Origin of the sequence: Mesorhizobium sp. M0244, from assembly GCF_040321795.1 — a bacterium.
GTDB lineage: Bacteria > Pseudomonadota > Alphaproteobacteria > Rhizobiales > Rhizobiaceae > Mesorhizobium.
This window is the reverse complement of sequence record NZ_JAMYSE010000002.1, coordinates 165,142-258,656: the sequence shown is the minus strand read 5'-3', so window position 1 is coordinate 258,656 and position 93,515 is coordinate 165,142. Positions and strand designations below refer to the sequence as shown.

General features: G+C 59.6%; 80 protein-coding genes, 1 tRNA gene and 6 pseudogenes. 41 read left to right on the top strand and 46 right to left on the bottom strand.

Features of this window, described 5'->3' with window-relative positions; genetic code table 11:
• Window positions 1-1,080, bottom strand: a 1,080-nt coding sequence (locus tag NKJ08_RS03565) for a D-alanyl-D-alanine carboxypeptidase family protein (RefSeq protein ID WP_352781313.1), incomplete at its 3' end; no start/stop codon positions are given.
• 270 nt (window positions 1,081-1,350) lie between these two features.
• Here NKJ08_RS03565 and NKJ08_RS03560 point away from each other — a divergent pair.
• The gene (locus NKJ08_RS03560) at window positions 1,351-2,514 is read left to right on the top strand and encodes a M20 aminoacylase family protein (protein WP_352529079.1); all 1,164 of its coding nucleotides are present in this window, start codon (window positions 1,351-1,353) and stop codon (window positions 2,512-2,514) included.
• 72 nt (window positions 2,515-2,586) lie between these two features.
• Here the strand turns inward: NKJ08_RS03560 and NKJ08_RS03555 are convergent, their stop codons facing one another.
• From NKJ08_RS03555 to NKJ08_RS03540, 4 genes are all read right to left on the bottom strand, one after another.
• Window positions 2,587-2,733, bottom strand: coding sequence for a glycine zipper domain-containing protein (locus tag NKJ08_RS03555; RefSeq protein WP_352529081.1), 147 nt, complete (start codon window positions 2,731-2,733; stop codon window positions 2,587-2,589).
• A 38-nt stretch (window positions 2,734-2,771) separates the two neighbouring features.
• Window positions 2,772-3,071 (bottom strand): hypothetical protein, encoded by a 300-nt coding sequence (locus tag NKJ08_RS03550; RefSeq protein WP_352529083.1) that lies wholly within the window; start codon window positions 3,069-3,071, stop codon window positions 2,772-2,774.
• A gap of 170 nt (window positions 3,072-3,241) precedes the next feature.
• Complete coding sequence (locus NKJ08_RS03545; protein ID WP_352529085.1) at window positions 3,242-3,772, bottom strand: hypothetical protein; 531 nt, start codon at window positions 3,770-3,772, stop codon at window positions 3,242-3,244.
• A 121-nt stretch (window positions 3,773-3,893) separates the two neighbouring features.
• The gene (locus NKJ08_RS03540) at window positions 3,894-4,220 is read right to left on the bottom strand and encodes a DUF1330 domain-containing protein (protein ID WP_352529087.1); all 327 of its coding nucleotides are present in this window, start codon (window positions 4,218-4,220) and stop codon (window positions 3,894-3,896) included.
• Between the two features lie 338 nt (window positions 4,221-4,558).
• Here NKJ08_RS03540 and NKJ08_RS03535 point away from each other — a divergent pair, with 338 nt between their 5' ends.
• Both NKJ08_RS03535 and NKJ08_RS03530 read left to right on the top strand, forming a co-directional pair.
• Complete coding sequence (locus tag NKJ08_RS03535) at window positions 4,559-5,251, top strand: winged helix-turn-helix transcriptional regulator (RefSeq protein ID WP_254816613.1); 693 nt, start codon at window positions 4,559-4,561, stop codon at window positions 5,249-5,251.
• Window positions 5,252-5,298: 47 nt separating this feature from the next.
• A tRNA-Arg gene (locus NKJ08_RS03530) sits at window positions 5,299-5,375 on the top strand.
• A 240-nt stretch (window positions 5,376-5,615) separates the two neighbouring features.
• Here NKJ08_RS03530 and NKJ08_RS03525 read toward each other — a convergent pair.
• The 5 genes and pseudogenes from NKJ08_RS03525 to NKJ08_RS03505 all read right to left on the bottom strand — a co-directional run bounded on the left by NKJ08_RS03525 (window position 5,616) and on the right by NKJ08_RS03505 (window position 10,713).
• Window positions 5,616-6,212, bottom strand: a complete 597-nt coding sequence (locus NKJ08_RS03525; RefSeq protein WP_352781303.1) for a mobile mystery protein B — start codon at window positions 6,210-6,212, stop codon at window positions 5,616-5,618.
• Window positions 6,209-6,670, bottom strand: a complete 462-nt coding sequence (locus tag NKJ08_RS03520) for a mobile mystery protein A (RefSeq protein ID WP_352781302.1) — start codon at window positions 6,668-6,670, stop codon at window positions 6,209-6,211. The genes NKJ08_RS03525 and NKJ08_RS03520 overlap by 4 nt, the downstream gene beginning before the upstream one ends.
• A gap of 1,020 nt (window positions 6,671-7,690) precedes the next feature.
• A complete protein-coding gene (locus tag NKJ08_RS03515; protein ID WP_352781311.1) occupies window positions 7,691-8,020 on the bottom strand; it encodes a VOC family protein in 330 nt (109 codons plus the stop codon).
• A 546-nt stretch (window positions 8,021-8,566) separates the two neighbouring features.
• Window positions 8,567-9,846, bottom strand: a pseudogene (locus NKJ08_RS03510) (NRAMP family divalent metal transporter).
• Window positions 9,847-9,921: 75 nt separating this feature from the next.
• Window positions 9,922-10,713, bottom strand: a complete 792-nt coding sequence (locus NKJ08_RS03505) for a transposase (RefSeq protein WP_502906300.1) — start codon at window positions 10,711-10,713, stop codon at window positions 9,922-9,924.
• Window positions 10,714-11,427: 714 nt separating this feature from the next.
• Between NKJ08_RS03505 and NKJ08_RS03500 the strand changes: the two genes are divergently transcribed.
• On the top strand, window positions 11,428-11,727 hold the full coding sequence (locus NKJ08_RS03500; protein ID WP_352781299.1) for a DUF1236 domain-containing protein: 300 nt from the start codon (window positions 11,428-11,430) through the stop codon (window positions 11,725-11,727).
• A gap of 153 nt (window positions 11,728-11,880) precedes the next feature.
• Here NKJ08_RS03500 and NKJ08_RS03495 read toward each other — a convergent pair whose 3' ends face one another.
• Window positions 11,881-12,189: a hypothetical protein gene (locus NKJ08_RS03495; protein WP_352781298.1), complete on the bottom strand. Its 309-nt coding sequence runs from the start codon at window positions 12,187-12,189 to the stop codon at window positions 11,881-11,883.
• 50 nt (window positions 12,190-12,239) lie between these two features.
• Window positions 12,240-12,923, bottom strand: coding sequence for a hypothetical protein (locus NKJ08_RS03490; RefSeq protein ID WP_352781296.1), 684 nt, complete (start codon window positions 12,921-12,923; stop codon window positions 12,240-12,242).
• Window positions 12,924-13,128: 205 nt separating this feature from the next.
• On the opposite strand from NKJ08_RS03490, the gene NKJ08_RS03485 reads away from it, so the two are divergent.
• On the top strand, window positions 13,129-13,413 hold the full coding sequence (locus NKJ08_RS03485) for a helix-turn-helix transcriptional regulator (RefSeq protein ID WP_352781294.1): 285 nt from the start codon (window positions 13,129-13,131) through the stop codon (window positions 13,411-13,413).
• A gap of 104 nt (window positions 13,414-13,517) precedes the next feature.
• On the opposite strand, the gene NKJ08_RS03480 is transcribed toward NKJ08_RS03485, so the two are convergent.
• The 10 genes from NKJ08_RS03480 to NKJ08_RS03435 form a co-directional block, all read right to left on the bottom strand.
• A complete protein-coding gene (locus tag NKJ08_RS03480; RefSeq protein ID WP_352781292.1) occupies window positions 13,518-15,635 on the bottom strand; it encodes a DUF3363 domain-containing protein in 2,118 nt (705 codons plus the stop codon).
• Between the two features lie 363 nt (window positions 15,636-15,998).
• Window positions 15,999-17,084 (bottom strand): lytic transglycosylase domain-containing protein, encoded by a 1,086-nt coding sequence (locus NKJ08_RS03475; protein WP_502906299.1) that lies wholly within the window; start codon window positions 17,082-17,084, stop codon window positions 15,999-16,001.
• A 4-nt stretch (window positions 17,085-17,088) separates the two neighbouring features.
• Window positions 17,089-17,415: a DUF736 domain-containing protein gene (locus NKJ08_RS03470; protein ID WP_352781288.1), complete on the bottom strand. Its 327-nt coding sequence runs from the start codon at window positions 17,413-17,415 to the stop codon at window positions 17,089-17,091.
• Window positions 17,416-17,460: 45 nt separating this feature from the next.
• Window positions 17,461-18,018 carry a S26 family signal peptidase gene (locus NKJ08_RS03465; RefSeq protein ID WP_352781286.1) on the bottom strand — a complete coding sequence of 186 codons (558 nt, stop codon included), beginning with the start codon at window positions 18,016-18,018 and terminating at the stop codon, window positions 17,461-17,463.
• Window positions 18,015-18,479 (bottom strand): DUF2840 domain-containing protein, encoded by a 465-nt coding sequence (locus NKJ08_RS03460; protein ID WP_352781284.1) that lies wholly within the window; start codon window positions 18,477-18,479, stop codon window positions 18,015-18,017. Before NKJ08_RS03460 ends, NKJ08_RS03465 begins: the two co-directional genes overlap by 4 nt.
• Window positions 18,480-18,801: 322 nt before the next feature.
• The gene (locus tag NKJ08_RS03455; RefSeq protein WP_352781282.1) at window positions 18,802-19,686 is read right to left on the bottom strand and encodes a replication initiator protein A; all 885 of its coding nucleotides are present in this window, start codon (window positions 19,684-19,686) and stop codon (window positions 18,802-18,804) included.
• Window positions 19,687-19,704: 18 nt separating this feature from the next.
• On the bottom strand, window positions 19,705-19,995 hold the full coding sequence (locus NKJ08_RS03450) for a helix-turn-helix transcriptional regulator (RefSeq protein ID WP_064994699.1): 291 nt from the start codon (window positions 19,993-19,995) through the stop codon (window positions 19,705-19,707).
• 134 nt (window positions 19,996-20,129) lie between these two features.
• A complete protein-coding gene (locus NKJ08_RS03445) occupies window positions 20,130-20,663 on the bottom strand; it encodes a DUF2285 domain-containing protein (RefSeq protein ID WP_352781280.1) in 534 nt (177 codons plus the stop codon).
• Between the two features lie 52 nt (window positions 20,664-20,715).
• The gene (locus NKJ08_RS03440) at window positions 20,716-20,922 is read right to left on the bottom strand and encodes a transcriptional regulator domain-containing protein (RefSeq protein WP_352781278.1); all 207 of its coding nucleotides are present in this window, start codon (window positions 20,920-20,922) and stop codon (window positions 20,716-20,718) included.
• Window positions 20,923-21,062: 140 nt separating this feature from the next.
• Window positions 21,063-21,341 carry a DNA -binding domain-containing protein gene (locus NKJ08_RS03435; RefSeq protein WP_352781277.1) on the bottom strand — a complete coding sequence of 93 codons (279 nt, stop codon included), beginning with the start codon at window positions 21,339-21,341 and terminating at the stop codon, window positions 21,063-21,065.
• A gap of 115 nt (window positions 21,342-21,456) precedes the next feature.
• On the opposite strand from NKJ08_RS03435, the gene NKJ08_RS03430 reads away from it, so the two are divergent.
• The gene (locus tag NKJ08_RS03430; RefSeq protein ID WP_352781275.1) at window positions 21,457-21,717 is read left to right on the top strand and encodes a helix-turn-helix domain-containing protein; all 261 of its coding nucleotides are present in this window, start codon (window positions 21,457-21,459) and stop codon (window positions 21,715-21,717) included.
• Between the two features lie 253 nt (window positions 21,718-21,970).
• Here NKJ08_RS03430 and NKJ08_RS03425 read toward each other — a convergent pair whose 3' ends face one another.
• Window positions 21,971-23,182, bottom strand: a complete 1,212-nt coding sequence (locus NKJ08_RS03425) for a DUF932 domain-containing protein (protein WP_502906298.1) — start codon at window positions 23,180-23,182, stop codon at window positions 21,971-21,973.
• A gap of 409 nt (window positions 23,183-23,591) precedes the next feature.
• On the opposite strand from NKJ08_RS03425, the gene NKJ08_RS03420 reads away from it, so the two are divergent.
• Window positions 23,592-24,125 (top strand): Ros/MucR family transcriptional regulator, encoded by a 534-nt coding sequence (locus NKJ08_RS03420; protein ID WP_352781273.1) that lies wholly within the window; start codon window positions 23,592-23,594, stop codon window positions 24,123-24,125.
• 88 nt (window positions 24,126-24,213) lie between these two features.
• Here the strand turns inward: NKJ08_RS03420 and NKJ08_RS03415 are convergent.
• The 3 genes and pseudogenes from NKJ08_RS03415 to NKJ08_RS03405 form a co-directional block, all read right to left on the bottom strand.
• A pseudogene (locus NKJ08_RS03415) lies at window positions 24,214-24,378 on the bottom strand (DUF736 domain-containing protein); the annotation flags it as partial.
• Window positions 24,379-24,636: 258 nt separating this feature from the next.
• Entirely contained in the window at window positions 24,637-27,075 is a 2,439-nt protein-coding gene (locus tag NKJ08_RS03410; RefSeq protein ID WP_352781271.1) for a TOTE conflict system archaeo-eukaryotic primase domain-containing protein, read from the bottom strand.
• Window positions 27,076-27,260: 185 nt separating this feature from the next.
• A pseudogene (locus NKJ08_RS03405) lies at window positions 27,261-27,416 on the bottom strand (DUF736 family protein); the annotation flags it as partial.
• A gap of 849 nt (window positions 27,417-28,265) precedes the next feature.
• Here NKJ08_RS03405 and NKJ08_RS03400 point away from each other — a divergent pair.
• Entirely contained in the window at window positions 28,266-28,547 is a 282-nt protein-coding gene (locus NKJ08_RS03400; protein WP_352781270.1) for an HU family DNA-binding protein, read from the top strand.
• A 192-nt stretch (window positions 28,548-28,739) separates the two neighbouring features.
• Here NKJ08_RS03400 and NKJ08_RS03395 read toward each other — a convergent pair.
• A pseudogene (locus tag NKJ08_RS03395) lies at window positions 28,740-30,865 on the bottom strand (ParB/RepB/Spo0J family partition protein).
• 1,158 nt (window positions 30,866-32,023) lie between these two features.
• Here NKJ08_RS03395 and NKJ08_RS03390 point away from each other — a divergent pair.
• From NKJ08_RS03390 to NKJ08_RS03355, 8 genes are all read left to right on the top strand, one after another.
• The gene (locus NKJ08_RS03390) at window positions 32,024-32,512 is read left to right on the top strand and encodes a hypothetical protein (protein WP_352781268.1); all 489 of its coding nucleotides are present in this window, start codon (window positions 32,024-32,026) and stop codon (window positions 32,510-32,512) included.
• A 26-nt stretch (window positions 32,513-32,538) separates the two neighbouring features.
• Entirely contained in the window at window positions 32,539-33,648 is a 1,110-nt protein-coding gene (gene dbpB, locus NKJ08_RS03385; RefSeq protein ID WP_352781267.1) for a DGQHR domain-containing protein DpdB, read from the top strand.
• Complete coding sequence (gene dpdA, locus NKJ08_RS03380; protein ID WP_352781265.1) at window positions 33,645-34,937, top strand: tRNA-guanine transglycosylase DpdA; 1,293 nt, start codon at window positions 33,645-33,647, stop codon at window positions 34,935-34,937. The genes dbpB (NKJ08_RS03385) and dpdA overlap by 4 nt, the downstream gene beginning before the upstream one ends.
• Window positions 34,934-36,022, top strand: coding sequence for a DGQHR domain-containing protein DpdB (gene dbpB / locus NKJ08_RS03375; RefSeq protein WP_352781263.1), 1,089 nt, complete (start codon window positions 34,934-34,936; stop codon window positions 36,020-36,022). The genes dpdA and dbpB (NKJ08_RS03375) overlap by 4 nt, the downstream gene beginning before the upstream one ends.
• A 5-nt stretch (window positions 36,023-36,027) precedes the next feature.
• A complete protein-coding gene (queE, locus tag NKJ08_RS03370; protein WP_352781261.1) occupies window positions 36,028-36,660 on the top strand; it encodes a 7-carboxy-7-deazaguanine synthase in 633 nt (210 codons plus the stop codon).
• Window positions 36,660-37,031, top strand: coding sequence for a 6-pyruvoyl trahydropterin synthase family protein (locus NKJ08_RS03365; protein ID WP_352781260.1), 372 nt, complete (start codon window positions 36,660-36,662; stop codon window positions 37,029-37,031). Before queE ends, NKJ08_RS03365 begins: the two co-directional genes overlap by 1 nt.
• Window positions 37,031-37,768 (top strand): 7-cyano-7-deazaguanine synthase QueC, encoded by a 738-nt coding sequence (gene queC, locus NKJ08_RS03360; RefSeq protein WP_352781258.1) that lies wholly within the window; start codon window positions 37,031-37,033, stop codon window positions 37,766-37,768. Before NKJ08_RS03365 ends, queC begins: the two co-directional genes overlap by 1 nt.
• Window positions 37,769-37,951: 183 nt before the next feature.
• A complete protein-coding gene (locus NKJ08_RS03355; protein WP_352781309.1) occupies window positions 37,952-38,326 on the top strand; it encodes a VUT family protein in 375 nt (124 codons plus the stop codon).
• A gap of 203 nt (window positions 38,327-38,529) precedes the next feature.
• Here the strand turns inward: NKJ08_RS03355 and NKJ08_RS03350 are convergent, their stop codons facing one another.
• Entirely contained in the window at window positions 38,530-39,324 is a 795-nt protein-coding gene (locus NKJ08_RS03350; RefSeq protein ID WP_352781257.1) for an HAD family hydrolase, read from the bottom strand.
• A 3-nt stretch (window positions 39,325-39,327) separates the two neighbouring features.
• Complete coding sequence (locus NKJ08_RS03345) at window positions 39,328-40,320, bottom strand: Pycsar system effector family protein (RefSeq protein WP_352781255.1); 993 nt, start codon at window positions 40,318-40,320, stop codon at window positions 39,328-39,330.
• Between the two features lie 551 nt (window positions 40,321-40,871).
• Here NKJ08_RS03345 and NKJ08_RS03340 point away from each other — a divergent pair.
• The 8 genes from NKJ08_RS03340 to NKJ08_RS03305 all read left to right on the top strand — a co-directional run bounded on the left by NKJ08_RS03340 (window position 40,872) and on the right by NKJ08_RS03305 (window position 58,413).
• Window positions 40,872-44,096: an SNF2-related protein gene (locus tag NKJ08_RS03340; protein ID WP_352781254.1), complete on the top strand. Its 3,225-nt coding sequence runs from the start codon at window positions 40,872-40,874 to the stop codon at window positions 44,094-44,096.
• A gap of 85 nt (window positions 44,097-44,181) precedes the next feature.
• The gene (locus NKJ08_RS03335; protein ID WP_352781252.1) at window positions 44,182-46,545 is read left to right on the top strand and encodes a DEAD/DEAH box helicase; all 2,364 of its coding nucleotides are present in this window, start codon (window positions 44,182-44,184) and stop codon (window positions 46,543-46,545) included.
• Window positions 46,545-47,426: a hypothetical protein gene (locus NKJ08_RS03330; RefSeq protein ID WP_352781251.1), complete on the top strand. Its 882-nt coding sequence runs from the start codon at window positions 46,545-46,547 to the stop codon at window positions 47,424-47,426. Before NKJ08_RS03335 ends, NKJ08_RS03330 begins: the two co-directional genes overlap by 1 nt.
• Entirely contained in the window at window positions 47,419-50,538 is a 3,120-nt protein-coding gene (locus NKJ08_RS03325) for a hypothetical protein (RefSeq protein ID WP_352781250.1), read from the top strand. The genes NKJ08_RS03330 and NKJ08_RS03325 overlap by 8 nt, the downstream gene beginning before the upstream one ends.
• A complete protein-coding gene (locus tag NKJ08_RS03320; RefSeq protein WP_352781249.1) occupies window positions 50,535-51,218 on the top strand; it encodes a hypothetical protein in 684 nt (227 codons plus the stop codon). The genes NKJ08_RS03325 and NKJ08_RS03320 overlap by 4 nt, the downstream gene beginning before the upstream one ends.
• On the top strand, window positions 51,219-55,787 hold the full coding sequence (dpdJ, locus tag NKJ08_RS03315) for a protein DpdJ (protein WP_352781247.1): 4,569 nt from the start codon (window positions 51,219-51,221) through the stop codon (window positions 55,785-55,787).
• Window positions 55,787-56,332 carry a hypothetical protein gene (locus NKJ08_RS03310; protein WP_352781246.1) on the top strand — a complete coding sequence of 182 codons (546 nt, stop codon included), beginning with the start codon at window positions 55,787-55,789 and terminating at the stop codon, window positions 56,330-56,332. Before dpdJ ends, NKJ08_RS03310 begins: the two co-directional genes overlap by 1 nt.
• Window positions 56,329-58,413, top strand: coding sequence for a hypothetical protein (locus NKJ08_RS03305; RefSeq protein WP_352781244.1), 2,085 nt, complete (start codon window positions 56,329-56,331; stop codon window positions 58,411-58,413). Before NKJ08_RS03310 ends, NKJ08_RS03305 begins: the two co-directional genes overlap by 4 nt.
• A 90-nt stretch (window positions 58,414-58,503) precedes the next feature.
• Here the strand turns inward: NKJ08_RS03305 and NKJ08_RS03300 are convergent.
• A pseudogene (locus NKJ08_RS03300) lies at window positions 58,504-58,584 on the bottom strand (DUF3768 domain-containing protein); the annotation flags it as partial.
• A gap of 224 nt (window positions 58,585-58,808) precedes the next feature.
• Window positions 58,809-59,126 (bottom strand): hypothetical protein, encoded by a 318-nt coding sequence (locus tag NKJ08_RS03295; RefSeq protein ID WP_352781243.1) that lies wholly within the window; start codon window positions 59,124-59,126, stop codon window positions 58,809-58,811.
• A gap of 488 nt (window positions 59,127-59,614) precedes the next feature.
• Here NKJ08_RS03295 and NKJ08_RS03290 point away from each other — a divergent pair, with 488 nt between their 5' ends.
• Window positions 59,615-60,292 carry an aldehyde dehydrogenase family protein gene (locus tag NKJ08_RS03290; protein ID WP_352781242.1) on the top strand — a complete coding sequence of 226 codons (678 nt, stop codon included), beginning with the start codon at window positions 59,615-59,617 and terminating at the stop codon, window positions 60,290-60,292.
• Window positions 60,293-60,697: 405 nt separating this feature from the next.
• Here NKJ08_RS03290 and NKJ08_RS03285 read toward each other — a convergent pair whose 3' ends face one another.
• Window positions 60,698-61,159, bottom strand: coding sequence for a hypothetical protein (locus NKJ08_RS03285; protein ID WP_352781241.1), 462 nt, complete (start codon window positions 61,157-61,159; stop codon window positions 60,698-60,700).
• 157 nt (window positions 61,160-61,316) lie between these two features.
• On the opposite strand from NKJ08_RS03285, the gene NKJ08_RS03280 reads away from it, so the two are divergent.
• On the top strand, window positions 61,317-61,523 hold the full coding sequence (locus NKJ08_RS03280) for a hypothetical protein (protein ID WP_352781239.1): 207 nt from the start codon (window positions 61,317-61,319) through the stop codon (window positions 61,521-61,523).
• 92 nt (window positions 61,524-61,615) lie between these two features.
• On the opposite strand, the gene NKJ08_RS03275 is transcribed toward NKJ08_RS03280, so the two are convergent.
• The 3 genes from NKJ08_RS03275 to NKJ08_RS03265 form a co-directional block, all read right to left on the bottom strand.
• Window positions 61,616-62,149, bottom strand: a complete 534-nt coding sequence (locus tag NKJ08_RS03275; protein WP_352781238.1) for a hypothetical protein — start codon at window positions 62,147-62,149, stop codon at window positions 61,616-61,618.
• Window positions 62,150-62,461: 312 nt separating this feature from the next.
• On the bottom strand, window positions 62,462-62,716 hold the full coding sequence (locus NKJ08_RS03270; protein ID WP_352781237.1) for a hypothetical protein: 255 nt from the start codon (window positions 62,714-62,716) through the stop codon (window positions 62,462-62,464).
• A 21-nt stretch (window positions 62,717-62,737) separates the two neighbouring features.
• Window positions 62,738-65,698 (bottom strand): TM0106 family RecB-like putative nuclease, encoded by a 2,961-nt coding sequence (locus tag NKJ08_RS03265; RefSeq protein ID WP_352781236.1) that lies wholly within the window; start codon window positions 65,696-65,698, stop codon window positions 62,738-62,740.
• A gap of 242 nt (window positions 65,699-65,940) precedes the next feature.
• On the opposite strand from NKJ08_RS03265, the gene NKJ08_RS03260 reads away from it, so the two are divergent.
• Window positions 65,941-66,108, top strand: a complete 168-nt coding sequence (locus tag NKJ08_RS03260; RefSeq protein ID WP_352781234.1) for a hypothetical protein — start codon at window positions 65,941-65,943, stop codon at window positions 66,106-66,108.
• 96 nt (window positions 66,109-66,204) lie between these two features.
• Here the strand turns inward: NKJ08_RS03260 and NKJ08_RS03255 are convergent, their stop codons facing one another.
• A complete protein-coding gene (locus tag NKJ08_RS03255; protein WP_502906302.1) occupies window positions 66,205-66,453 on the bottom strand; it encodes a hypothetical protein in 249 nt (82 codons plus the stop codon).
• A 118-nt stretch (window positions 66,454-66,571) separates the two neighbouring features.
• Here NKJ08_RS03255 and NKJ08_RS03250 point away from each other — a divergent pair, with 118 nt between their 5' ends.
• Together NKJ08_RS03250 and NKJ08_RS03245 are read left to right on the top strand one after the other, a co-directional pair.
• Window positions 66,572-66,781, top strand: coding sequence for a hypothetical protein (locus tag NKJ08_RS03250; RefSeq protein WP_352781233.1), 210 nt, complete (start codon window positions 66,572-66,574; stop codon window positions 66,779-66,781).
• A 59-nt stretch (window positions 66,782-66,840) separates the two neighbouring features.
• Window positions 66,841-67,827 (top strand): hypothetical protein, encoded by a 987-nt coding sequence (locus NKJ08_RS03245; protein ID WP_352781231.1) that lies wholly within the window; start codon window positions 66,841-66,843, stop codon window positions 67,825-67,827.
• Window positions 67,828-67,945: 118 nt separating this feature from the next.
• On the opposite strand, the gene NKJ08_RS03240 is transcribed toward NKJ08_RS03245, so the two are convergent.
• Complete coding sequence (locus NKJ08_RS03240) at window positions 67,946-69,787, bottom strand: B12-binding domain-containing radical SAM protein (RefSeq protein ID WP_352781229.1); 1,842 nt, start codon at window positions 69,785-69,787, stop codon at window positions 67,946-67,948.
• 873 nt (window positions 69,788-70,660) lie between these two features.
• Here NKJ08_RS03240 and NKJ08_RS03235 point away from each other — a divergent pair.
• The 4 genes from NKJ08_RS03235 (at window position 70,661) to tmk (ending at window position 73,757) form a co-directional block, all read left to right on the top strand.
• On the top strand, window positions 70,661-71,350 hold the full coding sequence (locus NKJ08_RS03235) for an SDR family NAD(P)-dependent oxidoreductase (protein WP_352781228.1): 690 nt from the start codon (window positions 70,661-70,663) through the stop codon (window positions 71,348-71,350).
• A complete protein-coding gene (locus tag NKJ08_RS03230) occupies window positions 71,347-71,934 on the top strand; it encodes a GTP cyclohydrolase II (RefSeq protein WP_352781226.1) in 588 nt (195 codons plus the stop codon). Before NKJ08_RS03235 ends, NKJ08_RS03230 begins: the two co-directional genes overlap by 4 nt.
• 267 nt (window positions 71,935-72,201) lie before the next feature.
• Complete coding sequence (gene pyrF, locus NKJ08_RS03225) at window positions 72,202-73,062, top strand: orotidine-5'-phosphate decarboxylase (RefSeq protein WP_352781307.1); 861 nt, start codon at window positions 72,202-72,204, stop codon at window positions 73,060-73,062.
• Window positions 73,059-73,757, top strand: coding sequence for a dTMP kinase (gene tmk, locus NKJ08_RS03220; RefSeq protein ID WP_352781224.1), 699 nt, complete (start codon window positions 73,059-73,061; stop codon window positions 73,755-73,757). Before pyrF ends, tmk begins: the two co-directional genes overlap by 4 nt.
• A 343-nt stretch (window positions 73,758-74,100) precedes the next feature.
• Here tmk and NKJ08_RS03215 read toward each other — a convergent pair whose 3' ends face one another.
• On the bottom strand, window positions 74,101-75,192 hold the full coding sequence (locus NKJ08_RS03215) for a S1/P1 nuclease (RefSeq protein ID WP_352781222.1): 1,092 nt from the start codon (window positions 75,190-75,192) through the stop codon (window positions 74,101-74,103).
• 165 nt (window positions 75,193-75,357) lie between these two features.
• On the opposite strand from NKJ08_RS03215, the gene NKJ08_RS03210 reads away from it, so the two are divergent.
• The 4 genes from NKJ08_RS03210 (at window position 75,358) to NKJ08_RS03195 (ending at window position 79,681) form a co-directional block, all read left to right on the top strand.
• Complete coding sequence (locus tag NKJ08_RS03210; RefSeq protein ID WP_502906295.1) at window positions 75,358-76,464, top strand: S1/P1 nuclease; 1,107 nt, start codon at window positions 75,358-75,360, stop codon at window positions 76,462-76,464.
• A gap of 114 nt (window positions 76,465-76,578) precedes the next feature.
• Window positions 76,579-77,052, top strand: a complete 474-nt coding sequence (locus tag NKJ08_RS03205; protein WP_352781219.1) for a hypothetical protein — start codon at window positions 76,579-76,581, stop codon at window positions 77,050-77,052.
• The gene (locus NKJ08_RS03200; RefSeq protein WP_352781217.1) at window positions 77,049-78,644 is read left to right on the top strand and encodes a GMC oxidoreductase; all 1,596 of its coding nucleotides are present in this window, start codon (window positions 77,049-77,051) and stop codon (window positions 78,642-78,644) included. Before NKJ08_RS03205 ends, NKJ08_RS03200 begins: the two co-directional genes overlap by 4 nt.
• Entirely contained in the window at window positions 78,644-79,681 is a 1,038-nt protein-coding gene (locus NKJ08_RS03195) for a ferritin-like domain-containing protein (RefSeq protein ID WP_352781215.1), read from the top strand. Before NKJ08_RS03200 ends, NKJ08_RS03195 begins: the two co-directional genes overlap by 1 nt.
• Window positions 79,682-79,936: 255 nt before the next feature.
• Here NKJ08_RS03195 and NKJ08_RS03190 read toward each other — a convergent pair whose 3' ends face one another.
• Together NKJ08_RS03190 and NKJ08_RS03185 are read right to left on the bottom strand one after the other, a co-directional pair.
• Window positions 79,937-81,496: an amidohydrolase family protein gene (locus NKJ08_RS03190; protein ID WP_352781214.1), complete on the bottom strand. Its 1,560-nt coding sequence runs from the start codon at window positions 81,494-81,496 to the stop codon at window positions 79,937-79,939.
• A gap of 334 nt (window positions 81,497-81,830) precedes the next feature.
• Window positions 81,831-83,252, bottom strand: a complete 1,422-nt coding sequence (locus NKJ08_RS03185) for a L,D-transpeptidase (protein ID WP_352781213.1) — start codon at window positions 83,250-83,252, stop codon at window positions 81,831-81,833.
• 212 nt (window positions 83,253-83,464) lie between these two features.
• On the opposite strand from NKJ08_RS03185, the gene NKJ08_RS03180 reads away from it, so the two are divergent.
• On the top strand, window positions 83,465-84,472 hold the full coding sequence (locus NKJ08_RS03180; RefSeq protein ID WP_352781211.1) for a hypothetical protein: 1,008 nt from the start codon (window positions 83,465-83,467) through the stop codon (window positions 84,470-84,472).
• Window positions 84,473-84,750: 278 nt separating this feature from the next.
• Here the strand turns inward: NKJ08_RS03180 and NKJ08_RS03175 are convergent, their stop codons facing one another.
• Window positions 84,751-86,070 (bottom strand): hypothetical protein, encoded by a 1,320-nt coding sequence (locus NKJ08_RS03175; RefSeq protein WP_352781210.1) that lies wholly within the window; start codon window positions 86,068-86,070, stop codon window positions 84,751-84,753.
• Window positions 86,071-86,238: 168 nt separating this feature from the next.
• Here NKJ08_RS03175 and NKJ08_RS03170 point away from each other — a divergent pair, with 168 nt between their 5' ends.
• The gene (locus tag NKJ08_RS03170) at window positions 86,239-86,412 is read left to right on the top strand and encodes a hypothetical protein (RefSeq protein WP_352781209.1); all 174 of its coding nucleotides are present in this window, start codon (window positions 86,239-86,241) and stop codon (window positions 86,410-86,412) included.
• Here the strand turns inward: NKJ08_RS03170 and NKJ08_RS03165 are convergent.
• From NKJ08_RS03165 to NKJ08_RS03150, 4 genes and pseudogenes are all read right to left on the bottom strand, one after another.
• A pseudogene (locus tag NKJ08_RS03165) lies at window positions 86,398-86,568 on the bottom strand (AMP-binding protein); the annotation flags it as partial. The gene NKJ08_RS03170 and the pseudogene NKJ08_RS03165 overlap by 15 nt on opposite strands.
• 55 nt (window positions 86,569-86,623) lie before the next feature.
• Window positions 86,624-87,169, bottom strand: coding sequence for a hypothetical protein (locus NKJ08_RS03160; protein ID WP_352781207.1), 546 nt, complete (start codon window positions 87,167-87,169; stop codon window positions 86,624-86,626).
• 303 nt (window positions 87,170-87,472) lie between these two features.
• The gene (locus NKJ08_RS03155) at window positions 87,473-88,789 is read right to left on the bottom strand and encodes a tyrosine-type recombinase/integrase (protein WP_352781205.1); all 1,317 of its coding nucleotides are present in this window, start codon (window positions 88,787-88,789) and stop codon (window positions 87,473-87,475) included.
• A 524-nt stretch (window positions 88,790-89,313) separates the two neighbouring features.
• Complete coding sequence (locus NKJ08_RS03150; protein WP_352529089.1) at window positions 89,314-90,273, bottom strand: PfkB family carbohydrate kinase; 960 nt, start codon at window positions 90,271-90,273, stop codon at window positions 89,314-89,316.
• Window positions 90,274-90,522: 249 nt separating this feature from the next.
• Here NKJ08_RS03150 and NKJ08_RS03145 point away from each other — a divergent pair, with 249 nt between their 5' ends.
• Together NKJ08_RS03145 and NKJ08_RS03140 are read left to right on the top strand one after the other, a co-directional pair.
• Window positions 90,523-91,512: a hypothetical protein gene (locus NKJ08_RS03145; protein ID WP_352529091.1), complete on the top strand. Its 990-nt coding sequence runs from the start codon at window positions 90,523-90,525 to the stop codon at window positions 91,510-91,512.
• A 1-nt stretch (window position 91,513) separates the two neighbouring features.
• A complete protein-coding gene (locus NKJ08_RS03140; RefSeq protein ID WP_352529093.1) occupies window positions 91,514-92,989 on the top strand; it encodes an FAD-dependent oxidoreductase in 1,476 nt (491 codons plus the stop codon).
• A gap of 39 nt (window positions 92,990-93,028) precedes the next feature.
• Here the strand turns inward: NKJ08_RS03140 and NKJ08_RS03135 are convergent, their stop codons facing one another.
• Window positions 93,029-93,499: a YbhB/YbcL family Raf kinase inhibitor-like protein gene (locus NKJ08_RS03135; RefSeq protein WP_352529095.1), complete on the bottom strand. Its 471-nt coding sequence runs from the start codon at window positions 93,497-93,499 to the stop codon at window positions 93,029-93,031.
• Window positions 93,500-93,515 lie beyond the last annotated feature (16 nt).

Here is a 93,515-nt window from a genome sequence, read left to right as displayed (position 1 = left end):
TGTCGGCAGCGGCACGTCGGCATATTCGTGCCCGGAGGCATCGAGCATCGCCTTCGGCCACGGCCCCGTGGCGCCGCCGAGGCCGACGGCGATCAGCGTCGGTACATGGTCGAGCTTTTCCTGATACGGCGATTTCGGCACGTCCTTGCCCTTGTCACCGACCGCGGGTGCGGCTTCCGACTGCTCTTCGACCGGCTTCTTCTTGCAAATCTCGTCATGCATGTCGTTGGCCGACATGGTGTCGCCGTAGGCCGGCAGGGCCGCGACCGTCAGCCAGCTCGGCGCCGGTGTTGCAAAGCCCTGGTCGAGCAGCTTTGCCGCCGCTTCGGCGCGGGTGACGGCCGATTGCTCGCCAAGGACCACGGCGACAAGGGTGCGGCCGTTGCGGGTCGCCGAGCCGACCATGTTGAAGCCGGACGAGCAGACGAAGCCCGTTTTCATGCCGTCGGCACCCGGATAGCGGCCGATCAGGAGGTTGTAGTTGGAGATCTCCTTGTTGCCGACGGCGAGCCCTTCGATCGAGAACCACGGGGCATATTGCGGGAATTCCTTGCGGATCGCCATGACCAGCAGAGCGAGATCGCGCGCTGTCGTATACTGGTCCGGCGAATAGAGCCCGTTCGGATTGACGAAATGAGACCCGCTCATGCCGAGCCGGAGCGCCTCGGCGTTCATGCGCTCGGCGAAAGCCGCTTGCGAACCGCCGATATTCTCGCCGACCGCCATGGCGATGTCGTTGGCCGATTTGACAAGCATCATCTTCAGCGCATTGTCGAGCCGCATCACCGAGCCCGGCTTGAAGCCCATCTTGCTCGGCGGCTCGCCGGCCGAATGTTTCGTCATCTTGATCGGCGAATCGAGCTGGACCTCGCCCGCGGCAATCGCACGAAACGCCACATAGGCGGTCATCAGCTTGGTCAGCGATGCCGGATACCAGCGCCTGAACGCCTCCTGATGCTGCAGGATCTTGCCGCTGTTCAGGTCGAACAGGATGGTCGGATTGGGCAAGGCAGGCCCGGCCAGCGCCGGAAGCACAGCTGCGCCCGCCACCAACAGTTTGAGGAAATGCCTGTAGCGCATCATGGAACCCGAAATAGCCTCTTGCCGCAGTCGCCCCTGGCTCCGTAAGATTTCGTTACACGATCGCCAGGATAATAGTCCGGCTCTCTGTTCCCGGACCACAGTCGCGGTGCTATTTACTCTATGTGACGTCAACATGGCAAAGTGCTGCCGATCACAATGTGGAAGCAGCAGCACAATGCAAAGCAGCGTGCATGGTTGCAAGGCAGCAGGCACAATTGCAAAGCAGCAGGTCAAGACCGCCTGCTCCAACCGCGAGATGGAACCATCATGCCGATCCTGAACCGAGCCGCCGAAATGCAGGACGAGGTGGCCGGCTGGCGCCGCCATTTGCACCAGACGCCGGAGCTGAATTTCGACGTCTTCAAGACCGCCGCCTTCGTCACCGAGAAGCTGAAGGCGTTCGGCTGCGACGACATCGTGACGGGTTTGGGCAAGACCGGCGTCGTCGGCATCATCCGCGGCCGCCAGGGCGAAGGCTCGACCATCGGCCTGCGCGCCGACATGGACGCCCTGCCGCTCAATGAGATCACCGGCAAATCCTATGCCTCGACCGTCCCGGGCAAGATGCACGCCTGCGGCCATGACGGCCACACCGCGATGCTTTTGGGTGCCGCCAAATACCTCGCCGAAACACGCAATTTCGCTGGTTCCGTCGCGGTGATCTTCCAGCCGGCCGAAGAGGGCGGCGGCGGCGGCAACGAAATGGTCAAGGACGGCATGATGGAGCGCTTCGGCATCTCCAAGGTGTTCGGCATGCACAATATGCCGGGCCTGCCGGTCGGCCAGTTCGCCATCAGGCCGGGCGCGATCATGGCGGCGACCGCCGAATTCACCATCACCGTCAAGGGCCGGGGCGGCCACGCGGCGATGCCGCACGGCACCATCGACCCGATCGTCATCACCAGCCAGCTTGTCGGCGCGTTGCAGACGATCGCCTCGCGCAGCACCGATCCTGTCGAGGCGGTGGTCGTCTCGGTGACGAAATTCCACGCCGGCGACGCCTATAACATCATTCCCGAGGTCGCCGAGATCGCCGGCACCGTGCGCACGCTGAAGAAGGAGGTCGCCAAGAAGGCCGAAGAGCGCATCCGCGCGCTTTGCGAAGGCCTGGGCGCTGCCTTCGGCGCGACAATCGAGGTCGATTACAATGCCAACTACCCCGTCACCTTCAACCATCCGGAAGAGACGGTCTTTGCCAGCGACATCGCGGCCAACGTCGCCGGCGACAGCCACGTGCACCGCGCCATCCAGCCGGTGATGGGCGGCGAGGATTTCTCCTACATGCTGGAAGCGCGGCCGGGCGCCTTCATCTTCATCGGCAATGGCGATACCGCCGGCCTGCACAACCCGGCCTACGACTTCAACGACGAGGTCATTCCGCACGGCATGAGCTATTGGGTGAAGCTTGCGGAGACGGCACTGGCGGCGTAGCCGTTCGGCATCGGCGGGCGGCAGCCGCCGCACCTCTGGGCGGCAAAATCGGGCAGGACAATGCTCTGATAGTCAATTTCGGCCGGATGACTTCCGGGCAAGGCCGAAGGCAATGCCCAGAGCAATGCCGATTCCAATACCCGCAACAATGTTGTCCAACACGACGCCGATGGCCACGCCGATCACGACGCCGAGTGTGATGTGTTTGGCATCTATCATGCCCGGTCATGTAGCGTCGAAGGGGAGAGCCGCAACCGCTACGGCCCACTCTTCGGATCCTCGACTTCCAGCGCCTCCATGACCGGCGCCAGGTCGCTCTCTTCAGCAGGGGCGGCAGTTTGTGGCTGTTCGCCTGTCCTCGCCTTTTTCAGGGCTGCCTCGATAGCTTCCTGGATATTGCCGAGCTCGTCTTCGCGAACCTCGTGACCATAGCCGGCAGCGTCGGCATCCTGCTCGAATTGCTGAGCCAGGACGGCGACGCTCACTTCGCTCTCGGCCGGCAAATTGCCGACATTCTCCTGCAGCCAGGTTTCAAAGAACTCTTTCGTGGCGCTCATGCGGGTCTCTCCTTCGGGACACTAAAGCGCGACGGCATCCCGAAAGTTCCGCTATCTCGATCCCATCTTTGCGTCCCTTGCTGGCAACGGTGGGATGACCGAAAGCATCTGAGCCCTGCTCCCGCAATTCCGCGAGGCCAGGCGGCATTGGCGCCGCCTGGCTCGGTTGCCTACTGGCTAGCGGCAGTCGTCGGTTCGCATGAGACGTCCGGGTTCATGTCGGCGAAGGCGCCGGTGGGGTTGCCTTTCCAGGCCCAGACATGCAGCTCGTAGAACGGGCCGAGGCCATAGCGATTGGGCGCGCTGTTGAAGTTGAACAGATGCCCATCGAGCGATGCCGGGCCTTTCGAGGTGATGTATTCGACCGCGATCAGCTTCAGCGTCCCGTCGGCCATCGGCTCGTACATGACGGCTTCGGGTTTGGTGACGTCGACCGCGTCATCCTTGAGGTAGCCGGGATTGACGTAGTGGATGCCCATGGCGCCGCCGGTGATGCCGCTGGCGCAGGGGATTGGCGCATAGCCCTCGGCGGTCGCCGCCGCCACGTTCTCGAAGCGGCTGTTGACGGCCCGCACCTTGTCGGCCAGCGGATTGGTGCCCGGAGCAGCCGCCGTCTGATGGGCCTGCGCCAACGCCGTGCATGCCGACAGCAGCGCAGCAGCAGCGACAAATCTATTGCGAAAGTTGATTGTCATATTCATTCCATTCTTCTTGAAGAGCCCAACCTGGCCGGCCGCCGGAAATAGGGAGGTCCGGCAGGTGGGCGCTGTGGCTGTTGTTGCTCGGAGATCCCTGTCCCGATGCGACGAACGCCGAGGAGGATCATCCCTTCGGCAGATAGGGGATGGTTCCGGCCAGATCGGAATTGTCGATCAGCTGAAAACGGCTGTCGCTGCCGCCCTGACGGGCCGAAACGAAGGGCGCGTAAGCAGGATCGTCGGTGAAGGCGCGGGCCGCTGCCTCGGTCGGGAACGCCATCAGGGCAATCAGCGTCGTGTCGAGCGGCTTGCCTTCGAGCGTCTTCACATTGCCGCTGCGCGACAGATATCTGCCGCCGTGCTTGTGAACGAGGTCGTGGACCGACGCGGCATAGGCCGGCATCCACTGCGGGTCCCTCACCTTGATGTCTGCGATAACGTAAGCGGTCATGGGTTATGTCTCCTGGTCGTGCACAGGGGTATCCCGTGCAGCGGCCAAGGGGTCGCATGGCAAGGGTCGCGCCAGCCAGTCCGCGATCTGTACTGGTGTGGCGAATCCGAAATTCGCCTTCACTTTGGAGCGGCGCAGCGAGCGAATTTCGGATTCAAAAGCCACACCAGCAAGTGCTTGGATTCCAGTGTGGTTTTGGATTTGAAGTTCCTGAACGCTGATGCCACCCAGAAAGCAGGAACGTCAAATCCACCACACTGGCCGGTACAGTTTCTGTACTCGCCGTGCCGCGGGGAAAGCGTTATGATCCGGGCTAAGTTTGAGGGGAAGACAACATCATGACCCAGTCCGGATACAAGCAGTTCTGCCCGTTATCGATGGCCGCCGAGGTGCTGTGCACCCGCTGGACCATGGTTCTGCTTCGCGAGCTGGTGGCGGGCTCGACCCGTTTCAACGATCTGCGCCGCGGCGTCCCCAAAATGTCGCCGACCCTTCTGTCGCAACGCCTCAAGGAGCTCGAGCTGGCGGGGATCGTCGAGCGCAAGGAGGTGCGCGGCGAGAAAGGCATCTTCGAATATCGGATGACCGAGGCAGGCAGGGATCTGCGTTCCGTCGTCGAGGCGATGGGTTTTTGGGGGCAGAAATGGGTCGAGTCCCGGCTGTCCCTGAAGAACCTCGATCCGTCGCTGCTGATGTGGGACATGCGGCGCAACCTGAACGCGTCACCGCTGCCCGACGGCCGCACGGTGATACAATTTCTGTACCAGGAGCTCCCCGCCTCCAAACGGTCGTGGTGGCTGATCGTCGAAAAGCACGGCGAGGTCGATCTCTGCTGGTATGACCCGGGCTTCGATGTCGATCTCTACGTCTCGACCGACCTGCACACCATGACCGAAATCTGGATGGGACTCATTACGGTCGAGAAGGCCGGAGCGAAAGTCGTTCTGACGGGAGACCAGGACATCGCCCGCAAAATGCAGACCTGGCTGGGCCTGAGCCCGTTTGCGGTCGAACCCAAGCGAGCGGCCTAGCTGCCTCTTGGCGAAACGTCCCGAAGCGGTTATGTGTCGGGCGTGATGGTCCCGTAGCTCAGTAGGATAGAGCGGCAGATTCCTAATCTGTAGGTCACAGGTTCGATTCCTGTCGGGATCACCATAGTTTTCAGAGACTTACCGGGTGGCCGCCGTACTTTTCTCCAAATTAGTACGGCAATTAGTACGGCGAATTTTTGCGTGAGTATTGGTGTTCGGTAGAGGGACGCGCCGGAGCGGCGCGGTCTGCGAACTTACGCGCAACAGCAGAAGCGGCCGAACGGCGGCTCCGGGAGCGCCGGGAGCGCCGGGAGCAGTGCCCCATCCGACGCTGTTGCACGTGCCCTAAAATGAAAGTCCAAAACTACGACCGCGCGAAAGCCATAAGAGGCCCGATATCGTGATTGTCGGCCGCCTGCAGGGCCGCAACATATGCGGCGCGCAGCTCGCCGACGTCGGCGAGACTACCGCCGCCCCAGCTGAACGGCTCGCCGCCGAGCCGCTCGATCAGAAGATCCGCGATCAACCGCGCATGACGCCCGTTGCCGTTCGGAAAGGGATGGATGGCGACGAGCCGGTGGTGCATCCGGATAGCGATTTCGTCTGGTGGATAGGTGTCGTGTTCCACCCAGTAGCGTACGTCATCGAACAAGGCAGCCGTTTCCGTCGGAATGCGGTAGGTGTCGATGCCGATATTGCGCGCTGTCTGTCGGTACTGTCCTGCCCAACCCCACACATCGCCGAACATGCGCTCGTGCAGCGTCCGGGCGAAGTCCACGCTCAGGAGGTCGGCAGGTCTGCGCCCGCGTCGAGCGCGCGCCCAGGCTGCGCCGTCAAGGATGTTCTCCTGCTCTGCCTCGTTGAGGTCGCTTCGATGCGTGATCCAGCTTTGCAACAGACCTTCGCGCTCCTCCGGTGTGATCGGCGTTGCGTCCTCCGGTTCCTGGAAAAGATCCGTCACGGCTCGTTCCAGAGGTCTCTTTCCTTGATCGCATCGCGGATGTAGGCCTCGATGCGCGCCTCCTTCCCGGCATCGCCGGTCCCCTGCGCTTCGAGCTTCATCGTGTGGGCGACGCGCTGAAGATCGCGGATGGCGATTTTTCGGGCGCGCTGCTTGACGGCGTCCTCCAGCGAGGCATTCGGCACGAGCGCATAGACGAGCGTGCAGTCCATCGCCTCGGCGGCGCGCCGTAGCGTGCTGAGTTGGATGGAGCCGCTGGCTTCCGACTTCTCGATGGCCTCGACCGTCTGCGGGCGGATGCCGAGCCGGGTTGCGAGCTGAACACCCGTCATGCCGAGCGCGTCCCGGATCGCCCGTATCCAGCCTTTGGGGGGTGGGCGGAACCGGTCTTCTGGCTTGAGGCCTGAAAGCCGTTCATCTAGCCGCCGCCTGGCGCGTTGACGTGCGTCGCTTTTCATACTGCAGCCTGATTCTATTTCCGATAGTTTCAGTCTGTAGCATGATAATGTCGCCAATAAAATCAGGTCACAAACAGATTTTGTCCCCAATCAATCAGCTTATAGGCTGCAGCCATCGGCCAAGCGGACGTTCTGCCGGCTCGCGGGCAGCAGATACGCCGGTCTCTCCGTTGGGCTGGCGAAACACCGAAAAACGAAAGTTACACCGATCAACTCGCCGCCGCGTTCGTTTATCGCCTCATGGACCGACAGCCGCAGTGGAGGAAGGTTTCCGAGAGCGGATCGAGCATTGGGCTAGGAACCGGCGCCGGAGCCTCAGATCGTCTGGATCACTTTGGCGCGGTCACAAGTGGACCCAGGCCCCTTGTGCTGGTAGCGTGCATTCACTCTGAGCAAGCAAAGTTGGTTGCACGGACATGCAACCAACGATGCCGACATTCATTGGCGGCAGCGATTTGAGAACGCCGCGTCGCATCACTCAGACAAACGCGATGGGCCCGGAGGGACGTCGTCTCTTCAACAAAACAGTTAGCGGGTGGTTCGCCCAGCCATATCCTTCGTATGTTCTCTCGTATTCGTGCCGAACCTCATGAGAGCTCCGAATGAGCAAGCGAAGCCTAACAATGCCGAGTAGCGCTCGCGTGCAATGGCCCCCCGCCTCCTGGTTCTCCTTCCAAGGCACCTTGCTCTGCTTGCAAAGGGCCCGAAAGTGTAACCCATCTAGTCGTTCGCATGCGAGGTTGTCGTCCCCGCCACGCCATCGGCACATAGGCCTTCCGGCGACGTTTGGATCGGCGGTTCCGATCAGCGTAATCCAACTGTCATTGGTCAGCCGATCGCCTTTGATGCCGGAATCGATGCCTCTGCAATGACGGATTTCGCGCTCCCGCTCTAGATTCCGCACCAAGATCGATCAAGGTACAAGGCACTAGACCGAGGATCGCATCCAGTTACTGATCCGGATTAACCCGAAGGTCTAAGCGGCGGTGCGAGAGTCGGTTGTCACTTGCAGTGGGCGTTTCATCGCCCTCCTTCGCCACCGTGCGCAGATCGTCTTCGGCGGAATAGTAGTGAAAGTCGATGCCACCGAAGATAAGTCCGGTCTGGATACGCCTCGTAACCGCCGTCCTCGAATTGCCGGATTCGCTCTTCATATTCGATGCCATTGCAGTTGAAGGCGAGGTGCTGGATTCCGTCGCCCTGACGCTCGAGGAAGTCGGCGTAGATCGATTGCCCTCTGACCGGCTCAATGACCTCCCAATTCATGTTCGGGCTGTTGGCCAGACAGAGCTTGATCGCGAAATCGGCGAGGCGGCCCCGATAGGTTCCCTCCAAGTTGGAGCCGTCCACCGTCCAGGCACGACCTACGGCTGGGAAGCGATCAAGGGAGTGCAAATGTTTTTCCGATAGGGAAGCGAAATTCCAGAGTTCACTTGCGAGCCAACAGGAATATGTTCCCCTGCACCCGTTGGCGGCGATCCCCTCAAAAACGGAGAGCCAACATGGCCGGCAGACGCAAGAGGCCTGGGAAATCACCCATACGTCCGCATTCCTTGAGGATATGGAGCAGATTCACCGGCTCATTTTGGAGCATAAGAACGGCCTTCGGGGTGGGTCAGCCTCATTACAACGCGCTAACGCAGATGCATGAGGATCTTGTCCTCGTAATCGAAGTGGTGACAGGCGAAGGGCTGCCGTGGGCTAGATGGGGGACCACCGGCCCGTCAATCTTCCACCCCGGTTTGATTTGCTCTTCCATTAGCTTGGGCGCATATTTAGTCAGCCGGTTCTCCGCCAGAGGCCGGTTAGGCCCGGCGGGCAGATGGTCACCCCCAAAAGCAGCCGGGCCGCCCATTCTGCATTTTACGAAGCTTCGCCTGCGTGCCGCCTATCCAATCAATTGGAAATCATCATGGCCGCCGCTGCCGCCATGATGGCGGTCGTAAGCCAGCCAATTACTAGCATCGCACGCGGCACCGTAGATGTGCCCATGACATCCTTACGCGCCGTCATCAACATCATCAGTGCCATGACCGGCACGGCAACCAGACCGTTGACCACTGCGCTCCAGTACAGGGCCCTAATTGGATTGATAGGCGTGAAATTCAGGCACGCGCCAGTCAGGGTGGCCATAGCAATTGTGGCGTAGAACGCCTTGGCCGCAAACGGCTTTCGATCCAGCCCGACAGGCCACTTGCGCGCTTCGCCGAGCGCATAGGCGGCCGAACCGGCCAAGACCGGGATAGCGAGCAATCCCGTGCCGATCACCCCGAGCGCAAAGATCGTGAACGCGAAGGAGCCGGCCACCGGCCGAAGGGCTTCCGCCGCCTGGCTGGTCGATTGGATGTCAGTGAGCCCCTTGGCATGTAAAGTAGCGCCGGCCGTAATCATAATTGCCAAGGCGACTATGTTGGAAAACGCCATGCCCCCATAGGTGTCGAGCCGGATCCGCTCGATAGCATTTTCGGCCTGTTCGGGAGCCTGTTTCCGGGGTTTGCGCCGAATCCTGGCCTTCTCATCCTCGACCTCTTGCGACGCCTGCCAAAGAACAAGTAAGGGCTGATGGTGGTGCCGAAAATCGCGACTACGGCAGTCCAAAACCGCGCATCGGCGGAGAATTTCGGAATGACGAGCCCTCGGGCCACATCGCCCCAGGGCACTTCGACGACAAGCACGGTGCCGAAGTACGCGAATAACGAGAGCGTCATCCACTTCAGGACTGACACGTATCGGCTGTACGCCATAAATATCTGGACTACGACGGAGACCGCGCCAAACAGCACGACGTAGAGCAGTAAGGGGCCGCCCACCATAAGTCGCAGGGCATCGGACATGGCGCCGAGGTCAGCGCCGACGTTGATCGTGTTGGCGATGAATAGCAGGAAGACAACCGCTTGCAGCAGCCAATTCGGATAATAAACCCGCATGTTGCCGGCGATGCCGCGCCCGGTGGTGCGGCCGATGCGGGCACTGATTTCCTGGACTACCGACATCAATGGATAGCTGAACAGCATCGTCCAGGTGAGCCCGAACCCAAACTGTGCACCTGCCTGTGAATACGTGGCGATGCCACTCGGATCGTCATCGGACGCTCCGGTAATCAACCCCGGGCCAAGCACGCGGAGCAGTCTTGGCTTCGATGGACCGACAACCGGCTTCGCTGTCTTTTCGTTCAAGGGAACACCACCCGCCAGCCCAAAACGTCCCAAACCTCAGACCTTCAACTCGCAAATGAGGGAAAAGCTCCACCGCTACATCCGACCATAATACCACTTGCAGAAAACCGGACCCGAGCCGGCGCATAAGCAGAGCTTCGCCGGCTGCCCGTCGCCCTTCTTGTAGAGCCGCGCCTGCGGGTCGCTCGTGCTCTGGTGTGTGTCGTTGGAGCGCTTCTCCTTATGAAAGCCGCGCTCGGCGTTGCGACCCGCTCCATCCGGGTCGTTGTCGTCCCCGTCCTTGCGGCGGAAGCTCTTGATCGAAGCCCAGGCTTCGAGCAGCGTCCCGTCCACCGAGAAGTGATCCGATGACAAAAGCCGCTTCAGCCTTGGCTGCGCCAGCACCGCGAAGAAACTTTGCCGCGATCTCACCTTCCAACAGCCGATCCCGGTTCTTGGTGAAGCTCGAATGATCCCAGGCCGGCTCGTCAACGCCAAGCCCACGAACCAGCGGAACAGGAGATCGAACTCCATTCGTTCCATCAATTGACGTTCCGAGCGAATGCCGTGAAAGGCCTGCAACAGCATCGCACGCAGCAACCGTTCCGGCACGATCGACGGGCGGCCGAGCCCGGGCGGATAAAGCACCGCAAAACCGCCGTCCATTTCCACAAGAGCCGCGTTCACGATCTCCCGTATCGCCCGCAGCGGATGGTCCCTTAGCCCCTCGATCTGACAATTTCGAGTAGGCGAGCCTCGTTGGCTGCAACCTTTTGAAAGACGGCCAACACGCGAAACGCGAGATGCTCGGCATCCGAGGATGAGGGGTCGACATGTTGATCGCTGCAGACCTGATCGAATACACGTTGGCAAACAGCCAGATCGCACGGGTATAAAGCGGGTTTGAAGCGGTGCGTCATTCCAACTCCTTCAGAAGGCCTCTTTGGACTGGTCTTTGACCAACATCGTTCACGCCTCAATTAACTGCGAAAATCTTGCCCCGGCGGTTGGGTAGACGCAACCCGGTCGGACGGCTACTAATTTGTCGATCTGCGCGCACCGGGCATACCCCAGGCGCCCAGCTTGGTGCGACGCTTGATCGCCCGCCATCGCCCGCCGCGCCGCGCGCTAAGCGGTTTTCATTTTCGCTCGCGTAGCGCTTTGGCAGCCCCAAGGGTTCGCCCGCCACACACAAGAGGGCGTGGCGGGCGAACCCAATCCAGCGCAGGAAGGGACTTAGCTGCGCAGATGGCGGGTGAAACTGTAGGGGTTATCCTCAACATCCAATTCGAATGTCAGCTCACGTTCATTCCGATTGCCAGGACCGTGATGGATCCTGCGAAAACCGGTGCAAGTAGCCAGCGGGCTTGGTGAACACTCTTTTCCATGTGCTTCTCCCGTAACCTTGCAGCGGGCAACGGGTACGGCCAGTCGCGGTTCCTGGCGACGCCATGTCCCGGCCCATTGCGCACACCAATCAGACTTAGGCCCCTGCCAAGCGGGGACCAAAGCCCCAGCAAGGAACGTTTGTGGCAATCTCTGGTTTGGGTGTGGTTGGCGCGGGCTGATGCTGTCCGGCGCACAGATACGACGGAGATAGCTATGGGAATGCATCTTTGCTCTGCAGCCGCAGGATTTCTGCTGCTGGCAGGTGTCGGCGCCGCTGCAGCGCAAGACGTGGTCATCGAACCGCAACAGGAGACGGTCATCCGGGGGTATGTGAAAAAGCAGCCGCTCGCATCGGTGAAAGTCCTTGGGGTGGAGCTCAATATCGGCTCAACCCTGCCCGACACGGTCGAGCTGCACGAAGTCCCCAATGTCAAATACCGCTACGTCGTCATCGACAACCGGACCGTTCTTGTTGACCCAGGCACTCGCAAGATCGTCAAAGTCATCGAATGACGTGAAGCGAGGGAGGGAAGCCCCGCACCTTGAACGAGCAGCGGGGCTTCGCAGAGCATCCTTCATAGTGGCTGGTTAGTGCTGGTGGGAATCTGTTGGTTGAGTAAGATGGCCAGCGCTGTGATGACCGAGCCATCACGAACGGCTTTGCAATCAAAAATGCTGCCTGGCACCGCCTCGGCATGCCAGTCCAGAGCGCCATCCCCGCTCAGGTAGATAATCGGCGTTGTCGGAACGGCCCTCCTGATGTGACGCGCGATCTCCCACCCGTTGGTACCCGTGCCAAGTCTGATGTCTGTCACGAGGGCATTGATCCGCGACGGGATCAGGGTCGAATTCAGTCAGCGCCTTGGTTGCATCGGTAACGGCGACGACGTCAAAGCCGGCTTCAACAAGCGCGCCCTTTACGTCCAAGAGGATCATCGCCTCGTCCTCGACGAGCAATACAACACTGGTTGCCACGAACGCTATCCTCCAACACCCAAACCCTCCTATACGTGCGACGGGCCATGTTAGTTCCGAGCCATGCGCTCGCCGTCAAAGAACTGTTCCGGCATCATTTGCTGGGCGATGCGCACCAGGTCACTGAGCGCCGAGCGGATTTGCGGCCAGGGGAATTCGGAGCATTCCTCCCAGGCTTCGCCCTCGCGCAAAACGGCATCGAGCTTGCCCGCCACACCGGCGAGCGTCGTGGCGGGGGTGGTTGAGAACGCTTCCAGCAGATGCTCCGCTCGGTCGCCTGCCTCGCGCTCGGCCCTGAGTGCTGCGGTGTAGCCGGTCTCCCCTGCAGCCGAGTCCCAGTGCGCCTGGTGCGCCGCTAGATCAGCCTCGGCCTTCTCGCGGAGAGCCGCCATATCCGGCCCGTTGCCGAGCACCTCATTGAGCGCCTCGATCGAGTGGACCGTCACGTCCTCGCCTGCAGACAGGCGGACGGTCGCACAAGGAAAGCCGACGCTCTCAACCAGCCTCGTCTCCAGGCGCTGCTGCCTGCGGCAAAGCCGCTCGGTCTGTTTGTGGGCTCTCTCCCATTCGCGCCAGAGCACCAGCGCTGGGTCGGGAGACGTATTCGTTGCGCCTGCGTTGCCGGCAAGTGCTCGGTCCTCAATCCCCAAAGCGGTGAACGTGATCATACCTCCGGCAAGCACTTGCCTGCGGGTGACGGAAGGCAGAGTCGTGGTATTGTCGGAATCACCCATGATCCGAGCTCCTCAGAAGCTTGGGTTGTGGTCGGTTGGGTGGGGATGTGCGGACATCCTGTCCAGCCACTCGTCATGCGCCAAAGCAGCGTTGGGAACTAAGAGCACCAATGCCTGCTGCGGCCAATTCCGTCCCGCGGCGCTGGCTGATACCCGCGCTGCGAGATGAGGAATTGATAGGAAAAATATCAATTAGGCACACCGGATGTCAATAGAAAAACTATCAAAACTTCGGCAAACGGTTAGTACGCGCCAAATCAAAGCGGCACGCGCGTTGCTCGGGTGGTCGCAGGCGGACCTGGCACGCTACTCTTCAGTGTCTGAGCCAACCATAGCTCGTCTGGAGGCCGAAGACGGTCCGCTCCGGGGGCGCCCTGGAACCGCGGCGAAAATTCTCAAGGCGTTGACCGATGCGGGAACAGAATTCATGCTCGAGAACGGTAGCGGACCTGGAGTGAGACTTGTCAGAGGTCGCCAAAGGCCTGAGTGACCCGCGTTCGCACCTATCGATCCACATGCGGTCAGACACAGTTCATCGCGCGAGGCCTGAACTAGTGCCCTCATCTCATTTTGCATCGTTGTCTCGACCGACCTTCACATCCCAACCCCCAGTCCGCGTTTTCTGCCGAAGCTCCACTCGATGCCGCCGCTACTTTGCACGACGCCGGTGATGTGCTGGCCGATGCGCTTCTTGAGCATGGGCTGCCAGGGCACGAGCCGGAAACCGATGCCATCGTCCAGCATGGCGAAGCGCCCGCTGGCAAGACTGACCGGGCCGAGGAGCGTGCCGCTGACATGGTTGCCGGGCTGTACGGGCGCGAAGGTGAGGCCGCGCGCAGCGGCCATTTCTTTGCCGACGCTCGCGACCTCCTGGCGCTCCAGCGTGGCAACAAGGTCGCGCGAGAAGGTGATGGTCCGGCTCGTCGGGTCGCGTTCGGCATGACCCATCCTGACCAGTTGGGCAGCGCGTTTGTCGAGAGCGTTGTCGACGTCGACGCCGAAGCCTGACCGGAACAGCGGCGCCGGGATTTTGGCCGTAAGCTCCCGGTCGAGCCAGGTGGCACCGTCGCTGCCGATCTGCGCGTCGAGATCGAGCGTCGAAAGCACGCGGATGGAGAAGTCCTTGCCGGGGTTGCGCGCATCGTAGGCGATGCCGCGCTCGGGCAAGTTTTCCGGAATGCGCCAGTGGTCTTCGTCGATGCGTTCGACGTGGCCGGCCCGTCGCAGCGCTTCGAGGCGGCGAACATGGAAACGGACGAAGGCGTCCGGGTCCTTGCCCTGCTTCAAAAATGTCTCACGGATCGCCTCCAGGTGTTTGCTCGGGCGATAGATGCCATCCTCGCCCGCCACGACACTGATGTTGCGGTCGGCCGCACTTGGCTGCTGCTTCGGCAGGATCGGATCGAGCGCCACGATATGGCCGCGCTGAACGTCGTCGAGCTTTGCCGCATCCGCGGTCTCGACATAGTGGGTGCGCCCGTCCACGCCATCGATGACGAGCGACAGCTTGTCGCTCATCTCATCACCCGCAAGACCCTTGGCGAGCACACGGCCGACGACCGGTTCGGTGATGGTCCGCCGGTGCATGACATATTGCGACGCGCCTCGCTCCTGGGCGAGACCGTGCTCCTCCAGCGCCCGGTGCATGGTCTTGATGATGTCGTTGCGCTCGCCGAGCGCCCGCAGCGTGCTTTCGGCTCTCTCGGAGACGATCCATCGGCCGGGTTCGATCTCGCTCGTCAGGCCGAAGTGTTCCAGTCTCTTCGCGCGATCGATCAGCAGATAGCGGTTGCTGGCAATGGTGTAGCTGTCGCTGGCATTGGGACGGAGGTCGACGAGATCGTGCTCATGCTGTTCGTCAATCAGCATGCGGTCGAGCCTGGTCAGCCGTTCGGAGTCCACCTCGTTGGCCAGCTTGCGGGCGACCTCGATCTCGCTTTGCAGCCCGAGTTCCCGTTCGACCAGCTCGGTTGCCCGATGGCGGATGCCATGGGCGATATAGTCGCCGGCGATGTTCAGGATCTTGCCGTCATCGGTGATGCCGCGCACCAGGATGTGGGTGTGCGGATGGCCGGTGTTGTGGTGGTCGACGGCGATCCAGTCGAGGCGCGTGTTAAGGTCGGTTTCCATCTGCCGCATGAGATCGCGCGTGAATGAGCGCAGGTCTTCCATCCCGGCGGCATCCTCCGGCGCGACGATGAAGCGGAACTGATGCCGGTCGCCGCGCCCGCGCTCGACGAAGGCCTTGCCGTCGGCCTCGTCGTCGAAGGCCGAGTACACCTTGCCCTTCTCGCCGTCCCTGGTCACACCGTCGCGCTGGAGATAGCGCAGATGCGCATCGACCGCCTTGCTCGTTGTAACGAACTTTTGGCCGCGCCCGCTCGCCTTCCCTCGTCCCGGCAGCTTGACGACGCGCGCCTTCACTACGACGCGGCGCGAGCGGAAGCGGACGCCGTTGCCGTCCTGCCGCCACCCGCCGCCGTCCTTTGGCAACCCTGCAGCGACCTTGCCGCCGCGGCCGCGGGCATTGAAGCGGCCACTCCCCTTCCCGGCGCTGCTGCTTGTCCCGATGCGATTGGGGTTGCCGCCTTGCCTGCGGATGGCAATCTCGACCTGGCGCACGAAGGGCAGCGTGCGCGAATTGAGCGGCACACTGCTGCGTCGCGTCCGGCCGGTGCGAACCTGGAATCTGTCGCTGTCACCATCTGCCATGACGACAGCATCGGGAGTCGGATTTCCCGCTTCAAGATAGTCGGAGCGCTGAGCGTGCTATGGAGCGCAAAGACTTGCTGCGGCGTAAAACGGCGGATCGCACATCGCAACGGCACCGCATCTTTGCTTTTCAGATCAACAGGATGGCAGACCAACCGGCACTCTTCGCACCTCGCGTGGTGCCGCCTGGCATTCGCATGCGTCCGAAAAAACAATGTGCAGACAAACACTTACGAGCAAAGCGAGTGCGAGCGCCAGCTCGCTTTATCTTGCCATCCCTCTTCGTCCTCGCTCACGGCCAACCCACCGCCGCAATATCAGCGACGGAGCAGGTCGGAATGCGATTGACCAGGAATGCTGAGATCATTGTGGAGTCGTGGCGGAGGTCTGCACAAACGGACCACGCATAGCGGGGTTCGGAACTGATGCGCCTTCACTGTGCGAGCCGTCCGGTTGCGGTACGAGCGCCGTAAGATCGGTGACCACTTTGTCCACCGGTGCTCGCACGCTGGGTGAACGGATCGACGTGAAGACGGTATCTACGGGAACATTAGTCTCGCGCTCACCCTGCGGAGCCGAGCTATTCCGTGTGTTCACGACCTGCGCGAAAATCGCCGCTTCGAGTGCGCTCGCCCCGCCCGCTCCTTGACGTGCGCGCATCGGAATGGGAACCGAACCGTTGATCAGCGGCACCAGTTTCCTTACGTAGTCGATCGTCTCGCGCGGCAGCGGTCGGCCGGTAGCAAGATGCTCTTCGTATCGCCCAGGACCGGCATTGTAAGCAGCGAGGAAGCCGTTGCGGCCGAAGCGGTCGAGCATCTCGCGCAGATACGCTGCACCTGCAAAAATGTTGTCTCGCGGCTGATAAGGATCGTCACCGAGGCGGTACCTGGTGCGCAGTTCTTCCCATGTCGCCGGCATGATCTGCATCAAGCCCATTGCGCCTTTGTTCGACACCGCATGAACATCACCAACGCTCTCGACATGCATCACAGCGCGCAGTAGCCGCTCGGAAATGGTAAAGCGTTTAGCAGCCTCCCGGATATACGCCGACCAGGGATCAGAGGACGAAATGATGCTGCCGGAATGCGCCGGCCGCTCACCATGCGCGGAAGACTCTGCACAGACAGACGCTGGGAGGGCGAGCATGACGCTTGCAGTCAGTGCTGCAATGCCTCGGCAGATAAAAGCACAAGCACCACGATCCCGACGCGCCTGCAGCCTGCCACCGTGCTCGCTCCCGTCAAGGGCAAGGCTTCGCCGGCCGAACACGCTTGCCACAAACTCCGGCGTGGTGAACGTCCTGAGCGATTGGCAAGCGTCCAGCCGCCCTTGACCTTCGCTGCGCGCGGCGGCCGCCTGACGGGCGATCGGGTCGAAGGGTTTGACCGGCGCCCAATCGATCAAAGGGTTTGACTCAGAAAGTTCGCTGAGGCGCAATCGGAGCATCCGATCAGCCCCGTTCGTCGCGCTTCGACTGCCGGCTCCAGTGCATTGCCCAGATACTTTTCTCGGCATCAGACTGGAACAGATTGGCGCGGATCGCCCGAGTGAAGGACGGATCATCGATGGAGACCGAGAGATAGTTGCCAGCCTTCTCGCCGGTGCGATCCCATGCCGCGCCGATCTCCATGCCTTCGCAGAAGACGCGATGGTCTGGCGCGTTTTCGGCGTCCGATTTCTCGGAAGGCAGGATGGCAAGCTTCGCGTCGAGCGTCAGCGTCGAGATGTTGCCGAAGAAGCCGTCATCGTTGCGGGTGAAGGTGCCGATCTGGGCCATTGTGTTGCTCCTTTCATGAGCGTTCGTGAGAGTTGGTGGGAGGTGTCACCGCTCGCCAGGGACCGGTTTGTCGGCATCCGGCGCCGAAGAAGTGCGGTCGTTGGTCCAGATCGGGACTGCGCGGCCGATGATCGACCTGAGCGGAAGTGGCCCGAAATACCTGCCGTCGAAACTGTCAGCCGCGTCCCAGTTCATGAGGAAAACTTCGTCATCAGCAATGATGCGGCAGCCCTGCCAGCCGGGCAGCGGCCGGCCACGACTGTCACGATCGAGCGCACGTCCAAAGGCCACGCCATAGACGATGATGGAGCCGCCTCGCCGGCACACCATCGTGCCTCCGAGTGCCAATACATGCTTCAGCAGCGGCACGCCGTTCGGCAGGTATTCGCGTTGAGCAAGCAAATCCGCCAGCGGTTTGGGCGTCACGACGACGGCGATGTCAGCAACGCCGATCCGGTCGACCGGCTCGACGCGGTAGAGCCCGAGCGGGACGCTCGCTGACGCGTTCCAGATCAACTTCGGTCGATGGTCGATCCATGCCGGCGCGGCGACGAGGACCGCGCCGCCGAACATCGCGACGATGATCGTTGCGCGCGTGCTCATGACTCAACTCGGCGGCGGAGAAGCCATGCCTCATGGCGCTGGCGGGTGTAGGGCCTGGGCGTCTCGCGCGCGGCGAGCCGGCTGTGGGCATGCCGCCAGTAATCCGGCGACACATCAATGGGATCGATGCCGATCGTTTCGATAGCGTCGATGATCTTCAGCACCTTCTCGACGTTCGGCCATCCGATAGCTGCAAGCAGGATGTCGGCGCCAGGCCGCACATAGGCGACAGTCGAGAAGCGCTTGTCGGTGGCAACAGCGCGTAGGATATCGATGCGGGAAGCGACAGTGCCGAAGTCGTTCGCGGTCCAGCGAACGAAGGCGAAGATGCTGCCGGGTGTGAAGGAGACGACACGACGACTGCGGTCGATAGTCCTGTTCGAAGCAACCTTACCGAACCGAATATAGTTCTCGATCCGCTTCTTCAGCCACACCAGTTCGACATAGGTAAGATTGCTCATACTGGCCCCGAGGACCGGAGGTCAGCAGTCAGCATGGCGACACGAGGATCAAAGAAGACAGCTGTGCTTCGGGAAGAAAAACGGGCGTCGATCGTTCTCGGTTTGGCCGAAAGATCATGGCTCCGCTGTCGTCCACATTCTCCTCGCGGATGAGCGCTTTCCGTTAGAAAGAATCCGAAGGATTCACAGTTAGAAACGTTAGAGGAGCGGGTTCGGCAATCGCTGCAATGACTTAAGCCCGATTCCGGTTCCTGATAGCACGGGAATCCGGTTCCCGATGGCACGGGAGTTGCGGTTCCTGATAGCACGGGCCTGTCCACAGTCATTTCACAGCCCTGGTGGTGCGGCCACGTGGCGCGCACGGCGTTGCGCTGGCGCTCGCGAATGGATCGACCGGGTTGGTTTGGAAGTTCAGGCGTGACCGACCGTCGGAATCGACGGAGAGTGCCAGCCGGTAGCCCGGCAGTGGCTGGCGACGGACGATCTCGCGCAGGTCGAAGGTAAAGCGCTTGAAGGGCGACAGGCTGCCGGACTTCACGTGGAGATGGCGGAGGTCAAAGCTCCAACCATAGGTCTGGCGGCCACCGTGCTTGCGAACGAGACGGTAAAGCCAGCGCTCCAGGCCGCCCGTTAGCCCGAAATATTGGCGGTCGATGGTGAGAATAAGTGCATCGTCGATGACGCCGGCATAGAACCAGTCCGGCAGGATGAGCTCGATGCCGAGTGGGCGCCCGCTGCCGTCCATCCGCTCTTTCCATTCGTTGATCCAGGAGAAGCGATGCCGCCGCCGTTCCGAAGACTGGCGGATGGATGTGGCGACGGTCGTCGATTGCAGGCGGTCGAGCGCGGCTTTCAGCCTGTCGTAGGAGTGAGCGGAGTCGCCACGCTCGATGAACGCAAGGATCTCATACGGCGTGGCCGCCATCAGACGCGACGTGCGAAGGCCTTTGTCACGTGCATCGACAATCTGACTGGCTGCCCAGATCAGGATGTCGGCGTCCCAGATCGTCGCCATGCCATGTTCGATCGTCGCCTCGACGCGGATCGAAACCTCGCCCATGCGAAAGTCGATCGGTGTCACGCGGCGGGATTTGGCCAGCGAGAAGAACGGCCATGACATGAGATCCTGCGCGTCGCGTGGCGTGATGACACTGGCGCGCGCGTGAAACAGATCAAGCTGCCCCTGATTGGTCGAGCGAAGCTGCATCTTCCTTGCCCTGCAGAATCAGGAGACGCGATCGCGCCGGCCGGCATAGGCCGGCGCGCGGGCGGCATGCGGCTTGGCAGGCGGAACAAAGGTCGCGTTGGCATCGCTGGTGGAGGTGCGTGCGCCAAGCTCAATCCAGGCGTGCAGATCGTCGATGTCATAGAGGACGCGACCACCGACCTTGCGGTATTTTGGTCCGGTGCCGTACGTCCGGTGCTTTTCCAGCGTGCGAGCGCAAAGGCCGACGATTGGTGCCGCCTCCTTGGTTCGCAGGTATTTTTGGGGCGCGTCCGCGGGACCCTTCGACATTGCTCGATCTCCGTTCGGTTTTGCTGTCGTCCTGGCCTGCCGGGACGCGCGAAACGGACGATGGTCGAATTGAGGAAAAGCGAGGGAGGGCAAACATCGGGGGATGTGTTTTCGCTACCCCAGCGAAGAAGGCGTCAGCCATCGGATCTTCGGCCGCGGCTGTGTGGATAGAAGAGAAGGTCGCGGTAGCAGCCGGCTACAAGACGATCCGCCCTTCGCAGGATCGCCCGAACCTTGTGCCGGAGATGATGATCGCGCCAGTCTCGAGCTGCGATCGACTCTCGTGACAAAAGCACCTCCGCAATCTCGCGGTAGGTGGCCCCTGCGCGACGGGCGTCATGAGCCCGCAGGTTGAGAGTGTGCCTCGTCTTCGCTTGCTTCGGCAGCGCACCGTAGGCCGAGCCTGATGGTCGGCCGTTCAGCGCCCGCCAGAACCGGCGCGCTGCGTCGAGCCGTGTCTCGAATGCCGCATCGAGTGGCAGGACGATGGCGTTAAATTCGGTCGCGCCGCTGCGGATGTCAGTGACGAGACTATTTGTTCCGGTCGATGCCGACCAAAGAATATGAAGCTCGTCTGCTTTCCAAACGGCGGCGCTGCTGACTCTGGAAAGTTGGACAGTCTGATGCGAAGGGCTGACTGACGATCGGATTTGTGTGGCTCGCAGCACGCGCGGCGAGGCCTGTTCCGTCCAGACGATGTTCTCAGCTAACGGAAGCCCGTCACCGGTGACTGCGAAATCGCGCGCCCCAACGAGTGATGAAGTCGGGCGGACCAATAGGTTCTACGGAACCTGGGAGATGTGACGAAAGCTGACCGCACTCGGCGACGAAGTCGTCGTTCCTTACCAAATACTCGGCAGCGAATTCTGCAGGCATATAGCCTTGCATGTGCGCGTAGGCTGCCGGATCGGTCCAATCACCTCGCAATGCGCCAAGTCCTCTCCCGATGCCCGCACCAGGCCGTAGCCGGTGCAGTCAGCATCCAGGGCGATGCGAACGTTGGGTAGTTGGAGAGTCGGCAAACCGCTGTGCTGATTCAGCAAAGCGTGGTGAATGACAGGCTGCGGTCAGTGGGGCGCACCGCCTGCTAGGAGATATCGATAGCCGTTCGTCGTCATCCAGCGGGCCCGGGCAAGATGGGTCTCCCACGACCTAAACGCCCGCCCTGGCTCCTTCTCGGGATCGATGTGTAGGACGATCTTGGCGACCTCACGCCAATCCGCATCTTCGGCCGCGGCGTCGAGCAGGCGGATATAGGTGAGCAGCCGCTCCTCATCATAGCCGGTCAGGATCGGGGGATCCGGCGCAACGTCGGCGACATCGGGATCGAGGAGTGGTTTAAGCACGGCACACCAAAAGTCGTGGAAGCACAAGTGGCTGCATTCACCAGATAACCGGATTTTCTGGTTATCTGGATTTCCATTTAATTGATCTGTCGGTTTCGTCAAGGACCGGCAGCGAATGCAAAAGACACTTCGGTCGCCAAGACATTTGCGACTCATCCAATTGATCGTGGACAAGCGCAAAGCTTCAGGCTTGAGCCAAGCCGACCTGGCAAAAGCAATCGATCGATACCAATCAGTAGTCGCAGCCATAGAGTCGGGAGGACGGCGCTTGGACGTGATCGAGTTCCTCGATCTCGCTGAAACGATAGGATTCGATCCCCATGACATTCTCGATGAGGTGACAACAGTTCCGAGTATGCCCGCCAGAAAGCGTTAGCAGTCGATCTGCTCAAGGGCGAAATCAGACCTCTGCAATCCAAAACGACTCTCTTGTTGCCGTGCTCAATCGGCAGCAGTCGCATCGCGAGCCGGGCAGAGCCCGGCGAGCGGCCGCCGTGTTCAAAAACGGCAGCACGCGCCGAGCCCCGCTGATCTGGTCGCTAGATATTCTTATGCTATGACGGTCTCGTTGATACGGCGGACCTGATAGGCCGCGCGGCGAGACGTTCGCTGCGCGGCCTATCGTATGCTCATGCCGCCCGTTCCAATAAGGCCTTCGCCCTGCTTTCTAGCTCCAGTCGGCTATCCTGATGCGCCTTGGTGCGGGCATGCGCGGTCATGCCCTGTACGAAATCGAAGATGCTCTCGGGAGGGCGGACTTCCTCCTGCAAAACCGCCTCGATGATCCTGCCTGTTTCGCCCTTGGAGAAACCGCGCTTGCGCAGGAAGTTTTCGCGGTCTTCGTCGCTACGGGCGACGATCCTCTCACGCGCGGCCTTGATCCCGGCGATAAACGGTGCCGGCGAGGAATTGGCGAAACTCATAAGGGCGGGCGATGCCTCGTGAGAAAAACGCTGTGCGGCAAACTTCGAATGCCGGATGCTGATTTCCTCGAAGCCTTCCACCCCCCACAGATTGCGGTTCATGCAGACGGCGCGGAGATAGAAACTCGCAATGCCCAGAGTCTTCGAACCGACTTCCGAATTCCAGCAGTAGAAGCCACGGAAATACAAATCCGGTTCGCCATTCGGAAGGCGTCCGGCTTCGATCGGGTGTGTGTCATCCACCAGAAACAGGAAGACGTCGCGGTCGCTGGCGTAAAGTGTGGTTGTGTCCTTGGTGATGTTCACAAATGGATTGTGCGTCATCGTCGCCCAATCGAGAACACCCGGCACCTTCCACATAGTGTCACCAGTGCCGTTGCCCGCGATCTTCATGACCGCAGCGACAAGTTCGTGATCCCAGATGCGGCCATAGTCCGGGCCAGTCACCGCGCGAAGTTCAACGCGCCCCTCTTCCGTCTCAAGGGTTTTCATCAACTCCGCCAGATGGCTGAAAAGGCCATGCTGCAAATTGATGCCTGCCAGAGGCGCAGGAAGCTGGCGCATATAGGTTGCCGGTGCGCTGACAAGGCTGCAAAGCTGACCGAAGCTCCAATGCGTGGGCGCAATCGGCTGCTCCTGTCCCGGGACGATAAGTGAAAGCCGCTCTGCATTGTCGCGGGTGGCTTCCACGCGTACGGCGCGGCTCTCGACGGTGCGGGCAGTTGCTCGGTCCGCTCTCTGTTTCACGGCATCATATAGCTCGGTAAGGCTCAGATAGCGCTCGTCATCGGGACGTGAAAACCATTCCGAAGAAACTCGTCCGATCCGCTCGCCGCGCGAGATATCCACGCGAAAGTCGCTGGAAATCGCCTGCTGCTGGGTGTTGCTCTCGCTGTTCATGATGGGGGTCAAGTTCATTGTGCTCACTCCTTTTTCCGTTGATGCCGAAGGCATGTCTCCCGGCATGCCTTCCGGGGGCGCGTGAGCGCGCGGGAGTGATGGGGGCCAATGCCGGCGCGCGGAGCCGGGTTGCACGGTCGAGCGGAGCGGATGGAAATTGATCGCGACAATTACTGCAGTTGGCCGCTTTGCGAGCCCGCGGCCCTGCTCTGCACAGGCGGCATTGGCGGGGAAGCGAGGGGAAAGTCTCCTCGCTTCCCAACGGATCGACAAGACTATTCGCAATCGATCAGAACGATGAAAGCGAAGCTTACTCTTATAATGTTGGAACGAGATGTGGATTTTACACAGAAAATCACTATTTGTCGTCGACGGCATGGGGAATCAAACTCGTTAGTTCCGTCCGATACAATAAGAGGAAAACTGTATGACCGCTGCTCCCGAACAACTCAGCCAGTCGGATACCGTGTCGATAGCCGCCGACATTGTCGCCGCCTATGTGTCGAACAATCCACTGCCGGTCGGCGAATTGCCGAAACTGATCGGCGATATCCATGCCGCTCTGCAAGGGCTCGGCACGTCTGTGACGGAACCTGTGGCTAAGCAGGAACCGGCAGTATCGGTGAGGAAGTCGGTGACGCCAGACTTCATCATCTGCCTGGAGGACGGGAAGAAGTTCAAATCGCTAAAGCGCCATATCGGAGTTCATTACAATCTGAGCCCCGACGATTATCGCCAGAAATGGAACCTGCCATCCGACTATCCGATGGTGGCGCCGAACTACGCGGCCACCCGCTCGGCCCTGGCGAAATCAATAGGGCTCGGGCGCAAGCCGGCTGCGCCCACTCCTGCCGCAGCGGAAAAACCAAAACGGGCTGCTCGTGCGGCAGCAGCGACGACGACTGCGGCAGCCATCAAGTCGCCGTTGAAGAAGACGCGCAAGGCACCGGCCAAGGGCTAGCGCGCTGCACCTGGCGGACGTGCCAAGCTGTGTAGGACCTGAAAATGGTAAAGCCCCGCCTTGCGGCGGGGCTTCGTGTTAAGTCGGATCACTCTGCGGAGCGGCGGGACCAGATGAGCGAGAAGTCGCCCTCGGTGTCGGTCTCGACCAGGCTCGCATAGATCGGAGCGGGGAAGCTGGGATCGTCGAGCTTGACGGAGTGGTAGTCACGGCCCTCGCGCGAGGTCTTCTTCCATGCCGCCCCGAACTCGACCTTATGCGGAGCACCGCATAACACCGATTATGCTGAGCGTGGGATTATGTGGAGCATTGGCCTGTGAGGCTTGGTTTTCCGCCTGTTCTGGCGGTTTCCGCTCCGCATAATGCCGAGGGTGGAAGCCGGGCGCCCCGCTGTGGAGCGGAGCGCCCTTGGCCGGTCTACGCCTCCCTCGTCCAGGGCGACAAGGGCGAGCACAAGCTCATCTGGTCGCGATGACCGGCCAAGGGCGTCCCGCTCCACAGCGGGGCGCCACTATTCGATCATATAGCCCAGCGCGCGATAACCCGCGCGACGCTTCGCAGCCATCCTGGCCAGAACGGGGACAGTGTTATCGACATAGTCGACGACCAAGACATCTCTTTTGCCATCATGCTGACGATGCAGACGGCCGACATACTGCGCCAACGTACCCTTCCAGGCGATCGGCATCGTCAGGAACAGCGTGTCGAGCCGGGCGTCATCGAAGCCTTCGCCGATATAGCGGCCTGTCGCCAGTATCAGGCGCTCCTGATCATCGGATACGCGCAATGCCGCGTTGGCCGTCTTTCGATCGCCCGCAGACATGCCGCCGCGCAGCACCACGAGATTTTTCACGAATGGCGAGAACCGCTGCTGAAGATAGTCGAGATGGTCTTTCCGCTCGGTCAGCACCACTGGTGAACGCTTCGCCTCAAGCGATTTCAGCACATCATCGAAGATCAGATCATTCCGACCACTGTCTTGCGCAAGGGCCGCGTAAATTGCGGGCATCGATGGACGTTCGGCCGACGCCAAACATGGCGGCAATTCAAATTTCGTCGAACGATCGCGCACACGGTGGCGGATGCCACGTTCGGCGGCTTGAACTCTTGCGTCGACCGGATGGCGAACAGGGCCGCATTGCATGAAGATGATGGGATGATGCCCGTCCTTTCGGGCAACGGTCGCGGACAGACCCACGACATACCGCGCTTTCGACCGTCGAGCGACGAGCTCGAAGCTTGCCGCGGATAGGTGATGGCATTCATCGACAATCAGGTGACCGTAATCGGCAACGATATCTGCGACTTCCCCATGGCGTACCAGGCTCTGGATGAGCGCCACATCGATGACACCAGTCGGCTTTCTTTTCCCGCCTCCGATAGTTCCGATCTGTTTCGGGTCTATGTTCAAAAAGGAACTCAGGCGCTCCACCCATTGAGTGAGCAGTTCCCGACGATGAACGAGAACCAGGGTGTTCCGGCCACGATGCGCAATCAGGGCTGCGGCGACAACCGTCTTGCCGAAAGCCGTTGTGGCGGCAAGCACACCGTTGTCGTGGGCGACAAGGGCATCGAAAGCCTTCGATTGCGGTCGCCGCAGTTCGCCTTGGAAGCAAAGGTCCGCAGGCAACGCCATGCCGATTTCGCGATGATCGTCCAAATTGGCAACGGCGCCGTGGCTTTTGACGAGATCGATCGCCTCGTCGAGGCAGCCTCGGGGCAAAGCGACATGCTGCGCATAAAGCTCGGCACATGACACGACCCGAGGCTTGCCAAAAGTCGGCAAGCGCATCGCCTGCGCGCGATAAAATTCCGGGTTCTGGAAAGCCGCCAGACGAATGAACTGCGTGGTCAAGGCCGGCGGAAGCTCCGCTCTGTCAATGTAAACCTGGTCGGCGACAACGATGCTGATGCTTTGCGGGATCGCAGCGTCTATGCGTCGTGGTTCGCTACGACGTGACGGTGACATCTTCCACGGCTCGTCGGCATGTTCGTCATCAACCGGCATGCGAACGCCCAAGACCCTACCTGACAGTTCAGCCTCGTCGGCAATCCTGAAGACCGCGTCAGCCGATAATCTCGGCAGAGACGACAGGTATGCCCATTGGTCATCGTAGGGCTGCAAGTCTTTGTCTAGAAAAACGCTGTTGCCGATCTCACGGGCTTTCCTTTGCAGGGGAAGCGCGATCAGATTGCCAAAGCCGCCGAGCGGCATCGTATCCTGATTGGGAAAGAAGCGATCATAGGATGCAAAGCCGATCTCGGGGCGTTTCTCCATTGTCTCCGTGATCAGGGCAGCCCCTAACTGCCGAGCGATCTTGGCCGGAACGGGCTCAGCGAAGAATACCCAAACATGCCCGCCATTCCCCGATCGCGATCGCTCCAAGGCGGCGCCAATTCCTTTTGCATGACAGATGTCCAGCAATGCCCTCGTGTCATCGGCCCAGCTTTCCTTGTCGAAGTCGGCCGCGAGGAACCAGCATGTCTCATCTTGCAGCAACGGATATACCCCGGCGACAAAGTCCCCCGAACGGGCGTCGCCGCCGCGCAAATGTTTCTCGATGATATCCTCGGAAGGCGAGATGAAAGCCTGATGCGGGCATTCTGCGCATTTCACCTTCGGCTTGCCGCAGATCCCCTTCGCCCACTCATTGGAACATGCAGGAGAATATCCAGAGCGGCCTGCTTTCCTGTTTTCCCATCGAACGGGAAAAACATCGGGACGCCCGGCGAACAGACGGCGGAACAACTCGATTTTCTCGATCGACGGCGAGTTGTTAGTAACAGGGGCATCGGCAAAAGTGGGGCGTTCGACGGCAAGCCGAGCGGATATCAGCTTTTGCTCAAGCGTTTCCAATTCGCGCTTAAGCGCAATGCGCTCTGCATCCAGATCAGCTAACCGCAGCTGAATGCGCGCGATTTCCTCCGAAGCATCATCCTTGTCCGCCAAAGTCGTATCCTACGCCCCAACGCTCATGTCACGGGCCAACATAGATCAAAGACGGCTTCGGCTTAAGACGCGCAATGCGCGACCTGCAGCGGGTTTGTAAGTGGGATTTTGCGGAGCAGATTCCGCCGCGACTATAGGGAAACCGGCGTTCAACGACCGACACTTCGCATAATCCCGCTCTACGCATAATCGGTGGCGCCGGCGAAGATGCGGAAGTCGGGACCCTTTTCATTTTCGCCATCGGCCGGAGAGAACGTTACCGTCTTGACGTTGAGGTTGAGGGTCTTGACCGAGCCGGAGAAGCCGTTCGCAGTGCGGGAGAAAGTGCCGATCGTAGCCATTGTGGTGGTTCCTTCTGTCTTTCGGGCCGCGCCCATCGCGGCCTCGATGGTGGTCGTGAGATCGGAGACGATCGGTCCGCACCCCGGAGGGCTGCAACGAAGTGGAAGGCGGCGACGCGAGGCTTTCTTGGATCGCGAGGAATGGACGCGCAGCGGCCAGGGGAAGAAAACGCAGCGACGTCGTTGCGGGAAGACGGTCGAGACTGAGTGAAGCGAAGGCGGTCTTCGGTCAGACCCAATCCATTCGAGGACGCCGTGGGCATGGCTTAGAACGAACCACGAGAGGGAACGCCACGGTGGCTAAGATCAGTCACGGCCGTTGTCGCTTGCGCCGCTGCGCCTCTCTATTTCGGTCAAAGACGCTTCCTCGCGCGCCATGGCGCTGTTGGTCCTACTCCACCGGTGACGAAGAGACGTCCGATTTCCCTAAGCTTTGGGCTGAATCGTCATCGCGTTCGGGGCGGGTACGAAGGCGACCAATTGCTTGCTGAGGGCAGCGGCTTCCAAGCCGCCGCCAAATGCCGTGATGATTTCCTGTCTCACGTCGATTCGATGCAAGTCTCGTTCGAGATCGAAGGCGAGGATAGCCGCGTCACACCTGATCCTCCACCGCATGGCAGAATGATCCCCGCTGCGTCACGCCCCCGCAAGGTGAGGCATTGCTGGGAAAGGGTCGCCTCCACGCCGGGCGTCTGATGGCGAGGTGATGCGCAGCGTGACTTTCGCCATAAGAGTGGAAATTCCCGGTCGGAGTGTTGGTTTGCGCCAGAGTTCCTTGACGCGATGACACTGTGGAATTGCCTGTGCCATAAGGCCAATCGTTGAACTAACTCAGAAGGGATGGAAACGATGGCTGTAAACACGATCGATATTGCCGAACGCCTTGCAGACGCGCACGGCCTGTCGAAAACCCAAGCGAAATCCGTGGTCGAGGATGTGTTGAAGGGCATTGCGGAAGCCGCCGCCAAGGGCGAGGAAATCAGCTTCAATGGCTTCGGCAAGTTCAAGGTACAGAACAAACCAGCACGAGATGGCCGCAATCCGTCGACTGGCGCCACGATCAAGATCGCCGCATCTAAGAAGATCGTCTTCCAGCCGGCAAAGGCTCTCAAGGACTCGGTGAACGGCTGATCATTTAATGACGATACATCTCGTCTGATGGTAACGCGCTGTCCATTTGGGCGATGGTGTCTCATGCAAAGATCATCAGCTTCTCATTGCTGCCGTTCTTAGGTCGAGATCCCTGGCCGCACCAATGGCGCGGCCGGAAAATTCTCCAACAGAAAGCTGGCCGGAGCCGCGCGGCGGCTCCGGCCGTCGCGCTTATTCGGCGGCGATGTTGAAGGGTTTGCCCCCCTCGGCCAGGGCGTTACTGTCGGCGAGCGCAGCGTTCGTCGTGTCCGGCTCGGGGGCTTCCGGCTCCGGTTCAGCAACGTCCGCCGATCTGGCATCCGCACCTTCCTCGTCTTGCCGCTCAGCGAACACCGCAGGTTCTGGGGTCCGCAAGACTGCAGGCAGCCATCCAGTTCCGGCGAGCAACTGCTCGGCGGCTTCCGCCATTGGCTGCTTTTTCAGGTCCGACAGCCTCTCTGCCGCCTCTTCGCTGGCAGCTTCGCGCACGGCGCCGAGGATATGAGCCTTGGTGATGCGCCCGAGATACGTCCGAACGGTCGGCGTCCAATGTGCCGTCATGTCGAGGTTAATCGCTGTCGCCAACCTGTCCGCATTCTCGTGGGCGCGAGGCTTGCGCTCCCAAGGCTGCTTCACCGCATTGACGGTGAGCGAGGCGCAATGGGCGAACAACGCCATGACGCTGGCATGATCGAGCGAGGCGATGAAGTCCCACAGGTCAGCCACATCGTGAGGCATGTCCGCAGCCCATCCGGCATGTCGATCCGCCAGTGCCTTGCCTGCCGCCGTATCCTCGATGCCGTCCGCGTGACCGGCGAGATAGACGCTGGTTGGCCGGATTTCGAGGCAGTGGGCTTCGACACCCTGATAGAAGGTCTGCGCGGCAAGCGTATGGGTCACCGCGACAAGGGCGATGTCCGGCTGATCGCCAAGTGTAAGCCGAAGCCCAAGCGTCCGATGAGCGGTCAAGTCCCGAATGAGAAGATCAGACAATGGCTTGCCGTCGTCCTCCGCTTCTTCATTGTTATCACCATCGGGCTCCGAACTGATGCCGACTTCAATGATTTCGCCATCGTCGTTGACGGTGTATTCCTCGCCGTCTTGCAGTGTTGCCGCTTCCTGTTCCGGCAACTCATCCTCGGCGCGGATGAAGCCACGTTCGATGCGCGCCGTTCCGTCATGGGAAAGCACGACGAACACGCCGCCACGCGAAACGACATCAGGATCGTAGGCGTGGCGCAGAGCGTCGATGCGCTCGATCTCGGCTTCAAGCTTGCCGAAACGCTGATCGACATCGTTCGGCAGTTCCTCCGCGCTATTCCATTCCTCCGTAAGCCGGTTGAACTCGTCGGATGCCGTTGTGTAGGCAGCTTTGTCTTCCTCCGACAAATCCACCGGTTGCGGGTAAGTGCGGCGCAAGCCGCTTGCGTGGGGGAAGTCGATATGGACATCCGCCCATTTCCAGCCCTCGGCCTGCCTGACGGTTTCGGCGATGCTTTGCAGCTTCTCGATGACCAGCCGGTCGAGCAGAGCGGCATCCTCGTAGAAGCCGCCGCGATCCTCGGTGAACAGGTCGCGCAGGATGGCGCCACCGGCTTCCATGTAGGCCTCGGCGCCGATGAAGGCGGCGCGGCGGTCCGTCGCCACGACATGCGTCCGCGTCAACTCGCGGCGGATGATGTAGGGCTCGCGATTGTAGGTGAGATTGTCGAAGACCTGCTCCTGCCGGGCGTGATCGTCGGTGATGGCAAAGTCAAATGATCGAGGGTCAGTTCGCCGTCGCGGTAGACCTGCATCAGCCTGGGGCTGACCGCGCCAAGTCGCAGGCGCTGCCGCACGACATGCGCGGTGATGCCGAAACGGGCTGCGATTTCCTCCGCACCCCATCCGCGTTCCTCGTGAAGCTCACGAAAGGCCTCGAACTGATCTGCGGGGTGCATATCCTCGCGGGTGATGTTCTCGTCGAGGCTGATCTCATGAGCGTCGTTCACGGTGTCGACGACGCAGCGGACCGGTTCGGTCTTCTTGATCTGCTTGCGCTTTACGCGAAGCAATTGCGCTAGCCTGCGGCCTTCGCCGATGCTGACAAAATAGAAGCCGGTTTCCGCGCCCTCCCCGTCAAGCTCCGGCTCCACCACTAGGTTTTGCAGGATGCCCTTGGTGGCGATGCTGGCCGCATAGGCTTCGATGATCGCCTCGCTGTGCGGGGTCTTGCGCGCATTGCGGGGCGACTTTTTCAGCTTGTTCAATGGAATGAAAACCTCCGTGCCACTCTCGCTGGCAGCTGCGGTCTTCGCACTCGCTTCAATGGTCGTCATAGTTCTGGTCCTTTCCCGTTACATGCCGAAGGCATGCCCCTCGGCATGCCTTCCGGGGGCGCGTGAGCGCGCGGCAGAGAGGGGGGCGCATGCCGGCGAGCGGAGCCGGGCTGCGCGCCGAGCGAGGCGGATGGGATGACGTCAGCCGATGAGGATCATTCTCCGCCTTGCGAGCGGGCTGCCCCGCTCTGCGCAGGTGGCATTCGCGGGGGAGAGATGGCTAAGACCATCTCTCCTTTGGTTAGACCTGAAAATTCCGCATCGGGCCGATCGACGCCTAGCCGATGTCGTTTGATGTGTGCGTGCTGGTTGAAAAGGCTGGGCACAACACGGTCTGCTCCGCGCTGAGCCACGGCCTTCTTGACCAATAGGCTCGGCAACTGCCGGCTAAGGGAGCCGAGTCGACCTGTCGAGCGCGAGAAGACGTTCTCGACGTAAACCGATGCCTTCGCCGAATAGGACACGCACGACAGGTGCAATAACTGCAGTGATCCACACCAAAGATTCATTAGGGCTGCATTTATTGGGCCTCCCGATTGCAAATGACGTCAGTTTGCCGTAGCTATTGAACTGACACCGGGCCGGAGACTGTAGCTTGTGGGAACAGGTGACGGAACCACAAGATGCAGTTTCGACAAAGGCTAAAAATGCGTAGGCGGGCTTTTTGAGGCGCAGTTATCGATGACTCCGGCAGCAGTTGCGCGAACCCTACAACACTCGATCCCGAAGCCGGTTGCAGCTGTTTTCACTATTTGCACGCACCGAAAGAAGGCGCGCCCCCCTTTCGCGGCAACACCAGTTTCGTTGCCAATTGGACCGCAACACGCCATCCAAGCTGCTTGGATAGAGAAGCTACGGGCCTTACGACTCGATCGTCCCGCAGGCGGACTCTATTCTGGTCGAGGGTTTGGTCTCGCGACCCAGGCAGCAGAGATCTCCGGGGCGAGACTTTACATCCTTTCTGCCGGCTTGGGGCTTGTGGCCGCTGACCGGCCAGTCCCCCTCTATGGGCTCACCGTCTCTAGCGGACATACGGAGTCCGTCGTTGCCAGGGTCTCAGGTGAGTTCGACGTCGGCGCTTGGTTTTCAAGCCTGATGTCGGGTCCGCATTCGGATGGATGGATCGATGCGTTCGGTCAAGGTTCAGGGCGGGTCCTGATGGCGCTGACCCGTCCCTATGCCGAGATGGTAGGCAAAAGCCTCAGTGAATTGGAGCCTCAAGCTTTGGCGCGATTGAGAATTTTCGGTGCGTCTCTTGCCCCAGCCTTGCCTGCTGCACTCCGCCCATCGCTTACCCCCTACGATGATCGCCTGGACGCGATACTGCCAGGTACCCGCGCCGACTTTTCTCAACGAGCCTTGCTCCACTTTGTTCAGATGGCGGCGATCAACCGCGGTTCATATGACCGGGATGCCGACTACGCAGCCATTGAGGCGGCCATGGGCGCGGTTACGCCCCCCGAACGCCCGCGCCGGCCTCGCCGCAATGACGCGGAGATCCTCCAGCTAATTTTGTCACGGCTGCATACGCAATCGGGTATTGCACGGATTCTCCGCGCGCTTCGGGATGAAGAAGGGGTCGCGTGCGAGCAATCGCGGTTCAGTCGGCTATACCGGACGGCGATGGCGCATAGGGAAACAGCGTGACCCGGCCGCGAAGGATCAAGGAAGCAATGCTGGCTGTTCGTGCAGTCCGTACCGAACAGGCCGACAAGGCCGTTTACGCATTCTTTGTCGCCGGCGCCGATCTTCTCAAGTTTGCCGACATCAGCCGTGTTCACCGCGACAGCGACGGCTTGCTGCAGGGATTTCAGCGCAAAGGCATCAAGAGCCACGTTCAGGCGATCACGGAGTTTCTTGATCAGGGCCCTGTTTTATTCCCGAACGCTATCATTCTTGCGCTTTCGCCCCGTGCGCATTTCACCCAGACGCGGGGCGAAAAGCCCGGCGGGGACGTTAGGTCATGCGAGGCTGGAACATTGCGAATCCCGCTTCCAAACGACGGCCCAAAGGCAGCTTGGATTGTCGATGGCCAACAGCGTTCGATTGCACTGTCGCAAGCTCAGAACAAGAGCTTTCCGGTTCCCGTCGTCGCCTTTGTGTCGGAGGAACTGTCCGTTCATCGCGAACAGTTCATCTTGGTCAACAAGGCCAAACCGCTCGATCCTCGGCTTATCAACGAATTGCTCCCAGAGGTGGACACAGCCTTTCCGCGTGATTTGTCGTCTCGGAAAATCCCGAGCGAACTCGTCAATCTCCTCCAAACCTCTCCTGATTCTCCCTTCCAGGGCCTGATCAAAAGGCTCTCTGAAGATTCCGGAACCGCGGTAATCACGGACTCAGCATTGATCAAGGCGATTCGTAACAGCATCAACAGTGCTCTTGGCGCTCTGGCTCCTTACAAGGGGACTCCTCAATATCCCGCCGATGTTGATGCGATGTACCGCACACTTGTCGCCTACTGGACTGCTGTGCGCTGCGTCTTTCCTGAGGCATGGGGTCGTCCACCAACTGAAAGCCGGCTTATGCATTCAGCCGGTATCGAGGCGATGAGCCTTTTGATGGACCGCATGATGTCTCGCGCAGCACCCGGTACGGACCTGCTGCTCCACGCTACCGAGTCGCTGACGCGCGTCGCTCCATACTGTCGGTGGACCAGCGGTAGATGGACGGAGTTGCAACGCGACTGGAATGAGATTCAGAACGTCGGACGCGACATCAAACTCTTGTCGAGCCATTTAGCACGCCTTGATCACATGCACGCCTTTGCAAAGGTGGCATGATGCAATTTGTTTTCGCTGACAGCGTCGATACGATCGATCCTGAATACGACTTTGTTGCAGATCGCAACGGCGCGGGTCGATCGGTACACCGCGATGACCAGTACCCTCACGAATTCCTAGAACAGGCACCTTATGACGGAATCCTCGTTTCCCGCGGCATCGTGGGCGACGCGCGTCAACCAGGCAAATATTCGGAAGCGCAGTTGATGCGCTTTCGTCGCGAGGGCGCGCGACGTTTTCTGCGCTATCCGCTCGATCGATTTCCGGGAAGCCTGATGATGGGCGACTGCGGGGCCTTCACTTATCGGAATCTACCGGAGCCGCCGTATAGCGCCGACGACACGGCGGAATTCTATGCCGATGGCGGCTTCACGCACGGCTGTTCGCCCGATCACCTTATCTTTGACTTTGACGATCTGGGTTTGAAGCGGACCTTGGAGGATGTGCCTGAGGATGTGCGTCGCCGCTTCGAAATTACTCTCCAGAATGCAACCGAGTTTTACAAATCGGCCGCAAGCCTAGGCCCAGGCTTCACGCCAATGGGCGTAATACAGGGATGGTCGGCTGAGAGTATGGCGCAGGCCGCAGGCCGCCTGGCCAGCATGGGATACGACTACTTGGCCATCGGCGGCACTGTGCCGTTGAGGATCGACCAGATTCGCCGGGTCCTACAAGCGCTGCGTGAGACTCTCCCCGATCGAGTTCGGCTGCATCTTCTCGGATTCGGGAAAATCGAGGAACTGGCTGTACTGGAACAGTATCGCGTAACCAGTTTCGACACGACGTCACCACTCTTGCGCGCCTTCAAGGATGCCCGGAAGAATTACTGGGTGCGGACGCCTGACGGCGACCTCTCGTACTACACCGCAATTCGTATTCCGCAGGCGACTCAGAACAACAAACTCAAGCATAAGGCGCTTGAAGGCAGCCTCAACCAGGAGGATGCGAGGCGTCTTGAAGACGCCGCGCTTCGCGGCGTGCGCACTTACGCCGACGGAGGTGCGACCCTGGACCAAAGCCTTGATGCCGTGATGGAGTATTGGGCCGCCCTGAACTGGCATGATGAGGCGTCACCAAGCCGTCGTGCCGACGCCGCAACGCGACAGCGCAAGGTCTACGCCCACACACTTGGCGATCGTCCCTGGGAGCGATGCAACTGCCGAGTTTGTCGGGAGAGCGGTGTGGAGGCTGTGATCTTCCGTACCTCAAATCGCAACAAGCGACGCGGCATCCATAACCTCCACGTCTTTCACACCCACCTAAGCGAATTCCGGCAGGAGAGCCTATGAGCAACAACCATTTTCTTCGGTTTGACGCGCTCGCACCGGTTCAGAGCCAAAAGCTGACGGTTTTTACGTTTATTGCAAATGCCACCGAAGTGGCACGCATCGCTCGAATCGAGCGGGCGGGGCGCGATGACGGCGGTGCGCTCCAAGGCTTCCAGAGGCCACAGATCGCAGGCCATATTCGCGAAATCCGAGATTATCTCGAAAAGCCGAACTCGATTTTACCAAACGCCATCGTGGTGGCGTTTATGGGTCACGCTCGGCTGGAGCCAGCAGCAAACCCGGAAAGTCGACTCTGCCAACTGGTGATCGATACGTCCAACGGCCCGCCGGGTTGGATCGTCGATGGGCAACAGCGCTTTACGGCGCTTTCGGAACTGCGAAGCCGTGATTTTGAAGTGCTCGTGTCGGGCTTTCTCTGCGAGACCGAGGAGGAACTGCAGAAACAGTTCATCCTCGTAAATAACACTCGCCCGCTACCAAAGGCCCTGGTCTACGAACTGCTCCCCAAGGTAGGGGATCTGCCACACCGTATGTCGAGCCGGTCGCAAGCGGCACTTGCCACCGAGGCTCTTAACTATCGCAAGGGCTCATCGCTGAGGGGGCTAATCAAGCAGCAAACCAATCCAAAAGGGGTCATCCGGGACACAGTGCTGCAGCGCGTTATTATGAACTCGTTGAGTGACGGAGCGCTGCGGCTTTACGCCGGCGAAGACACGCTCCTGCTTGATCATGGCGTCGCGATGATGAGCGAGTTCTATCATGCAGTTCAACACGTTTTCGCAGAAGACTGGGCTGGCAAGACACCCAAAACCTCCCGATTGATTCATGGCACAGGCATTGTCGCTCTCGGATATGTCATGGACTTTCTCAATAGCGTTACAGGTGCCGCTACACGTGACGAATTCGCCAGTGGCTTGCGGCTGCTGAAGGGAAAGACCGCTTGGAGCGAGGGCGAATGGGAGTTCGGCGCAGAGCGCCGACGTTGGAACGGGCTCCAGAACGTTCCATCCGATGTTCGCCAACTATCGTTTCACCTAGTCCAGGTCATCAAGCGGCGCCTGGCCGAATCCGCAAGGGCAGCCTGAAAGCCATGAGTTACGCCGTAAAAGAAATGTTCTATTCGCTCCAGGGCGAAGGTCGTCACACTGGGCGGCCGGCCGTTTTCTGCCGGTTTGCGGGTTGTAACCTATGGAGTGGCCGGGAGCGCGACCGAGCGAAAGCCGCCTGCAATTTTTGTGACACCGATTTTGTCGGCGTCAACGGCATTGGTGGTGGCCGTTTCCATGATGCATCTTCTTTGGCAATCGGGATTGAGAATATGTGGGGCGGCGGAATGTCCAAACGATTCGTTGTTCTCACAGGTGGTGAACCACTCCTGCAAGTGGGGGATGAGCTTGTGTCGGCACTCCATGACCGCGGGTTCGAAATTGCCTTAGAGACCAATGGAACGCTCGCGGCTCCCAATAAGATTGATTGGATAACCGTTAGCCCCAAGGGTGCGACAGCCTTGGCGCAAACAACGGGAAATGAACTGAAACTGGTGTTTCCGCAAGTCGGCCTGGATCCTGCGATCTTCGAGAATCTCGCATTTGACCATTTTCTTCTGCAGCCTCTCGACGGTCCTATGGTCGAAACAAATACAGCGGCGGCGATAGCCTATTGCCTGCGGAATCCGCACTGGCGTCTATCTCTCCAAACTCACAAATTCATGGGGATCCGATAATGTACGAACTGAGCAAGGAGTTTCGCTTCGACGCAGCGCACACGCTCCAACGTCAGGTTGATGTCGAGCCTAGCCGCAGGATTCATGGCCATTCCTACCGCGCAGAAGTAGTCGTTCGCGGCCGTCCTGATCCGGAGAGTGGCATGGTCATCGATCTAGGGCTGCTCGATCAGGCCCTCGAAGAGGCTCGCGATGGTCTCGACCACCGCTTTCTGGACGAGATTAATGACCTTGGACCCGCGACAATGGAAAACCTTTCGTCGTGGATCTGGCGGAAAGTCGCGCCCATCTGTCCGAACTTATGGCGAGTGACCGTAAGACGCGATAGCGACACGGGAGCCTGTAGTTTCTACGGTACGGACTCTCAATAATGTCCAATTCAAGCGCGCTCGTACTTTTTTCCGGCGGTCAAGATTCCGCTACATGTTTGGCTTGGGCTCTCAATCGGTTCGAGCACGTGGAGACGATTGGGTTCGACTATCGGCAGCGGCATCGAGCCGAACTCGACGCTAGAGGTGAATTCCGGGCGGGCTTGGAAAGTCATTTTCCGAAATGGGCTGCCAAACTCGGTGAGGATCGGGTGCTCGATCTATCTGTGCTTGGCGAGATAAGTGAGACTGCGTTGACACGCGACGTTGAGATCGTGGCGACACAATCGGGATTGCCGAACACTTTCGTGCCAGGGCGGAACATCATCTTCCTCACATTTGCCGCTGCTGTCGCGTATCGTCGAGGTCTCAAGCACGTAGTGACTGGCGTTTGCGAAACAGACTTTTCCGGATATCCGGACTGCCGTGACGATACGGTGAAAGCGCTTCAAGTCGCCCTCAACCTAGGTATGGAGAGTCGTTTCGTGCTCGAAACTCCGCTTATGTGGATAGACAAGGCACAGACGTGGGCCCTTGCCGAAGAACTCGGTGGGCGCGCCTTGGTGAACCTAATCCGCACTAGCACTCTGACATGCTACCATGGGGACGTGGGGAACGTTCATGAGTGGGGCCGAGGCTGCGGCGTGTGCCCGGCATGCGAGTTGCGCGCGAAAGGATACCGGCAGTTCGCCACGCGATCAGCAACGCTACCGCTGACGCAGGAACTAGCCCATGGCTAAGATCGATCGCCTCATAAGACGGAAGGAATTGCGTTCGCTTTGTGCTTTGCTGGATGTATCCCGCTAGCGAACTGGTTAGTCGGAAATGTCGGGACAAGCTGCGTACCGAACGGTCCATGCCTGATTCCTGTGGCGCCCGGACTTGAAGCCCCTAGCGGGGTGTTGGCGGTCGGCCTCGCCTTGGTGCTGCGCGACCTTGTGCAACGGCGACTTGGAATAATCTGGGCGGTTGCCGCAATTGCGATCGGCGCCTTGTTGTCCGCGAGTTTTGCGCCGCCTGCACTGGTCGTCGCTTCCACTGTCGCTTTTCTGTTGTCGGAAATTGCTGACTTAGCGGTCTACACTCCGCTGCAGCGCCGCGGATTCATCCGCGCCGCCGTCGCAAGTAGCATTGTGGGGCTTGTTATCGACAGCATCGTGTTTCTCGGCCTCGCTTTCGGCTCAGTTGAATTTTTGGCGGGACAGGTAGTCGGTAAGGCTTGGATGGTGTTGGTCACCCTTCCGTTCTTGGCATTGCTGCGGGCACGAGATCGTCGGCTTGGGCTTATGCCGGCTTGAAATCTGGAAGTCTGCGGTTGTTGGCTGCCCAAAGCCGCTGCGTGAAGTGGACGCAAACCAAGATCGCCAAGATTGGGGAAGCCTTCACCCCTGAAGAGCCGTTTGGAACACATCTTGATGGCGCCGGCCGCCCCTGTCACCTTGTTATCGCTTCGCGAACGTGAGATTTGCGCGTTAAACCATGTAGCCGAGTTGCACCGGCTCTAGATATGTCGGACTTGCGCTCCGGCCGTACCGGCTACTGCGTCAAAGACGATCCCAGGCACTTGGTCAAAGCTGGAAATTAGATGATCTGGCCGAACAGAGGCCTCATCAGGTGCCCAGCGCGGCCGAAATCCTCCTGGGAAATAGATAGTTTCAAGCCCAACTGCCTTCGCCGGCGCGATATCCCGGTCGAGTTGGTCGCCAATCATGAAGGCCCGCGCAGGCGCACCGGTCAAGGAAAGCATCCGCCGATAGAGGTCCGGTGTCTTCCGGCCTTCTATGATCCGATCAAAAAATCTGGTTAGTTCAAGAACGTCGGCATTCCGCTCAACCTTAGCCTTCGCCCCTTCTGTCACTATCAGAAGCAGACAGCCCGAATCTTTAAGCTGACTGAGTCCCTCCGTGACGCCCTGGCGAATTCGTGGCGGCTTTGCCAGATCGCCAAAAAAACGTTCCTCGATCGCGGCGAGATCGCCGTCCGACAAGAGATAGTCCTTGCCGCCATTCCATACCGCCCGGGCAGCGTCGTTGGCCTGCACACCCCTGAGCGCCAGTTCGGTGGCACGAACAAGCAACCTAGGCGGATAGCGCAAACCGGCGTGATGACGCTCTGCGAGCGCCTGATCGATCGCACGCACGAACAGAAGGCGGTCTGCTTGCGGCGTTAAAATGCCAACCCTTGATTCGACAGCTCGAAGGAGAGCGCGCTGCGCGCCGGCGAACACTGCGTCGGTGTCCCACAACGTGTTATCGGCATCGATGAATACCGCCACCAGTTCAGAATCGCGAGCCATAGGTCACTGTCCGCTACACGGCTTTAATGCTGCAGTCCCCGATACGGAATTATGGACCACAGGTTCCCGTGACAGGGTCAGTTCGATTCCGCAAGAGCCTGGCGTCGGCTTCGTCGGATTGATAGCGGTTTTGGCAATCATTAGGAGAACAATAAATACGAGAAGAAAGCGAAGTGCACAAGCAAGCAAAATTTGAGCTGGCTGGAGGTATCGTAGCTTATCTGCGGTCTTTGTAGCGATCAAATATGCCTCACTAGCGTAATTCTCTAGATATTTAACCTTAAGATCTGGCCTAAGTACAGCCACTTTTTTCCCATCTTTTTCTTGGATAGTGACAAAGGAATCAACCCAGCCCGTCGGCGATACACCAATCATTTCCCGGAAGAAGAGGTAGGAACGAGTCGGTCCGGCTTGCCCATCCACTGTCGCTTCGGCCGGATACTTGAACGTGGTTCGCGTACCGTGGAAGGTGACTAGGGCGCCAGTCAACGCTGACAACACGAAGAGAAAGAAGGTCAAATACGTGGCTGCAAGAAGTACTTTACACCAGGATGGGACGGCACTGATTGTCTGCAGAGGGTAGTCGCTGCTAAAAGCCGCAAAGAACGCTCCAGCCAAGGCAGTTAGAAATGTTGTAACAGTAAGCAAACGAGTTGCCTTCTGGTCCTGATATTCGGTCTGTTGTTTTGCCTCGTTTAATGACGCGCGTGCCAGCTCGATCGCTTTGTCCAGTTGCAGATCGCTAGGATCCATTTCTTTCCAATGCTTTGTCGCCTCGACCATCTCTTTGATGATCACAGCCGACGATACGCTCTCGATCTTTTGCGCTCCCAAGCGAGGATAGAAGTCGATACTGCGGTCAAAAAAAGAGCGAACGATGGCTCTAAACCACCCTAGGTCAGCATCAGTGCCGATCTTCTCAGCGCGCGGCTCGCTTTCTCCATTTTGATTCTCGCTCACGATTCTCCCCTCAGCAGTTTCGCCCGCATCTAGCATGGCTTAATTCTCCGGTCTGCCGTCTTACTGATGACGGAAGAGCCTCCGGGAATTTCTGGTACTGCGTGATTCGCCAAAAGTGACTTTCGAGAATCCGGAGCCAGCGCACAAACACTCGTCGGCCGGTGCTCTTCATGCATCAATGGTCGCAGTTCCGCGTTGCCCCAACCCATTTCTTTATTTTGCCAACCCAAGCTGGCGGTGCCTTCCCGAAGTCCAAACGGCCAGCAGATCCCTTTTCGCAATAAATTGCTTCATGAGTGTTGCATGACCTTGTAAAGGATGCCTATGCGGCGCAGAGCAGGGGTTGAAGTATTCCTTAGTGTTTAAGCCCCCCTTCGGCCAATCCGCAATTGCGTATGGCAAATCAATTCTGCATGATGCCCCGGGGGGCGGATAGATGCGAACGACAAGTGATTTCAGATCGACTTTTTTGTCGGGTTTAAGGGGCCGAGCGTTCCATCGTGTGCCGGGACAAATGTGGCACCCGCATCGTTACGGGGCCTGATTGCTCTATGGCAACACGTTCAGCGGCAATTTTGACAGCTGCGATGATAGGCTACCTCTTTCAGCATCGGCTCTTCGGCTGCTGCAAGATCATCGGGATTGATGGACGCACGATCGACGTCAAGCTATGCGATGTCGGCTGCCGGCGCCTCTTCTCGCGTAGTGCGCTGGAAGGCGGCGACTTTAAGCGTGTTGTACTCCATGCCGGGGCACTGGCGATCGGCCCGCAAGGGCAATGCGTTATCAATGCCCTTGTCGATGGCGACGAAGTGGGACCGCGTCGCTACCGAGTCATCTATGAGGATGGTCTAAGCGCGGCGGTCAGTGAGATCGAACTTCTGCCGCTGCCAGCGAGCCTCACTGATAGTCTTCCTGCGCGCCTTCTCCAGGGACGAACTGATCCTTATGCGCTGTTTTCTGCCCGGCACCGGTTGCTTGTGGCGCTCACGCGCTTCAACCGGCAAGTGGGCGGCCTGCGAGCCTTGCTGGCCAGCCGGATCGACCTTCACCCTCATCAGGCGTTCGTCGCAGGAACGGTCATCCTCGACCCCGTGCGGCGCTACATCCTTGCTGACGAAGTGGGCCTCGGCAAAACGATTGAAGCCGGGATCATTTTGCATGATCTTCTGTCGCGGCGCCCCGACGCCCGCATTCTCGTGCTCACGCCCGGCCCGCTGACCCGCCAATGGCTGTGCGAAATGCACAGCAGTTTTGGTGGGCAGGCGTTCAAGCTTGCCGATCTTCATCCAATCGAGTCTGTCGACTTACGTCGCTGGTCCAAGGTCATCTGCTCGACCAATTTTGCGCTCGACGGTCTCGACGGAGATCTGCTGGCAGTTCCCTGGGATCTGGTGGTGGTCGACGAGGTCCATCATCTACTCAATGCGCCGCACCTCTACGACATGGTGGAGCAACTTTCGCGCAGCGCGCGTGACCTTTTGCTGCTTAGCGCTATTCCAGTTCGGCGGCGAGAGTCCGAACTCTATCGCCTTCTCGCGCTGCTCGACCCGCGGACCTATGCCAAGAACGGTACCGGCGAAGAAGCATTCCTCGCCATCTACGAAGCACAGGAACCGCTCGGGCGCCGGCTCAACCTGCTGTCGCACGATATCGCAGACCTAGTGAGCGGCGAGGCCACCAATAAAGATGTAATCGCGCGCCTTGATCGGCTGGTGTCGCTACCGATCCTTCGAGAAGACGAGCAACTTCACGCGTTGCTTGCCGCCGCCGAAGCCGAGCCAGAGCGCGCTGCGTCCCTTGCGCGAGAGGTTCATCTAACAGTATCGGAGCGATATCGCGTCAATCGTCGTATCCTTCGCAATCGTCGAGAACGCCTAATCAGCCAGGATCGTCTGGCGGCGATTACCCGCATATCGACGCCGCTTCGCTACGAGCCCGATCAGATCGAAGGCGAGGCAGTCACTGCAGCCGAGGCAATGCTTGCGGCGCTCGCCGCCGACGCCAGCCTGTCGCGCGATATCCTACGTCCGTTCAGCCGCATCCTTCTGCAAGCGCTGGTCGATCCCATCGCCACGCTGGAGGTGCTAACCGCGCTGCGCGATGCACAGGCGGCAACAGTCAACTCCTATGGCCGGGAGATGCTGAATGCGGTAGTTGGTCTGGGTGGTGAGCGCTGGGCCGTCCAACTGTACACCGCCTGCGCGGGCGTCAAGGCGCACGTCGATCCCCGCTTGTTGTCAGCCGGTCTCCGTCTGGCGTCCAACTGGCGATCATCGCAGTCGTCATCGGCCCGCTGTGATGCGATGGTCTCACTGTTGCGCGGAGAGATCGCCGCCGACCGGAAGACGCTGGTGTTTGCAGGCTTCCCCGGCGTTGCACAAAGACTCGCTACGCTCCTCAAGGACACGTTCGGCGAGAAGGTCGTGACCGAGTTCCGCAGCGATCTCGACGACATGACCAAGGAGGAAAATGTCCGGCGCTTCCGTGCCGAATCCAATGTCTCGATCATGGTCAGCGATGAAAGCGGCGGAGAGGGGCGCAACTTCCAGTTCGCACATAGTCTCGTCCACGCCGATCTCCCCTGGCACCTCGCGGTAATCGAGCAGCGCATCGGTCGCCTTGACCGTCTTGGCCGCGAGGCCATTTCCAACCAAGTCGTTTCGCATATCTGCGTCAGCGCCGGCGCGTGGGAATCTGGCCTTTTTGCCTGCTACCATGATGGACTCGACCTGTTCGGGACGTCGGTCAGCGGCCTAGAATTCGCGTTGCGCCACCTCCAGGACGAGATCGTCAATGCGGCGCTCACGGGTGGTCAGGATGAGATGCATGACCTAATACCGCGGCTTAAGGCGATTGCCGCGGAAGAGCGCGTTCGCGACGATAGCGAGGCACTGCTCGATGAAGCCTCGTATCATGCGGCGCGCGCTGAACGTTTCATTCACACGCCGGCGCCGGGAATTGAGACCGCGCTTGAGGCCGCCTTTCTCGACTATTTTCGGCTATTGGCTGGCGGCAAGGGCGTTTCAAGGCACGAGAGCGCGGACGGATCCGAGGGCCTTTGGTGCCTGCGGCCCGAGAATGTCCGGCACGGGGAACTCACTATAGTTGACAAGGACGCTGATGGCGAGCTTCGCAAGCGCATCGGCACATTCCGGCGCGCGCTCGCTCAGCGGCAGCGCGACGCAGAATTTTTCACCTACGGCAATCCGCTGTTTGATGCTGTAGTCAAATCACTGGGCCATCGTCTGACCGGGCGGACCTACGCGATTGCCTGCCAAGCCGCGGGCGCGACCAGCTTTATCGGCCTCGAGATGATTATCGCGGCGCGACCGCGCCTCGACACGCGCGACATCTCGCCAAGTCTTTTGAACCTCGCGGAAGCAATCTTCGGGACACGGCGGCGGCCGTTGTTCGTGCCCTTGTTCCAGGGCCAGAAGGTCGATGGACAGCAACTGGCCACCCTACGCAATTCACTGTCCGCGAAGGGTGAGGGGCCGCGTTGGCGCGATCTTAGCGGCGACGAGGTTCAGCAGTTCGTCCGGCGCGCCGATGGCGATCTGTCGACCTGCCTCAATCACGCAATGGAGCACGACATCCCCACCGTAAGACAGGTTTTCGCAAAGGAATTGGCCGAGCCGCTGGCTTCCGAACGCGAACGCATTGCGCTCCAACGGCGTCAGTTGACTGAAGGGGGCGATGCCGCCGGAGCAGCGGAAGCGGATATGTTGGAGCGCTACTCCGCGCTGATCGACAGCTGGGACATTGTCGTCGACGCGATCGGCTTTCTCGCCGTCAACGTGCGGGATTGACATGGCGAGCTTTGCCTCTTCGACGGTAGGACCAACCCTAGCACAGCAGTTTCGCGCCGCTCTTTCGACCGGGACTGCACCCGAGATGATCGTATCGCCGCCCTCGACCTGGCACCCCGAATATCCCCGTTGGCGTTTCTTGGCTTTGCTCAAGCGTTGTTCCACGCCCACGCTCGATCATGGCGTACTGTTGCGGCAGGCGGTGCGCTGGTCGCGCGGGAGGCTCTTCATCGGGAACTGGACGTCCGAACTCGCCGCCGTCGGCGAGGCATGCGGGGTCACGCTTTCCGCGGCAGGCGATCTGATCGTTGCTCCATATTGCCCGGATTGGCTGGCCGAAGAGATCTGGCCCGACGGCCAGGGGCTTGACGAACCGCCCTTGTTGGCGACACCCGACGAGAGCCTCCCCGCAGAGCCGTGGCTGTGGTCGCTATCAAAAGGGCAAATGCGCAGTTGGCACTCCGCAGCGCAGAAGGAGGCCTGCTGGCAGGCGCTGACGGCACCGCCCGGCTCGACCACCTTGCTGGGCTTGCCGACCGGCGCGGGCAAGAGCTTAAGCTTCCAACTTGCCGCGCGGTTCAGCGCCGGTGTTACGATCGTTGTCGTACCGACCACGGCGCTCGCGATCGACCAGTACATCGCCGCCAAGGAAATCTTGGCCGACTTCCCGCATCTCGGCCCGCGCTATTATTCCGCCAACGACACTGTAAGCGATCCCGCAGCGGTGCGCGCCGCCTTGCGCGATGGGAGTTGCCGATTACTCTTCGCATCGCCTGAATCCTTGGTGTCAGGCAGCTTGCGTCCAGTGATCGATGATCTGGCGGCCACAGGTCGCCTCGCCACGTTGGTGGTCGACGAAGCCCATATCATCGATTCCTGGGGTGGGCATTTCCGCGTGGAATTCCAGTTACTCGCACTCCGCCGGAGCCAATGGCTGAAGTCTAGCGGAGGCTCGCTGCGTACTCTGCTCCTTTCGGCGACGTTCACCCCGCATTGCCTCGACCTGCTGCGCGCGATGTTCGGTGGCGATCTATGGCGACAATTCGCCTGCCAGCGACTGCGCCCGGAGATTTCCTATTTCAGCAGTGGCTTCACGATGCCCGATGATCGCGAGGCGGCGCTAGTCGAGGCACTTCACCATCTGCCTCGTCCGCTGATCCTCTATGTAACCGAGGTCAGCGAGGCTGTTCGGCTCCGCGACATGCTTGTCAAGATCGGGTTTGCTGCGACAGAATGCTTTCACGGCGATACCTCTGGCGCTGATCGACGCCGGCTGCTGCTCGCGTGGCGAGCCAACGAGATCGAGATCATGGTGGCGACCTCCGCCTTCGGTATGGGGGTCGACAAGGCCGATGTCCGCGCCGTCGTTCACGCCTGCTACCCCGAAAATGTCCATCGCTACTACCAGGAAGTCGGGCGCGGCGGGCGCGATGGCGCGAAGTCCATCGCGCTTTGGATACCCTTGATGCCGAAGGATCGGACAGTAGCGACGAGCCTGCTGCCCAAAATGCTCGGCGCTGACCTCATCTCGCTGCGCTGGCAGACGATGTTGGGTGCGGCGCGCGACGAGGAGGGCGGCATTCTCAACATTCCGACCAATGCCAAGCACGAGCGGCTGATGGGTGGGCGCAGCTATGGCGAGAATATCCGATGGAACAAGCGGCTGTTGCTGATGATGGCGCGCGCCCGCTTGATCGACCTCGTTGACCTCCAGTTCGAAGAGGACAGCACTCTTCCAGAAGGGCGGGTCGAGCGCGTGCGCCTACGCTGCAACTTCGTGCCAAGTGATCCTCGGATCGCAGAACTACTCAAATCGCCGCGCGAACACGATCTGCGCGAGGCAGGCCGCGGCATCAGGGCGCTCGACGACTATCTCGCAGGCACGGCCAAGATCTGTCGGCTGCTGCGCCGCGAATATGGCGCCGAAACGATCATTGCCTGTGGCGGCTGCATTGCCTGCCGCAACGAACCGCTCGATCGCTATTCGATCCCAGCGTTGGACTTCGATCCGCTGGGGCCGACCAAGCCAAGGCTCGACATCGTCTCCTCAGAAATCTTCTCAAACGGCGCGAAGGCGATCGGCGCGTTGGCCGATCGCGTGGCCGACCTAATCAGTGAGCAGCGGCTCCTCCAGTTCCTTTGCGCACCCGACCTTCTTGGGCAGTTGACGACGGCGGTGGCGGTGCGACTCCTCCCCGCCAGCCGGCACTTCTATCGTCTCGATGACACGCGGGAGATTGGCAGGCTCAATATAGATCCCGACAAGCATGTCGTCGCCATCCATGGGCGCATACCTGATCGCGCGGTGCTTCGGTTGCGCGCTGGGGCGCGGATTTCGCATCTCTTCCCCAAGGATGCGCAGATCACTGATGCCAATGACCGCGTCCTGCTCACCCATGAGGGCGCGTTCTTCTTTCCATCCTATGACGAATGGCGGACACAAATCTAATGTTCACGGACTCTGAAGCTACCCCTGCTCGCGTCGAAATGCTGCTCGAAGTGGTCCGTTCAATGAGCGATCGCAAGCTCGATTCGTCGACGATACGCCTGCTGCTCCAGCCAGAGGGGCTTCCGGCGCGGACCAGCAAGAGTGACCAGGCGGGCCGCGCGATCACGGCGGCGCGGGAACTTGATCTCATCGAGGACCATGCTGACGGTATGATCCGCGCCAGCCGCACTCGCGACAACCGCTCCGCTCGGAGGGCTGTGGTCGAAGCCATTGACGACAAAGTACTGCGCGACGACAAGATCGAACCCTGGTTTGGGCTCTTCTACGCCTTCCTGCTCGGGCGGGACGAGTCAGCTGCAGCTGGCAAAGAGGCGGGAGACCATTGGGAAGCGCGCTTCGAGCGGGAAGTGTTCGGCGGAGCCAAGCAGCCGAACCGGTTCAACGATAGCAAGTATCGCGGCTTCCGGCGCTGGTTTCGCTATAGCGGGCTAGGCTGGCACGACGGCGAGGAACGCTTCCACCCAAACCCTTATGAGCGTTTGGCGAGGCAACTTCCTGCCGTCTTCAACTCGGAGCGTGATCTTTCGATTGACGCGTTCATGGACAGATTGTCTCAGCAATGCCCCGAACTTGACGGAGGGCATCTCTTCCTGAGAGCCAATCCGAACTGGGACAGATCCACCCGCGTGATTTCACTCGGTCTGTCGCATGCGTTAGTCGACCTTCATCTCGACGGAGTGCTAACGCTCAACTGCCCGCTCGATAGCGATGGCCTGAGTATCGCCAAGGCTGCACCGCCGCGGGACGGGGTTCATCTGAAGTCCGACCGTGTCTCCAGCGTGCGCTATGCCCCGGCCAAGGGAACTCGCATCAATGGCTGAGCCGATCGTCGTGCCCACCAGATTGGGGCAACCGTGCTGGACCGATGCCAATCTCGAGGCAACAGTGCGGACTGTCGCCGCGATGGGCGACGAAAGCGTTTCGCGCTTCCTCGCCACGCATGCGCCGATGTCGCACGTCCGCGTCGGCGACACCGAACGTACGCTCACCGACGCTAAGGTGTTCGAGCATATTGCGCGCTTGAGCGCGCGCGAGAATGTCGTGTTGGTGCACGGCGCGCCCGGCACCGGCAAGTCGCATCTCATTAACTGGGTGAAACTGCGTTACGACCACGCGCTGAAAACCGGACAGTTTGCCAATGTGCTGCCTGTGCTCGTGCGGCGGCGCACCGGAAGCCTCAAGGATGCGCTCGAGCAACTCGTCGAGCAACTGCCCCGCCGCTTTCACAAATATCTTGAGCCGGTGCAATCCGCGATCGACCGCATCTCCGAGAAGGAGGCGCGCAAGAAGCTTGCGACCGAACTCCATCTCGAACTCGGTGTTCGCTGGGAAGAGGCGGGCAGGCCGCCGCTGCCGCGCACGATCCGCCATCTCGCCGAAGCTTTCCACGCCGAGGGCTTCGGTGCCTGGCTCTGCCGCGAGGGCGGGGTGATCGACCGCAATATCCAGCAGTTGATCAGCCCGAGCGAAGTACGCGACCGCGAGAGCTCTCCGCCCTTCACAGCGGACGAGTTCCGGATCGACAATCCGCAACAGCGCAGCCACAGCCTCAACACAGCCAATGTCCGCCGGCTGATCGACGAGTTCGCGGAGGAGCCGGAGTCCGCCCAAGAGGCGGCGCGCCTCTGCAACGAAAGCCTGCGCGCCGCGCTGCGCGAGTTGACCGGCCTCGGCAACGCGGCACTCTCAACGATTCTGCGTTCAATCCGCCAAGATTTGCAAAAAGAGAACAAACGGCTAGTGCTGCTGATCGAAGATGTCTCGACGCTTTCGGTGCTCGACGACGAAGTCGTCAACGCGGTCGAACCGCAGGACGACGCCAGCCTCTGCGATCTCACGTCGGTCCTCGGGATGACTGAGCAGGCCTACCAGCGTCTGCGTGACAACCAATATCAACGCGTTGCCGGCAGCGGCCTGATTCTATCCTTTTCCGAGGACGCGACCGCTGCATTCTGGGCCGACGATAATGCGGAGATTGATCGTTTCATCGCGCGCTATCTGAATGCCGCGCGCCTGCCGGAACCGCAGGTCGCCCTAATCGCCGATCATCGGCAACTGGGGGGCGATGTGAGCGTCAGCGCGTGTGACGACTGCCCGGTAAGAGAGGCCTGTCATGCAGCGTTCGGCAGTGTCGCCTTTGGCGACACGGTCGTTGGCTTGTTTCCCTTCCGGCCGGGGACCGCACCTTATCTGCTCGACCATCTTGATAAGTCGCAGACAGGCGTTCGCCCGACCCAACGTGGCCTGCTCGATCATATTACCAAACCGGTGATGCGCCATATCGATGCGCTCGACCAAGGCGACCGCTATCCTCTGACCCTGCCGATCAGCCGACAGCCCCCAACCGATTGGCAAACGCTCGCCGAAACCTATCTCGGCGGATGGGCGGCTGGCGATCAGACACGTTTGCGCCTCTTGGTCGAAGCGTGGACACGCAAGACCAGAGTACCTGACATTGCCAGCGACCTGAATGCGTTGCTTAAGCCGTTCAGTCTGCCGGAGTTCAGCACTAAGGCCGCCGGTGGCGAACCGATCCAGACGGTTCGCGACCCGGCTGCGAGCGCAAAGGGTGCCGGCGGCCAAGCCACCGGCAGCGACGCAGTGGTGCCCCCACCGCCACCAGCCCCGGTCGATGCCGCCACACACAAGCAGCTCACGGATCTTCTCAACCGGCTTGAGCGCTGGTGGTCCGGTGACAAGCTGGAGACCCCAAGAGACTATCAGGAGATGCTGCTCGATTTCTTGAAAGGTGCGCTTCCGCTCGACGACATCCGGTCTCCGGCGGCGCCCGCTCAACGTCTGTTGCGTGAGGCAAATCGTGGTTCGATACGTATCCAGGACTCCGCCACCCAGGCCGTGCCAAACAGGGTCTCCTTCGCCTTCGAGCGCACCCAAGACAGCCATGATCTCATAGTCGCCTTGACCCATCATGGGGTCGAAGGCAGAGGAACGTGGGACTTTCCGCAAGGCGAGCGCTACAAGAGGATTGTGGCGCGCTGGCTGCGCAAGCACCAGGACGCGATGCTTGCCTCGCTCGATCCCGTAGATCTTTCAACGACCGTGCCGATAAAGCACGCAACTAAGTTCTTGTGCATGTCGGCGATTATCGAGCGCCGCGCCGAACTGCCGCGCGATACGCCAGCCGCCTTGTCACACGTGACTTCTATCGAGGCGATAAAGCTGCCAACGGTACTCACCGATCCGCTACGCAAACTCTATAGCGACCTGCCAGAGCGGCGGCGCATGCTGCAATCATTTCTCGTCGAGGAGACCAATCTTCCCCAAGGGGCGACGGGCGGCATACTCGTCATCGACCCCCAGGTGATCATAGAGGCAATCACCGAGGCGCGCAGTGATCCCTCGATCGCGCCCCTTCCCCCCGGCTTTTCGGCGGGATACTGGAAGTCGCGCTACCAAGCGCTCGACGGACTCAAGGCCTGGGCAGCGCTACCCGACGCGATCGCGACCGAGCGCGAAGCGATCGGCGAGTTGCTTCACAAGATCGATCATGTGCTGGCGCGCAACGGTTTTGCAACCGGCGGAGATTATGCTGGCTTCGTCGATTTCATCGCGGACATGGTTCGACTCATCGAGCTTTTAAAGTCATCCTTCCGCTGGCCAACTACCGATACCGACTTCTTCAAACGCGACAAGATTGCCGATCGCAGTGCGCCTATGGCCCAAATGTTGGTGAACGCCGCCGCGGTCGCGGAAGGGGCAAACGACACTGATGTCTTGCTGTTCGATCCGCAGGCGCTTCTTGAAGTCGCGGCCATAGTCGAGCGATGTCGGCTCCTGATCGAAGCAGCAAACGAATTTGCCGAGGCGAAGCAAGCTCATATGAGTGGGGAGGGCGACCCCGACGTGATCGAGGGCGAGATTGTCGCTGAGTTGAGACGGATCAGCGACGTTGCGCAGGAGGTCGTGGCATGAGCCGGATCTCAGACCTTATCGCATATATGAAAGGCATCCCCGACAAGGAGAAGCGCGCCACCCAGTTGCGAGAGATGGTCGCGATCCGCGACAAGCTCAGGAGCTCAGCTGACCTTGCCGAAAGATTGCGCAGCCTGAGTTCGGCGCTTGAGGCTGTCGAAGGCGCAAACTTTGTCGAAAAGGCCAAACAGGGCCTTGCGCAGGTGTCTGCTAGCGCAGCGCGATTCAAAGCGCGCCTCGAAACCGGAGCGGGTTTCGATCGCAAGCAGGCTGACGTCACGCTAACTGCGATCAACGAGCGCCTGCAAAATACGTCGGACGCTGTTACCAAGGGTTGGCGGACGCTGGTCGACGAACAGGGAAAACGCTACCAGCCGCTGGCCGAAGCCGCCGAACGCGCATCCCTTCCTGGTGCAGCAGCGCTCAATGCCGCAATCGCGCGGCTCGGAGATTGGCGCGACACTCCGCCCACGTCTCCAGATGCGGCAGAAGTCTATGTAGCGAACGCCGCGCGCATCCCGGCTTCGATCGCCAATTTAGGTCTCGAAGGGCATGCCGGCAAGTTCATGATTGATGCGGCGAGCGGTCGCGCGAAGGCGAAGGATCTCCAGAATGCCGAGGTGCTCGCATTCCTTGGTGCCAATCCGGCAGTCTGGTCAATGCTGAAGGTCGGGCTCTAAATGACCATCCCATCGCCGACATTCGTTTCGGACTTCCTCAATTTCATCGAAGAATGCGAGCAGCGGCTCCAGAATTGGGGCTTCTACGATGTCGCCTTCGACGAAGCCGACCTTTCGGCTCTCATCGAGACCGACGCGCCCGATCCGTTGCGCGAGGCATGGGATGCGCTTGCCACCGACGGCCTCGAGCTTGGCACCCTGCTGACCCAGATGCGGCGCGCCGACCTCCTGCATCTGGTGCCCGATGGCTCGGGACGCGTCCGCAGCCGCTTTGCCGAAGGGCTTCGATTGCTTGCGCATCTGCGCCAGCGCTTCGGCTATCAGGACTGGGCGAGCGGCCGCCGCCTTGTCGCCGACATCAAGCTCCATCTCGCACCGCGACGCTATCCAGCGATCGGCATCACCGCCGACACCGCATGGGCCAGCATGGCGGCGTATGCGTCACAGCCGACCTTCCAGCGCGCAGTGTTTGAAGCTCTCGCGTCCCGGCCAGATGGAGGAGGCGCCTTCTCCTTCGCCGGGTTCCAGGTGCGCTCCTTCGAGCGGATTTTCCGATCCTATGGCGCCGAGGAGCAAAGCGGGACGGTGGTTTGCGCCAGCACCGGTGCGGGAAAGACTAAAGCGTTCTACATTCCCGCCTTCACCGCGATCGCTGGCGACCTCGGCAGATCGGCCAATCGCTTCACCAAGGTCATTGCGGTCTATCCGCGAAATGTCCTACTCGCCGATCAGCTCCGTGAAGCGATTTCCGAGGCGGGCAAACTCAGCACAGTCCTAAAGGCCAATGGCATTCGGCCGATCACGGTCGGGGCTTTGCTGGGGGATCTTCCGCCCGCCGACCAGTTTGATCTTGGGGACAAGAGCCGGTTCCTCAAACAATGGAAGCGCGTACACAATCGCGGATGGGTGGTGCCCTTCCTTCGCGCGCCCTTTCATGTCAGCCGTGGCGAACTCGTCTGGCTGGATGCCGATCGCAAGGCCGGACGGACCACCCTTTATCGCGTCGACGCGCTCGACGAGCCGCCGGAGATCTCCGATTGTGTCATCCAGTTGACCCGCGAAGGTCTGCAGGCCAATCCGCCCGATATCCTGTTCCTGTCGCTCGAGATGATGCATCGAGAGCTCGGCAATCCGGCTTGGGCCAAGACATTTGGCATCGGAGTCGAAGAGAAGCCGCGGCTGTTCCTGTTCGACGAGGTCCACAACTACAGCGGGCTGAGCGGCGCCCAAGCGCCCTGGATCATCGCGCGCTGGCGTCAGGCGGCGCGGCTTAAGGGACTGCATGTCGTCGGTTTGTCGGCAACACTGCGTGACGCGCCCAAACATCTCGCAACGATCGGCTGCGTCAATCCCGAACGCGTGGTCGAATGCACCCCGATGGATGACGAACTCGAAGCTGAAGGCCGCGATTACACCGTCATCGTCAAGGGCGATGCTGCGTCCGGCGCCTCGCTGCTCGCCACGTCGATCCAGGCGGCCATGTTACAATCGCGGCTGCTGACACCCGCCCATGTCAGCTATCCGCCGGGGACGAGCCTTGCCGGTCGGTCGCTATATCTGCGCAAGGTCTTCGGCTTTACGGATCAACTTGACAGCCTCAACCGCTGGCTCCCCGATCTGGATGACGCTGAATGGAACCGCTTGGCCCAGTATCGGCTGCCGCCGGACAAATCCGGCCAGACGGTAAGCCAGTCGACCGAACGCGCAATGCTTGCGGATGGCCAGATTTGGTCGCTGCCAGATACGCTCGGCTATGACCTCCGCCAGGGCGCTCGAGTGAGCCGCTGCAGCTCTCAAGACCCAGGCGCCGATACCTCCTCCGACATCATCGTCGCCACCGCGAGCCTCGAGGTCGGTTACGATGACCCCGATGTCGGCGCCATTATTCACCACAAGGCGCCGCGCAGCATTGCATCCTTCCTGCAGCGCAAGGGTCGGGCGGGGCGCACGCGCGGTTCGCGACCGACGACGCTCGTGATCTTGTCGGACTGGGGCCGCGACCGCTGGCTGTTTCAGAACAGCGAGCGCCTGTTCCAGCCGGATGTCGAACCAATCAAGGTGCCATTGCTCAATCCCTATGTGCAGCATGTCCAGGCGACGAGCTTCCTGCTCGACTGGCTCGGCCGGCGGGTGGGCGCAGCGGATCCGGTGCGCTATTTGCGGCGCCCCGGCAAGTATGACGCCGGCGCGCGCGGACGCGCGGTCGCCTTGCTGCGCCGCCTGCTCGATCTCGGCGACGACTATGCCGCCTTCCGCCGCGATCTAGGCTGGGTGGTGCGCCATACCCAGCGGTTCAGTTCCGCGAGCGACGAAGACATCGATCGGGTCGTCGACACGATGCTCTGGGAAGCGCCACGGCCAGTGCTTCGCCACGCCGTGCCGTCGCTGCTGCGCAAGCTCGAGGCGGAATGGCGTTTCGCCGATCTACGCCGGAGCAATGATCGCGAGGACAGCGCTGCGCGCCAGCCGCTTCCAAGCTTCATCCCCGCCGCATCCTTTGCCGATCTCGCGGCGTCGGATGTGACGGTCGACTTTCCGGGGACGAACAAGGACACTGAAACCCGCGGGATCGCGGCGCAACTCATTGAATCTTGTCCGGGGCGCGTCTCCAAGCGCTTTTCGGTAAGCCGCCAGGAGCGCGGCTATTGGCTCGCCGGGTCCGAGCAGCTTCTCACCGCGCCCAGTCCAGTCATGGTGCCGGCGCGCCAGTTCTTCCCCGACAGTCTCGCCATCGGCACTGACCGGGCCTCGGCAGCACTCCAGCCGCTGCGCGTGCCGCTGGTCGAGCGGCCGCGCGACGTCAAGGACAGTAGCAATGCCGCCTGGCTCTGGGTGAATAGCGCCGAGCGTGTCGGCGATGGGCGCTCGCTTCCCTTGTTCAACCGGCAACACTGGCAAGACGTCTTCGACGACACGCGCGCCTATCTTCACGGCGACCTTAATGCAGTGCTGATTCGCCGTCGCACCAGTGAAGGCCGCTTCGACATCCTAATGAACCGCGGCGTTGAACGCCGCGGTACCGTCCTGCTCACGTCAACTTCGGACGATGGCGAGAACGTACGCGAGTTCGTCGGCTTTGAGCAGACGGTAGACGCCCTTGTATTCCAGATTCGCGAAGAGCATCTGCGCTCCCGCCCGTCGCTCGATGAGGCGACCATGGGCCGGCTGCGCCAGGACTATTTCAAGCATCTGCTCATGGACTCGTCGCTGCTGCGTGAAGCGGCGAGCAGCTTTACGCTCGAATGGCTGTGGCAAACCAGCCTTGCGATGCTCACCGCGACGGCGTTCAAGGGCAAGTGCAGCCTGAAGGTGGCGCAGGAGCGACTCTCCAGCAAGCGGGTAGCGTCGATCGGGCGAGTGCTTTCGCGTATGTTCAGCGTTTCGGCGCTCGACGATCACGATGCTGACGATCATGATGCCGGCGGCAAGACGCGTCAGCGGCTCGAGGCGCTCTGGTCCGACCCCGCTTGCGGCGTAGAAATCTCGCGCGCCGAGACCGCGCTTTGGTCAGATCTCGGCGAGGATTTCGAGGCCTGGCTGCGCCAGCGCCATTTACGAACGCTCGCCGAGGCCTGCCTCAGCGCCGTCCATGCCATTGCGACCGACGTCGGCGAGGGTGATCTCATGGTGGATGTCCTCAGCGATGACGGGAATCCGCGGATCGTCATTTCGGAAAGCGCGCCCGGCGGCATCGGGCAGATCGAAGCTTTCGTGCAGACGTCGCTCGACGGTGACGGTGCGTTCGAGCGGGCGCTGACGCACGCGCTTGGCTTCTGCACCCGCGCGCACATTAGCAAGAGCCTGGTCGCCGTCGCAGCAGGCGCCCGCACGCCGGAGGTGCTCGCAGACGCCTTCGACACGGTCAGGCGTGCGCGGGGCTATCAGCAAACTCTCTCCGCGCAAGCGGGCCTCACTAGGACTTTGGAAGAGGCGGGCCTTGGTGCATCGCGCCAAATTGTCGTTGCAGTGACCGGCCACCTGCTCCAACAGAGCAGCGACTCGACCACCGACGCTTGGTTCGACGCCCTTAACCGCTTGTGGACGAACAGAGAAGGGCGGCTTGGTGCGCCCATCGATGCGCGCGTTTTCGCCTATCTGTTGGTCGACTCCCCCAGTGTTCGGCGGCGCTTCTCGGCGATGATCGAGCGCAAGACCGGGCAACAGCCAACAGAGGTACAGCTGTTCGCGCGGATCCAGGATTTTCTGCTGCCCGGCTGCCACGACAGCTGTCCGCAATGCCTTGCTAACACCAATCGCTTCGCAGGCGACTTTCGTCCTTCGCGGGAACTGACTGACCACTGGCTAAGCGCTTCGGGGCCTAAGACGCCGTCGCTCTCGGTAGCGCCGGGTTGGGTCGAGCGGCTCCAGGCTCTGCTGGCGAACGAGGACAGGGTTGAGATCATCGGCGCCGTCGACGACCTGGGGGAAATCGCGCGGGCGCTGCAGACGCTCCTCACGGAGCCGTTTGAGCGCGATTATCTGCTCGTCTGGCCTATCCTGAGCGGCGTGTCGCGCAATCCTGACGGCTGGCGCGTGGGCGTCGAAATCCGCAACATGGGAGTGCGGTGATGCGACCCGTGCTGCAAAGCCGCGACATCTGGACCCACGGTGGAGGCTGGCCGCTTCCCGACCTGCTGCGCTCGGCGCTGGCGTCGCTCCTGCTCTTGGGGGTGCATGACCGGCCGGCCTATTTTGCAAGCCCCTGGATCACCGATTTCGACCTGTTCGATAACCGCTTTAGGGACTTTGCCGCGCTGTTTCCGCGTCTCGCCGAGCAGCCATGGATCCGTTTCTCGGATTATTTGAGCGTGCTCTCGAGCAAGCTCGAGGTGCGACTGCTCACGACCGATAATGACCGCTCGGGCGCCTTCATGAGCACCCCGGCGCTTAGGAATGCATCGCGCGTGGCGTGTCGCCTCGGCGACAACAAGTTCCACGAAAAGGGCATTCTCGCACCAACCTTCTACATTGAGGGATCGATGAACCTCACCCATTTCGGAGTTCGCGTGCGCGGCGAAAAGGTCGTCTATCACAGCGTCGTCGGCAATGGGGTGCCCGCAAAGATTGCGGCGGCCTATCTCGAGTTCGACCGTCATTGGAAGACGCTTGCATGAACGACAACAACACGATCATGTCGATGCTCGACATGTTTGGTGCGCGACTTCCTGGGGATTTGGCTTTTTCGCTATCCCAAAACGGCAACGTTTCCGCCGACCATCCGCTCGCCGGCGAGATCGCCGCGGCGCTCGGCGGCAAGGCCGCGTCTCTCCCCTATCCTCGCCGGCAGGATGTCATGTGGGTGACCCTCGGTCCAACGGCGGAGGAGCTTCGGCGCGTGATCGAGGATCTGCGGTGCTGGGTTCTCCCGAGCTTCGGCTGGGAATCCGCGCCATCGATCGTCACGGAGAGCGGCACGAGCGGACAAATGGGGTCGCTGTTGCTGGCGCAGTCGCCCCACGGCTATTTCCGCTGGCACAGCCGTCCGGCGGACACGAATCATCTCATCGCGCGCCTGGCCACGATGCGCGCGGTCATCGCGCAAGCACCCGCCCGCCAGTCGCAGCTGCGCCCGACCCTTGAAATGCTGCGCCGCCAGTTCACGCTGGGGCTCGCTACTGGCGACCGGGACACGGCGCTCCAGGCGATCGACCAAATCGACCAGCGTCAACTCGATACCGCGTCCAATGCGCTATCGATGCGCATTCGCCTCGCGGCGGCTTTTGGCGACGATCGGGCGATCGTCGATAATCCGCAACTAGACATCCTGCTGTCGATGCAGGTGCCCCAGCGCGTCGTCGAAAGTGTGCTCATGGCCCACCATGCGGTCTTTTTGGCTGATCACGAGGCTACCGGGGACATCAAGACTGCCCTCGCGGCTTATCTGCCCTTATGTGACCGGCTTGCCGGGCTTGCCGATCATCCTGCGGATGATGCCGATACAGCAGTCGTGCGCATGGCGGCCTATGAGGCGGCGGTCATGGAAGACGCACTCCGGCTCCATGAACTGGCAATCCGTTTTTCGGGCGATACGGTCGTTGCGGCGATCGCCGCGAGTCTGACGGCGATCGCGCCGCAGCCAGCTTCAGAACCCGCGCCGCAACAGCTTGCAAAGACCACAGCCCAGGCGGTCGCGTCGCCAATTGTAGAGCCCGTCGAGCCTCCTGTTGCCGAGGGTGAAACGGACAGAGCCGAGCGGGTCCAGGTCACGGCCGAACCCACGCTGCCGCTCGGCTGGTCGGACGTTCCTACGCTCATTGCGACCAGCGCATACGAGCCCTTGGCGGCTTTCCTCCAGCACGCCGCTCTGATGCCCGACGCCTGCGAGCCGGGTGACGGCGACTTCGTCATCGAACTCTTCACGGACTCGGACATCACAGCGGATACGAAGAAGCGCGCCCAGGCTGATCAGGTCCTGACGACAGTCATCGACGCCTATGTCTGCGAGGAGCGGTTTCCGCGGCGAGAACGCCTTACACTCTATCAGGCGGTGCTCGACATCTGGTCTTCGAGCCGCGCACTGTCCACCGATCTGATAGACGGACAGTTGCTGCTCACCATGGCGGACGCACTGCTGCGTCTCGACGGCCGCTTGGAGGGCGTGGTCGCAACCGCAGTCACGCGCTGGTGGGAAGCCCGGCCGGTCCGCTCGCGCCTTGCCTGGCTTGGAGAAGCACTAGAGCTTCTCACTGAGCAGAGTACCGCTCAAGACTATCTTGCCGTATGGTACGCGGGTGCCGGCCTCATAAACATTGACCATGAAGGGTTTTCTGTCGCCGACCGGCATCTTTGGTATCGGCTAGGTCGCCGCCTCGGCCTGGACGTGGCCACGACCGACAAAGCACTCGGTGGAGATTGGCAACCCCTCGAATCTGCGGACGATCCTCTGCTTGCGGCGGGGTTCAAGAAGATCGCAATAGTATCGTTGCATGAACGTGCGGCGCGAGAAGCCGCCGCGCAAATCGAACATCGCACGCAAGCCCATGTCGTCATAGTGACGGATCATGCTGCGGGCGAAGGCACCACATCAGCAGCAACGGCAGATGTCATCTTATTCGTGTGGGGTGCCGCCAAACACGCAGTTTATCGTGCTTTCGATAAGGTAAGAGATCGTCTCGAATATGTGCAAGGGACAGGTAGCGCGAGTATCGTCCGGGCGCTCGAACGAAGAGTTCGCGCGGCGGGAACCGAGATGTAGCGGTCTTCCACTATCATCGATCTCACATAGCGACAGCGGCGGTGCAAGAGCCGCAAATTTCGTTCTCCCTCGCCAGGGGCGGTCGAGAGCTTAGTGTTCGCCGGCGAGCATGATCGTGAGAACGCGGGCGGTCGCCCCTGGATCGGCCGGATCGTCGCTGCCGAACTGGAAAGCTCGGTCGAACCTCTGCTGTACCTTGCCCTGTCAAGTTGTGGCTGCAAATTTCTTTGTAACCGCATCGAAGCCCTTCTGCGTTTGGTGCAACTCGTTTGCCCACCAAGTCTTGTAGGTTACACCTGTCGCGTGCCCCGCAAATTCAGAAGATCTAACGTGTCCGAAAGGGGACATAATCCTGAAACGGGCGCGATCAACGCATTGCGTCGACTAGTAGAGAATTACTTGTGGTAGTGGTCAAAGACAGCTTCAATCGTCTCGAGCGCTCTCTTCGTTTGTGCGGCCGAAGGCGGCTTCGCAGCCGTAAAGCCTATTTGGCCTGGCAAGTTCGTGGTCTTTGAGACAACGAGATATGTGATGTCTGGCCGACCAGCTGACGTTTCTTCCCGAGAGATCTCGTCAAGAATTGGTTTCCATGGGCCTTGGGCTGGAATGCCGAGCGCCGCGCCCAACTCGCTGTAGTAGATCGTGCGGCGTTGCTTCGCCCGATCGAGCAGAATTCCAGCTATCGCATCCTTGTGCTCAAGATACAGGACCATACTTTTCCGCTCCACCAACTGTCCATGCCAAAGCGGACCACTTGCACAAGACGAGTGCAGGTTCAAATGGCACTCGGCGCCGAACGGTCCGCTAAAAAAAAGCCGGACTGATCAGACCATCCATGTGGCACTGTCCGCTTATTGTTCAGCATACTCCATCACAGGTTCGAATGATCGGGCGCAAAGCCTGTTGGTGCGGGCGTTCTGCCGACGTTGGATCGGTCGCGGGGAGCCTCGGGGGAACGGCCCGCCTTTTTCGGCTTTCGCCGGAGTCCTGTCACCGAACTGGCATCATTGGACGGCTGCGAGGCGGCAAGAGGTCGGCGCAATTAAGCATTGTGTGAAGAGACCGTCTATCATGGGCATGGGAATTCGACGACGGGGATACAAAAGCCAACGGCCGTGTATACAAGGCGGATGGTGATGGTGCCCGACCGTGGGTAGGGGCGATGATGGGTCCCCTCCTCCTCCCCGAACTGAGGTTTCCAATGACTAACTTCGCTGAAATTAGAACGTTTGATGCAACGACTTCCGACACGACGACCTACGGCATGGCAGTGGATGCAAGCTGGGGCGGCCACACGAAGAACGGCTACATCACGCTGCACGTCCTGAAGGGGCCGGATGAATACCCTGCGAAAGGCGCGGTGAGCCTGGGGTGGCGGATGCTTGAGCCACTGCTGAAGGTGATCGTAGAGCGCCAGATCGGACGCGAGTTGATGGCCGATGCGCTGCGTGGGCAGAGGCTCAAGGTCGTTGACGACTGGACCGACGAGGATGAGGCAGTCCTGGTCGCAGACAAGAAGCGGGAGGCCGAGGAGAAGGTCGCGCTCGCCGAGTACCGCAAGCACAACGAGGAGGCGCAGAAGGAGCATGCGCGCCAGGACGCGATCGCCCAGGCGACCGAGGAAGTGCGCAAGGAGGCGCAGAAGGGGCGCAACCGGGAGATCCTGGAAGCGATCAACGCAGCCGGCGGCAAGCCGGTTCTCGTGGAGTTCGAGTTCGAGGTGTCGGATGGCCGCCGGCTGAAGGCTGTCGAGTTGACGACCCATACAAGCGGTACGGCGCAGGGCCTGATCGGGGGCTTCATGCGCGAGTTGGGGCTGAAGCAGCGCGACTTCAGGATCGTCTGCGTGACGCTGGCCGGGAAGAGGCCGGGAGCATGAGCACGCGTTACATCATCATCGACCGCTACACCGGCTGCATTTGAGGCGACATTGCCGACTACGCGCAGCGTAGTGTGTCGGCCCCGGCTTAATCACGCCAGCCGTGGTATCCAGGAGCGGCTCTGGTCTCATTCGTGTTTCCAAACGACGCGCCGCTGCCCCGTTGATCTCGCGCCGGCGACCGCCGGCACTCTGGGGAAGAACGGCGTATAAACCGCGGTCCTGCGCGCGCCCGCAACTGTGGACGGTTGTCGCGCGCAGGAAGGAGGAAATTCGCCCCCGCTGCGGGCGGTGAACGGGACAGCCGTAGGAGCGTCAGCATAGCGCCGGCCGCAGGACGGGACGCGGGTCCGACTGTCCCCGTCCGCGGCGGTCCGCCAAATCTTGCACCCTTTCCAGCTCCTCTCAATTGCGTGGCAGCTTGTGAATCTCCAGCCTGACAGGCCCGCCCCTGTCACAACTCGTGCAAAAAAGCGCTCGCTCGATCGAACTGAACAGAGCGCCTTTTCCATAGCGCTCAATGAGGCCGGCTGGCTTCACCGTGGCATGGTGCGAACAGGATCTGCACCAGGCCCGCAACACATGCCATTCGCGAAGATCTCCGAGCGCAACATCGAGGTCGGCGTGGACGCTGCCGTCGATGATGGCCTGTGGCGGGATCCTCACCTCGCCCGGTGTCAGGATTTTCTCCATCACATGCCGGCTGTTGTAGTGGATCAGCAACATCCCTGGGCGGCGCCGGATTGCAGCTTGCCAGGCTGCCTGGCTCACCGTTGAATCGGGAGAGCGCGAAATGGTTTCTGACAAAGCCTGCTCCTCGCGATCCCAGACCTCGATCCGAAAATTGTCCTCCGCTGTTTTTGCCATAGCTTCGCCGGCCTGCGCCATTGACGCCGAGCCATGGTCCTTTGCTGCTCCAGGTCACGCTGAAATAAGGAACATATTCCTCTCTCGTCAAGGGCACACTTGACTCTTTGTTCTCATTTTGTTCCCATTGGCAGGGCTAGATCATAGGAGGCGAACGATGGAACTTCGCTTGGACATCGAAGACGCAATTCCCCAGGCGGGTCGGGCTGAACAGATCGGCTTTGGCGGCTACGCCTGGGCTCACAATGGGGTAGTAGAGATACTTGGCGCCATCCCACCGCAGATAGACGAAATCACCGGTGGCGATCCTGTGACGTTCCAGGTCGGGTGGCACCGATTTTTTAGAATCAAGAAATTAGCCTGACAAGATGCCGACCAGCGCGCGCTGACTTTCGGTAATTCCACCCACCATCTCCTGCGTTAGGACGGTGCAGTTGGACGACGAAAGCTAAACGCTCACTTAGTCCAACCCGAAACCGTCCCTGTTTTTGATCGAAAGTCAAAATACTCTTGCTCTATTTTCTTCCCGGTCGCGTCGAACTCATCGGGGTACAGCATCGATGATCCGCATGAAGTAATACCTTTATACTCAGACATCTCGTCATCGTACTGATATTCTATCCAAGCATGCGGAGAGAATGATGGACCTTTGAGGTCATCATCAGTTGCATTGCCTTTTGCATAAAATACTATAAAACGCGTCCTAAGGAGGAATAAGCGCTCGCCTACGGATTTAAATAGAGGAAACTTCTCCAAAGAAGGCAACCCGCGAAGCTTATCCCTATCCCACCCAATAGATAGAATATAATTAAAGCAAAAATCATCTGCTGTTTTTGCTCCAACTTTCTCCTTGAAATATTCTTCGGTCGTCTCAGTGAATGGCGTGGCGGCTTCTACCGAATCCACACCGAGGAAACAAAAAACAGCGGCGCAGTAGACGACCTTGGCAAGGTGCAGATTGCGTATTGTGAACGTCACCAGTCTGCTCATTTAATCTTGTCCATATAATTAGGCCGCCCTTTGAGTTCGGCATTCTGTACCGATCGGGGCCACCACGCAATAGAGGTCTCCGATAGACACATGAGGACTTGAGCTAGCATATGCCATTCGCTTTGAGTAACTCAAACCGTCAGATCCCTCACCTCTTACGAGGGCGCAGTTTTCGGACATGCTTCCACGCATCGAAGCGCGGCGGCCCAGGAATTTTCATTTCATCGTGGAGGAGGAAGCGAGGGTTCCTGGCCCGTGCGGAACTGGAGCATGGGAGCCACGACAGCCTAGCGCCTCAGCCCCGCCCCCATTCTACCGGCTCGACGATGGCAGAGTGCGCTTGCCATGACGAAAGTGACCCCGCGCATCACCGCTCGTCGATACCGAGCAGTTGGCGAAACAGGTGGATTGCGATGCGAAGCTGGACCGAGTCGGCACAAGCGCCCGACCCTGCCGACCCACGCGACGGCGATCGTCTGTCATATCCATCGTCATCGTCATCAACAGCACGATCGCCGGCGTCAGGATCGGCATCACCTTCATCGGCATCAAATGCGCGGCGTCCATGCATGCGCCACGTCGAGGAACTTATGGATCGACCACATCGGCCATTTCCAGGTAGCGGCAGAAGCCGTTGGCGAGCTGCATCTGGCGCGGCGTCCGGCATTCCGGCTCGAACACATCCGGATTGGCCACGAGAATACACAGTGCCTTGGCGCGGGAGGTGGCCACGTTGAGGCGGTTCGCGCTGTAGAGGAACTCCATGCCACGCGGGGCGTCGGCATGACTGGAGGTCGTGATGGAATAGATCACGATAGGCGCCTCCTGACCCTGGAACTTGTCAACCGTCCCGACCCTCGCGCCGGGGAGGCGCGCCTGGATTTCAAAGACCTGCGCGTTGTAGGGCGCGATAATCAGGATGTCGTCTAGGGCGAGCGACGCCTCGTTGCCTTCGCGGTCGCGCCAGCGCGCACCTGAAGCAAGGATCCCCAGCACAATATTGCGGATACGGTCAGCCTCCTCCGGGCTGGAGTTCTGGTTGCCGCTGTGCTGCACCGCGACATAGCGCAGGCCGCTCCCGCCAAGCGGGCCGTCCATCAGGATGGACTGATTCTCGAGACCGGGACGGGGAAGTAGTCGGCTTTCGTAGAACAGCTCGGAGGTGAAACGGCAGATGTCGGGGTGGAGGCGCCAGGTCTGGTCGAGGAACAGGCCCTCGTCCTCGGCGATGGTCTGCCGTCCGCCGAGAAGGTGGTCGAGGGCCGAGACCTCCGTACCCTCGGGATGTGAGCCCTGCATCGGCTGCTCAAGCTGCTGCGGATCGCCAAGCAGGACAAGGCTGGCTGAGGCCGGTGATATGGCAAGCACATTGGCGAGCGACATCTGCGCGGCCTCATCCACGAACAGCACGTCGACGAGGCCAGCCGCATCGGGCCTGGCCCACAGGAACCCCGTGCCGCCGAGGACGTGGTAGCCGCTTGCAAAGGCGCCGAGGGCCTCGGGGTTCTTCGTGGTGAAGGTGAGGTGCGGTACATTGTCTTCGGCATCCGTGACCTTGTGCAGGCACTGCAGGTCGAAGTCCTCCTTCGCTGCTTCCTCGGCGGCCTTCGCGAGCAGGTTGCGAATGACCTTGTGGCTGTTGGCGGTCACCCCGACACGAAGGCCGGCCCTGACCAGCGCAAGGATCGCGTAGGCGCCGGTATGGGTCTTGCCCGCGCCAGGCGGTCCCTGGATGGCGAGCACGCCCTGCAAGGCCGGGACGAGGCGGCAGGCCGCATCGACCGGGCTCTCGCCTGGCTGGCGCAGCGCCGCGCCGCCGGCATCGGGCGGCCGCCGCAGCAGTAAATCGCGCGCCGCCTTGTAGGCACCGGGACCGCCGATGCCATTATCGGCCACGTACTCGCCTATCTCCACCAGGGACTCGGCCAGGACAGTCGTGTCGATGTAGGTGTGGGCGAAGACAGCTTCGGGGTGAAAACCGGCAGTGTCGCCCCGCTTCTTGATGTCGATGAAGCGATGTTCCAGGTCGACGCCCTCGACCTTGCCGAACCGCTCGCCGCCGACGCTGCGCAAATCCTCCCCGCCGCGAAACTCCGCGGCCTGCGGGGCAAAGCGAAAGCGAGGGATAGGGGCCTTGGCGGTTCCGCCCACGGTATCCACGAATTCGAGGCCGGCGAGGCCTGCCCGCTCGTCCTCCAGCTCGTCCACGGAGAGCGCCGCCAGCCGGAAATATTCCCACCAGATCGCCTTCTCCTCCCGGCGATGCCAGTCGAGCACGTTCGCCAGCACGTAGAGCGCCTGCTGCTCGGCGCTACGCTCCGCGGGGTCCACCGGAATGCCATCGGTCAACTTGGCCACGACTGCATCGATCCGCGCCTGCCAGGCTGTAATATCCGGCGGAGCGCCCTCTCCAGGCGGAGCCGGCCGGGGAATCTCCACGCCTGAGGCGACCGCGTCAGTCCGCAGGCGCTCCAGCCAGTCCCGAAGCCGCTCCGTTGAGACACAGTCATCTTGGTTGTAGCCCGTCACGACGGCCCGATCTTCCTCATTGATGCCGCCTGCATCCCCAAGCTCTAGGCGGGCCTGGACCTTGCTCAAGGCATAGTTGGCATCGGGCAGCGACACCGCGCGTACGAATTCGTAGAGCGGCTCCAGCTTCTTGATGGAATAGCTCTCGACGCTGGCGCGGATGGCGTGGCGGACCACCGCGTAGAGATCGGCCAGGACCTGCCCGCGCAGCAGCGTGTCGATCTCTTCCTCGCGCGTGGCGTAGCGCCCCATCAGGCGTTTGAGCGCGCCCACCTCATAGGCCGCGTAATGATAAATGTGCATGCCGGGATGGTGCGCTCGCCGCTCGATCACGAAATCGACGAAGCGCTCAAAGGCTGCCTTTTCATCGGCCTGCGTGAGACACCAGTCGGCGACGTAGGTGAGCGCGCCCTCCGCGTCCTTAAAGGCATAGCCGAAGAGATATTCGAGGCCGCCTTCGCCGACGAAGGGGTCGCCTTCGAGATCGAAGAAAATGTCGCCGTCGTCCGGCACCGGCAGGCGGCACAGGCCAAAGCCAGGTTCTATCGGCAGCGCTTCATGGAGCACCTGCCCGGTCGCGCGCCCCGCGACCTGGATCCGGGCCTGCTCCCGGATGCGATTGTAGGACGAGGCGGCGCCGCGCTCCGGCTTCCAGGGCAGCGGAAGGGGGAGTTCGGCCAGCCCGGTCATGGTGGCCACGTCGTGGCTGGCGAGCTCGCCGCGCTGCACGGCGGTGATCCCGGCTACAAGGGAGAGGTGATCGTCCTGGTGGCGCTGGTCGTCGCATCGGCCGCGCCAGCGGCAGATATCGCAATGAGCGACCGGCTCCGGATAGGTGCCGCCGTTTCCGTTCAAGGACGCGACGAAGCGTTCCCGGACATTGCGGTAGTAGGCGGCATAGTCGCTGACCCGAAAGGCCTCCGGCTCGAAGCCGGTAAGCGGCGCGACAACGTAGGCATATTCTGGCACGAGGCCCTGCACCTGCCCGACGAGGTCGGAATAGAGGCAGAGCTGCAGCACCGTCCCCCCTTGGTTTCGCGGGCGAGCTTGGTGTCGACGACTTCATAGGACCAGGCGCCGAGATCGCTTGGCCTCTCGATGCGCCGGAGGATGTCGGCCCGGCCCGTGAAGGGTGGCGAGCGTAGCGCGGCCTGCACGATGATCTGCGCGCCGGCACGCATCGCCTCGATCGTGGCGGCCACAGAGCCATCATCAATGCCCTTGCCCTCGATGACGGCGACCGTAAAGCCGGACGCCCGCAGGTGATCGACATAGGCAGCCTCGTGCGCGGCGCCCCGCTGCTGCAATATCTCGAGCAGCGGATCCCAGATCTTCGGCTTATCGAGCGCGCCGTCCGCAACCTGAAGGTCAAGTGCCGTCAGGTGGCCGCAGTTCAAGTAACCGACCAGGTCGGAGGCGCTAAGCTGTAATTCGGAGCCGATTCTCAGCATAACCAAAGTCTACGCAGATCAGTGACAGCCCGGCAATTCGACCGATATCGCCGCCTTGTGCCAACGGCGCCGGATTTACGACATTATCCTCCATCGCTCGCTGCGATCGCCGCGCGATTCCCCCCGGGCAGGCGATTCTCGGCTAAGCATGGCGTCAAGTGGACAGCCCGGCGACATCCGAGGTCTATGAGAACTCGATGGCTGATATTGGCAAGTTTGACTTCCGCTAGAAATCGCACCGCGAGCGCACGGGCGGCGTTCAGCTGCGCCCACAACTAGGATAGAACTCCCTGGAGGATTGATGATCGCGGCAAAGTTCTTGATCCCATATATGCCGCGTCACGAAGGCCCGTTGGGAAATTTCAAAAATGACCTAGCGCGATTTCGAGCAAACGCCTAAGCTTGTCCCTAGTCGAAACCGGAAACCTTAGGAGACAGACCTATGACGATGATGAAAGCTGAGGCAATGTTTCTGACGTCAATCTTCCAGAAGCTCGGCCAGCGCGCGCCGACGGAAGACGAATTAAAAACCGCTGTGCAGGAAGCTTTTGTAGCAGTCAAAAAAGATCAAGGCATCGACCCGGATAAAGTAAAGCTTCACTTTAACCTAGTCCCCATCTCGCAAGATTGGGTAGACGAGACGTTTAAATAGCACCAGATCTGTAAACTTCGGTGCTTAACCCGGAAGCTTTGGCTGGGATCGTGGAAGCCGTGTCAAACCAGGTTCCGGGTTTGCGCTCGGCCGTTATGGTTGGAAGCGCAGTCAATAGTGATTTTGGGGTGGTAGGCGACATTGATGTTTCTGCCAACGCCTTCTCGGTGGCAATCGGAGAGGAACGGCGTTACCTAGGATCATTTAGCGGGCGTCCACTAGATATAGTTTGCAGACATCCGGACTATTTTACAGCTGTCCTCGCCAATGACATGCTGATTTTCTACCATTTGAGGGAGTTGAGGAAGATAGTTGACGGAGTCGTCTTGCTTGATACGGATCGCCAGATTGAAAAGTTACTTGATGATCTTAAGCGTATAAACGTACCGCTACAATTTGTCAGACCGCTTATTGACTCAGTAGCATTTAGTACTGTCTCGCAATCTCGGCTGGAAGACCGCATCTCATATTGCTTGGCATTTGATAATTTGATCGTTGCGTGGCTACATCTCGATGCTCGGTATCGATTCCGCAAGCACAAATGGCTTGTTGAAGACACCCGGCGAGTAAAGAGCGACCCGCTCAACGATTTGGTTAACTCAGTCACAAGTGAGCTGATGGACGTTTCATCGGTTTCCCCTCTGATTGAGGATTTTGATTTAGCTCTTGCGGATTGCGGAGCATACAAAGACATACCTCAGGCGCAGGCCAGCGTCAAAGATGCTCGGACGCTTTTGAAAGGCCGACGAATTCCCGACGCCATATTTCCCGCTCGGTACGCAGCTCTGGCAGTTTTGCTACACTTCTCAGGAGGAGCAGAAGGTGAGCACGGGCCAAGGCTGATGCGCGGTTTTAGATCGGTCAACCGAGACCGTCCTAACTTGGCAGGAACGATCCAACAGCTATTGCTGCTAGACACGCCGGTTTCTGCTAAATCCGTTGTGGCACTTGAGCGTGCTCGACGTGAACTTGAAAACACATGGGAGAAGTTGGTCTCCTACAGGCAGAGCCGACCCAATGAATACGTGGAGTGGCGAGCCTGCTGATCGGCTCAACGGGTCGCCGTTCGGTGCGATTTCGGTTCATGGAACTATCCGCCAAGCCGAACCATCCCAGACTTAACGCAACCGCATGCTCAGCGTAGCGCGGCCGCACAGTCCTGCCTCACCGAATGCTCACCGGCGAGATTTGAAGGCTACTATGGAGAATGTCGTCGCCACGAAATTTGTCCTCCCACTCGATCAATAATCCACCAGTTCGCAGCGATGATTTCCCTGACCCTTCATCACGGATGTCAAAAGGTAAGCCACCATCGTTCTGATCGATCAAATTGTTCAGAAGACTAATCATAGGCGTTAGCTCGTCGATATCATCGCGCGTGGCATCTTCGATTCGGGCAATTTCTGACTTCGCTCCTGAAAAATGCGCGTCAAAGAACCTGTAGTAGTGATCGCGCTCGATCCACTCGATTCTCTTAAGCAATTCGCTCATAAGATTGAATTGTCTTGGCGGTTTCGAAAATTTGTGTCGACGGGATATGTACCTGATCTGCACGTCGTGCACAGCGCTGAAGACCGACTCGACGCACCTATTGTGAAACGCGCGGAAAAGACGCTCGAAGACTCCAACTTCAGGATCGTCAAAATCGTATGAGGGGAGAACTCCTAGTGGCCCCTCGCGAAGCTTGCCCGCAGCCTTCAGACGTTTGTATTCCGGCGTGCCCCTGTAAATATTCATTCGATTTTGTAGGGTCTGGACCCGGCAATGACCGGAGCGTCTTATCCACTCGTACTGCTCCCTCAACTCGCCTATCGACATATTCGGAACGAACATAATGTATCCGAACCGGATATCTTCCGGGTCAAGCGGTGTCGATCGCAATAGATGGAGTGCTTCCAAGTTTTGAGCGGCTGTCACATCCTTTTGCATCTTCTTTAATACGCCCGTCGATCCGGCTTCAATCCCAATGAAGATGCTGTCCATGCCGGCGCTCAGCAAGGCATCGACAATCTCTCTATCGAGAGTGTCTGCCCTGGTTTCAATCCAAAATCTAATCTCCAGTTTTTGCCTTACGATCTCTTGACAGAAACTCATTACCCAAGCTCGCCCGCTTGTCGATGGCGTAATAAAGAGATCGTCCATAAAGGAGAACCGATTTATTGCAAAACGGTCAATGATATATCGGATTTCTTGAATAATATTCTCCACACTCCTCCTTTGAACAAGTCTGTTCCCAAATATCTCATGGATCGAGCAGAACGAACATCGGGCATAGCAACCGCGAGATGTCGCGATCTTCACCTTGCGCACCCCTGGACCTTCAGGGCTCACCATGAACGTCAGGTCACGGCGTGATGGGAAGGAGAGGCTATCGAGATTGCTGATGCGCGATCTCGTAGTGGCAAGCGAATCCTCCTGGCCCCTGAATTTCAGTCCAGGAATGCCATCCAGTCGATTGCCATTCGCGATTGCTTGGTAGAGCTCGACGATGACATGTTCGCCCTCTCCAAGACAGACGCTGTCGATGTAAGTGCTTTGCTCCAAGATATCGGCATAGGCGGTCGTCGCAAAAATACCGCCTGTTGTAATGTGGATCTCCGCGCCATTGCCTTTAAGGCGTTTGCACATACGTTCCACATGAGGAAAAACCTTCTCGGAGCCTGCGGATATGCCAATCAGCCGCGTGTTCGGGAAGCTGGCAATTAAATCAACCACCTCGTCATTGGATAGATCGCCTAACTCCGCGTTAATCGCGTTCACTTCGACGGCGCTGCTCTCAAGTGCCCCTATCAAGTAACCTAGTGCGAGGCTCTCGCGATCTTGCGCTTGGATCTTATAACTGTAATTCTGAAGTCGCGGATATATTAGGAATACGGGAGCTGTTTCGCTGAGGTTGAACATTGTTTTCATTGATTTGACCGTGGCGAGGCGACCTTGGGTGAATCTGCTCAACGACATGCTATTTGAGGTGAAGCTGTCCCGGGCGGCTGAAACGTAGGCTCTCACGACAAACCACTTTTGGGATTCACTGCGTTATTCTAAGGTTCGCTTTGCGCAGTCGAGCAGTTTAGCAATCGTCTGGAACAGACTCCGTAACTCTGGAGCGAATAGTGGGTATAAGGCGGTTTTCGGAGTTCATTCATAGGGTTAGTGAGGCAGACTCCTCCAGCTATTTGTCGATCCTTCATGAACTCGCAACGGATTTGCCGCAATCGGTAGAACTGTTGCGCAGTTATGTTGACTGGCGCGCGAGAACAAGTGCCTTGACAGGCAAGTCCCACATGCACAACAACGGGTTTTTAAAGCTCTCATTGTGGCGAGATCCTACGTCCGAGGCAAGTCTCCGGGTTCATGTTTGGTCTCCGTCAGATGCAAACACGGAGCCGCAGGCGAGTATCCACGATCATCGTTGGGATTTCGCCTCCGTAGTGCTAGCGGGCCGTCTGCCTTTTATCAACTTTTCGTGTGAAACATCAGAAGACGGTCAATGGATTATGCATGAGGTTGGCGATGCTGATCCACGCGGCGAGAAACTGGTCCAGCGGGGAGTGAACTGTCACGTTCAAGAAACCGTGTCCTATGAGCTTTCGCCGGGAGGCGTTCACGCGGTCAAGTGTTGCCAACTTCATAAAACACCGCCTCCTAGCTCTTTCGCTGCTACGCTCGTTCTAACTGCGCGACCGGCACGACAATTTTCGCACGTCATTACGCAGCGGCTGGATGCGCCGAAGGGAAGGCTTCTCGCCGCTCGTTCGCTAACTGAGGAGGATGTGCTCAACGAAATTGTTGGGCTCATCGGACGACTGGGCGGGTGAGCTTCCGAAATTTCGCAGGTCTTTTTTGCCAATGGGTGACCGAATGACAGGGCGGAAGCGTAGATTGCGGATCCTGGTCACGGGGGGCGCAGGCGGCATCGGGCAAGCTGCAGTAAGGATACTGAGAGAAAATGGGCACAAAGTTGCTGTCGCCGATAGAGTAAAGCCAAAAGATGCTGATTGCTACGTATGCTGCGACCTTGGAAAACCAGATAACGCCAGCATCATTGTAGAAGAGGTAGAGCTTGCGCTTGGCCGGATTGACGCACTCGTGTTAGGCGCGGCTAGATATGACGCGAGCACATTTGACACCTGTACGCTCGAGGACTTCAGCGAGGTAATCCGAGTAAACTTGGAGAGTCCCTTGGCGCTTGTGAAGGCGTGGGTGGCCCGCCGAGGAGCATCCCGTGCGAAAACCACCATCGTTTTGATAGCCTCCGCCGCGGCGCACGTTGGCAGCCGCGATCCTGGCTACGCAGCCTCCAAATCTGGGTTGTTGGGCTTATCGCGCAGTCTTGCTCTAAATCTCACTGACCGCGGAATCCGCGTGTTTAGCGTTTCACCGGGCGTTGTGGACACTCCGATGTCGCTTGCGCAGGGCGAATCGCGACGAGACAGGCATGTCAGCCGAACGCTGCTGAACAGAATGGGCCAGCCTGATGAAGTGGGCGAAATAATCCGATGGCTGCTAGAGTCTGCCCCAGACTACATGAGCGGCAGCGATATCAATGTCAGCAACGGTATCTTCTGGTGAACGGCTACCGCCTCATTGATTCCGTTAGGGGGGTCACAACGCTGACGCCGCACGGTCGATTTGAATCTGCGGCCGTGCAGGTATGTGATCCCGGCGGTCGTATGAGTGAACATTTCTGCCTGTTCAGGAATATCACGCCCGAAACCTGCTTGCTTCGATTGCATTCGGCCTGTGTGTCCTCTGAATTGTTTGGCTGCGAGCGATGCGATTGCGGATGGCAGTTGCGCGAGACACTTCGCACTTTCAAATCCGTCGACCACTGCGCAATTGTATACACCTTGACCGACGAGGGTCGGGGTCGCGGGCTCGTAGCCAAGTTGAAAAGCTACCTCGGAACAGATGGCACACCTTCTGACGGACTTCATCAACGCTACATAGACGCAGTCGACCGCCGGGCATTTCGAGATCAGGCCTTTGTCGCATACTGGCTTGGCGTGCGCAGCGCGAGCCTACTAACCAACAATAGCCGCAAGGGCGCCGCTCTTGGGGAAATGGGGATCCACTTGATCGAGGCCATCGGCCTTCGGTCAAAGCAAGCAGATTTGCAGGAACATTATGCCTGGAAGGACGAAAACGTGCGTTAGCTGGCCACGCATGACTCGTCTGCATATGATTGAAATTAGTTCGGCTTGGCAGTTTCGTCAGGATGAGCGCCTTCTGGGCGTCCAAAACCTTCAATGCGTTCAAAGTCGTTCCATCTTGTATAGATCAGATCTCGATGGGACTGAGGGTGGTTACGCTTATTGTTCGGAATTTTATTGTATGAGCGGGGAAATCGCTTGCAGCTTGCACACAACTCGCTCGTCCGCCATAACTCACGAGAATTGGTTTTAGCCAACTCGTCTCATCGGATGATATCTATGCGCATAGCCCCAGACTTCCTGACGAGGTGGCACAACGAGGCCTCACGCCTGGGACCTTTTTGCCTGGGTATCGATCCTTCGTCGGCCTTGTTGGCAAAATGGGGTATCCCTGACACTGCTGCCGGCCTATCTCAGTTCTGCAGCCTGGTTGGAGGCTGGACGGAGAATCGCGTGGCTATGGTCAAGCCGCAAATCGCATTCTTCGAAAGGTTCGGCTCATCCGGTATCTCAACGCTTGAGAACTTTGTTTCGACCATGCAAAGCCGCGGTACTCTCGTCCTTATGGACGCAAAACGCGGCGATATTGGCTCTACGGTCGATGCCTACGCGGGCGCCTATCTTGATAACGCTAGCCTTTTGCGGTCGGATGGTATGACTGCAAGCCCCTATCTTGGGCTCGGTGCTCTCACGCCATTGTTTGTGAAGGCGCACGACATCGGGAGCGCAGTCTTCGTCGTGGTGGCATCGTCGAACCCGGAAGGCATCGAATTGCAGAAATCGCTGCACCCGAGTGGCCGCGAGTTGTCGGAGCATATTGCGGAAGAGATAGGAATCTGGAACAGCCAGAACGATTCAGGGGCGGTGGGCGCCGTGATCGGAGCCACACGATCGGCAGAGGTCACGGCGCTCCTGCAACTTATCGGCAATGCACCAATACTTTTGCCGGGCTTTGGCGCACAGGGAGCTTCTTTCTCGATGCTTCGCGATCTTCCTGGTCCGCATCGGCTCATCCCCACCGCTTCCAGATCAGTCTTGTCGGCTGGGCCAACGAAAGATGCGTTTCTGCTGGCGCTCGACCACCACGTTGAGCAGGCTGCTGCCGCGATATTCGTGAAGGCCTTGCAATGAGCGCTTTTACTCCGCACCCACTCGATTCAAGTCGCGCCGCGATGGTATTTAGGGCGGAACGTAAGGACAGAGGCGCGTTAGTTACATTCTGCGGCTTTGATGGTTCCGGAAAAACTACTCAGATAGAAATACTGGCGGAGCGTCTACGCGCTATCGGTCACGATGTACTCATTACTCGTCAGCCAACTAGCTGGTATCGCCAGGTTCCCGAGGTGCGTTCATTTCTCGACTCGGGCGCGGGCGGGGAACGGGTCCGTATGATCGCCCTGCTCGCGGCTGCCGACAGGCTCCGCCACATAGTTGATACCATCGATCCTGCTCTCGCTGGCGGCCAGACCGTTCTGTGCGACAGATATGTTTTTGATACCTTCGCTCTCTTCACGGCGCGCGGCGTTGATACCGATTTCCTCACAAGGATCAATGAAGGTGTTCCACGACCGGATGTGGCATTCTATCTCGATGTACCAACGCCGGAACTGTTACGCCGCCTCCGCAAGCGCGACCAAAGCCTCAAGTACGAAGAACGCAGTCCGGAAATTATTGACGAGATTAAGTCTCGATATGATCTGTTGAAGGAGATGTTCACAGTTGTGAACGGTGCCGCGACTCCTGACATTGTTGCAGACCAACTGCTGTCGGCTACGGTTCGCGCGCTGGCCGAGAGGCGACTTGCGCCGGCCCGGGATGAAACATAGGAGATCGCTATGCTCACCAGTGGCCGCAATGGCCAGGTGAACTGGCCCCATTTCGACCGGACAGTCGTCTACCGGGCTTGTCCTCCGATGGGCTCCCTTGGGAAGCGCACTCTTGCGCCATAGGTCGCGCGCCTCCTGCAGGCCTCTAACGGCGCTGGCACCTGGAGTGTTGAACCGCCTCTCGACATTTTCGAGCATCATGTCGCGGACCATGCCGTCGCGGACGCCTGAGCCGACGACGGCATGCCGTGTGACGAATTCTAGCGGTTATTGATATCAATGATGGAAACGACCCGGATAGGAGACGGGCCGCCGCAGGTTGACGAGAGGCGCATTCAAGACATCACTGCCTAGCTTGGCTTCCCGCGAGTGCCAGTTCCAGGACGCGGATTCGAGTCGTCAGTTCATCAACCTTTGCTTGGAGGGATGTGTTGTTCCCGATATCCGCTCCCGCAATCGGCTGAAGCGCCTCGACGTTGATCGGCGGAGCAACCGGCAATGGTCCACGAGCCAGCAGCACCCGCTCGAGAGAGAAGCTTGGCGCATTGAGTGCCGCAACGTCTTCAGTGGTCGAGAAAATCCGGTTGATGATGTAGCCGAGGCGCACACCGGCCATCTGAAGTTGCTTCTTGACCAAAGGCGCCTGGCGCTCGATGTAAGCTTCGTCGGTGGTCACCGTCTTTTTTGAGTGTCCATCAAAGGACACCTCATCGGAGGTGTAGTGGCATTCATTGCCGACCTTCACACAATACTCAGTGCCTGGCGCCAGCGATATCTCCAGCGAGGTATTCGCCCATCCCAAGACTACCTTCTCGTCGACGTCGCCTTTTGTCCAAGCTGCTCTTTCGGTCGAGTCGATTTCGGACCTGATCTCTATCGCAGCAGTTTCGGGATCTTCTCCGAGCGTCTGCTCAATGATGCAGGTGTCCCACACGCCGTGAAGGTCAGTGTTGCAAGGAGAAGTGCCATTGATGAAACCGGCACCGTGATCATCTTCGAAGGAAACATGCAGAGGTTGATGGATGTCGCCAACCCAGTGGCCCAGGCTCTTTATCAACGACAGTTGATCCGCATCCCGCGTTGTGAGGGCCAAGTCCCTCATATCGTTTAGGATTGCTGTAACCACGCATTTGTCAGCACCTGGACATAAATCGGCCGGCATAATCTGGGTCGCGTTGCGGGGAATGTTTACATAGTGCTCGACTTTTCGTTTCCTCGGGTGATCCATCCAAGTGCACGCTTGGGGAAATGCTCGGAACTCGCTGTCTTGAGCAATTAGGCTATCGACTTTCTGTCGCGCCGAAGGTGTGAGTTCCTTGTAGGCGATGCTGCAGACGATCTGGTGTCCTTCGTCGCCCCAAGCAAAAGCCCTTTCCTGCCCAAAACAGACAGCACCGATCAGGAATAGCACCGACAATAGATAACGGGATTTCATTCCTACCTCCCCTTCTTTCTGTTGGCATGCTACACTCAATGTTAGAGTTTTGCTCTACTGGAATCACACTAGGAGCCTGCGGTCCGCATCGAGGCTGATTTCGATCTTTTCGGCTGCCCCGAACAAGCCCGACACAATCTAAGGGACACTGGTGCGCATAGCAATTTGCAACACGCAACGATCATAGAAATAGACACGGAAATACTTCTGTACGTTCGCCGGGAACATTCACGACATCTAGATCTCGAAGTTAGTCTGCAAGGAGCCATGCGAAAATTTACACTTTCAGTTATACTCCTTTGCTTTTGGTCCTCTTTCGCAATGGCATGGTGGGACGAGGGCCATATGCGCGTCGCTGTAATGGCGTGGGATCAGATGTCACCCGCCGCGAGAGCGGAGGCCAGCCGGTTGATCCGGAAGAATCCCCAATACAATGCTTGGGTGGCGGCAGTGCCGCAACCCAATGACGGGTCTCTGAGGGACTTGGACCGATACACGTTCATTCGCGCTGCTGCTTGGGCTGACGACATCAAGGACCTGCCCGACTACATCAGCAAAGGAGACAACGCGAAGACAAGCGATGCTGGCAGAAACATCGGATATGCGGACAAGCTGGTTCACGCCTACTGGCATTTCAAGGACATTCCGTATAGCCGGGACGGAAGCGTGCCGCCTCCGCCGGATCCGGTTGACGCCGCCACCCAGATCAAGCTTTTCCGGGCTGCTCTTCCGAAGGCGGCAGGCATGGCCGACGACATCCGATCGTACGATCTGGTCTGGCTCCTCCATCTGGTTGGCGACGTTCACCAGCCGCTCCACTCGACGGCTCTATTCACGAAGGAGTTCACGGCCAAGTGGGAGAGCCAGGGCAAACCAGATCAAGGTGATCGTGGAGGCAACGAGATCATGGTCAAACCAGCCAATGGCGACCCGGTCAAGCTCCACGCATATTTCGACGGGATCTTCGGGGGATATTCGTCCGTCTACGGTGCAATTTTCGACAATTACGATCCCTTTACGCACAAGCCGTATCTGCCTCCCGCTGATGACACAGAAGCCGCAATCACCGACGTAGACACCTGGATAGCCGAGAGCAACAAACTGGCCGTCGACACCGCCTACGCGGCGCCTGTCCTTGATGCGAACGGCAACGTGGTCCAGAACGCCGAACTCACACATGAGTACGAGACCAAGGCCCGTAGCGTGGCAAAGCTGCAGTTGGCTCTCGCTGCTGCTCGCCTTGCCAAATTGCTCAACGACGCTCTGCAGTAGTAAGCGGACGGCCGCCCGAACGAGAGTATCGTCTCTCAGGCCGATGTTGATATCTCCAATTCGAGCGTCGCAACGTGGCAGTGGCGAGCGCGCCGAACCTGAAAAGGATAGCCGATGTACCAGAACCGAGCCCAGCATTTGCTCAGCCCCAAGGCGCCGGTTGCGCAGGACAGCGTCGAGGAAGCGATGTGCCGGCTTCTGGTCGCTATCGGATCCTTCTGGAATCTGACCGACGAACCGGAAGCCTATCGGACGCGGCTGCCCGCGTTTATGACCAATCGGATCAGCCTGGACCCAAAATATCAAGACTATTACGCACTCGCGCAACGCGTGATCGACGCATTGATCGCAGAAAAGGGCGAGGCCGCCGCCTACGAATACCTCTTCACGAACAAGCCCCGGGCCAAGCCAGCTCTGCCAGTGACCGAACTCGAATATGTTCAATACTACGTTGCCAATGAATTCATCGCGCTGCGACTTGCTTTGGGTGGTTTCTCGGCATTCGGCGCACTGAACTACCGTGGATATTTCGGCGGGGCGAACGTGCCCGGTCAGCCTGCCCCCTATCGCACCGGGGGCGGCATATGAGCTTCGGAACGATCATAATCGGATCTGGCGTGGTTGCCGCCGCCATAGCGCAGCGTTTGCTCGAAAAAGACGCGCGAGCATCAATCCTGGTTCTCGAAGCCGGGCAGCGCGTCAAGTCGAAAGACTTCGCATTGTGGACCGATTATCTCCTCTACAGGCGCGCGCCCCACGATCCTTGCCGCGACATGGCGTTTCCGACCAATGAAATCCCTGGTGAGAATCTCAACCTCGGCAGCACCTACATGGAATTGCGCGGCGCGCGCCTGTTTGCCTACGGCGGTTCGACCACCCATTGGGGCGGCTGGTCCTTCCGGTTGAAACCGGAAGACTTTCACCTGCGCACGAACACCGGAGAAGGCGGCGACTGGCCGTTCGGCTATGAGACCCTCGAGCCCTATTATTGCGAAGCCGAGACCTATCTCGCCGTTTCGGGTGATGGGCAAGACCCGACGGTGCCGCGATCACGTGCTTTCCCCTTCCAGGCCTTTCCCTTCACGCTTGAGGACCAACCCATCGCGCAGGCGATGGCGAGCCTGGGCATCGGCTACGGCAAGGTGCCGATCGCACGCCGTGGAATATCGGATATCCCGTCGCGCCACGCGCCCTGCCAGACCACCGGCACATGCAAATACTGCCCGTTCGGTGCGCGTTTCACCGCGGCGAACTACCTGGATGACATACGCTCATGGACCGACTGCCCCAATCTGGAGGTCCGGCTCGGCGCGGTGGTCGAAGAAATCCACATGATTGGCAAGAGAACTGCGTCTAGCGTGAGCTACATCGAGCAGGCAACCGGGAAGACGGTTACCGTTGAGGCTGAAAGGATCGTCATTGCGGCGGGCACGGTTGAATCGGCCAAGTTGTTGCTCCGATCGAGATCCAATGACTGGCACCAGGGCATCGGCAACGACCATGACTTGGTCGGCCGGTTCATCGTCACACACCCCTACATGACTTTCCAGGCGCAGCTTCCCGGCAACCCTCTCAAACTACAGCCGGAGATGGATTTCCCGACGCTGACGTCACGACATTTCGATTCCGAATCCGAGCAGCGCGCCGGCAAATGGATGATGGTCAATCTGCCAGACACGGTGCCGATCGACCTCGCCAGCAAGATGCAGCAGGGGTATACGCGCGCCGAGATTGACGCGTATGTGGCCGGTCCCGCGACAATCCAGGTCGCGGTGATGGCCGAAGTCTTCGGCAGGCGCGACAACCGCGTCGAGAACCTCTGGGACCGCAACAACTTCGGCTTGTTGCAAACCGCGGTGACCTATTCGGCCGACCCTTGGTTTGACGCGCGCATCGGCCAGATCAAGGCCGAGGTCGCGGCGATTTTCGCCAAGATGGGCGCCACGCAGATCACCAGTCCGTCCCCGTCGTGGCGCGCCGATCATGCCGGATCGACCTGCCGAATGAGTATCGACCCGGCCGATGGTGTGGTCGACGGAAACCTTCAGGTGCATGGAACTGACAATCTCTATGTCTGCTCGAACGCCGTTTTCCCGAACATCGGCGCCGTCAATCCGACCTTGACGGTGACCGCGCTCGCCCTTCGTCTGGCAGAGCACCTCAGCAGCGGAGCCGCCTGATGCCGACTCCCACGGACAAGCAGACCCTTCTGACCTGGCTACAGACGGCGCTTGAACTCGAGCTCGCGACGATCCCGCCCTATATGGTCGCCTTGCTGAGTATCAAATTGCCCGGCAACCGAGCGGCAGCTGAGATCATCCGCAGCGTGATGGTGGAAGAGATGCTCCATCTCACCCTCATCGCAAACGTCATGAACGCGGTTGGCGGCAAACCACGGATCGACAGCAGTGCTGCGCCCTCCTATCCGTTGCATATGCAATTCGACGGCAAGGCGTTTGCGGATCGGCAGTTTCCCATTGACCTCGCGCCGTTCAGAGCGACCACCATCGCGACTTTCCTCCAGATCGAGCTGCCGCATCGTCCGCCGCAACCCGAACTGCTGGTGGAGAAACTTGTCGTGCCTGCGCCCACGATCGGCGAATTCTACGGTCGCATCGAGGAGCTACTCGCTCGGTTGGATGCGGAAGGACCTCTGTTTACGGGAAATCCGGCCTACCAAATTAGCGAGGACTACTTCTGGTCGGGCGGCGGGCACGTTATCCCCGTTACCGACTTCGCCTCGGCGAAAGCAGCCCTCGACCTTGTGATTACGCAAGGCGAAGGGGCGGCTATGCCGGTGAACGCTCAGGCAGCGAAATTTGGCGATGCGCTTGAGATGGGACACTATTTCCGTTTCCGGGAGATCGAGGCCGGCCGACGCTTCGCCATCGGTGACGACCCATTCGGTGAGCCAACAGGGGACAGCCTCGCGATAGACTATGAGGCCGTCTATCCAATCATGGTCAGCCCTAAGGCGGCCGACTACCGACTGGGAAGCACACATGCGGCGCTCAATGGTGATTTCAACCGACGCTACACGACGATGCTTGAGGAAATCCATGAGGCGCTCAACGGCACCCCGAAGACCTTGTACACGGCGATCATGGACAGTATGCACAGCCTCACGCCAATCGCCCACGAGATGATGAAAACGCCGGTCGATGGTGATCCGCAGGGACGCACCGGCTGTCCAACGTTCGAATGGACAACTTCATGAGTAGAGACCGCCGGCCCGATGTGGCCAGCATCTCGCGTGCCGATTACGACACGAGATCCGGACCGCAGGCGTAATCTGCCGATTGCTCAAGCGTCCTTGCCCTAACAACGCCAGCGCCCACGAATTACAAGGCTGCACCCTTCTCCGGCGTCGCGATTTAAGCCCATCTGCATGGCTTCGGCAGAGTCGCGAATGCGTAAAAATCAAATTGCCACTGCGTGGCTTTGCACATTGCTGTTTGTCAGTCTCCATGCATCACAAGGCTTGCTTCACATAATCCGGCAAATTGACGTTAGCTTTGAGCGCTGTGATGAAATCCGGATCATCGGTCGCCGTGATCGGCGCCATCGGCATCGGCTTTAACGCCGACGCACTGGCGCGCAGCACATCTTGCAGTGTCGCAAAGTCGTCTTTTGCTTCCAATTCAAAATCAATCGTGATCGCTTCACGCTCGATCGCTTTGAACGCCAGCAATGCTGCGCCCGGCGCGCTCCCAGCGAGTTCAGGCAGATGCGCAAGGCCGTAAGTCAACTTGGCAATAGCCGTGCCGAGCGACAATCCAGCCAGCGGGTCATCACCCGATTCCGTGAGATCAAGCGAAAAATCTTTCCCTCCTATGACCACACGCTCTTGGCGTTTTGCGTCGAAATCCAGAAACCCTAGCCGTCCGTGCCGGGGCCGACCGTCGATGGTGACGGCGAGGATGTCGCTCTCACGAGCGTTCACTAGTTGGTCGTATGGGTCAGCCGAACTCCCTTCGAGGATGAGCAAGTCCGCTTTCAGGCCACGCGTCACAGTACCCACCTGGCCATGCCAGCCGAGCATTCTCGCAGGCGCTGACGTTACCATGCGTACCAATTCTTGCGTGGTGAACAGCCCACCGTGATGTTCGCTCACGATCCGCGCGACCTTAAGCTCGCCCAACAGGTTCTTGCTGCCGCTGGGCGACCAGTCCGAACCCAGGGCGATCAACAAGCCCGCGGTCTTCGCTGCCGCGACGTCGGCGGTCTGGCCATATAGGAGGAGATTGGAAAGCGGCGACCAAACCATACCAGCGGCAGCCTTCAGCCTCTGATAGTCGCCTCCTTGCAGCGCTGTGCAATGGATAGGAATGAGGTCTGTGTCGATAGCCCACGTATTGGGTAAGTATTCCAAATCCAGGAAACGTTGCCGCGCATCCGGATCAGTGCCTTCGCTAAGATGATAGAAGAATGGCCGGTCCTTTTGCAGCGCCGGAACCAACTTCGTAGCGATTTCGGGCGGTGTATAGTCGAGCGTCTGTGTACCCGCCGCCGAAAAGGCTGCATCGTTTGGCGCCTCTACATTTCTCGTGAGGCCCTGATACCATTTCTTGCCGCCACTGCTGCTGGTGCTCAACCCTTGTGTGGTCGTCGTTCCGCCCAGTAGAGACCGGCATTCGACGAACCGGGCAATGCTGCGAGGATAGTCGATGTCCGCATTTGCGCCGATTACCTTGGCCGGCAGAGAGATCGAAATCGGATAATCGGGTTCGTGCTCTCGCCATTGGTTTCGGTTCGTATAGGACCTCGGCACCGTCCACAGCGGCAGGAAATTGTAGCTCAGATGATTGTGCAACTCTATCAAGCCGGGATAGAGCGTCCCGCCTGTCTCGATCGCCATCATCCCTGCAAAAGGTTCGGGAACATGCGCCGGATCGGCGACAACCGCGGCGATGCGGTCAGCTTCGATGCAAACCGCGCCGCGCGGATAGACCGTGCCCTGCGCATCCATCGTGACAATTCGTCCGACAAGAACTTGTCGGGTATCGTGACTGGACGCGAGGAATTTTCCCATGATGTTCCTCCCAAAGAAGCTGCTTTGCCGAGTCCTGCAAAACGGGCGTCAGCGAGCCATGGAAGGCGTCACTAGATTGAGACGTCGCATTTTCCAGTTTCAATTCGATTTGCCAGACTTCAGATTGAAAAAAGATAATATCGTTTGCTGCCCACACTTCCAGTTGGCCGCCGATTACAGGCAGATTGAGTCAAATTTTCGCAGCGAGCAGTTCAAGGCAGGTGTCGTCACCTGGGAAAATAGGCTCCTGGAGCCGATCTGTCCTGCGCCTTAAGCGAGGTCAAAACGCTCATCGAGTTTCATTTTGCGCTTGTTCTGAGCAGCCCCGCTCAACTCAAGCGTATTCCACCAGCAGCCGAAACCCTTGCGTGCTCGAAAGCGTCTCCCTCAGCTTGGTCGCGCAATCCTTCAGCTTGTCGCCGTCCTCAACAATTCCAACACAACCGTGCGTACCGGGAGGTGGCCCGTCCGGATGAATCCGAAATGCACCTCTATTGCCGGTCCGGACTACTTCGTCGATATCAAAGGTAAATCCGATGTTGCCGCGGGTACACCAATGCTCCGAACGCTTTCTGTAATTCCCCACCACAAAATAGCCGGGGGGCGTGGGGCCATTCTTGCGCTTGTAACTGGTGATAAAGCCCCCTGTCGTTGCGTGGTACGACCCGACGACCTTGCCGCTGGTGTTCGCGACCGCAAGGGTCCCGGTGTAGCGAACCACCCGGCTATCGTTGAATGCCTGGTCGATCTTGAAGGTGGCAAGCACCGGCAAACTGCGAGTCAGTGGGTCAAATTGTTCGACATTGCTCTTGGCGAACTCGGAACCTACTCGTAGTTGGTCGGGGCTGAACGGGGGCTCGGCTGCGCCGGCAAGAAAATCCCTGACTTCAAACACTACGTCGGGTGGGAGTCCATCAAGGGCCCGATCGAAGGCGCTCCTGTGGCTCGTATGTAGCTCCAGGGTGATCTCTCCCGGCCCCTCCAAAGACAGATCGGAAAGCTTAGAAAAGATCGCTAGCCAATCAGAGATCTTATCTTCAGAGGGGTTTCTAATGGTCGCCTCCCCCAGCCTGACGACGCTGGACTGGATTTCGTCCTCATAGATTTCTTCAATCAGACTTTCGCTGCCTATGATCCGGCTCAGGATGTCCGTCGCCTTCGCGCGAACAAGCGGCCTTGCAACCATTGGCTTGCGTTCCACATCAATGCCACTCAGGATCTGTACGTCGCTCAGCGGAATGGCGGATCCAGCCTCATGCTTGAACATGGCGTGGGCAAGCAGCAGCATGTCGGCGTTGGACGCCAAGTTTATCTGCGTGTTGCCGTCGAGTTTGCCGTCGGACCACTTCGCCCAACCATTGACATAGGCCTGAACCTGTTCGCGTGTCGCATCAGGCCCGGCGTACTTGCGGGCCAAGTCCGCGACGGAAAATGTTCCCGTGTCACCAAAACCATAGAGGGTCGCTAGGAGGTAGTACCAGGCGGCAACGCCAGTCTCGGGAGTCTGATAGATCGTGGTCTGGTTTCCAGCGCTGTCGGGTGCAGTAAAACCGACGTATCCCGCGCGTTTCTTTTGCCACGGCCTTATGTTCAGGGCGCCGGGATTGTTGGTCCTAATCGATCTTTTTACGGCAATATCATCGGGGGATGCGGAGAACCACCCTCCGTCGACCACTGTACCGAAGTTGACGCCTCGGGTTCCGTTCCGGACTGAATTACTCAACTTTGACAAGAGCTTCGAACGCGCTTCAAACATATCAAGCCCCCTTTCTTATTCCGTCGGAAGTTTAGCATTTTATGGTTTGGGTTGCCATGATAAGATATAAACCCATTACATGAGAAATACTACTATCCTGACTTAGGCGTATCGGGAGGATGGTTGCGGCTTCGCAGCCAGGCGGTCAACGTGGTGTCACGCTTCCACCGTAGGAAGGGTGCCTCACGCAGCCGCCATGAAAAGGGGGGGACATGGAAAAGCTCAGCTATCGAGATTTCAAAGCGATGATCATGAATCCGGACGTCCCGGACTCCGAAATCGCGCCGTACCTGAAGGCCTTACCGGAGGCGAGCGGTCCGTTTGATCCACGCGTGGTTCCGGATCCCGACAAGGTCGAGCTGACCGCAGAAGCGCAGTTTGATATCCAGAATGCGGTCAAATGGGGCAACACGGTGTCGCGCTGGCGCCGCCACCAAGCCTTCAATAACGCGATCGCTAACGGCGTACGCAAGCCCGTCCTGGTCTCCGAGGGGGATTCTTGGTTCCAGTTTCCTTTGCTCATCGAGGACGTCGTAGACCACCTGGACATCGATTACCTTATCTGGAGCCTGGATGCCGCTGGCGATACGGCTGATGACATGATCAACCAGAACCCCGAATACATGGACAACCTGCAGGCGCAGAAGCGGAACCATGTGAAGGGTTACATGTTTTCTGGCGCCGGCAACGACATCCTCGGCGAGGACTCCAACGGGAATCCGGTAATTTGGAAGCTCCTTAAGCAGCATGTGGCTGGCAAGAATGCAGCGTGGCATGTTGACATGTCCGCGCTCAATTCGGTGCTTGCTCACCTTGAGACCGACTATCGCAAAATGGTGAGGACGATCCGGTCCGATTCCGATTTTCGTCATCTGCCGATTTTCATTCACGGCTACGACTATGCCATCCCTGCAGGCTTTCCCGGTGATATGAGGGATCCCGCCTGGGAGACACCACATGACAAATGGCTTGGCGGGCCAATGCGGCAGAAGGGCATCGCCGATCCTGCTTTGCAGCGCGACATCATGCGGGTGCTGGTCGATCATCTCTATGACATGCTGGAGAGTGTCGCCGGGCATAGCGCAACAACTCGCATATATCTCGTCAATGTACGGAACACGCTTCACAACGGCGACTGGGCCGACGAAATCCATGGCACCTCACCGGGCTTTGGTAAGGTGGCGGCGAAGTTCAAGAATGTTATCCGCCAGAATATCTGACAGCCCTGACCTGGGTAGAGTTTGCGGCAAATCGTACCGCCCGGCCGGAGCGAGGACGAGACGCCGGACCTCCGCGATTTCGCTGCTACCGCAGCGTTGGCATCATGACGTTACTGTCAAGCGACTGTCTCGCAGGAGTATTTCCCCGCCGGTGATCGGCGGGCGGGGTCTTGGCATTGAAGCCGCTCGCTGCAATACGCCTTCGCGGCCAGAGCATCGGTACCGACGTCATCAGCAGCGTGGCCTGATCGGCCAGCAGCAGCCAGTGCCTCTCAGTTCTAACTGTATTTCGACTTATACCGCTCCCCGGGAGCCAGCCAGCCTTCAAGATAGTCCAGGGGATCCATTGTACCGAGCATTGCTCTCGCCAGGGCGAGACGCCCCATTAGTTGGGCACGTCGTTCGCTCTCCACGTCCTCCATGCGCCGCTCCGCATCTTGGAAGAAGCGTTCAACGGACATCGCAGCCGCCCACCTGTCCATAATGTCTGAAAGTTGCTTCTGGCTCTCGGTGTTCGCCTGCTCCACGCGCCGTTGATCTTCCTCACGAAGGTAGCGTTCGTGTGCTTCTTCCCATTCCCGTTGTCGCTGTGCTGCAGCCTCCTCCGCGGCGGTCATCAACGCCTGAAGTTCATCCTTCGAACTTTCCAGCTTCCGGACAACCGCCGGGATCATCGCGCTGATCGAACTCGTCGCAGTCTCTTGCCAGATCTCAACCCAATCGACACCGTTGAGGGGAGAATAGGCGACCAAGCGAAACCGCCCACAAGGAAGGTCTTGCTCGGTAGTCCATGAGTTAGCCAGCTGCCAGGATCTGGCCGATTTTATAACCTTGCTATCCTCGCGGAAGTACTTTCCACCGAAATAGCGCATGGTAGTGCGTTCGGTCATCTCGGTAAGCGCAAGGCCCACGGGCACAGATCCAATGTAGGTGATGGTCGGCCGATGTGGCGACCAGATACTTCCCGAGGAGTAGCGCCCATACTTGCGGTCTTTCCCCGGCGCTTCACGCTCTTCTATATGGACGCGACCCATCTTCTGATCGGGTGGCGCGAATAGAACGCGATATCCCTTTCTGTCAAAGGCAGTGTAGACCTCGTTTGCAAGATCGAGCGCACGAGCCAGGAAGGCTTCCGAGGCAACGACGTCGGGCAGAAGGTATTTATAGGGCCTCAGGAACTCGCCCTCGTCGACGTTGCGCGATTTCCGGAAGTGCCCCTCCACTCCGGTCAGCATCGGGTGACGACCCGACCTGGTGGTCTTGGTCATGACCGCGCCATCTGGCTTTCGCCTGACACGGTTTTTGACAGGTACCGCGATGGGCTTGTCCTTCGACCAAGCCAGCTGATCACCCGGACGCTCAGTCGGCAGCTCGGGACGAGGTTTAGCTTTCCCAACCGCCTTTTTCTGCCAATACCCTACCGGCGGACGGGGTACATTGAGTGCCTCACAAACACGTGCAAGATAAGAGCCTGACACTCCGAACTTTTCAGCCAGATGGTTGATCGGAGTTACCCAGACCCGCTCGTATAGGTCTTCTCGCGAAATCTCGAACGCTTTTAGGCTTGGAGCACTGGGTTCTACGTCGTTGGTTGTCATTGGGAATCCTGCTTCTCCTCCAGCCACAGCGACGAGTGATCCGCGGTTCACGGCAGACCCGCGACATCACGAAATAACTGTCGCCGCCGCCGCCCGTCCAGAGGCAAATTCGACGCATTGAAACGACAGACTGACGTCTCCAACCGTTGCTAGGGATATCCACATTATGTGGCCAAGGCGGAGAAGAAAGGCGCACGAAGGCTGAAGTCGATGAGATCCATCCGCTGGCTAACCGGCCACAGACAGGAGACGCTGGAGAAGGATTTCGGCGGTGCCGATCCGCGCGCCGCCGTGATTGAGAGTAGCATCCGACCGACCATGGATGATGATCGCACCGATTGAGGCTGTTGCCAGCATGAAGGCGGCGGTTTCGGGCATGCTCGGCATCATGGCCACCACGCGGTGGCCTTGCGCAACGCCCGCCGCCTTCAGAGCCTGCTGCAGCCCGAATACCAGTGCATGAAGCTCATTCCAGGACATGCGGGTTCGAGCCTTGTCCTATCCCTGAAGACAATCACAGCGGGCCGTACCCACGTGGCGTCCTCTCACAAGCTTACGGGAAGCGAGCTTTGACCAGGGGATGCATCTCGAATTGCTGTCTTGTAAGTTTCAGCGTCTTCAGAAGATCGATGGCCACTCCCTCGATCTCGGGCGCGTAGCTCGTGACTAAGTCGGACGTGTCCTTCCAAAGCTTGTTCTCGTCGGCCTGCATGGCGCTTTCCGCGTCGGCTGGGGGGCGATCATTGTAGCGGATATTACGAAGAAGGTTCAGTAGCTGCGAGACCATCTTGTAATCCACGTTGCCGCTGACGCCTTGGGTAAGGTCGATGGCCGCCTGGTTGTCCACTACGCCGCTCTTTAGAGCTTGGGCCATGACGCCAGCGTACAGGACCTTCACCCGATCCTCGCACCACTTTTCCAAGTCGGGCATCGAAGTTATCGGCCTTGATGTGTCGAGCTCTGAGGTACCGCCGATGAAGACCAGATTGCCTAGCGGGGGCTCGATCGAAACCTCGCCCATCTCAAACTTGAGATGGTAGCCGACGAAGTGGTGACCAAGCTCGTGCCGAGCACGATCCAGCCCTGAAACTGCAGCCATAAATTTCACCCTCCCCATACTGCACCGGCTTTGGCTGACTCTTTGTCATCGCTTATAGGAGGTCCCAAAAGGAGCATGGCGTTTAGTTAGCGGGGCCCTATTCCGTCAACGGCGTCAATCCGTGAAGCGATCCGGAACCAGCACATCGAATGGCCGCTTACGGCGCAGATGTGCCGCTACTACCGTGTGTCTGCGTGTCGGCGTGTCGGCTTATAGTCCACTTTGGTCCGCCGAACGTCCGAGTTAAAGCAGCCGCTAGCCCCGGACAAGGCCCGTGGCAATGCGGAAATGTCTTCGGACCATCTAGTCCTCCTCGCTGACTAGTTCAGAAAGCAGGCGCCTGCTTGGAAGTGCGTGCCACGCGGATGTGCGGCGCTTCGATTCTTTCTGGCGCGATCGACCGGCCTCGATCATTCGACGTGAGATGGCCTCTTGCTGCTGGCGCAGGTGATCGCTCAACAGCTTGTTGCGAGTGATGTAGCCAGCGTTAACGCCTGGGATCGAGTGGTTCATCAGAAGGTGAACGTCCAGCTCCGCAACGCCCGCGGCTTGTGCGATTGTGCGGAACGTCTGCCGCAGGTCATTCCCCCATTTCGATAGATCGCTGCGTTTCTCCTTGTGCTCGATGACGTGACCACTTTCGCTCTCGGCCGGGAAGAGCCACTCACGCGATTGTTTGGCATAGAGAGCCCGACCAATGCGCATCACGCGAACCAGACAGCGGATCATGGCGTTCGAGAGCGGTATGTCGAATGCCTTGACCTCGCCACCCTTCGGCTTGGGTATGTGAAGGACACGCGCGCGAAAGTCGACATGCTCGACCCGCGCCTTTCTGATGGCTTCCGGACGATGGCCCGAGAGCAGCATGAACAAATGCAACTCCCGCCGAACAGGATTCTTCAAGGCCGCGAGCTGGGTGAACCATTCCTCGAGATCCGAAAGCCCGAGTGCGGTGTTGCGCCGATGTTCGGCATTCCAGTCTATGGCTGAGACAGGGTTGTCCGCAGGGAGCGCGCGGGCGGCTTTGCGAGCATGATTGTAGACGGCGCGCAGCGTTCGCATGCAACCATTGGCGATATAGGCACCGTTGTCCTTGGTGAGCTTCTCATGCCGCACGGTTACGAGGGAAGGATCATTGCCCAGCTTGGAAAGCGGCTCGTCAAGCCAGTCCGCCAAAAGCCGCTCGACGTGGTCACGATAGTTGTTGATCGTCCCATCGCTTCGGCCTTTGTTCTTCATATGCCCGTCGCGGTAGCGTTCCCAGGCAATGCGCAGTGTGGGGTTCGAAATCGATGGCAAATCAACCGCTGCAGCATCCCTGTCCTGCTTGCGCGTCGACGCGCGAGGGTCAACGCCGTTGGCGATCTTGCCAAGAATATCCTTCGCCTTCTTCCGCGCCGCGCGCGTCGTGATTTCACCAACCTCAGCAACCTTCATTCGGACGGAAAGCCGCTTTCCCGCCTTCCTTCGCTCACCCTGGACAACGAATGTCTTTTGCCGTTTGCCCACAAGCACCATGAAGCCCGGCAGATCGGTGTCACGAGCAAAATATTGGCCCGAAGACGCCGGCTGGAGACGTTCGATGGCGCGATCGGTGAGGGAGAGGCGAAGGTCTGTCATGAAATTAGTACGGGATTAGTACGGCAATTGCGTCGTGTTCGATCTGGCTAGATCTGCTGGTTTGTCTACGCTATCATAGCCGTGCAGCACGAAAACAGCAACATCTTGAACACCTTAGAACCAGAGAATCGTACAGCGACCGGCATTGGGAAACAACAGGAAAGGCCGTCTGACAAATTCCTAATCTGTAGGTCACAGGTTCGATTCCTGTCGGGATCACCACGTTTTCAATAGGTTACCTGACGGGTAGCATCACTTAGGCTCAGGATAGGCTCACAGATTTTTTCGAGCGTTATCGGCTTATCAGCTTCCCAAGCAAGTCTATCCCGCAGTACTTCATCTTGACCTCCATGGGCTAAAGCCGATTCGGCTTTGCAGAACCCACGCTAACCCCTGCGCCTCCTCCGCGCAGGAAGCCGGCTAGATGATCTTCAGTGCACTTTTTGCCTTGTTCGCGCCGCGTCGCTTCCTGTACCGCTCGGCCAGTCCCGGCATGAGTTCGGGCCGCGTGGTCCCGACACCGGCTACGCCAATTCACGTCCATTGCAACGTTCGACCGATCCGATCATTTGCTGGAATTCTCTCATCGACGGATAGGACTCCTGTGCGCCTTTCTTCCCGACGGCAATGGTCGATGCCGCCACGCCCCAACAGGCGGCGTCATAGGGCGATTTGCCGTCGAGCAAGGCGACCGCCATCGCCGCGATAAAGGCATCGCCGGCACCCGTCTTGTCGACCACCTCTACCGGCGGGGCGAGGATTTGCATTACGTCCTGATCCAGGGCCAGAAAGCAGCCACCCTGTTCGAGCTTGACGCATGCTATCTCGACCCCAAGCGCATTGAGCTGGAGCGCGGCTCGGGCTGCGTCCTCATTGCTGGCAATCCGTACACCAAGCAGATCCGAAGCCTCTTGCTGGTTAGGGGTGACGGCATAGAAGCGGTCAAGCTGCGATCGATCGATTTGGTCGGCAAAGGTGGGATCGGCAAGGATTCGCAAGCCACGCTCTCGCGCCGTCGCGAACGCGGCATTCAGGACTGGCAAGGAAATTTCAAAGTCGGCAACCAGTATCGATCGATCAGGAGCATTCCTGATGGCCGCCACGACGTTCTCAACGGTCGCATCATCCCAGGACATGTTGGCGTTCGATGCGGACAGAATCGATTTCGTGCCGTCCTTCGGAACCGCCACCATGGCAACGCCGGTCGGGATTCCATGTGCGACGCCGACATGCTCCAGACCGAGCCCGGCCTCCTTTAGCGGACCCACTGCGTTCTCGGCGAAATGGTCGTCGCCGACGCGCCCGACAAGCCTCGTCGGAACGCCGAGGCGGTGGGTGAAATAGGCGACGTTGGCGGCCTTGCCGCCGGCGCGTTGGGCGAAGCCGCTGGCCCGCATGTTGCCGCCGTCGCCAAGCGAGCCCTGAACGTCGAATTGCAAGTCGGCGTTGATGCTACCCAGGGAGAGCACGATCGGACGCGACAACGAAACCTCCTCCGTGCGGAAGTGAGCGGCTGGACCCGAAACTCATGATCAGGCGGAGGGTTCCCGGGTCGGGCCGGCGGAAACGGCCAAGGAACCCGCCGCCGATCAGATCGTTTCGCCATATCTGGCCAGATCAACCGGAGCGGAGGAAAGACATGCTCGATATGCCGCATGCTCATAGTCGCATGGGACCGGACATCGGCCAGCTCTGTCATGAGTTCGGCTTCAGTGAGTTCGGGCTTTGGCGCGATGCTGCGTGATGTTGACTACGTCCTGCGGAAACTCGACTGGATGCGCGCGGAAGGCATCTGGCCCAACGGCTTGCGTTATCTCTGGACGGACGCCTTCGGGGTCGTGCTCTACGTCTCGCTTTATACGGAACTTGGCGAAGAGCGCTGGCTGGACGAGGCCGAGCGGCTGGTGGCGGATGTCGAGCGTGTGCTTGGCCGCCGGCGCGGACTGAGGATCGGCGAAGCGGCGGATCGCGACGGACAGTATTTCCACTATCTGGCGATGTGGCTGTTCGCCTTGGCGCGCCTCGGCGATCTGAAGGCGCAATACCGCAAGCGCGGCATTGCGCTGGCGCGGGACATTCATCCGGCTTTTGTGATCCCCGGCCGCGGCGTGATCTGGAAGATGCAGGAGGATTTGAGCAGCCCATATCCCGGCTACGGTCTCGGCAGCATGGACGCCTATGATGGTTATGTCTCTTACCGGATGCTCGATGAGGACGCGCTGGCGCCCGAGATCGCCCAGATGCGTGACCTGATGGAGCGCGACTGGCGCACCCTCGACATCGAGCAGGATCTCGGCCTCGGCATGATGCTGTGGCTCGCCCACTTCTTTCCCGCAGAGCCATGGGCCGAGGACCAGACGAGGCGTTCGCTGCGAACCTTGGAAACGATGTGGGTCGACCCGCCGGGCCATTTCAGCCGCGCCCCATGGCTGCGCGATACCAAGTTCGCCTTCACCAATTACGGCGTGTCGCTCGGCCTGCAAGCCGCTGGTATCTGGCCGGAGCGTGTCGATAGGCTGAACGCCTTCTTCGAGGACTGGCGCTCCGGCGACGAATACGACCGCGAGGCGATCACCTGGGTCATGGCCTGCACCTCGCACCTTCCCGGTGCTTTTCTGACCCGGGGTGGCGAGAGAACGATTGAAAGCGCCGAATCGTCGGAACGTTCCTCTGCCGGCGCGGTTGTCGATGGAAGTGCATCGAGACGCAAGGAACGCGGTTGAAATGGCCACTCTCTTGGGAAAACCGGGAAGCTGTTGGGCGGCGGCCGCCAGCTCTACGAACTATCCCTCGCTCGAGGGCTCGATCCATGCGGACGCCGTGATCGTGGGGGCAGGAATTGTCGGATTGACGACGGCGCTTCGCCTTTGCGAGGCCGGCCGGTCGGTGGTCGTCATCGAAGCCCTGCGCACAGGCGGCCAGGTGACCGGCCGCTCGACGGCCAAGATCACCACGCAGCACGCGCTGATCTATCGCCATCTCATCGACACCTTCGGCCGGGACCTGGCGCAGACCTATGCCGATGCGAATTCCGCCGGCGCCAAACAGATCCGCGATTGGGTTCGCGAGTACGCCATCGCCTGCGATCTTGAGAGCAAGGACGCCTATACCTACACCCGCGACGAAAGCCGGCGCGACAAGATTGCGGCCGAGGCAGAGGCCGCGCGCCAGGTCGGGCTGGAGGCCGAGGTCCTCGACCGCGCGCCTCTGCCTTTCGAAACGGCCGCCGCACTACGGTTTCCCGACCAGGCGCAGTTCAATCCAACGATGTATCTGGTTGGCCTGGCGGAAGCGGTGACAGCCCGTGGCGGTCGGATTTTCGAAAACAGCCGCGCCACCTCGATCGACGAGGCAGACCGCTGGCGCGTCGCCACCGATGGCGGCGCCGTTGATGCCGAGCACGTCGTCGTCGCCACCAACATGACGGTGAAGAGCCCGATCGGCATGGCGAACCGGACCCAGCCGCGCTGCCACACCGCCATGGCATTTCGGATCGATGATCCCCTCACTGTCGACGGCATGTTCATCGGCATCGACGATCCAACGCATTCCATCCGCACAGGCCGCGATGCCGAGGGTCCGCTGCTGGTCGCGCTTGGCCCCAAATTCGACACGGGCTGGGATGGCGACGTGGCGAAGCGGTTTGTCGAACTGGGAAAATGGGCAAGAAAGAACCTTCCGGTCGGCGACCTTGCGTGGCACTGGTGTAATGAGGACTACGATACGTCCGACAGGGTACCGTACGCTGGCGAACCCGATCCCTCCAAGGCCGCTGGCTTCCACATTGCCACGGGCTTCAACGCCTGGGGCATCACCAACGCAACTGCGGTGGGCAGCATGATCGCGGATTTGATCTGCGCCCGCCCAAGCCCATGGCAAAAGCTCTACGATCCGGCGCGGCCCTATCCCAAGGACTTCCACAAGAACGGCCGCAGTCAATCGATAGTCTCGAGCGTCCACGACATTGCGCCCGGCATGGGTGGCGTGATCGTCAGGGGTGACGAAAAGATCGCTGCGTGGAGAGACACCGAAGGCGCACTCCACACGGTTTCGGCGACCTGCACCCACAAGGGCTGCACCGTAACCTGGAACAACGCGGACCACACTTGGGATTGTCCCTGCCACGGCTCGATCTTCGCCGCCGACGGTTCGGTCATCCACGGCCCCGCCCGAAAACCGCTTGCCCAGATTACATTGTGAAGGCGGGCACTGTGAAGGCGGCGACCGATGCCGCCGGCGTCATCCTGGCCGTTCGTAGGTTCCGACCAGCTCCGTCTCCTCCAATGCGTGTTTCTGGGCTTGCTTCCAGACCTGATGCACGCCCGCCTGTCCCGGTACACTGAGGCTCGGCACATCGAGCGCGGCCAGCCGGAAATGGTAATGATGGACGCCATGCCCTACGGGCGGCTGCGGACCATCGTAATAGGCATTGCCGAAATCGTTGGTGCCTTGCCTGAGTGCCGACGGGCCGGGCTTGCCGTCTTCGGCCTCGGCGAGTCCGCCAGCATCCGGCGGGATGTTGAACACCGCCCAGTGCCCGAAAATCCCGCTTGGCGCGTCGGGATCCTGCACGACAAGAACAAGGCTCTTGGCACCATCCGGGACACCGGACCACTTCAGCGGCGGCGAGACGTTCTGGCCGTCACGCGTATACCTTTCGGGAATTTTTCCGCCTGCCGGGAACGCCGGGCTGATAAGGGTGAGTGGCATCTCTATTTCCCCAAGG

Coding starts and splice junctions, on each gene's coding strand:
- NKJ08_RS03560 (WP_352529079.1), top strand. CDS start 1,351: ATGCCGATCCTGAACCGAGCCGCCGAAATGCAGGACGAGGTGGCCGGC.
- NKJ08_RS03555 (WP_352529081.1), bottom strand. CDS start 2,733: ATGATAGATGCCAAACACATCACACTCGGCGTCGTGATCGGCGTGGCC.
- NKJ08_RS03550 (WP_352529083.1), bottom strand. CDS start 3,071: ATGAGCGCCACGAAAGAGTTCTTTGAAACCTGGCTGCAGGAGAATGTC.
- NKJ08_RS03545 (WP_352529085.1), bottom strand. CDS start 3,772: ATGAATATGACAATCAACTTTCGCAATAGATTTGTCGCTGCTGCTGCG.
- NKJ08_RS03540 (WP_352529087.1), bottom strand. CDS start 4,220: ATGACCGCTTACGTTATCGCAGACATCAAGGTGAGGGACCCGCAGTGG.
- NKJ08_RS03535 (WP_254816613.1), top strand. CDS start 4,559: ATGACCCAGTCCGGATACAAGCAGTTCTGCCCGTTATCGATGGCCGCC.
- NKJ08_RS03520 (WP_352781302.1), bottom strand. CDS start 6,670: ATGAAAAGCGACGCACGTCAACGCGCCAGGCGGCGGCTAGATGAACGG.
- NKJ08_RS03500 (WP_352781299.1), top strand. CDS start 11,428: ATGGGAATGCATCTTTGCTCTGCAGCCGCAGGATTTCTGCTGCTGGCA.
- NKJ08_RS03490 (WP_352781296.1), bottom strand. CDS start 12,923: ATGGGTGATTCCGACAATACCACGACTCTGCCTTCCGTCACCCGCAGG.
- NKJ08_RS03485 (WP_352781294.1), top strand. CDS start 13,129: ATGTCAATAGAAAAACTATCAAAACTTCGGCAAACGGTTAGTACGCGC.
- NKJ08_RS03480 (WP_352781292.1), bottom strand. CDS start 15,635: ATGGCAGATGGTGACAGCGACAGATTCCAGGTTCGCACCGGCCGGACG.
- NKJ08_RS03475 (WP_502906299.1), bottom strand. CDS start 17,084: ATGCTCCGATTGCGCCTCAGCGAACTTTCTGAGTCAAACCCTTTGATC.
- NKJ08_RS03470 (WP_352781288.1), bottom strand. CDS start 17,415: ATGGCCCAGATCGGCACCTTCACCCGCAACGATGACGGCTTCTTCGGC.
- NKJ08_RS03465 (WP_352781286.1), bottom strand. CDS start 18,018: ATGAGCACGCGCGCAACGATCATCGTCGCGATGTTCGGCGGCGCGGTC.
- NKJ08_RS03460 (WP_352781284.1), bottom strand. CDS start 18,479: ATGAGCAATCTTACCTATGTCGAACTGGTGTGGCTGAAGAAGCGGATC.
- NKJ08_RS03455 (WP_352781282.1), bottom strand. CDS start 19,686: ATGCAGCTTCGCTCGACCAATCAGGGGCAGCTTGATCTGTTTCACGCG.
- NKJ08_RS03450 (WP_064994699.1), bottom strand. CDS start 19,995: ATGTCGAAGGGTCCCGCGGACGCGCCCCAAAAATACCTGCGAACCAAG.
- NKJ08_RS03430 (WP_352781275.1), top strand. CDS start 21,457: ATGCAAAAGACACTTCGGTCGCCAAGACATTTGCGACTCATCCAATTG.
- NKJ08_RS03425 (WP_502906298.1), bottom strand. CDS start 23,182: ATGAACTTGACCCCCATCATGAACAGCGAGAGCAACACCCAGCAGCAG.
- NKJ08_RS03420 (WP_352781273.1), top strand. CDS start 23,592: ATGACCGCTGCTCCCGAACAACTCAGCCAGTCGGATACCGTGTCGATA.
- NKJ08_RS03400 (WP_352781270.1), top strand. CDS start 28,266: ATGGCTGTAAACACGATCGATATTGCCGAACGCCTTGCAGACGCGCAC.
- NKJ08_RS03390 (WP_352781268.1), top strand. CDS start 32,024: ATGGCGCTGACCCGTCCCTATGCCGAGATGGTAGGCAAAAGCCTCAGT.
- dbpB (WP_352781267.1), top strand. CDS start 32,539: ATGCTGGCTGTTCGTGCAGTCCGTACCGAACAGGCCGACAAGGCCGTT.
- dpdA (WP_352781265.1), top strand. CDS start 33,645: ATGATGCAATTTGTTTTCGCTGACAGCGTCGATACGATCGATCCTGAA.
- dbpB (WP_352781263.1), top strand. CDS start 34,934: ATGAGCAACAACCATTTTCTTCGGTTTGACGCGCTCGCACCGGTTCAG.
- queE (WP_352781261.1), top strand. CDS start 36,028: ATGAGTTACGCCGTAAAAGAAATGTTCTATTCGCTCCAGGGCGAAGGT.
- NKJ08_RS03365 (WP_352781260.1), top strand. CDS start 36,660: ATGTACGAACTGAGCAAGGAGTTTCGCTTCGACGCAGCGCACACGCTC.
- queC (WP_352781258.1), top strand. CDS start 37,031: ATGTCCAATTCAAGCGCGCTCGTACTTTTTTCCGGCGGTCAAGATTCC.
- NKJ08_RS03350 (WP_352781257.1), bottom strand. CDS start 39,324: ATGGCTCGCGATTCTGAACTGGTGGCGGTATTCATCGATGCCGATAAC.
- NKJ08_RS03345 (WP_352781255.1), bottom strand. CDS start 40,320: ATGCTAGATGCGGGCGAAACTGCTGAGGGGAGAATCGTGAGCGAGAAT.
- NKJ08_RS03340 (WP_352781254.1), top strand. CDS start 40,872: ATGATAGGCTACCTCTTTCAGCATCGGCTCTTCGGCTGCTGCAAGATC.
- NKJ08_RS03335 (WP_352781252.1), top strand. CDS start 44,182: ATGATCGTATCGCCGCCCTCGACCTGGCACCCCGAATATCCCCGTTGG.
- NKJ08_RS03330 (WP_352781251.1), top strand. CDS start 46,545: ATGTTCACGGACTCTGAAGCTACCCCTGCTCGCGTCGAAATGCTGCTC.
- NKJ08_RS03325 (WP_352781250.1), top strand. CDS start 47,419: ATGGCTGAGCCGATCGTCGTGCCCACCAGATTGGGGCAACCGTGCTGG.
- NKJ08_RS03320 (WP_352781249.1), top strand. CDS start 50,535: ATGAGCCGGATCTCAGACCTTATCGCATATATGAAAGGCATCCCCGAC.
- dpdJ (WP_352781247.1), top strand. CDS start 51,219: ATGACCATCCCATCGCCGACATTCGTTTCGGACTTCCTCAATTTCATC.
- NKJ08_RS03310 (WP_352781246.1), top strand. CDS start 55,787: ATGCGACCCGTGCTGCAAAGCCGCGACATCTGGACCCACGGTGGAGGC.
- NKJ08_RS03305 (WP_352781244.1), top strand. CDS start 56,329: ATGAACGACAACAACACGATCATGTCGATGCTCGACATGTTTGGTGCG.
- NKJ08_RS03295 (WP_352781243.1), bottom strand. CDS start 59,126: ATGGTCCTGTATCTTGAGCACAAGGATGCGATAGCTGGAATTCTGCTC.
- NKJ08_RS03290 (WP_352781242.1), top strand. CDS start 59,615: ATGACTAACTTCGCTGAAATTAGAACGTTTGATGCAACGACTTCCGAC.
- NKJ08_RS03285 (WP_352781241.1), bottom strand. CDS start 61,159: ATGGCAAAAACAGCGGAGGACAATTTTCGGATCGAGGTCTGGGATCGC.
- NKJ08_RS03280 (WP_352781239.1), top strand. CDS start 61,317: ATGGAACTTCGCTTGGACATCGAAGACGCAATTCCCCAGGCGGGTCGG.
- NKJ08_RS03275 (WP_352781238.1), bottom strand. CDS start 62,149: ATGAGCAGACTGGTGACGTTCACAATACGCAATCTGCACCTTGCCAAG.
- NKJ08_RS03270 (WP_352781237.1), bottom strand. CDS start 62,716: ATGGACGCCGCGCATTTGATGCCGATGAAGGTGATGCCGATCCTGACG.
- NKJ08_RS03250 (WP_352781233.1), top strand. CDS start 66,572: ATGACGATGATGAAAGCTGAGGCAATGTTTCTGACGTCAATCTTCCAG.
- pyrF (WP_352781307.1), top strand. CDS start 72,202: ATGATATCTATGCGCATAGCCCCAGACTTCCTGACGAGGTGGCACAAC.
- tmk (WP_352781224.1), top strand. CDS start 73,059: ATGAGCGCTTTTACTCCGCACCCACTCGATTCAAGTCGCGCCGCGATG.
- NKJ08_RS03215 (WP_352781222.1), bottom strand. CDS start 75,192: ATGAAATCCCGTTATCTATTGTCGGTGCTATTCCTGATCGGTGCTGTC.
- NKJ08_RS03205 (WP_352781219.1), top strand. CDS start 76,579: ATGTACCAGAACCGAGCCCAGCATTTGCTCAGCCCCAAGGCGCCGGTT.
- NKJ08_RS03200 (WP_352781217.1), top strand. CDS start 77,049: ATGAGCTTCGGAACGATCATAATCGGATCTGGCGTGGTTGCCGCCGCC.
- NKJ08_RS03195 (WP_352781215.1), top strand. CDS start 78,644: ATGCCGACTCCCACGGACAAGCAGACCCTTCTGACCTGGCTACAGACG.
- NKJ08_RS03190 (WP_352781214.1), bottom strand. CDS start 81,496: ATGGGAAAATTCCTCGCGTCCAGTCACGATACCCGACAAGTTCTTGTC.
- NKJ08_RS03185 (WP_352781213.1), bottom strand. CDS start 83,252: ATGTTTGAAGCGCGTTCGAAGCTCTTGTCAAAGTTGAGTAATTCAGTC.
- NKJ08_RS03180 (WP_352781211.1), top strand. CDS start 83,465: ATGGAAAAGCTCAGCTATCGAGATTTCAAAGCGATGATCATGAATCCG.
- NKJ08_RS03175 (WP_352781210.1), bottom strand. CDS start 86,070: ATGACAACCAACGACGTAGAACCCAGTGCTCCAAGCCTAAAAGCGTTC.
- NKJ08_RS03160 (WP_352781207.1), bottom strand. CDS start 87,169: ATGGCTGCAGTTTCAGGGCTGGATCGTGCTCGGCACGAGCTTGGTCAC.
- NKJ08_RS03155 (WP_352781205.1), bottom strand. CDS start 88,789: ATGACAGACCTTCGCCTCTCCCTCACCGATCGCGCCATCGAACGTCTC.
- NKJ08_RS03145 (WP_352529091.1), top strand. CDS start 90,523: ATGCTGCGTGATGTTGACTACGTCCTGCGGAAACTCGACTGGATGCGC.
- NKJ08_RS03140 (WP_352529093.1), top strand. CDS start 91,514: ATGGCCACTCTCTTGGGAAAACCGGGAAGCTGTTGGGCGGCGGCCGCC.
- NKJ08_RS03135 (WP_352529095.1), bottom strand. CDS start 93,499: ATGCCACTCACCCTTATCAGCCCGGCGTTCCCGGCAGGCGGAAAAATT.